At 59.8% G+C, this 113,809-nt stretch carries 111 protein-coding genes and 4 pseudogenes (1 of these 115 running past the window's edge); 65 read left to right on the top strand and 50 right to left on the bottom strand.

Annotated elements, in window-relative coordinates:
* Positions 1-349: 349 nt before the first annotated feature.
* Positions 350-1,777, bottom strand: a complete 1,428-nt coding sequence (locus MESCI_RS28175) for a hypothetical protein (protein WP_013533368.1) — start codon at positions 1,775-1,777, stop codon at positions 350-352.
* A gap of 428 nt (positions 1,778-2,205) precedes the next feature.
* The gene (locus MESCI_RS28170; protein WP_013533367.1) at positions 2,206-3,237 is read right to left on the bottom strand and encodes a class I SAM-dependent methyltransferase; all 1,032 of its coding nucleotides are present in this window, start codon (positions 3,235-3,237) and stop codon (positions 2,206-2,208) included.
* Positions 3,238-3,603: 366 nt separating this feature from the next.
* Between MESCI_RS28170 and MESCI_RS28165 the strand changes: the two genes are divergently transcribed.
* Positions 3,604-3,804 carry a hypothetical protein gene (locus tag MESCI_RS28165; RefSeq protein WP_041163534.1) on the top strand — a complete coding sequence of 67 codons (201 nt, stop codon included), beginning with the start codon at positions 3,604-3,606 and terminating at the stop codon, positions 3,802-3,804.
* Positions 3,805-3,961: 157 nt separating this feature from the next.
* Here the strand turns inward: MESCI_RS28165 and MESCI_RS28160 are convergent, their stop codons facing one another.
* From MESCI_RS28160 to MESCI_RS28105, 12 genes are all read right to left on the bottom strand, one after another.
* Positions 3,962-4,783 (bottom strand): 50S ribosomal protein L11 methyltransferase, encoded by an 822-nt coding sequence (locus tag MESCI_RS28160; RefSeq protein WP_276325707.1) that lies wholly within the window; start codon positions 4,781-4,783, stop codon positions 3,962-3,964.
* 590 nt (positions 4,784-5,373) lie between these two features.
* Complete coding sequence (locus MESCI_RS28155; RefSeq protein WP_013533365.1) at positions 5,374-6,177, bottom strand: dimethylarginine dimethylaminohydrolase family protein; 804 nt, start codon at positions 6,175-6,177, stop codon at positions 5,374-5,376.
* Between the two features lie 15 nt (positions 6,178-6,192).
* Complete coding sequence (ctlX, locus tag MESCI_RS28150) at positions 6,193-7,179, bottom strand: citrulline utilization hydrolase CtlX (protein ID WP_013533364.1); 987 nt, start codon at positions 7,177-7,179, stop codon at positions 6,193-6,195.
* Positions 7,176-8,249: an ornithine cyclodeaminase gene (locus MESCI_RS28145; RefSeq protein WP_013533363.1), complete on the bottom strand. Its 1,074-nt coding sequence runs from the start codon at positions 8,247-8,249 to the stop codon at positions 7,176-7,178. Before MESCI_RS28145 ends, ctlX begins: the two co-directional genes overlap by 4 nt.
* Before the next feature lie 3 nt (positions 8,250-8,252).
* Positions 8,253-9,173 carry an arginase gene (gene rocF, locus MESCI_RS28140; protein WP_013533362.1) on the bottom strand — a complete coding sequence of 307 codons (921 nt, stop codon included), beginning with the start codon at positions 9,171-9,173 and terminating at the stop codon, positions 8,253-8,255.
* A gap of 44 nt (positions 9,174-9,217) precedes the next feature.
* On the bottom strand, positions 9,218-10,024 hold the full coding sequence (locus MESCI_RS28135; protein ID WP_013533361.1) for an ABC transporter permease: 807 nt from the start codon (positions 10,022-10,024) through the stop codon (positions 9,218-9,220).
* The gene (locus MESCI_RS28130) at positions 10,024-10,737 is read right to left on the bottom strand and encodes an ABC transporter permease (protein WP_172832174.1); all 714 of its coding nucleotides are present in this window, start codon (positions 10,735-10,737) and stop codon (positions 10,024-10,026) included. The genes MESCI_RS28135 and MESCI_RS28130 overlap by 1 nt, the downstream gene beginning before the upstream one ends.
* A gap of 171 nt (positions 10,738-10,908) precedes the next feature.
* A complete protein-coding gene (locus MESCI_RS28125) occupies positions 10,909-11,691 on the bottom strand; it encodes a transporter substrate-binding domain-containing protein (RefSeq protein WP_013533359.1) in 783 nt (260 codons plus the stop codon).
* Between the two features lie 44 nt (positions 11,692-11,735).
* Entirely contained in the window at positions 11,736-12,548 is an 813-nt protein-coding gene (locus tag MESCI_RS28120; RefSeq protein WP_013533358.1) for an ABC transporter ATP-binding protein, read from the bottom strand.
* Between the two features lie 100 nt (positions 12,549-12,648).
* Positions 12,649-13,839 (bottom strand): alanine racemase, encoded by a 1,191-nt coding sequence (gene alr / locus MESCI_RS28115; RefSeq protein WP_245262914.1) that lies wholly within the window; start codon positions 13,837-13,839, stop codon positions 12,649-12,651.
* A gap of 779 nt (positions 13,840-14,618) precedes the next feature.
* Complete coding sequence (locus MESCI_RS28110) at positions 14,619-16,064, bottom strand: M20 family metallopeptidase (protein ID WP_013533356.1); 1,446 nt, start codon at positions 16,062-16,064, stop codon at positions 14,619-14,621.
* Between the two features lie 132 nt (positions 16,065-16,196).
* Positions 16,197-17,468 (bottom strand): CapA family protein, encoded by a 1,272-nt coding sequence (locus MESCI_RS28105; protein ID WP_013533354.1) that lies wholly within the window; start codon positions 17,466-17,468, stop codon positions 16,197-16,199.
* Between the two features lie 490 nt (positions 17,469-17,958).
* Here MESCI_RS28105 and MESCI_RS28100 point away from each other — a divergent pair, with 490 nt between their 5' ends.
* From MESCI_RS28100 to MESCI_RS33115, 13 genes and pseudogenes are all read left to right on the top strand, one after another.
* Entirely contained in the window at positions 17,959-18,924 is a 966-nt protein-coding gene (locus MESCI_RS28100) for a LysR family transcriptional regulator (protein WP_013533353.1), read from the top strand.
* 189 nt (positions 18,925-19,113) lie between these two features.
* Entirely contained in the window at positions 19,114-19,458 is a 345-nt protein-coding gene (locus tag MESCI_RS28095; protein WP_013533352.1) for a hypothetical protein, read from the top strand.
* Between the two features lies 1 nt (position 19,459).
* Positions 19,460-20,026 (top strand): type II toxin-antitoxin system VapC family toxin, encoded by a 567-nt coding sequence (locus MESCI_RS28090; protein ID WP_013533351.1) that lies wholly within the window; start codon positions 19,460-19,462, stop codon positions 20,024-20,026.
* A gap of 2,434 nt (positions 20,027-22,460) precedes the next feature.
* Positions 22,461-23,327 (top strand): hypothetical protein, encoded by an 867-nt coding sequence (locus tag MESCI_RS28085; protein ID WP_013533350.1) that lies wholly within the window; start codon positions 22,461-22,463, stop codon positions 23,325-23,327.
* Between the two features lie 235 nt (positions 23,328-23,562).
* Positions 23,563-25,308: a type IV secretion system ATPase VirD4 gene (gene virD4 / locus MESCI_RS28080; RefSeq protein WP_013533349.1), complete on the top strand. Its 1,746-nt coding sequence runs from the start codon at positions 23,563-23,565 to the stop codon at positions 25,306-25,308.
* A gap of 99 nt (positions 25,309-25,407) precedes the next feature.
* On the top strand, positions 25,408-28,590 hold the full coding sequence (locus MESCI_RS28075; protein WP_013533348.1) for a C48 family peptidase: 3,183 nt from the start codon (positions 25,408-25,410) through the stop codon (positions 28,588-28,590).
* Positions 28,591-28,595: 5 nt separating this feature from the next.
* Positions 28,596-28,970, top strand: coding sequence for a hypothetical protein (locus MESCI_RS28070; RefSeq protein WP_174299069.1), 375 nt, complete (start codon positions 28,596-28,598; stop codon positions 28,968-28,970).
* A 65-nt stretch (positions 28,971-29,035) separates the two neighbouring features.
* A pseudogene (gene tnpB / locus MESCI_RS33300) lies at positions 29,036-29,383 on the top strand (IS66 family insertion sequence element accessory protein TnpB).
* Between the two features lie 55 nt (positions 29,384-29,438).
* Positions 29,439-30,077, top strand: a pseudogene (locus tag MESCI_RS32795) (transposase domain-containing protein); the annotation flags it as partial.
* A complete protein-coding gene (locus tag MESCI_RS33295; RefSeq protein WP_420845284.1) occupies positions 30,034-30,225 on the top strand; it encodes an IS66 family transposase in 192 nt (63 codons plus the stop codon). The pseudogene MESCI_RS32795 and the gene MESCI_RS33295, both read left to right, overlap by 44 nt.
* Position 30,226: 1 nt before the next feature.
* Positions 30,227-30,649: an IS66 family transposase gene (locus tag MESCI_RS32785; protein ID WP_245262912.1), complete on the top strand. Its 423-nt coding sequence runs from the start codon at positions 30,227-30,229 to the stop codon at positions 30,647-30,649.
* 37 nt (positions 30,650-30,686) lie between these two features.
* Positions 30,687-30,830 carry a transposase domain-containing protein gene (locus MESCI_RS33120; RefSeq protein ID WP_245306699.1) on the top strand — a complete coding sequence of 48 codons (144 nt, stop codon included), beginning with the start codon at positions 30,687-30,689 and terminating at the stop codon, positions 30,828-30,830.
* Between the two features lie 118 nt (positions 30,831-30,948).
* Positions 30,949-31,083 (top strand): annotated as a pseudogene (locus MESCI_RS33115) (hypothetical protein); the annotation flags it as partial.
* A gap of 150 nt (positions 31,084-31,233) precedes the next feature.
* Here the strand turns inward: MESCI_RS33115 and virG are convergent.
* Positions 31,234-31,959: a two-component system response regulator VirG gene (gene virG, locus MESCI_RS28050; protein ID WP_013533346.1), complete on the bottom strand. Its 726-nt coding sequence runs from the start codon at positions 31,957-31,959 to the stop codon at positions 31,234-31,236.
* A 1,233-nt stretch (positions 31,960-33,192) separates the two neighbouring features.
* On the opposite strand from virG, the gene MESCI_RS28040 reads away from it, so the two are divergent.
* The 11 genes from MESCI_RS28040 (at position 33,193) to virB11 (ending at position 42,615) form a co-directional block, all read left to right on the top strand.
* On the top strand, positions 33,193-33,966 hold the full coding sequence (locus tag MESCI_RS28040) for a type IV secretion system lytic transglycosylase VirB1 (RefSeq protein ID WP_013533344.1): 774 nt from the start codon (positions 33,193-33,195) through the stop codon (positions 33,964-33,966).
* 74 nt (positions 33,967-34,040) lie between these two features.
* Positions 34,041-34,346 (top strand): pilin major subunit VirB2, encoded by a 306-nt coding sequence (virB2, locus tag MESCI_RS28035; RefSeq protein ID WP_411908931.1) that lies wholly within the window; start codon positions 34,041-34,043, stop codon positions 34,344-34,346.
* Positions 34,346-34,672 (top strand): type IV secretion system protein VirB3, encoded by a 327-nt coding sequence (locus tag MESCI_RS28030; RefSeq protein WP_013533342.1) that lies wholly within the window; start codon positions 34,346-34,348, stop codon positions 34,670-34,672. The genes virB2 and MESCI_RS28030 overlap by 1 nt, the downstream gene beginning before the upstream one ends.
* Entirely contained in the window at positions 34,672-37,041 is a 2,370-nt protein-coding gene (gene virB4, locus MESCI_RS28025) for a type IV secretion/conjugal transfer ATPase VirB4 (protein ID WP_013533341.1), read from the top strand. The genes MESCI_RS28030 and virB4 overlap by 1 nt, the downstream gene beginning before the upstream one ends.
* 12 nt (positions 37,042-37,053) lie before the next feature.
* Complete coding sequence (locus MESCI_RS28020) at positions 37,054-37,737, top strand: type IV secretion system protein VirB5 (protein WP_013533340.1); 684 nt, start codon at positions 37,054-37,056, stop codon at positions 37,735-37,737.
* 58 nt (positions 37,738-37,795) lie between these two features.
* On the top strand, positions 37,796-38,683 hold the full coding sequence (locus MESCI_RS28015) for a type IV secretion system protein (protein ID WP_013533339.1): 888 nt from the start codon (positions 37,796-37,798) through the stop codon (positions 38,681-38,683).
* 22 nt (positions 38,684-38,705) lie between these two features.
* A complete protein-coding gene (locus MESCI_RS28010) occupies positions 38,706-38,864 on the top strand; it encodes a type IV secretion system lipoprotein VirB7 (protein ID WP_013533338.1) in 159 nt (52 codons plus the stop codon).
* Positions 38,861-39,574 carry a type IV secretion system protein VirB8 gene (locus MESCI_RS28005; protein WP_013533337.1) on the top strand — a complete coding sequence of 238 codons (714 nt, stop codon included), beginning with the start codon at positions 38,861-38,863 and terminating at the stop codon, positions 39,572-39,574. The genes MESCI_RS28010 and MESCI_RS28005 overlap by 4 nt, the downstream gene beginning before the upstream one ends.
* Positions 39,571-40,452, top strand: a complete 882-nt coding sequence (locus MESCI_RS28000; RefSeq protein ID WP_013533336.1) for a TrbG/VirB9 family P-type conjugative transfer protein — start codon at positions 39,571-39,573, stop codon at positions 40,450-40,452. Before MESCI_RS28005 ends, MESCI_RS28000 begins: the two co-directional genes overlap by 4 nt.
* Positions 40,449-41,591 carry a type IV secretion system protein VirB10 gene (gene virB10 / locus MESCI_RS27995; RefSeq protein WP_013533335.1) on the top strand — a complete coding sequence of 381 codons (1,143 nt, stop codon included), beginning with the start codon at positions 40,449-40,451 and terminating at the stop codon, positions 41,589-41,591. Before MESCI_RS28000 ends, virB10 begins: the two co-directional genes overlap by 4 nt.
* Positions 41,575-42,615, top strand: coding sequence for a P-type DNA transfer ATPase VirB11 (gene virB11 / locus MESCI_RS27990; protein ID WP_013533334.1), 1,041 nt, complete (start codon positions 41,575-41,577; stop codon positions 42,613-42,615). The genes virB10 and virB11 overlap by 17 nt, the downstream gene beginning before the upstream one ends.
* Before the next feature lie 118 nt (positions 42,616-42,733).
* Here the strand turns inward: virB11 and MESCI_RS27985 are convergent, their stop codons facing one another.
* Positions 42,734-45,178, bottom strand: coding sequence for an ATP-binding protein (locus MESCI_RS27985; RefSeq protein WP_013533333.1), 2,445 nt, complete (start codon positions 45,176-45,178; stop codon positions 42,734-42,736).
* 171 nt (positions 45,179-45,349) lie between these two features.
* Entirely contained in the window at positions 45,350-46,102 is a 753-nt protein-coding gene (locus MESCI_RS27980) for a carbonic anhydrase (protein WP_013533332.1), read from the bottom strand.
* A 983-nt stretch (positions 46,103-47,085) separates the two neighbouring features.
* Between MESCI_RS27980 and MESCI_RS27975 the strand changes: the two genes are divergently transcribed.
* A complete protein-coding gene (locus MESCI_RS27975; protein WP_013533331.1) occupies positions 47,086-47,418 on the top strand; it encodes a helix-turn-helix domain-containing protein in 333 nt (110 codons plus the stop codon).
* Positions 47,415-48,701 (top strand): type II toxin-antitoxin system HipA family toxin, encoded by a 1,287-nt coding sequence (locus MESCI_RS27970; RefSeq protein ID WP_013533330.1) that lies wholly within the window; start codon positions 47,415-47,417, stop codon positions 48,699-48,701. The genes MESCI_RS27975 and MESCI_RS27970 overlap by 4 nt, the downstream gene beginning before the upstream one ends.
* Before the next feature lie 75 nt (positions 48,702-48,776).
* Here MESCI_RS27970 and MESCI_RS27965 read toward each other — a convergent pair whose 3' ends face one another.
* Positions 48,777-50,423 (bottom strand): MFS transporter, encoded by a 1,647-nt coding sequence (locus MESCI_RS27965; protein WP_013533329.1) that lies wholly within the window; start codon positions 50,421-50,423, stop codon positions 48,777-48,779.
* A 184-nt stretch (positions 50,424-50,607) separates the two neighbouring features.
* Here MESCI_RS27965 and MESCI_RS27960 point away from each other — a divergent pair, with 184 nt between their 5' ends.
* Positions 50,608-50,748, top strand: a complete 141-nt coding sequence (locus MESCI_RS27960) for a hypothetical protein (RefSeq protein WP_155767326.1) — start codon at positions 50,608-50,610, stop codon at positions 50,746-50,748.
* Between the two features lie 10 nt (positions 50,749-50,758).
* On the opposite strand, the gene MESCI_RS27955 is transcribed toward MESCI_RS27960, so the two are convergent.
* From MESCI_RS27955 to MESCI_RS27915, 9 genes are all read right to left on the bottom strand, one after another.
* Positions 50,759-51,742 (bottom strand): beta-ketoacyl-ACP synthase III, encoded by a 984-nt coding sequence (locus tag MESCI_RS27955; RefSeq protein ID WP_172832176.1) that lies wholly within the window; start codon positions 51,740-51,742, stop codon positions 50,759-50,761.
* On the bottom strand, positions 51,739-53,004 hold the full coding sequence (locus MESCI_RS27950; protein WP_013533327.1) for an adenosylmethionine--8-amino-7-oxononanoate transaminase: 1,266 nt from the start codon (positions 53,002-53,004) through the stop codon (positions 51,739-51,741). Before MESCI_RS27950 ends, MESCI_RS27955 begins: the two co-directional genes overlap by 4 nt.
* Positions 53,004-53,639, bottom strand: coding sequence for a dethiobiotin synthase (gene bioD / locus MESCI_RS27945; RefSeq protein WP_013533326.1), 636 nt, complete (start codon positions 53,637-53,639; stop codon positions 53,004-53,006). Before bioD ends, MESCI_RS27950 begins: the two co-directional genes overlap by 1 nt.
* Complete coding sequence (locus MESCI_RS27940; RefSeq protein ID WP_013533325.1) at positions 53,636-54,775, bottom strand: 8-amino-7-oxononanoate synthase; 1,140 nt, start codon at positions 54,773-54,775, stop codon at positions 53,636-53,638. Before MESCI_RS27940 ends, bioD begins: the two co-directional genes overlap by 4 nt.
* Positions 54,772-55,782 (bottom strand): biotin synthase BioB, encoded by a 1,011-nt coding sequence (bioB, locus tag MESCI_RS27935; RefSeq protein WP_013533324.1) that lies wholly within the window; start codon positions 55,780-55,782, stop codon positions 54,772-54,774. The genes MESCI_RS27940 and bioB overlap by 4 nt, the downstream gene beginning before the upstream one ends.
* A 186-nt stretch (positions 55,783-55,968) precedes the next feature.
* A complete protein-coding gene (nadC, locus tag MESCI_RS27930; protein ID WP_013533323.1) occupies positions 55,969-56,847 on the bottom strand; it encodes a carboxylating nicotinate-nucleotide diphosphorylase in 879 nt (292 codons plus the stop codon).
* A 1-nt stretch (position 56,848) separates the two neighbouring features.
* The gene (locus tag MESCI_RS27925) at positions 56,849-58,390 is read right to left on the bottom strand and encodes an L-aspartate oxidase (protein WP_013533322.1); all 1,542 of its coding nucleotides are present in this window, start codon (positions 58,388-58,390) and stop codon (positions 56,849-56,851) included.
* On the bottom strand, positions 58,387-59,361 hold the full coding sequence (gene nadA, locus MESCI_RS27920; protein ID WP_013533321.1) for a quinolinate synthase NadA: 975 nt from the start codon (positions 59,359-59,361) through the stop codon (positions 58,387-58,389). Before nadA ends, MESCI_RS27925 begins: the two co-directional genes overlap by 4 nt.
* Positions 59,362-59,425: 64 nt before the next feature.
* A complete protein-coding gene (locus MESCI_RS27915; protein WP_013533320.1) occupies positions 59,426-60,388 on the bottom strand; it encodes an NUDIX hydrolase in 963 nt (320 codons plus the stop codon).
* A gap of 174 nt (positions 60,389-60,562) precedes the next feature.
* On the opposite strand from MESCI_RS27915, the gene panB reads away from it, so the two are divergent.
* The 4 genes from panB to MESCI_RS27895 all read left to right on the top strand — a co-directional run bounded on the left by panB (position 60,563) and on the right by MESCI_RS27895 (position 63,874).
* Complete coding sequence (gene panB / locus MESCI_RS27910; protein ID WP_013533319.1) at positions 60,563-61,399, top strand: 3-methyl-2-oxobutanoate hydroxymethyltransferase; 837 nt, start codon at positions 60,563-60,565, stop codon at positions 61,397-61,399.
* Positions 61,396-62,259 (top strand): pantoate--beta-alanine ligase, encoded by an 864-nt coding sequence (gene panC, locus MESCI_RS27905; protein WP_013533318.1) that lies wholly within the window; start codon positions 61,396-61,398, stop codon positions 62,257-62,259. Before panB ends, panC begins: the two co-directional genes overlap by 4 nt.
* 159 nt (positions 62,260-62,418) lie before the next feature.
* Entirely contained in the window at positions 62,419-63,144 is a 726-nt protein-coding gene (locus MESCI_RS27900; RefSeq protein WP_013533317.1) for a LuxR family transcriptional regulator, read from the top strand.
* A 94-nt stretch (positions 63,145-63,238) separates the two neighbouring features.
* Positions 63,239-63,874, top strand: a complete 636-nt coding sequence (locus MESCI_RS27895; RefSeq protein ID WP_013533316.1) for an acyl-homoserine-lactone synthase — start codon at positions 63,239-63,241, stop codon at positions 63,872-63,874.
* 558 nt (positions 63,875-64,432) lie between these two features.
* Here MESCI_RS27895 and MESCI_RS27890 read toward each other — a convergent pair.
* From MESCI_RS27890 to MESCI_RS27860, 7 genes and pseudogenes are all read right to left on the bottom strand, one after another.
* Positions 64,433-64,996, bottom strand: coding sequence for a hypothetical protein (locus MESCI_RS27890; RefSeq protein ID WP_224688065.1), 564 nt, complete (start codon positions 64,994-64,996; stop codon positions 64,433-64,435).
* An 80-nt stretch (positions 64,997-65,076) separates the two neighbouring features.
* Entirely contained in the window at positions 65,077-65,658 is a 582-nt protein-coding gene (locus MESCI_RS27885; RefSeq protein ID WP_013897109.1) for an SDR family NAD(P)-dependent oxidoreductase, read from the bottom strand.
* Between the two features lie 650 nt (positions 65,659-66,308).
* Positions 66,309-67,118, bottom strand: coding sequence for a galactosyl transferase (locus MESCI_RS27880; RefSeq protein ID WP_013533313.1), 810 nt, complete (start codon positions 67,116-67,118; stop codon positions 66,309-66,311).
* On the bottom strand, positions 67,115-68,131 hold the full coding sequence (locus MESCI_RS27875) for a polysaccharide pyruvyl transferase family protein (RefSeq protein WP_013533312.1): 1,017 nt from the start codon (positions 68,129-68,131) through the stop codon (positions 67,115-67,117). Before MESCI_RS27875 ends, MESCI_RS27880 begins: the two co-directional genes overlap by 4 nt.
* 32 nt (positions 68,132-68,163) lie before the next feature.
* Positions 68,164-69,645: a lipopolysaccharide biosynthesis protein gene (locus MESCI_RS27870; RefSeq protein ID WP_013533311.1), complete on the bottom strand. Its 1,482-nt coding sequence runs from the start codon at positions 69,643-69,645 to the stop codon at positions 68,164-68,166.
* A 307-nt stretch (positions 69,646-69,952) separates the two neighbouring features.
* Positions 69,953-70,894 carry a polysaccharide pyruvyl transferase family protein gene (locus tag MESCI_RS27865; protein ID WP_013533310.1) on the bottom strand — a complete coding sequence of 314 codons (942 nt, stop codon included), beginning with the start codon at positions 70,892-70,894 and terminating at the stop codon, positions 69,953-69,955.
* Positions 70,891-71,854 (bottom strand): annotated as a pseudogene (locus MESCI_RS27860) (glycosyltransferase family A protein). Before MESCI_RS27860 ends, MESCI_RS27865 begins: the two are co-directional and overlap by 4 nt.
* A gap of 502 nt (positions 71,855-72,356) precedes the next feature.
* Between MESCI_RS27860 and MESCI_RS27855 the strand changes: the two are divergent.
* A complete protein-coding gene (locus MESCI_RS27855) occupies positions 72,357-72,644 on the top strand; it encodes a helix-turn-helix domain-containing protein (protein ID WP_013897108.1) in 288 nt (95 codons plus the stop codon).
* Positions 72,645-72,870: 226 nt separating this feature from the next.
* Here MESCI_RS27855 and MESCI_RS27850 read toward each other — a convergent pair whose 3' ends face one another.
* Positions 72,871-73,260: a hypothetical protein gene (locus MESCI_RS27850; RefSeq protein ID WP_013533308.1), complete on the bottom strand. Its 390-nt coding sequence runs from the start codon at positions 73,258-73,260 to the stop codon at positions 72,871-72,873.
* Positions 73,261-73,555: 295 nt separating this feature from the next.
* On the opposite strand from MESCI_RS27850, the gene queC reads away from it, so the two are divergent.
* The 3 genes from queC to queE are packed head-to-tail and all read left to right on the top strand — an operon-like array spanning position 73,556 to position 75,341.
* Positions 73,556-74,254, top strand: a complete 699-nt coding sequence (gene queC, locus MESCI_RS27845; RefSeq protein WP_013533307.1) for a 7-cyano-7-deazaguanine synthase QueC — start codon at positions 73,556-73,558, stop codon at positions 74,252-74,254.
* The gene (queD, locus tag MESCI_RS27840; RefSeq protein WP_013533306.1) at positions 74,254-74,610 is read left to right on the top strand and encodes a 6-carboxytetrahydropterin synthase QueD; all 357 of its coding nucleotides are present in this window, start codon (positions 74,254-74,256) and stop codon (positions 74,608-74,610) included. The genes queC and queD overlap by 1 nt, the downstream gene beginning before the upstream one ends.
* Complete coding sequence (gene queE / locus MESCI_RS27835; protein WP_013533305.1) at positions 74,607-75,341, top strand: 7-carboxy-7-deazaguanine synthase QueE; 735 nt, start codon at positions 74,607-74,609, stop codon at positions 75,339-75,341. The genes queD and queE overlap by 4 nt, the downstream gene beginning before the upstream one ends.
* A 1,086-nt stretch (positions 75,342-76,427) precedes the next feature.
* Here queE and MESCI_RS27830 read toward each other — a convergent pair.
* The 3 genes from MESCI_RS27830 to MESCI_RS27820 form a co-directional block, all read right to left on the bottom strand.
* Positions 76,428-76,712: a hypothetical protein gene (locus MESCI_RS27830; protein WP_013525246.1), complete on the bottom strand. Its 285-nt coding sequence runs from the start codon at positions 76,710-76,712 to the stop codon at positions 76,428-76,430.
* Between the two features lie 524 nt (positions 76,713-77,236).
* Entirely contained in the window at positions 77,237-77,479 is a 243-nt protein-coding gene (locus MESCI_RS27825) for a hypothetical protein (RefSeq protein WP_013533304.1), read from the bottom strand.
* Positions 77,480-77,546: 67 nt separating this feature from the next.
* Entirely contained in the window at positions 77,547-78,266 is a 720-nt protein-coding gene (locus MESCI_RS27820; protein ID WP_013533303.1) for an SOS response-associated peptidase, read from the bottom strand.
* 76 nt (positions 78,267-78,342) lie between these two features.
* Here MESCI_RS27820 and MESCI_RS27815 point away from each other — a divergent pair, with 76 nt between their 5' ends.
* Both MESCI_RS27815 and MESCI_RS27810 read left to right on the top strand, forming a co-directional pair.
* Entirely contained in the window at positions 78,343-78,576 is a 234-nt protein-coding gene (locus MESCI_RS27815) for a hypothetical protein (RefSeq protein ID WP_013533302.1), read from the top strand.
* Positions 78,577-78,585: 9 nt separating this feature from the next.
* Positions 78,586-78,831, top strand: coding sequence for a hypothetical protein (locus tag MESCI_RS27810; RefSeq protein ID WP_013533301.1), 246 nt, complete (start codon positions 78,586-78,588; stop codon positions 78,829-78,831).
* A 327-nt stretch (positions 78,832-79,158) separates the two neighbouring features.
* On the opposite strand, the gene MESCI_RS27805 is transcribed toward MESCI_RS27810, so the two are convergent.
* The 3 genes from MESCI_RS27805 to MESCI_RS33190 form a co-directional block, all read right to left on the bottom strand.
* Positions 79,159-79,374, bottom strand: a complete 216-nt coding sequence (locus tag MESCI_RS27805) for a hypothetical protein (RefSeq protein ID WP_013533300.1) — start codon at positions 79,372-79,374, stop codon at positions 79,159-79,161.
* Positions 79,371-79,610, bottom strand: coding sequence for an ATP dependent DNA ligase (locus MESCI_RS33195; RefSeq protein ID WP_338048535.1), 240 nt, complete (start codon positions 79,608-79,610; stop codon positions 79,371-79,373). Before MESCI_RS33195 ends, MESCI_RS27805 begins: the two co-directional genes overlap by 4 nt.
* A 139-nt stretch (positions 79,611-79,749) precedes the next feature.
* Positions 79,750-79,986, bottom strand: a complete 237-nt coding sequence (locus tag MESCI_RS33190) for a DNA ligase-like domain-containing protein (protein WP_338048490.1) — start codon at positions 79,984-79,986, stop codon at positions 79,750-79,752.
* Between the two features lie 339 nt (positions 79,987-80,325).
* Between MESCI_RS33190 and MESCI_RS27795 the strand changes: the two genes are divergently transcribed.
* Both MESCI_RS27795 and MESCI_RS27790 read left to right on the top strand, forming a co-directional pair.
* Entirely contained in the window at positions 80,326-80,511 is a 186-nt protein-coding gene (locus MESCI_RS27795) for a hypothetical protein (RefSeq protein WP_013533299.1), read from the top strand.
* Between the two features lie 108 nt (positions 80,512-80,619).
* Positions 80,620-80,808 (top strand): hypothetical protein, encoded by a 189-nt coding sequence (locus tag MESCI_RS27790; protein ID WP_013533298.1) that lies wholly within the window; start codon positions 80,620-80,622, stop codon positions 80,806-80,808.
* Between the two features lie 1,070 nt (positions 80,809-81,878).
* Here MESCI_RS27790 and MESCI_RS27780 read toward each other — a convergent pair.
* Complete coding sequence (locus MESCI_RS27780) at positions 81,879-82,229, bottom strand: sunset domain-containing protein (RefSeq protein WP_013533296.1); 351 nt, start codon at positions 82,227-82,229, stop codon at positions 81,879-81,881.
* A gap of 199 nt (positions 82,230-82,428) precedes the next feature.
* Here MESCI_RS27780 and MESCI_RS27775 point away from each other — a divergent pair, with 199 nt between their 5' ends.
* Entirely contained in the window at positions 82,429-83,052 is a 624-nt protein-coding gene (locus MESCI_RS27775; protein WP_013533295.1) for a hypothetical protein, read from the top strand.
* 374 nt (positions 83,053-83,426) lie between these two features.
* On the opposite strand, the gene MESCI_RS27770 is transcribed toward MESCI_RS27775, so the two are convergent.
* From MESCI_RS27770 to MESCI_RS32445, 7 genes are all read right to left on the bottom strand, one after another.
* Positions 83,427-83,807 carry a hypothetical protein gene (locus MESCI_RS27770; protein WP_013533294.1) on the bottom strand — a complete coding sequence of 127 codons (381 nt, stop codon included), beginning with the start codon at positions 83,805-83,807 and terminating at the stop codon, positions 83,427-83,429.
* Between the two features lie 21 nt (positions 83,808-83,828).
* Positions 83,829-84,173: a hypothetical protein gene (locus MESCI_RS27765; protein ID WP_224688052.1), complete on the bottom strand. Its 345-nt coding sequence runs from the start codon at positions 84,171-84,173 to the stop codon at positions 83,829-83,831.
* 499 nt (positions 84,174-84,672) lie between these two features.
* Positions 84,673-84,936 carry a DUF4339 domain-containing protein gene (locus MESCI_RS33290; RefSeq protein ID WP_085984565.1) on the bottom strand — a complete coding sequence of 88 codons (264 nt, stop codon included), beginning with the start codon at positions 84,934-84,936 and terminating at the stop codon, positions 84,673-84,675.
* A 100-nt stretch (positions 84,937-85,036) separates the two neighbouring features.
* Complete coding sequence (locus MESCI_RS32775) at positions 85,037-85,300, bottom strand: hypothetical protein (RefSeq protein ID WP_041163917.1); 264 nt, start codon at positions 85,298-85,300, stop codon at positions 85,037-85,039.
* Positions 85,290-85,529: a hypothetical protein gene (locus MESCI_RS27750; protein WP_041163531.1), complete on the bottom strand. Its 240-nt coding sequence runs from the start codon at positions 85,527-85,529 to the stop codon at positions 85,290-85,292. The genes MESCI_RS32775 and MESCI_RS27750 overlap by 11 nt, the downstream gene beginning before the upstream one ends.
* Positions 85,530-85,544: 15 nt before the next feature.
* A complete protein-coding gene (locus tag MESCI_RS27745; RefSeq protein WP_013533291.1) occupies positions 85,545-85,754 on the bottom strand; it encodes a hypothetical protein in 210 nt (69 codons plus the stop codon).
* A gap of 541 nt (positions 85,755-86,295) precedes the next feature.
* Entirely contained in the window at positions 86,296-86,814 is a 519-nt protein-coding gene (locus MESCI_RS32445) for a hypothetical protein (protein WP_041163530.1), read from the bottom strand.
* A 315-nt stretch (positions 86,815-87,129) separates the two neighbouring features.
* On the opposite strand from MESCI_RS32445, the gene MESCI_RS27730 reads away from it, so the two are divergent.
* The 24 genes from MESCI_RS27730 (at position 87,130) to MESCI_RS27605 (ending at position 113,672) form a co-directional block, all read left to right on the top strand.
* Positions 87,130-87,408, top strand: coding sequence for a hypothetical protein (locus MESCI_RS27730; protein WP_164919974.1), 279 nt, complete (start codon positions 87,130-87,132; stop codon positions 87,406-87,408).
* A 105-nt stretch (positions 87,409-87,513) separates the two neighbouring features.
* A complete protein-coding gene (locus MESCI_RS27725) occupies positions 87,514-87,756 on the top strand; it encodes a DUF982 domain-containing protein (RefSeq protein WP_013533285.1) in 243 nt (80 codons plus the stop codon).
* A 1,942-nt stretch (positions 87,757-89,698) separates the two neighbouring features.
* Positions 89,699-90,373 carry a DsbA family protein gene (locus tag MESCI_RS27715; protein ID WP_013533283.1) on the top strand — a complete coding sequence of 225 codons (675 nt, stop codon included), beginning with the start codon at positions 89,699-89,701 and terminating at the stop codon, positions 90,371-90,373.
* A gap of 704 nt (positions 90,374-91,077) precedes the next feature.
* Positions 91,078-92,040, top strand: coding sequence for an ArdC family protein (locus MESCI_RS27710; RefSeq protein WP_013533282.1), 963 nt, complete (start codon positions 91,078-91,080; stop codon positions 92,038-92,040).
* Between the two features lie 135 nt (positions 92,041-92,175).
* Positions 92,176-92,586, top strand: coding sequence for a DUF2958 domain-containing protein (locus MESCI_RS27705; RefSeq protein WP_013533281.1), 411 nt, complete (start codon positions 92,176-92,178; stop codon positions 92,584-92,586).
* Positions 92,587-92,669: 83 nt separating this feature from the next.
* Entirely contained in the window at positions 92,670-94,397 is a 1,728-nt protein-coding gene (locus MESCI_RS27700; protein WP_013533280.1) for a ParB/RepB/Spo0J family partition protein, read from the top strand.
* Between the two features lie 531 nt (positions 94,398-94,928).
* The gene (locus tag MESCI_RS27695; RefSeq protein ID WP_013533279.1) at positions 94,929-95,252 is read left to right on the top strand and encodes a DUF736 domain-containing protein; all 324 of its coding nucleotides are present in this window, start codon (positions 94,929-94,931) and stop codon (positions 95,250-95,252) included.
* A gap of 144 nt (positions 95,253-95,396) precedes the next feature.
* On the top strand, positions 95,397-95,636 hold the full coding sequence (locus MESCI_RS27690) for a helix-turn-helix transcriptional regulator (protein ID WP_013533278.1): 240 nt from the start codon (positions 95,397-95,399) through the stop codon (positions 95,634-95,636).
* Positions 95,633-96,181: a S26 family signal peptidase gene (locus MESCI_RS27685; RefSeq protein WP_013533277.1), complete on the top strand. Its 549-nt coding sequence runs from the start codon at positions 95,633-95,635 to the stop codon at positions 96,179-96,181. The genes MESCI_RS27690 and MESCI_RS27685 overlap by 4 nt, the downstream gene beginning before the upstream one ends.
* Entirely contained in the window at positions 96,169-96,852 is a 684-nt protein-coding gene (locus MESCI_RS27680) for a lytic transglycosylase domain-containing protein (protein WP_013533276.1), read from the top strand. The genes MESCI_RS27685 and MESCI_RS27680 overlap by 13 nt, the downstream gene beginning before the upstream one ends.
* Positions 96,853-97,033: 181 nt before the next feature.
* Complete coding sequence (rlxS, locus tag MESCI_RS27675) at positions 97,034-99,004, top strand: relaxase/mobilization nuclease RlxS (protein WP_013533275.1); 1,971 nt, start codon at positions 97,034-97,036, stop codon at positions 99,002-99,004.
* Positions 99,005-99,755: 751 nt separating this feature from the next.
* Complete coding sequence (gene glmS, locus MESCI_RS27665) at positions 99,756-101,579, top strand: glutamine--fructose-6-phosphate transaminase (isomerizing) (protein ID WP_013533273.1); 1,824 nt, start codon at positions 99,756-99,758, stop codon at positions 101,577-101,579.
* Between the two features lie 200 nt (positions 101,580-101,779).
* Positions 101,780-103,810, top strand: coding sequence for a conjugal transfer protein TraG (locus MESCI_RS27660; protein WP_013533272.1), 2,031 nt, complete (start codon positions 101,780-101,782; stop codon positions 103,808-103,810).
* 115 nt (positions 103,811-103,925) lie between these two features.
* Positions 103,926-104,339, top strand: a complete 414-nt coding sequence (locus MESCI_RS27655) for a CopG family transcriptional regulator (protein WP_013533271.1) — start codon at positions 103,926-103,928, stop codon at positions 104,337-104,339.
* Positions 104,336-105,304 (top strand): P-type conjugative transfer ATPase TrbB, encoded by a 969-nt coding sequence (gene trbB / locus MESCI_RS27650; RefSeq protein ID WP_013533270.1) that lies wholly within the window; start codon positions 104,336-104,338, stop codon positions 105,302-105,304. Before MESCI_RS27655 ends, trbB begins: the two co-directional genes overlap by 4 nt.
* 11 nt (positions 105,305-105,315) lie before the next feature.
* The gene (locus MESCI_RS27645) at positions 105,316-105,624 is read left to right on the top strand and encodes a TrbC/VirB2 family type IV secretion system protein (protein ID WP_013533269.1); all 309 of its coding nucleotides are present in this window, start codon (positions 105,316-105,318) and stop codon (positions 105,622-105,624) included.
* Positions 105,624-105,896 (top strand): VirB3 family type IV secretion system protein, encoded by a 273-nt coding sequence (locus MESCI_RS27640; RefSeq protein ID WP_013533268.1) that lies wholly within the window; start codon positions 105,624-105,626, stop codon positions 105,894-105,896. The genes MESCI_RS27645 and MESCI_RS27640 overlap by 1 nt, the downstream gene beginning before the upstream one ends.
* Positions 105,890-108,331, top strand: a complete 2,442-nt coding sequence (gene trbE, locus MESCI_RS27635; RefSeq protein WP_013533267.1) for a conjugal transfer protein TrbE — start codon at positions 105,890-105,892, stop codon at positions 108,329-108,331. The genes MESCI_RS27640 and trbE overlap by 7 nt, the downstream gene beginning before the upstream one ends.
* Positions 108,332-108,336: 5 nt before the next feature.
* Positions 108,337-109,062: a P-type conjugative transfer protein TrbJ gene (gene trbJ, locus MESCI_RS27630; RefSeq protein WP_013533266.1), complete on the top strand. Its 726-nt coding sequence runs from the start codon at positions 108,337-108,339 to the stop codon at positions 109,060-109,062.
* 28 nt (positions 109,063-109,090) lie between these two features.
* Positions 109,091-110,413, top strand: coding sequence for a P-type conjugative transfer protein TrbL (gene trbL / locus MESCI_RS27625; protein ID WP_013533265.1), 1,323 nt, complete (start codon positions 109,091-109,093; stop codon positions 110,411-110,413).
* Positions 110,414-111,145 (top strand): conjugal transfer protein TrbF, encoded by a 732-nt coding sequence (trbF, locus tag MESCI_RS27620; protein ID WP_013533264.1) that lies wholly within the window; start codon positions 110,414-110,416, stop codon positions 111,143-111,145.
* Complete coding sequence (trbG, locus tag MESCI_RS27615; RefSeq protein WP_013533263.1) at positions 111,135-112,163, top strand: P-type conjugative transfer protein TrbG; 1,029 nt, start codon at positions 111,135-111,137, stop codon at positions 112,161-112,163. The genes trbF and trbG overlap by 11 nt, the downstream gene beginning before the upstream one ends.
* 13 nt (positions 112,164-112,176) lie before the next feature.
* Positions 112,177-113,397 (top strand): TraB/TrbI/VirB10 family type IV secretion system protein, encoded by a 1,221-nt coding sequence (locus MESCI_RS27610; RefSeq protein ID WP_013533262.1) that lies wholly within the window; start codon positions 112,177-112,179, stop codon positions 113,395-113,397.
* Between the two features lie 2 nt (positions 113,398-113,399).
* Positions 113,400-113,672: a DUF2274 domain-containing protein gene (locus MESCI_RS27605; protein WP_013533261.1), complete on the top strand. Its 273-nt coding sequence runs from the start codon at positions 113,400-113,402 to the stop codon at positions 113,670-113,672.
* A gap of 132 nt (positions 113,673-113,804) precedes the next feature.
* Here the strand turns inward: MESCI_RS27605 and hemN are convergent, their stop codons facing one another.
* On the bottom strand, positions 113,805-113,809 hold the end of the coding sequence (gene hemN, locus MESCI_RS27600) for an oxygen-independent coproporphyrinogen III oxidase (RefSeq protein WP_013533260.1). 1,342 nt of this gene lie beyond the right edge of the window; 5 of the gene's 1,347 nt are visible here — the last part of the coding sequence; the start codon falls outside the window, past its right edge; it ends in the stop codon at positions 113,805-113,807.

The following is a 113,809-nucleotide window of genomic DNA, read 5'->3' as shown; positions in this document are numbered from 1 at the left end:
TTGGCGGCATAAGGGTCTATGATCGGTTCTACCTATTCGCAATATCGGCCTGTAGGAGTCAGCAGCGCGAAGCGCGAACGTGCATCAGCGAACAAGCGCGGCTCACGAACTTCGATGCCTTAACAACTCGATCGCGCGCCGAACGACATCGCTGGCTTTCTGCAAGCACTTGACCACCTGACGCCGAAGGCCATTTCTGTCAGCATAATTCGGCCGTCCGCAATCGCCAATCCGCACGCATGGCTCGCACAGGTCTTCAAAGCGCATCGGCGATGGAAGGCCCGACAGCGATGTCCATGCGTTCTGTGAAATGACCAAATCTGAACGGCGTCAGCTTCGCGCTCACAGATCAACGGGAGGGGCCAATTACATCCTGTTTTGGCTGCTGAGCGCCAGCGAGCCAAATGGGGCGATCCTCCAATGCTGTTTCCTTTGCAAGCCGTTTGCACAACGTTTGCCAGAGGGGATCGCCGGCGAATGCTGGCAAGCTGCCCCATGCCTCGCTCAAAGGTATCTCGCCATAGCAGTCGATTAGCCGCCCAAAATCGCAGCCAAGCTGGGTCATAAGACTGAACGGATCGATTCGACCCGGCGAGATCGTACGATGCCCCCACAGACTCGGCTCTTGGTCAGACCCCAGCGAGACGGACAAGCTACGATTTGCAGGTGACGGAAACTCAGAGAGAGTAGACAGCAAGGCATAGCGCATAATCGGATAGTAAACGATCTGGCGACTGCCGCCGAGCACCCGCACTCCAGGGAGTATCGATGTCACAAAGAATGACAGGAGCATACTGGGTATGATTTCACGCTCGTTCAACGATTGGAGAAGCGCGTCAGGTGCGCACTGTACAGAGAAGGTCCCGCTTTCGTTCAAAAACAGGCCATCGCGCAGCCGCAGGGGAAATATGCGCCCCCCTGAAAAATGCCAAAAGAAGTCGGTTGTCGTCTTTGCCCAGTCGGCCCATTGGCCGCAATCAAACGATGCGAAATGATTGAGCAGCCTCTTCGCAAAAGAGCTTGGTCCAAACAGCGTTGACGAAAGCCAGGACGACGGGTCGCGAAGATGCTGGGCGACTAGGTCGCCCACGTCCCAATCGTCGAACTGCAACAAGTGAAGATCCGATGCGAAGAAACGGCGCCAGAGGCTCTGATTGGCTGTCTTGATAGCATCGGCGGCCGAGAGAAACTCGTCATCGGGCAGGGCTCTTTTCAATCGCTCGGCCAATTGGCTCGCGATCCCCGTCTGTTTGGCGCTCGTCAGAGCAAACCGCTGCGGCGCATCACGTCCGCAAACACTGAGTCGACCCATTTTTCTGTTTGACAGCCCGAAGAGATTGAAGTGCTGACCTCCAAGCCGCAGCCAACCGGGGCCTTTCTTGTCGCTTTCTTGGAATTTAACGGTTGAACTCGAATGAGTCACATACCAGCTGTCTTTATGGGAGCGCAGCCCCATGGCACTAAAGATATGCGTGTAGAACGCATCGGGTTCAAAGGCCAGGTAACAATGTGGGCCGGTCTGAATGACCGGTCGGCTTCGAAGCTGTGTACCGAGTTTTTCAATCTGCGGATGCCCGTAGCCCAGACGAGAGGCACAATCTGCAAGTCGCAATTCCATCTGCTCTAGAGCATGCATACGGACAGGATCGGCGGCGGCGGGTTTAGCGTCATAAGCGACATGCGCATACGCACGTGTCGGAAGCGTCGAGTAACGCGAGATGTGTGGCACAAGCCAAGCCAATGCTTCAGCGACGGGTTTTGGAGATGGCGATTTCATTACACGTCATCCGGTGGCTGTTGGGCTACCGTTTTGCTTGGTGGACAGACGAGAATACCGACTGTCCAAACCACGACCATGACAACTCCGAAATACGGGAGCCCGGCCGGGGCAGCAGCGTATCGCCGGCAAATGCAGTCAAACCATACACAACAAATCCAAACCCCGTTGCAAGGGTTTGGATGCGCACTGGCCGATCGACGGGAACCGCAATAAAGCCGACTGCGCCGCTGGTGAACAATGGGTCATCCTTCCCGACAACAGTAATGAGGTGACTGTCTGTACGCTGTTGTTTTCAAGAAAGCGCGAGCCATGTAGCGGACATGAAATACCAGTACCTACGGATATTGGAGGCAAGCCACTGGCCAAGAATGTACTGGTCGTAAATGATGGCATGTTAGGACGCGTTGGTCGTTGGCCGGCTTCGCTCATCTGCCGGACGCTGCCAGGCGGCGGAACGGCGGGGGTTCGAAGGCCAATCCCGGCAGCGAAGCCGGAGTTTCCGTATAGACGTATTCATTTGGAATGCAGGGCGGGGCCATCGCCGAAATTACACGCCGAAGATTGTCCGCGTTGTTGCTAGCGGCAAGTGTGTAGAAATTGCCGGAATTCCATGTCACGCATCCGTATTTGAAGTGTGCGGCCACCGACTCTGACATTTCAGATAGCGTCGTCTCATTGAAGTTCATTTGCTTAAGAATGGATTCAGTCTTATTTTTGATATCGTCCTGAGTGAAGAAGCGTGCCTTATATCCGTAGTCTTTCTGTAGCTCCCGGCTCAGGTATGAGATATCGTCGTCTTGCCGAAATTTTTCGAAGAAGAAGAATATCCCGCCGTCTTTCAAATGATGTTTCACAAAGCCAATCTGCGCCTTTCGATTGGGCGAATACATTTGAAATGTGGTGTCCTCCAAGATGATGTCGAATCCGTCGGCAAAGTGCCTGAGCGCCGACGTTCCCACCATTCTGCTCCGGGTCAAGTGATGAAATGGGCCGAGGAAGAATGTTGCATGCGCGGGCCGTCCGTGGAGAAAGAAGCTTTCCTCGTTTTCTTTATTGGGACTGCATGAAAGGGTTTGAATCTTGCCGTTGCCCAGCTGGGCAAGCGTTCGAGCGAGTGTGCCTTCGGCGGCCCCCAGCAGATAGAACCGAGCCGGGACGGTCTCATCCGCGATAGCGTCTGCATATCGCAAGAAGGCATCGCCAACTCGAACCTCCTCCTCGAGACGATAAGGAATGCTGGCATGATAGTGAGGGTCGAAGCGGCCCCAGATCTGGCGATGCACGCTGGTGAAGCTTTGCAGCGACACATCCCCTTGGAAAAGGCGCGCATCCACGCTCGGAACTTTGATCGGGGCTCCTGATCGGCCTGCTGCGGTCGCCGAAAAGAAATCGGCCATTTCATTCAATCGCGGTGCCTTATCGCAGTCCTTGAAAAAGTCTTCCACCTGCTGTTCCATTTCGCTCTTGTTGCTCGACGCACAGCCTCCGGCAGTTTGCGCATGGCTCCGTCTATAGACGCATCTGAGGCGCACGCGCGGACGAGTGAGGGCATCCGAGGCTGCGGCTTTGTGCTGCTGACCCGGCAGGCCGGCTTCGCCAAAGTTATATCACATCGCAATCAGTACTAATGTAAAAGTTAGGCTAAATCGCAAGTGTAGGCTGCACCTTGAAAATTAACACACTTTGGACATTAATTAATAAGCTGCGCAAGGAGTGTTGGACATCAGTCCACAGTCGTCTGCCCACCTTGGGTGTGCACATTAGTTGCTCACGCGTTGACCGGTGTCGCCCAGTCGAGCTTGCCTGTCCCGGGCAATGATCACATGTCGCCAAAATGGGAAGACACGTCTGTAAAGCCGGTGATCGCTTTGATCTCGCGCGTCAAGATCCCCCGGACCGAAGCCCTGATTGAGCTCGACATCGGAGAAGCGAACGGCGCCTGCATCGCCGACAATCCCAGCATGTTGACCCGTTATCAGCATGTTACCCAAACAGGCGGAGCGGTAGCCGAGTCTGCCCGGTAAAAGGTCCGGTCAGAGGTTGTATCTTCAATACTGGATCGTGATGGCCTGTGCTCACGGGGGATCAGGTAACGTTAGCATCACCAGCCCCCCTGCAGCCGCCCTGTCAGCAGAACCTTCAGCACATGAACCAAGAGCCGCTTGTCGCTTGCCCTGCACTTCATGTCGAAACCAAATCGATCGACCCAGATTTATCACCTCTCAAATAGTATCTCCGCCCAGATTCGACCGGCATAGGTACTCGTAGGGGGTGAAAAGCCGTTCGCCAATGACTCTTCCGCTCTCTAGAAGAGATGAGAAATTTCCCAAAATGGGCGTCAAAATATGAGGTCATTCCATGGCAAAGGCCAGAGCTGTGAACTGTAACTTGATGTTCTACCGGGTCCAGAGCGCTTGGATCTAAATAATCATAGCTCCTGAAAAGAACGGTTGGCGAGAGACATACCGGATCATGTAGCGTCTGGATCACCGAAAAATATGAACGTTCGGCAAACAGGTTAAATCCCGAAAGATCGAATCCGCATTGGTTAAAGACGGAATTGTCCTCAAAGGCTTGCACGTCGGTGCAGAGGAACCCGAATTGCTGAATCCGATCTGGCATCACTACTGTAGCAGGACTGGCGATTTGGCGGATGTCTTCCGCTATCGATTCATATCCCTCACCAACTACCCCAGAATCCAATGTTTCCGTAAAAATTATGTCAGGCGCCGAAGGAAGGTCGCCGTCCTGAATTGCTTGCCTTGAGGACTTTGCAATCACCACGATGCGATCCTGCAAATCGTTGTTCCGGATAATCTCCCGCGCTGCCGCAGCAATTCGCTCATCCATCTCGCATGTGAATACCTTTCGGGCGCCATGCCTGGCGAAGAGCATCGCCGGAAGGCCAGCCCCGGTCCCGATTTCCACGACGGTCTTTCCTCTGAGATTACAGGATGCTATGGCCGCCTCTATTGCTGCATTTCGTGCGGAGTCGCGCATCATTCTGAAATGCCAGTTGGGAACCTGGGAATCTGCGTGAGCGCGGGACGGGATTTTGTGCATTTAATACCCTTCTGAACCCCTGTGGCGGGTGAATAAGCCACTCATCGCGGACGGCGATCGACGACGTCGCGCGGTTTGTAGGGCTCCCTGTCAGCCTCTGAGACGAACGAATGAGTGTTGCGGTTCGCGAAGGGGAGGCAGCAAGAATGGTGCCAAGGCACGCAAGCGCTAAAGACCTCCACCTGCCATTTCCGTCGCCTGCAAGAGAGTGCTCTGATCTCGTTTTTCGGAATGCGCCGGGTACCTGAACTCAGTGCCGATTTGTCGAATCCACGACACGGTCATCTTTCGCTGTCTTACAGCTGGTGGTCGCCTCAAGCTCCAGCGTGTCGCGGAATAGGAGGTCGGCGATGCGACGAGCCGACATGAGATCGACAATTCTCTGGGTAAAATACGGTTTCTAACATAAGTCCGTCGTCGCTTTACCCGGAGAGAAAGCGTGGCGGCGCGACAATCACGATCGAGGGGAAAGCACGAGTTCTGTTTGTCGTCTGGACGTCTGGGGCGGCAACAAGGGGGGTTTGAATGACCTACCTGCAGTCCCGGTACCAGCGCAGCGACATACAGGAGAGCCCGGCATCGATCCTCTCGATCTCGGCGGTCTTCAGAGGCACGACCTTGTAATTCGCCTTTTCGAGCATCTCAATCGTGCGCGGGTAGCCCGCGCTGACCATGACGATGTCGTTGACGCGCAGCACGTTCGCCGCAGGCTCTTCGCCTTCCGGGACGATGAACTGGCGGAATTCCTTGAATACGGAAGCCTTCGCGAGGGCAGCGGTCGAAATCACGGTTTCATCGTCGAGCAGCGAGGAGGCCGTCTTGAAATGCAGAACGCCTTTCGGAGTCTCGGCAATCTGGGCCTTCCCGCCGAGTTGCTCGATACAGGAGACAAGGGCCTCTGCCCCGGCCTTGTCGGTGCGATCGGACAGGCCTATCAGGACGCTATTTGGGGTGTACATGATATCCCCGCCGTCGGCTTGTCCCGGGGTAGGGAGTTCTAGCACGGTGTCGAACATATCGCGCAGGATCGGCGCGAGCTCCGCGGTCTCGGCGACCCGGCTTGGCGCGCCGGGACGGAGCAGGATGGCGCCCCCGGTGAAAACGAGCGCCGGGTCTTCGACAAACAAAGAGTCTGGAAAGGCCTCAAGAGACGGCAGGACGCTCACTTCGACACCTGCATGCCGCAAGGACGCAACGTATGCGTCGTGCTCGCCCTTGACGCCTTCATAGGTAGGACCTCCCCGATCATCGGCGCGTAGGCCGTTGACGACCGAGATCGAGGGTTCGCGAACGATTGCGGAGTTGAACTGATAGACCGATCTGGTTTGCGACATTTCCAATCCTATTTGTCAGTAGTGTTTCGCTGTGCGGCTTGCTTGGGCGGTGAATGGCGTCTGTGCGGGCTGCGCCCTGCGCCTCGACAGGTGAATCCCTGCAAGCATGCACCGGACCGATCCACCCGCGAGTTCGATTGTCGAGACATCGAACGGCAATAGTCGCGCGGACTGCTCGATTGCCGATATCTGCTCCGCCTGCAGCGCCGCGTGTGCTCGCCCGGAAATGGCAACAATGCGACCATCCGTGCCCTCCAGTTCAATGGCATTGCCGGCGAAGTCTTCGATCTGCTCGATCGAAAGCTCCACGATCTGACGACCGGTTTCCTCCAACCTCGCGACGACTTCCCGCCGCCGCCAGGGATCAGGGATCGACTGCGCCCCTAACAACGCGAAATCGGTGCCGACGCACATCAGGACATTGGTGTGATAGATTGCCTTGCCGCTGCGATCGACTGCGTCAAAGATCATTGGCTCGAAATTGAAGTGCGTGCAGAACCGTTCGAGCGCAACCTCGTTGGCCCTGTTGGAACGCACCACGTAGGCGACACGGGCAATGTGGTCGAGCACCATCGCACCGGTCCCTTCGAGGAAGACCCCGTCTTTCTCGAGGCCGGAATAATCGATGACATCCTGAACCCGGTACTCAGCCTTGAGCATCTCGATGATGTCGGTCCGGCGCTCTTGCCTTCGATTCTCCGAGTACATCGGATAGATCGCGACATGCCCGCCAGAATGGGTCGAAAACCAGTTGTTCGGAAAGACGGAGTCGGGTGTTGCGGCCGATTCATCCTCATAGAGGTGGACAGTGATCCCGGCCTCAGCGAGGCCATCGGCCATACGCGTGGCTTCTTGATATGCCAGAGCGACCAGATCATCCGGCTTCCGCTTTTCATCGCGCACCTGGAACGTATTGTCTGCCGCAGTGACCGGATTCGGCGTGAAGTGATGAGGACGGATCATCACGACGGCCCTCGGCGCCTGCATGGATACTTTGCTCATCCCAATGCACCGCTCAGCCGCACTGGAGCCGGTTGGGCGGCGCGCAGGATCATGCCGTACAAGTCGCGGGGTTCATCCGGGTCGGCGAGGAGATCGAGTTCTTCGTAGAGTCCGGTGTCCTTGAGGCGGTCGCGCACATAGCGCAGGGCCGAAAAATCCTCGATCGCGAAGCCCACGGAATCGAACAAAGTGATTTGGCGCTCGTCGCGGCGGCCGGGCGCGTTGCCGGCGATCACCTGCCAGAGCTCGACCACCAAGTGCTCGGGCGCGAGCTGTTGGATTTCGCCTTCGATGCGGGTCTGTGGGGCGTATTCCACGAAGATGTCGGAGCGCAGAAGAATGTCGCGGTGCAGCTCGGTCTTGCCTGGACAGTCGCCGCCGACCGCGTTGATGTGGACGCCGGGGCCAACCATGTTGTCGGTAAGGATGGTGGCACACTGCTTGTCGGCGGTGACGGTGGTAATGATATCGGCGCCTTCCACGGCCTCCTGCGAGGAGGCGCAGGCGGCGATGTCCAGGCCGATGCCGGCGAGGTTCTTCGCGCAGCGGCGCGTTGCGGCAGGATCGACGTCGTAGAGGCGCAGTCGATCGACGCCGACGATGGCCTTGAAGGCGATCGCCTGGAACTCGGACTGTGCGCCGTTGCCGATGATCGCCATGGTGCGAACGCCCTTCGGCGCGAGATGCTTCGCCGCGACCGCCGACATGGCCGCGGTGCGGAGCGCGGTGAGGATGGTCATCTCCGTGAGCAGCATTGGATAGCCGCTTCCGACATCTGCCAGAACGCCGAAGGCGGTGACGGTCTGGCGGCCGGAGCGCGTGTTCTTGGGATGGCCGTTGACATATTTGAAGCCGTAGGTTTCGCCGTCGCTCGTCGGCATCAGCTCGATGACGCCGTCCACGCTGTGGGACGCCACTCGCGGCGTCTTGTCGAACAGCTCCCAGCGGCCGAAGTCTTCCTCGATATAGCCGGCGAGGTCGGTCAGGAAGCGCTCCACGCCGATCGTCAGAACCAGCTTCATCATATTGTCCACGCTCACGAAGGGAACGATGTTTAGCTTCTCGGGCATGGTTCAGTGGTTCCTTGTCGGGCGGTCCATGATGCGGCGGCCCATTAGACTGGCGGTGAGGTCGACCATCAGGATCGCGGTGCGGCCGCGCTCGTCGAGGAAGGGGTTGAGCTCGACGAGATCGAGGCTGGTGACGAGGCCGGAATCGTGCAGCATCTCCATCACCAGATGCGCCTCGCGGAAGGTCGCCCCGCCCGGCACGGTCGTGCCCACGGCCGGGGCGATTGACGGGTCTAGGAAATCGACGTCCAGGCTGACATGAAGCATGCCGTCCTCAGCCAGGATGCGCTGGAGAAAAGCGCGTAGCAGAGGAGCGATCCCGTGCTCATCGATCATGCGCATGTCGTGGACTGTCACCCCGGCGAGTTTCAGCGCCTCACGCTCGGCCGGATCGACGCTGCGGACACCAAGCGTGCAGATGCGCGCCGGATCGACCGCAGCTGGCAGGTCTGGGAAATAGCCGTGAAAGCCTTTTTGCCCGCTGGCGTAGGCGAGCGGGACGCCGTGCAAGTTGCCGCTGACCGTAGTGTCGAGCGTGTGAAAGTCCGGGTGGGCATCCAGCCAAAGCACGAAGAGCGGCCGGCCCAACTCCTTGGCACGACGGGCAACTCCGGACAGCGTGCCGGCAGAGATACTGTGATCGCCGCCGAGAAAGATCGGCATTGCTTCCCGGCTCGCCGCATAGGCAGCTTCGGCGATCGCTCCGGTCCACGCCGAGACCTGCGGCAGCGCCTTCAGGCCGAGGTTCTCATGCGCCACGGGCGGAAGCGGTCCGGGCGCGACCGCCCCTGCGTCCTCCACTTCATGGCCGAGTTCCGTCAGCGCCTGCGCGAGTCCCGCGGCGCGCAAAGCGCTCGGTCCCATATCACAGCCCATGCGTCCGGCCCCGTCCTGGACCGGCGCGCCAACGATCCTACACAGCATGTCGCCGCTCCCTATTGCTGCTGGCAGCGCGCTGGTTCGGCGCGTCACCCCACTCGAACCGGGATGCGAGCCTCGATACGGCTGAAAATCCATACGAGCAATCCCGTGAGAACCATGTATGTCAATGCAAGCAGAAGCAATGGCTCGTATATCACCAATGTATCCTGGCGAACGCGAGCTGAAACTGCATAAAGGTCGACAACCGTGATAGTAGCGACGAGCGGTGTCGATTTGAGTTGCATTACTGTTTCACCAGCCAACGTGGGCAACGCCTTGTGGATTGCCTGCGGCAACCAGACCCTGCGAAAAAGCTTCCAGCGGTTCATACCGAAAGCGCGTCCCGCCTCGAGCTGGCCGCTCGGCACGCCGGCAAAAGCACCGCGCATAACCTCGCCTACATAGCCTGCGAAGGACAGCGTTAGAGCCAGTACAGCGTATGGCCACGCCTGGCGAACGAGAGGCCAGATATCGGATTCGCGAATCCATGGATATTGCGGGAAGAGCGAGCCAAGCCCGTAATAGAGCAGCCAAATTTGCAGAAGCAACGGTGTGCCTCGAATGACGGTGCAGAAAGCTTTCGCTGGAAGACTGAGCCAACTAGGGCCCACTACTTGAGCGAGCCCAAGTGGCAATGCCAGAACGAAGCCGAAGACGCAGGTCACGATGAGGATCCAGATCGAACGCCATAAACCAGCAATCGCAAGCATGTAGTAGTCGGCCAACCAGTCCCAACGCATGAAGACGGCTGCTGCGGTGATCAAGACAAGGCCGATTACGATCAATACGACGCGGTGTGGGTCCAACCGTGCGAATGGGCGGCAGTTTGCCGCAACAGTCGTGAAATAGGCCATCAGCGGCTCTCCGCTATCGGCTGCCGGCCGCGCCTTGCCCAATGCTCGACCCGTCCGATGAGGACGTTGGAGATCAAAGTGAGCAGTAGATAAAGCACGCCAGCGGCCATGAAGAAGGTGAAATAGGCTTTTGTGGTGCCCGCAGCCTGTCGTGTTTCCAGAGTCAGTTCATTGAAGCCCACAACGGCCAGAAGTGCTGTGCCTTTGAATGCAACCAGCCAGAGATTTGCGAGACCCGGGATCGCGAAGGGCAGCATCGCCGGCATAGTAATGCGTCGCATCAGCATCGTTGGGTTCATACCAAAGGCTCGTCCGGCCTCGATTTGGCCTTGCGGCACCGCGAGGATCGCGCCGCGCAGCACCTCCGTTGCGTACGCGCCCTGTACGAAGCCGAGCGCAACGATGCCTGCCATCGGCCCGCTGACGTCGATCCGTCCGTAACCGAGAGTATCGAGGAGGCGGTTGATCAGGTCCGGAACTGCGAAATAGATAAGCAGAATTAGCACAAGTTCCGGTACCGCGCGGATGAGGGTGGTGTAGACTTGAAGCAAGTCGCGGCGCACAGGTCCGCCGTAAAGCTTGCCAAAGGCACCGCCGATGCCAATAAGCAATCCCAAGGCGAATGCGCCGACACCGATCCCAATTGAATTAATGAATCCGCGAACCAGATTTCCACCCCAGCCAGGCGGCGTAGGTGCAAGCAACTCGAACATGCTGGTCTGCGCCAGCGACAAAAAGAATGAATCGGTCAAGAACGCCTCCACCTTGAGGATTGACCCTCGCCAAGAGCCTGCCGTTCACTGGTGCGTGACGAAGGAGGCCGCCTGCCTCCGACTCAACAGGAGAAGTATTGCGAGGGTCTACGTAATAGGAGAATTTCCTCTTCATTCGCCGTAAATGTCGAAGGAGAAGTACTTTTTCGTAATTTCGTTGTACTTCCCGTTCGCGCGAATCCCCTTGATTGCGGCGTTTATCTTTTCCTTGAGCATGGTGTCTCCCTTGCGCAGACCCGCGCCCGCGCCCGGCGCGAAAATCTCGGGGTCATTGGCAACCTTGCCCTTTATCTCGCAACAGGCCTTACCCTGGTCAGTCTTCATGAATTGATCAATGGTAAGCGGGCTAGCCAGAATGGCGTCGATCCTGCCGGCGACCAAGTCCTGGTTGGCCTCATCCTGTGTCTGGTACGTCTTCATCTCGGCCAAGCTGTCTTTGAAATGCTTGCTGGCGTAGACCTCGGCATTGGTGGAGACCTGAATACCGAGAATCCTGCCCTTGAGGCCCTCAGGGGTAGGATCAATTGTAACGCCCTTGGGACCGGCAATCGTGTACCCGTTATCGCTATAGTACTTGTCGGAGAAATCGATCGTCTTCTTGCGCTTCTCTGTGATTGACATCGAACTCATGATGACATCGATTTTCTTGGAAGTTAGGGAAGGAATGATCCCGTCCCAGGCGACCGGAGTGATGACACAATCGAGTTTTGCCTCGGCGCAGATCGCATCGATGATCTCAATCTCCCAGCCGACCCATTTTCCAGAGGCGTCCAGGGACGAGAATGGAGGGTAGGGCTCGGCCGCGATTCCGACCTTCACCTGTTCAGCTTGCGCCATCAAAGTAGATGCGCAGAAGATTGCCGCTGCGGCCGTCAGTTTCGAAAGTATTCTCATTGTTTTCCCCTATAAGTCAGATGGTTTACTCTGTTTTCCCGGCGCTAGCCCACTCTGCGGATGAATTGTTGAAGCCGCTCTGATTTCGGAGATCCGAAGATTGCGTCTGGTGACCCTTCTTCCTCGACGCGGCCCTCGTGGAGAAAAACCACGCGGGTCGCGACCTCGCGGGCAAATTTCATTTCATGCGTGACCAGGATCATGGTGCGACCTTCGCGGGCCAAATCGCCGATTACGCCCAGAACCTCACCGATGAGTTCGGGATCGAGTGATGAAGTCGGTTCGTCAAAGAGCATGACGCGTGGCTGGACCGCGAGAGCGCGTGCGATCGCGCCGCGCTGCTGCTGTCCGCCGGATAGAAATGCCGGGTATACGTGCCGTTTTTCCAGAAGCCCCACTCTTGCAAGCAGTTTCTCGGCTTCGATGATCGCCATTTCACGCTTGACGCCAAGCACATGGACCGGAACCTCGATCACATTTTCGATCAAGGTCATGTGGGTCCAGAGATTGAAGCTCTGAAAGACCATGCCGAGCCGGGAACGTACACGTTCAATCTGCTTTCGGTCCGCCGGGAGGGTGCTGCCATTTCCGTCAGGCTTGAGACGTATTTCCTCGCCGTTCACCCTGATAACGCCGCTGGTGGGGTTTTCCAGGCAGTTGATGCAGCGAAGTAAAGTGGATTTGCCGGAGCCGCTGCCCCCGATAATCGCCACCACATCGCCGTCGCGTGCAGATAGCGAGACCCCCTTCAACACATGAAGGGCGCCAAATTTCTTGTGCAAGTCCTGGACATGGATCGCCTCCGCGGCCGTGTCCGTCACCGCGTGGCGAGGAATTGCCATGATCGTGGCCGTCATTGCTGTGCGCCCGTATTGCCGAGCACAACATGAAAGGGCGAGAGCAACAGCACTGTTCTGGGCGCCTTCATTTCGTTTCCTCTATTTCTGCGCCAATGTCTCAGACATAGACGCGCGGGATGTGGTCGCGGAGCTGGGCATAGAGACCGATGAGGTCTGTGCCCCATTGAGCGGCGACTTCCTCGTGACTGATGGTCTGGTGCGCTTGCTGTCCGAGCAGGAGCACTTGGTCGCCAAATCTCGCATCAGGCACGTCCGTCAGATCAATGCGCAGGTGCTCGAGATGCGCGGGAGGGAGCAGGCGCGCGCGCTGCCCCCTCACCAGCGCCTCGGCCTGGGCTGGCACGTGACGCGGAAGGCCATCCCCCCATCCCATACCTAGGACGCCGATGGTCATTCCCGACCGAAAACCGGGTATGTCTGGTATAGGGCCGAGAGAAGCATCGATCCGCTTGACGGAAACGAGGCATGTCGAAATGGCCTTGAGCGCCGGCCGCAGAGTGACGGCCCGCATGGGTCGATCCGTCTCGGGAAGACCGATAAACAGGGCCCCGGGATCGACGGCATCGAGATCCATCGCGGGATGCCGAAGCACACCTGCAGTACTCGACATCATAATGATCGGGGGACGGGTGCCGGACGCCTCGGCATCCTGTAGAATCCGCTGCAGGCGGGAAAATTGCTCGCTAGCATCCGAAGTTACTGATGTGGGCAGCTCGCTGAGATGGGCGTAGAGCCCCTGTACTTCAACGTCGCTGCAGACGTGCGCGGCTGCGAGAAGCCGGCCTATCTCCTGCGGCGTGGCCCCAGCCCTGAAGAACCCGAGATCCGCCTTGACGAAAATACGGGTGACGCTCATGGCGGCGCGCCAGGACTCCAGCTCATCGAGGCTGGAAACGGTAACGGTGAGTCCGAGCGCTTCAATTGTTTTCGCCGATGTCGGTAGAGGACCGGGATAAAGCAAAACCGGGAGATCGATGCCCATTTCCCGGATGGCCATAGCATCGGGCAAGGTTGCGACAGCAAAGCCGTCAGCCCCCTCTGTTGCCAGTGTGCGGGCGACAGGTCCCGCTCCACAGCCATATGCATTGCGCTTTAAGCAGGCGAAAATCTTCACTGTCCGGGGAAGATGCCTACGCAGCTGACGGTAATTGTGCCTGATCGCGCCGAGGTCGATCTCGTACCAGGCCTCCCGGGACGCCGCCTTTTTGCTCTGCACCGGCGCAATAGACGTTAACGCGCACATAGGTTCTGACGTTTTTCCCAACCGCTTTTTATTGCTTGTTTGCATGCGAAACGATGGGAGGAATCGCCAAAACCGTCAATTTATTAAGTTTTTGTGACACCCTATTAATTTTACTGATATGGCCACACACACGAGGCAGGCAAATGGCTGGATGACGAACCGCGATGCAGGGCTGCTGCCTGGCAGGCCTGATCAGCAGCCTGCAAGCATCTTTGAGCGACGGCTTGCCGACATCTTGCTTGGTTCCTCATTATGGACGCGGCGCTTCGGACCCGCCTGGCCGGGTCATCCAGCCAGGCGGTGCTGTGGGCGATCAGAATGGACTGGGGCCTGCGCTAGGTGCTGGTGGTCGAGCTGGCTATGGGAGTGGCAGCACCATTACTGGCGAGCGTTCGCGACAGGGCTCAAGCAGCGCGGACTTGCCAATGTCGAGTTCGCGGTCTCCGACGGCCATCCGGCCGTCAGGGCAGGTTTAGGACGTGCGCCCCACGACTTAGCCTAGCGCTGTGATCGCCAAGCGGAGGACCAAAAACTCGAAGCTTGGCGCAGAGCTGGGGTGAGAAATTCATGAGAGGTGGCCGAGGCGAACCGCTGGCTCAATGCAGACCATTTGCGCGAGCGCAGAGAAGGAGGGTCTGGGGACATTCATCGCTGAACGCGCTGCGTTTTCCCTGCTCTGCTAACCCCCGGGGCGCGGCAGACAGTCGATGTCATTGCGACGCTATTCGCGGAACTTGATGAACGCAACTGTGATCGAGCGTTGTCCGCCATAAATATAGTGAAACTCTGCAAGCGAGGCCGCCGAGCGTAAGGACTTCTTGCACCTATGCAAAAGCCGCTGCCTTAGCGCGCAGGTTGTCGACCGTGATCTCGGGCGGAATTGGGCAAGTGTAGCGCCGCCCGCCAGTACGCTCCTTCAATTCCGCTTTCGCCCGGGCGATAAGATCGGGATTGCGCAGGCAATCTGCCGCGGTGGTCGCCATTGCTTTCGCCGCGAGCACCATTCCCTTATGGGCTGCAGGCAGATTCCCTTGCGTGACGAGCTGCCAAGTGTGGAACGGCGTACCTATAGCGAAGCAGGCAGTGCTGCACTGAACCGTGGGCACGATCCAGCTCACGTCGCCGACGTCAGTGCTGCCCATCATCATCCCTTCGCGCGCAGGCATGGGAAGTAGCCCGTCATGCAGCACCTGGCTCGCCAGCGAACGGTCGTAGAGCGCAACGCTCGCCACAATCTCCTCGTTCGTAAACGCGTTCTTCCGCAGTTGTTCGGCGAAGGCATAATCCGTATCGTCGAAGCCCGGGCCGCCCAGGCGACTCATGTTTTCGTACATAACCTCCTGCAGCACTTTGTTAGGCAGAACGTTCGAGTTTGCATCCATGATCTGCACCTCAACGGTGGTTTCCGTCATCAGCGCGGCGCCATCGGCGATCTTCTTGACGCGCTGGAAGAGGTGCTCCGCATCCGGCAAATGCGGCGAACGCACCAGGTAGAGTGATTCCGCAAAAGCCTGTACCACGTTTGGCGCATCGCCACCCGTATTCGTAATGGCATAGTGGACGCGCGCATCCGACGCCATGTGCTCGCGCATGTAATTTACGCCCACATTCATCAGCTCCACCGCGTCGAGCGCGCTGCGGCCAAGATGGGGAGAAACCGCCGCATGCGACGCCTGACCCGTGAAGCGGAAGCTAGCCTGAATGCACGCGAGAAACGAGGTGGACTGCACCTCGTTGACGACGTTTGGATGCCAGCAGAAGGCGGCATCGAGATCATCGAAGAGACCGGCCCGTGCCATGAAAGTCTTGCCCGATCCGCTCTCCTCCGCCGGGCAGCCGTAATAGCGCACCGTGCCCGCGATGGCGCCCGATGCAAGCGCATCCTTCAAGGCCACGGCTGCGAGCGCAGATCCGGAACCGAGAAGATTGTGCCCGCAACCATGCCCAGATGCGCCCTCCGCGGTAGGCATGCGCTCGGTTATGCCCGAAACTTGCCCGAGAGCCGGCAGCGCATCGAACTCCCCCAGAAAACCGACTGTTGGGCTACCGCTTCCATGTTCCGCCACGAAGGCAGTTGCCATGCCGCAGAGCTTTTTGGTGATGCGAAAGCCTTCGTGCTCCAGCAAGGCGATCTGCTCAGCGACCGCGCGATGCTCCTCGAAGGCGAGTTCCGGCATGGCCCAGATGCGGTCGCTGAGCGCACAGTAGTCGGCGCTCTTGGTGTCCACGCGCCGGGCGATTTCATAGACGCCCAGCCCATCGTTATGCATGTTCGGTTCTCCTCATTGTCCAAGTGCGCATTTGGATCCGTTCGGCTGTAAGGGGGCGCCCGGTCATCAGTGCATTGGCACTATACGACACGATCATCAGGATGCGGGCCAGGTTGACGTGCATGGACGACGTTACCTGCTGGCGGCGACCTCGACGCTGCGGGAATTAGCTTTTGGCAGAAGAACGCGAGCATCTTCCAGCACTATTTCGGTTCCATACTTTTGCGAGCGTCGAGATAGGTCTTCGAGCATTGAACCGGCCAGCTCTTTTGATGCGGGCACGGGCACAAGACGCTCATGATACCTGTTGCTGCTCAGCCGCTGCTCCCCTCCAATCACGATTGGAGCGAGGTAGATCGACTCCAAGTGGTTGTTGCCATCGAAGCTGCACGTCGCGACGATACTTTTCCAGATATCCGGTGAGCTCCATTCGTCCTCACCTTCGGGTAGATGAAACAGGAAATTTCCCAATCCGTAGAAGATCGGAGCCCCGCGGTAGATTTCGATCGGCTGCAGCACCGGTGCGCCGTGGCTGGCGAACGCATTCGCTCCCGCATCAATGCAGGATCGCGCGAAGAATTGAACCCATTCGGGAACCTCGCGCCAATCTGGTTCCCAATGATGATGATGAAGATAGGCGATGACAAAGGCACCGGCCAACGAGGCCTTCCGGATTGCGGCGAGCTGACCTCGTAAACTTTGCTCGTTGAAGATGATCCTTCGGCAGTTCTCGGAGGATCGGCGAAAAATGGTTCCGTAAAAGTCGATTTCATCGGACGATGTCAGTTCGCGAGGATCGTCCGGCTGCGTGTAGGTTCCGCGCTCCATAGAGTTGCTTAAAAACGTTTCCTGAATGGAACGCAGGTTCGCGAATTTCTCATCGTCAACCTCGAATACCCGCGAGACATCGAGTTTGTTCACCCCCGGTCGAGCGGGACGGGTACCTGCCGCATTTTCAGCGTACATTGTGGCTGGCCCTGGTCCGGCATCCATCGCGATGAGGGCGACCTTCCTCTTGCCGAGTTGCTTGATGCCGGCTTTGCTCGCGTCACTGGCGTCAACGCCAATTCCTGCACGCAGAAACTCACGCTCGTCTACTTCCTCAAGTGTCGAAAGCACTCCTGCGGGCCCAAGATCGAACGCATGATTATTGGAAAGAGCCAGTGCGCTAAAGCCAATATCCTTCAAATTATCTAACACGACAGGTGGAGAGCACTGGAAATAGGTGCCTTTCATCGGCCACCCACCATGCCGGCCGAGTATCGTGGTTTCTAAATTCGTGAATGAGGCATCGGCTTGCCGGATCAGTTCTTTGATCGTGGCGAAGCCGTCGTCCGATACATGCCGAATATCGTGGTAGATGAGGGACTGTCCGGTGAGGGCGAGGGTGAACGGCGAAGGCATGATTGAGTATCAACCCCTGTATAGGCAAATGTCATTAGCGGCCACTTTTTGTGGCAACCGATCGACTGCGGAGAAAGTGTTGGCTAGTTCCTTGATCCGGTAAGGATCGGCCGTACGGATTTACGACAAGCGCGGGTAGTTGGTTGCGGGTGCGCAACGTCCGAGCTGGGGTCGGTACAGTTCCTGCCAGAGGCACGGAAATACGAATGCCGCATATGTGCTTTTCTAACGTTATAGTGCGCAATTTTTAGAGCTGTGTCCCCTGTGTTCGATTGTGAACTATCCGCTCTGCCAGGGGATAGGTGTTGCTGCATGCGTCACGTCAGCGTTCTCTCTGATGCGTCTGATCCACTGGTTTTGTTACGCCAGACGATGGGGAGAATCGGGAAAACGGTCAATTTATTAAGTTTTTGTGACACCCTATTAATTTTACTGATATAGCGGCCAAACGGAGCCTCTGGCTCCGCGGCCACCAATTCGGACAAAGGCAATGGAAGAGATTTCCGGCCGAAACAGCAAGGCTGGGTTCAGGTCCGCTCAGATTTTTCGGGAGATCATGAGGACCGGTTCTACGAGGCGGGCCGCCCGAGAACTCGGGATTACCCAGTCGGCCGTAAGCCAGCATCTCAAGCTGTTTGAAGAAGCTGTTGGTGAGAAGCTTTTTGCGCGAGATCCCCGCGGCCTTGTTCCAACCACGCGAGCCATCGAAATTTACAACCGCATAGACAGATATTTTGAGACGCTAGGGCACATCGAGAGGGAAATCACCGACTCTTTCAGCGCCAAGAGAAACCTCCTGACGATTGCCGCACCGCATATATTCTCGTTGAGACTCATCCCCAAAATAATTCTTGCGCTAAATAGTCTAGATTCGACTCTAGAATTTCATTATAGGGCGCAGCGATACGACGAGATAGCACAAAGCGTTGTGACGGGAGCGGCCGATATCGGGATTTCCCGGCTGCCGTTAGATGAACGCTTCTTTGAGTGGAAGATAGTCGCCGAAAGCAAGAGTGTCTGCGTGTTGCAACCCGACCATCGCCTTGCTGAAAAGGACATCATAACTGTTGACGACCTCTCAGGGGAGCCCCTTATCGTTCTAGAGAGAGAATACACTTCTAACAAATTGGGTCTATTGACATACGGGCGGAGAGAACTTCCTTTATTGCCGAAGGTTCATTCGGACACAATAGGATTGGATGCTTCTTTTGTCGCATATGGTTTAGGCATTGCAATAGATAATGAATTTGTTGCACAGCAATATCAAATGTTTGATGTGAAAGTCGTGCCTTTTGAGCCGTCAGCGAGATACAATTACGTGGTATTTTGGCGCCGCGGCAGCGATAATATTTCGCAAACGTCGCCAATTGTGGATACTTTCGTGGAGGTGATCCACCGTGAACAATCGTTCGGGCGCGAAGGGCCCAAGGCGGCTTTCCACCCCCATAGCATCTAATGCCGGAAAAATTGTACCTGAGTTGCTTTCGGTCGATTGCAGCCGTGACATCCCTCCTTTTGGAGAGCTTCAGCACGCAACGTCCGGGTGCCAACAACCGCCCTTTGTCTTGGGGTATTTGAAAAATTCACCTTGCCTGCTATGTTGTCTAGAATCCATTTTTGTTAAACGGATCTGCGGGGAACCCCGATGACGAAGACAGCTGTACGGATGCGTCGCGGCCAAGGGCCAGTGGGCAAGCGGACGAGAACCCATCCCAAACTGGCTGAGAAATTGCAGATGCGTAGATTGGCCAGGATTAACGCCGTCCTGCAGAGGGCGGAAGAATCCGGCCTGCGCGCTGAGAAGGACGGCAGGATTGCGGGGCGGGTGAGTGCTGATCTAATCAAGAGGGCCAAGGCTCGAACCGGATTGACGTCTGATACCGAGCTCGTCGAATTTGCATTGGCCAATGTGGCTCTGGAAGACAACTTCGCCGAGACCTTCAGGAAAACACGGGGGACTGTGGATCCGACGCTGAAGCTCGGATTCTGAATTGGCCGATTTCGACTTTGGTGCGGCCTTAAGGTGGTCGCGATTTGATCCTCAAAAAACCTTGAGCCGCCGCCCCGACACGGAGCTGCCGATCATCGGCAACCTCGTCGGGGCGGGGCAAGAACTGCTGCTGGACACCTGCGTCTATATCGACGGTTTGCAAGGCCGGGCGCCTGACGCAGTTGCCGACCTCCTCGATGTCAGGCAGGTCAACCATAGCACCGTAGCGATCCAGGAGCTGGTGCACACTGTAGGCGTGCTTGATCCGAAACACTCGGGCACGAGTAAAGCTGTCAAGCAGATCGGGAGCATGATCAAGGACATGCCGTCCCATCGGGTTTTTGCACCAGATCCCGATGTCTTGGGCCGAGCCGCCCTTCTCTCAGGAATGCTGTGTCGCCTCCAGGGCTACAAGCACGATTCCAAGCTTCGGGCGCTTCAGGACTGCGTGCTGTTCCTGCATGCGCAGAAAATGGGATTTTCCGTTCTAACGGGCAACGTCAGTGATTTCGACTATTTGCTGCAGTTAATTCCGACGGGTCGGGTTTTGATGTATCGGCCAATCTGAGTATAGCCGCCTTCCGCGCTTCTGGGCGAAGGCGGCAATGACTTGGCCATCTTCCGCAGTCGCCTGACCCGGGACTCCTATTCGCCATGCAGGACGGCTCGAAGACCTGCGGAAGCCCTGGTCCGTTCCAAAAGCTCAATGCCAGACTTTCGTTATCGACAGGCAGGCCGCGCCATGATTTGGATGGGTCAAAGCGTCCAGATTGTCCATAGCCGATCTTAACTGTTCTTCCCAATCAATGTGACGAGAGACAATTCGGTCAGAAACTCCAATCCTCTCGCTGACAGGAGCTAGTGCCATCGAACTGGTCACACAACGCGGCCTTGGCCCGGTGATGAAAATCGCCGGGCGTGTTGCATAAGGCTGCAAGATTGGAGCGCATGACTTCTGCTTCGGATCCGCATGTCCTGATAGACGTGTGTTGTTCGGTCGAGCCGCGCCGGCTGGCTTGCTGTGGCGTCTCCCCCTTCACCACGCGGAATCGACATTGCGCGTTTTCCCCTCCTGCACCCGGCGCCTAATCAGGCGACTATTTTCACAGCCAGGATAGCCTCCCATCTGCAGAGCTCCCGCCAGGCCCGGCAGCGCTAGGCGCTTTCCGAAACGTCCAGTCACGTTTTCAACGCGCGTGTTGGAAACGGTGAATCGGCGACACATTTCCGCCACGGTTTAGCCGCGCCGAAGCCACAATTTCCCACGACATAGCCGGCGTTGCCCTAGACGGTTCGGTCCGGCACCGGCTCAACAAGCCCCCCCGCCCTAGGGTCAGTGCCGGATCGAACCACCCTCTTCTTGAGGGACACAGGTCCGAGCCTGAATGTGCTCAGCAGAAGTAAGCTGGTCCACTTCATGGCGAGGCGGTCTCCCAATCGCACAGGGCTGCAAACACCTGCACAGCAATAATGGTTTGCGGCGCGCGTCGGCTTGAGGCGACTTAGGCCAGCTCTACGATGCCTTAGTGTGAGCGACTCATTCAAAGTAGCAAAACTGACGCTAGTCACCAAGCAAGCTTGCATGCCGGTCGCCGCTGTCGATGCTGCCATAATATTTGGTGCCCTCAACCGTGCCTGATGATCCTACGATCTCGTAATGTTGCAGTGATCTGTTAGATCTCGTCACTGCGACTTGGCTGTGGCTGCAGATCCGCTCACTGTTGCCATAGGCTGCGGCCGAAATAACGTTGGAACCGCGTTCGCGACTTCCCCACGTGAAAACACGCTGACCGTCTATGTTGCTCTCTGCGTCGGGTCGCCCGCCCAGGATGTGAAATGCAGCTTTGCAGGATCGAAGGCGCGGGCCACGCAATGTATCCCTCTCATGTTCGTCCCTGCGATTGCTCTCCCTAAGTGTGCGTGCTCAGAGCGTAATAGCGCCCCGATCGCGACGGTAACCTGAAAACTCCTTGAGCCTTGATAAGGCGCTCAATTCGAGCTTGTGCCCAAGAACAGGCCTGGCGTCGGCCAGGATGGCTGCGTGCGCGAGTCATGCCATCGCGTCTGCGCTTCGGCGCCACTTGAACCCTCCTTTATCCCCTTGCATCCGATCGAGGTGCAGCTGAAGAAACTGACCGTCTTTGCGTAGTTGAAGTTTTCCTGAGCCCTGCACCGTCGTGGGGCGGGGAAGGAGAGGGGATGTTGCAGCCAAGCAAGTAATGTCGATGGCGCGCCTGCATCATGGCGTTGGAGCGGAAGGCTGCGTGGCCATTGCAGCCGGTCATGTTGCTGCGGAGCTGGCGCTGAATAGGCCGTCCGTTCCGGGGTGACTGCGCCAGGCGACCTCCCGTTGAGAAACCCCCGGGCACTAAGGCGTTGAACATGTCGCTGTCGCCCAGCTGACGGTTGGCTCGCCAGCGGCTGGGGCTAACGACCGGGCACTCATAGGCGACAGGCGGCCGGGCCGAGGACGGGGCGGCATTGCGCGATGCCGTGCTGCCCGCCAGCGCGATCTTTCCCGCCCGTCCTTTGCACCTCGCCTGTCACCGGCCCCGTGGCGAGATTACCATGAGTCTGCAGCAGGAAGTCCCTGGATGGTGGCAAGGCACGGTGGTGCTATTGGCGGCCGCGCAAATTGCCGGTCAGGTCGGACTGATTTCCCTGCCAGGCAGGCATGAGAGCTCGGCCGCGGCTGATCAGCCGGAGCGGGCGATGGTCGTCGTAGCAACCCTCGATCATCCCCCCCCTGCGCTCAAAGGAGAAGCTGCCGCGAGGATATCATCCCGGGCTCTTACAACGACCGGAAGGAGGAGGCGACAGAGCCGGGGCGTACCATTCATGCGCTTTGGCAGAAGTCACTCACAGCATTTGATGCCAGCCTCGTCATCTTGGCTGGGACGGGACCGGAACCTTCTGCCAGACTACAACTGTAACACCATATCGGTTCAGCAGGTCAGGCTTGGGTGATAACCTCATAGAATAACGACTTTGGAGACCGAGCAATGGATCGCGATAACAAACGGGCACGCGCAGCTGCAAGTTCATCCCAAGCCAGGGAACAAGCCAGGGAACCCTCTACCATCCTGTCCCTTACAGAGGGGCCATTAACGCAGGTGGCAGAACGGCTGGTAACCGCTAACCCGCGCGATACAGCGCGAAATCTTGCAGGCTTCAAAGGCCTCGGGAAGGAAGCGCGAACAGCCATTCGGGGCAGTCAACCCGGGCAAGAAACTGAACTCGCAAAATTTGAAAGGCGCGGCAATCAGCTCGGACGATCAGCCGTCGAGCTGACCTGGAAGCTGACATCCGAATTGGGGTACCAGCCGGACAACGTTGCATTGGAGCAAGTCAGAGCGGTCAGCAATATAGCCAATTACCTAACGCCACACATGCAAGATGCTGTTGTCAATCGCATTGGCAACATGGATCCGGCCTCGCAAGCTCTCGGAGCTCTTAACGTTGCGCCCAATTTCGGCAAGTTCAATAACGAAAACCAATCTCGCATTCTTGATCAAGCCGTTGAATTGATGTCTGATCCGAACGGCAACATCAGGATGGTGGCACAGAATGCTATTTTTCAGGCGTATCACCAGATGGATCCAAATCAACAGGCCCAAGCTCACGCAGTTCCCGGCCTGGAACCCATCTTGCGGCAAATGCCTCCGCCGCAGCATGCACAGGAACGGCATGCGGATCTGGACGCCCACATAGCAGGGCTTGAGGCTGCGGTTCATGCGACAGGCACGCAAATCTCCTATGAACAGCTGCAGCGGGGTGGTCTAATAGGGCAGGCCATAAACCGCAGCTACAGTCAGGCCCGAGCGGACCTGCAGGAGTCCACCAGAAACAGGGATCGCGGGGGTCGTTGAGGTCTCGGCAACGGTATAGACGCTTTGTCTCCCGAATTCCGTTCACGGCCTGGCTGTTTCCAAGTCGCTGGCCGTTGACGCACTAACTTGTGTAACTTTCAAAAAACCACGTCTGCCGGGTGGTGCGATGCAGCCATTGCGCCACCTGCCTCGGCATCGATCTGTCGAGCGGCGACATCGCGACGTCGGTTCGGTGTCTGAGGCCGCACCATGAGCTGCGGCAGGCAATGGAACAATGCCTTCAACCAAAACGACGACCCCCAACCTAGCCGTTAGCATCGCCTGCTCGCTCGCCGTGGGCTTCTGTGCGGCAAGTCTGTACGCAACCTTCCGCCACGGCGGTGGCGGCGAGGCCTTGATGGCGTTTGATGTCCGTGCCTTTTGGTTTGAGACGCCCTTCTATCTGGGTTTCGCAACCCCCGTCTTCTATCGGGGCGCGGCTATCGTGCTCTCGACATCCGTGGTCGTCTTGCTGATTCAGCAGGTCGTGTTGCGCCGCAAGCTCGAACACCACGGGACGGCTCGTTGGGCTCGAGTGGATGAAATGCGACGCACCGGATATCTGCGACGATACCGTGGCGTGAAAGGACCGGTATTTGGGAAGACGAGTGGCCCTTTCTGGCCTGGCTACTACCTGACCAATGGCGAGCAGCCTCACAGCCTCATCGTTGCACCGACCCGCGCTGGCAAGGGCGTCGGCGTAGTCATTCCAACGCTACTTACATTCAAAGGCTCAGTGATAGCTCTGGACGTCAAGGGGGAGCTCTTTGAGCTCACCTCGAGGGCGCGCAAAGCCGCAGGCGATGACGTGTTCAAATTCGCGCCGCTGGATTCGGAGCGGCGCACGAACTGCTACAATCCACTGTTGGACCTTATAGCGCTGCCTCCACAGCTCCAATTCACGGAAGCCCGCCGCTTGGCCGCAAACCTGATTACGGCCAAGGGGGAAGGCGCGGAAGGTTTCATCAGCGGCGCGCGAGATATCTTTGTCGCGGGGATCCTTGCCTGCATCGAGCGGGGTACGCCGACAATCGGCGCCGTCTATGATCTCTTCGCCCAGCCGGGGGAGAAGTTTAAGCTCTTCGCGCAACTCGCGATGGAGACCCGGAACAAAGAGGCTCAACGCATCTTCGACGACATGGCGGGGAACGACACAAAAATACTGACCTCCTACACGTCAGTGCTCGGCGATGGCGGGCTCAATCTCTGGGCGGATCCCGCTGTTAAGGCGGCCACAAGTCGCTCGGACTTTTCGGTGTATGATCTTCGCCGTCGCAGAACGTGCATCTATCTTTGCGTTGGTCCGAACGACCTTGAGGTGATCGCGCCTTTGATACGCTTGTTTTTTCAGCAGATCGTTTCAATTCTACAGCGGTCGCTGCCCCGCCCGGAGGAAAAGCACGAGGTTCTCTTCCTGCTCGATGAGTTCAAGCACTTGGGTAAGCTGGAGGCGATCGAGACCGCAATTACGACTATCGCGGGCTACAAGGGGCGTTTCATGCTCATCATCCAAAGCCTTTCGGCACTGACAGGGGCTTATGGAGAGGCTGGCAAGCAGAATTTTCTCAGCAATACCGGCCTGCAAGTGTTCATGGCAACGGCCGATGACGAGACCCCAAATTACATTTCCAAAGCCATCGGTGAATACACGTTTGAAGCCAAATCGATTTCCTACAGCCAGGCGCGAAGATTCGATTGGAACATTCAGAATTCGCATCAAGGTGCACCGCTGTTGCGTCCCGAACAGGTTCGGCTGCTCGACGACGACTACGAGATCGTTCTCATCAAAGGTCTGCCACCATTGCAATTGAGGAAGGTGCGATATTTTTCGGACCGCATTCTGAAACGCATCTTTGAAGGCCAGACAGGCGCCCTCCCGGAGCCGGCACCGTTGACGGAAGCAGAGGAGGAACTCTCCACAGACTTTCGACTCGATGAGCCGCCGCGTGGATTGGCGCAGGAATTTAACGATACCGTTTGATGTGAGGCTAGTGTGGACCCGCGAAAAAATCCATCCCGTGCAACAGCTTTGCCGCAGGACGCCGGCTTGGAAGGGCGGCAAGCGGGCGAGGCCCGGCGAGTGAGCGTGGAGCAGCAAGTGGCCGAGGCGTTCCGGCCGATGTTCGATGATCGAGCCGACGAGGCGCACAATGAAGGGGCCGTTCTGCGAGTGGAACAGGGGCTCCGCGACGTGCTTCACCAAGAGCAGAATGATCAAGCCGCTCAGCCAATCGTAGCTGCCAGCCAACAGCAGATCCGACCCTTGTCGGATGCGCTTGACCAGGGCAACCACCGGCCACAGTTGGTCATCGTCAATGGTGAACATTTCACAGCGCTGTGGCCAGCGGAGAGGCTGGCGGCCCTGAATGCGCGGCAAGCCGTCGCCCTTCACCAGCAGCCGAGCCAAATCGGCCATTCGGGCGGCCGCGTGCCGATGCAGCCCCTCATGCAGCGGTTGGCTGAATTGCCATTGGCAGGGCTACCAGTTCAAGGCGCAAGGGCCGAACACATCAGAAGGATGCATGTGCAGGCCGCGCCCTCCGCAAAATTTGAAGCGCCCTCCGCTGCTATCGGGAGCTCCATTACCGTCTCGTTCGCCCTCCCCAAAGGCGTCTCCCATGGAACTCAACGCGTCCCACAGGCGATGCTCTCTTCCTCGGACCGCGATGGCCGCTTGCCTGATGCGGGTCCGGCCCGGCAAGTGGGCATTGAGCAGCACGTGGCCGCGCCGCGCCGCTCCAATCCGGCTCCTGTCGCGCCTCGAGTACGTCGTGACCCCAGCTATCGCCATGTGTCCGACGAACACTGGAACGTTATTGATAAGGCGATCGCCCAGGCTGCGGATTCTCAGCAAGGCTATAGCAAGAGTAGGCTTCAAGCTTACACTTATTCGCTTCGCCGATTGGCGAATCATTTCGGCGAGCGCGGCCAAGCGAATGATCTAACAAATCACCAATCCCTGGTCGACCACCTCGATACTTTCTTTTCGGACTACCCTGATATGAAGCCGGCGTTGAACGTCCTGCGTGCGTATCATGAGCCGGACTATTCAGTTGCTGACCGGCCGGTGCCCGCAAAGGCAGACGCGCACCTCCTGGAACAAGCGGCCGGTGACAGCGGGTTGGCTTCAGGCACCCGTGTTATCTATAGTCGTAGTCTTCGCAAATTTTCTGCGGCGCTTGACAAACAGGGTCAGACGATCACTGGGCTGGATCACGATGAGCGGGCGAAAATCGCCGAGAGCTTGTACCCAGACGATCGCTATCTCAGCTACGCGCTAGAGCGGATTCGCAAAGCGGACTCATACGCGCTTGCCAAGGCGAACCTATCGCTGTTCGTTGATCGAGCCGACGTGGTGCCAACCAATACAGAGGCGCTTGTGCGAATCGAGCAGGGGTTGCTCGACGCGCTTCAGGAAGGGCAGAATGATCAAGCCGCCTCGTCTTTTTTCAACAATCAAAGCATGCCCGCTGGACGGGATAACCTCAACACAAGCATGTCGGACGCTTTCGCAAGCTCTGGATGGGCCGGAGTTCAGGCCGCCGCTCCGCCAGTCCTAGCTGCCAGCCAACAGCAGATACAGCCCTTGCCGGATGCGCTTGATCAGGGCGCCCACCGGGCACCCCGGGGGGTCGTCACCAACAATGAACATTCCACAGCGCTGTGGCCAGCGGAGAGGCTGACGGCCCTGAATACGCCGCAAGTCGTCGCCTTTCAGCAGCAGCCGAGCCAAATCGGCAATTCAGGCGGCCGCGTGCCAATGCAGCCCCCCATGCAGCAGTTCGGTGAATTGCCCTTGGCTGGGGTACCCGTTCCAGGCACAGGGGCCGAGCCCATCAGAAGGATGCAGCGGGCCGCGCCCTCCGCAAGGTCTGAGGCGCCCCCCGCGGCGATCGAGGACCTTATAGACCTTTCGTCCGCCGTCCCCAACGGCTTCTCCCATGGGACTCAACGCGTCCCAGAGGCGATGCTCCCTTTTCTCAATCACCATGGCCTCTTGCCGGATGCCGACAAGCCGGAATGGAACTTCGATATCAAAGGTCACGGCTACACCGCCCTGATGCCGGAGGGCGGCAACGCCGTTTGGCTCGTCCATCGCGGTGCGATCAGGGAAGCTGCAGCGGCAGCAGTACCGGCAAGGGCTCCAGAACCCGCCTTGCCAGCGACGCAGTCAGACACCTATCGCGGTGTTCCGTTGGTCGATCTGACCACCTCCTCCGAGGCTCACATCGCAGCCCTTCCGTCAGGCTCGTTCAACCTCCCCGAAGGGGCGGTGCTCGGCCCCGACCTGCTGGGTGACGCCCATATCAGCAGGGATTACCAGTTGCTGGCGCAGAGCCTGCAGATGCACCACCCAGCACTCGCCGCCCGAACGCGGCTAGTGGATTCCTTGGTCTCCCAGCAACTGCGCCGTCACGACCGGGACCCGAACCCTATAGTGCTGTCCATCTATCATCAAAACGACGTCGCAGCCGACTTCGTGTTCCTGCCTGTGAACAGTGGCGATCCCATCGCTACGGCGGAGAATGATGGACGCAACGAGCATTGGTCGCTGCTGCTCGTAGATCGCAGCGATCCGGATAAAGCGGTTGCCTATCACTACGACTCCATCCGTCGTGGCGATGGACTGCCATACAATGACGCGCCTGCACGAGAGCTCGCAGCCAGACTGGAAGTGACCACCGTGGTGACACCCGCCATGGCCCTGCAGAACAACGGTGTTGATTGCGGCGTGTTCGTGGTGGACGGCACGCGCTCGCTGGTTGAGAGATTGGCGAACCAAGACTTGCCAGACCCGCAGCGGCCGCTGCACCTCGAGGCCCTCGTCCCCGATCGGCAGGCGCTGCAAAACCGACTGTGGCAGGGGCGCTTGCCCCACGAGCTTGCAAGCCCCGCGGAAGCGTTTGGAGCAGCCGGGTCGCAGGTGCGACACGCGGTGTTGCAAGCGCAGCAAGCCCGACAAGTCGCGCCAGCCTCGTTTGAACGGCACGTGAGCAGGACTCGCCACGCCCAGGCCGAGCTGACGAGTGCACTTGAAAGGAGCAACCGCGTGAACAGCGGGGGCGTCATCATAAACAATGAACACTACACAGCGCTGTTGACACCGGCGAAGAGGCAGAGGACTGAAAATCCGCAAATCCTCAGCACGGGGCCGCAAGCGAGTGCAGCAAACACGTCGTCCATCAGGCAAGACCCCGATCAAGCCCGAGCGGACCTCATGACTTCCTACAGAAGCAGAGAGCGCTCCGACGCGGGGCGTTGAGCTCGATGGCCGCGATGAAGCAGAACAGCTCTTTTGGCGACCACGTCCCAACAGCTGGCTGCGCAGGCCGGCTCGAGGTTCTGGACGGTCCGACGGGACGGCGGGTTCGCTCGGAGGCCGACAGAGCCCGGATTGCCGCCGAGAGCCTGATGCCGGAGGTGCAGGTGGCGGCGGTCGCCCGCAAGCATGGCGCGACCCGCCGATTGGCGGCGTCGCCTTCGTCAGGGACAACTGGCACTGCAGAAAGCATGGCGCCGATGTTCGCGCCGCTGATGGTGGACGAATCGTCGGCGCCTCAGCGGACGATGAGGCCACCGAATCGGCGCAAGCGCGAGGGTGGAAATTGTGATCGACGACATGGTGATCCGAACGACGGTTGACCTCGAGCAGCTGTCGCAAGTGATCCGAGCGGTTCGGGCCTCGCGATGATTGCACGGGCGCCGAACTGAAGATCTACGTGGCGACCCGGCCGGTTGACTTCCGGCGCGCCATGGACGGATTGGCATTGGCTGTGCAGGAGATGCTAGGCCTCGACCCCTACTGCGGGGGCGGCCTTCGTCTTCCGGGCCAAAAGGGCTGACAGGATCAAGATTTTGGTCTGGGATCGCACCGGCCTTGTGCTCATTCACAAGCGGCTCGAGGCTCGAAGTTCGTCTGGCCGCAGGTTCGCGACGGGGTGATGCGCATGTCGCCGGCGATGTCCCCGGCATTGTTAGAAGGGCTGGACTGGAGACTGGTTCGGCCCCGAGCGGGCACGGCGTCCGCAATTGGCCGGATGAGTGTGGCACGGTGACTCAGCTGCGTTGTCTCCGTGGCGTTCTCGGAGATCACGTGGTTGATTTCAGTGCATGAATCTGACGGTTCTCCAGGAAGAGAACGAGCGTTTGAAGGCGCTCCTGGCCCAGACGCAAGCGACCCTGGCCGAGCACCAGGCTGCCTTGGCTGAATCCGAAGAGGCGCGGCGTCGCCTGGAGACCATCGTCGGTCAACTCAATCACGAGAAGTTCGGCGCCAGGTCCGAGAAGCTGCATCCCGATCAATACCACCTGCCGCTCGAAGACGTGGAGATCGCGCAGGGCGTGCTCGACGCCGCGCAGGAAAGGGCGCAGCGGGTCATCCAGGGTCGTTCGGACGGCGCGTCCGGTTCACGCCCGCGCAACCGTGGTCACTTGCCGGCTCATCTGCCGCGAGTGGAACGGATCATCGAGCCCACAGCACGCTGTGCCCCTGCGGCTGCGGCGAGATGGCTAAGGATCGGCGAGGATGTCAGCGAGCGGCTCGACGCGATCCCGGCGCAGTTGCGCGTGCTGGTCACGCGCCGCCCGAAATACGCTTGCCGGCGCTGCTCGAGCGCGGTCGTGCAGGCGCATGCGCCCGAGCATATCGTGCCCGGCGGTCTGCCGACCGAGGCGCTAATCGCCCAGGTCATCGTCGCCAAGGTCGGTGATCATTTGCCGTTCTACCGGCAGGCCGAAATCTACGCCCGCCAGGGGCATCCAACTGGATCGCGCCACACTGGGCAATTGGGCAGGCCGGGCCTGCTTCGATCTCAAGCCGATAGCCGAGCACATGCGCCGGCGTCTGGCTGACGCGGATCGCCTGTTCATTGACCCTGTGAGGGCTATGACCGGCTGACATGCCTGGAACGGCCGCAAGGACCGTGACTGCTCGTCCATTGCTGGAGCCGCCTGCGCCGACGGTTTGCGAGCTGGCGCGTAACACCAAGTCCCCGATCGCCGAAGCGGCGATACGCCGGATCGCGGCGTTCCACGCTATCGAGGCAACAGTGCGCGGCGCATCGCCTCAAGCCCGGCTTGCCGCTCGACAGGATTATTCCGCGCCGATCATCGCCGCCCTGAAACCATGGTTGGACAAGCAACTGTCGATGATCTCCTCCGGCTCCAGGTTGGCCGAAGACATCCGCTATGGGCTCGCTCACTGGGAGGGGCTCACCCGCTTCCTCGACGACGGCTGGCTCGAGCTCGACATCAACCCAGTCGAAAACGCCATCCGTCCAGTATGCTTTGATCAGAAAAAATGCTCTGTTTGCTGGCCATGAATTTGCGCCCGAAAACTGGGCACTGCTCGCATCCGTCGTGGCCACCTGCAGGCTCAACGACGTCAATCCCGTTGCCTACCTCGCCGAAACTCTCGACGCCATCATCAACGGCCATCCGCAGAGCCAGATCGAGGAACTCATGCCCTGGCGATTCCGGAAAACGTCAAGCCCAAATCCATAGGCGATCGGCGAGGCGCTTACGCTCGACAAGGCGATTCACACTTCTCAAATTGGGTCTCTCGCGCTTCGTTGGGAGGGTCGCATCGCGATCGGCAGCAACACCGTCGAGCGCTCAATCCGTGCGATCGGGCTCAAACGACAAGAACGCGCTCTTCGCTGGCTCGAACTGCGGTGCCCAAACAAGGGGCGATGATTGCATCGCTGAGACCCGCAAGCTCAATGGTGTCCAGCCACTCGGCTATCTCGCCGCCGTCCTCACCAGCATCGTCAACAGCCATCCCAACAGCCAGATCGACGACCTACGCCTTTGGCCTGTACCCCGGCGCCGAGCTAAAGGCCGTGGCCTGAGAACACCGCTTTGGCTTGATCACCCTCCTCGTCAGCAATTGCCAGAATCGCCCCTGTCACGCGGCCAAGGTGCCTCCGTAGCTAACGTCCACGTCAGCGTTGAAGAAGTACCCCGCACCACGACTCGTCTTGACCAGGCGAGGATTGGCCGCATCAGCCTCGAGCTTCCGGCGCAAGCGCAAGATCAGGACATCGATACTTCGATCGTAGACCTCTTCACCACGCACACGGCTCGCGAGCAAAAGCCGTTCTCTGGATAGTACACTGCGGGGGTTCTCCAGGAACGCGATCAGGAGATTGAACTCACATGCGGTAAGCTTGACCTCGCCACGCTCTGCACAGATCAGCCGCCGCTGTTTGACGCTGAGCTTCCAAGCTCCAAACCGGAATGAGCGATGATCTTTCGTTCGCGGACTGGAAATGCGCTGGCGTAGCGCTACGCGAATGCGGGCCAGGAACTCGCGCAGGCCGAAAGGCTTGGGAATGAAATCGGTTGCGCCGAGCTCCAGTGCAACGACTTTTTCGGCCTCATCGAGCCGGTCGCCGCTGATCACTATGATAGGCAAATCCGATTTTGTCGCCAGCTTGCGGACGATCGCAAGCCCATCCTCACGGCCCAGGTTGAGGTCAACGACCACGAGGTCGACCGGCTCATGAGATAGAACGTGGTTGAACTGCTTGCTATCGTTGACTGCAGTCACCTTCAACGCATGCATCATGAGATACTCGGCGATGAGGCGTCGCATTGCGGCATCATCGTCAATGACAAGAACATGTTTCAACGGCTCACCTTCAATCTTGAATCCCCTTGATTCCAAAGCTGTTGCCCGGCAACCTTCTGGACCAACCCACCACAGCTGCCCCTGCTGCCACGCGCCGTTGCGTGCGGCCAATGTGAGGCCGTTGCTCGTCCTGGTCTTTCATCCACAGCCAAATGACCGCATCAAGTCAGTCCGTGACCAGGAGACCAGGTCCAGTCGCCGGCATGACCCTGCCGTGCGATCCTTCAGCTCTAGCTCGAGCTCACCTGCTGGCCCGGCAACAGCACTCGACTTCGACGGCACGGACGCCCAGTTTCCTGCCGTGTCCTTGAGTCGCCGCGGTTCTGGCGATGGCGGAGCTGCATCAACTCGAAATCCTGCCGCTCGTGCGTCCGGCTCCGAAGCGGTGGCGGAGCGCGGCGTTTGATTGATCGCAGAGGCGGTGGGCGCAAGAGCGGCCGTGTCGCTGCTGTAGCCTTGGGCCATGGTATGTCTCCTTCCAAGCGAGTTCTTCCCGGGGGGAGGGGCCGGCGTTCCAAACCCTGGTCCGCGCGACCGGCAGGTCGGTTGCGGTTACGGTTCCGAGCTAGCATTATCAGTTGAACGCGACACCTCCCTTTGAGCTGGTCACTATTCTTGTCGGCAGCGGCCTCGGACGCCGCCAAATGGGGTGCGGCTCGCCGAACAGCTGAATCAGGCTCGCACCAAGATGGGCTGCGCTGCTGCGTTTCCGCGCCCCGCGGACGGCCCCCTCCAGCCAGCGCAGACGAGCTCGCGATGTCAACCGATGGACCTGCCCGTGCAGGGCCACGCATGGCTGTCTCTTAAAGAACTGGCAGCATACCGCAACGTGGGGACTGGCGCCTTCTTCGGCCCTCTCGCTGGACCGACCCACGGCATCCGCAGCCTGGACTAGCCTCGATGCTCTCCTTGATTCGACCTTGGCAGAAGATTCCATCACCATCCTGCCGCCGAAGCCGCGGCTTACAGTCCAAAAGCAACAGGCGACCGGGACGGGCAATCCCGCACAGGACTCGTCGCACCAAGATCCTTTGCATGTCGCTGCTGGCTAATCGGATCCGCCAACCCGCGCTTGCGCAAGATGCTCACCCACACTGCCACGATCAAGGTCTTTGTTTCAGTTGAAGCCGAAAAGCTGAACTTGAACATCACACAGTAACAAACCGCCCCGATAAGCGTGTTCCGGACAGGGCCAGAACCCGTCGGGCAGCTTGGAAAGGTAGGTGATAGGGAATGTTTATTGCAGTTTGGCCGCTGGCCATCGTTCTGTTGACATCCATGTCACTCCCAGCCGAGCCCGCCCCACTTTCGCCCCGTGAGTTCCACCGCCTGTCACGCAAATGCGCTCCCTGGGTCGCGCCGTCCACCCTTGCCGCGATTGCCAAGATTGAAAGTGGCTTTGAAACGCTGGTGGCTCATGACAACACCACAGGTGAGCAGCTTCGCTGGATAGACCACCTGCAAGCCACGCGGGGCATCAAGGACCGACTCGAAGCACAACATTCCGTCGATGTTGGATTGATGCAGATAAACAGCAACAACTTTCCCACGCTCAATCTCACGCCGGAAAAGGCTTTCGAGCCCTGCGCCTCGCTTTCGGCCGCCGCCCACTTGCTTGAAAGCCGGTATGCCGGCGGCGCGACTGCCCCGGCGCAGCAACTGGCGCTTCGCCGTGCCATCTCGGCCTATAACACGGGTGACGTCACGCGTGGCTTTGCCAACGGTTATGTACGCAAGGTCGAGTTGGCCGCAAAGGACATGTCAGAGACAACGCAGGAGCCGACCGCCCAAGATGCGCCACACCTTGAGGCACCGGGTCGGAAAGCAGTGCCGCCTCTGCTCCAACTGAACCAAAAGGCCAACCAAAAGCAGCCCCGCCAAAATTCCTGGGCCATCTGGGGCTCCTATCAGACAAACCGCTCCGGGGCCGATCCCTCCGGTCCGACAGACAGCCAGGCTGCCGATGAGCGGGAACCCTCGAATCCGAACAAACTCGTATTCGATTGAAACATGGAGATACAATGATCAAGCCACTCAAAATACTTCGTGCGCTTAAAACGCGTGTTCCTTCGCCTTTTTCCATGCTGCGAATGGCGGCTGAATACGCGCCGGCCGCTGCTGCGGGCGTGGCGTGGACGGTCTTCTCCAGCGGGCCGGCCGCGGCACAGGTGACCGGAGGGACGGATCCCGCCAAGATGGTCCAGAATATCTGCACCTTCATACTTGGTCCCTTCGGACAATCACTGGCCGTGCTCGGACTCGTGGCCATCGGGATCTCCTGGATGTTCGGTCGTGCTTCACTTGGCCTGGTTGCGGGTGTCGTTGGAGGAATCGTCATCATGTTTGGCGCCAGCTTCCTGGGCAAGGCGCTGATAGGCGCTGGCTGATGAGCGACCGGCTGGAAGTGAGCACCCTCTATGTGGCGGCGACACGCCCCGCACTGTTTTTGGGGGTGCCGCTGACGCTGGCCGGAGCGCTCATGATGTTGGCGGGACTCGTCATCATCATCCTTAAGAACCCGCTCTATGAAGTCGTGCTCGTGCCACTCTGGTTCGGAGCACGGCTGATTGTTGAGCGCGACTATAACGCCGCAAGCGTGGCGTTTCTCTATTTGCAGACCGCCGGCAGAAGCGTGGATGGGTCGGTCTGGGGCGGGGCGAGCGTCAGCGCCAATCCGATCAGAGTGCCGAAGCGCGGAAGAGGAATGGTGTGATGTTTGGCGCCAGTGGCAGGACCGAGAGATCTGGCGAGATCTACCTTCCGTATGTCGGTCATCTGAGCGACCAGGTTGTCCTTCTGGAAGATGGATCGATTATGGCCATGGCACATCTGAACGGGCTGCCATTTGATTTGGAAGACGCTGAGATGCGCAACTCGCGCTGCCGCGCGTTCAACACTCTCTTGCGCAACATCGCCGACGACAATGTCACGCTGTACGCCCATCTTGTGCGAAACAACGATGTGCCGGAGCCGGCATCGCGCCAGTTTCAAAGTGCATTCGCTGGCAGTCTGAGCGAGGCGTATGAGAGCCGTGTGCTGTCGGGCAAGCTATTTCGCAACGACCATTTCCTCACTGTCGTCGTGTTCCCCCGCACCGCAATCGGCAAGATCGGCTGGCGTAGCGCCAAATCGTCCAGAGGCAATGACAACGATCTGGCCACACAAATGCGAAGCTTGGAGGACCTCTGGCAGATCATTGCTGGCTCACTGGGCGGTTACGGTCTGCGCCGGTTGGGCATTCGTGAGAAAGGCGACGTGCTCTTCACGGAAATCGGTGAGGCGCTTCGGTTGATAATGACGTGCCGGTTTCTTCCGGTTCCGATGGTTAGCGGCTCACTCGGCGCCTCGATCTACACTGACCAGGTCATCTGCGGGAAGCGGGCGCTTGAGATTCGACGGCCCGGGGGCAGCTCGGTGGGGTCATTGTTTTCGTTCCGTGAATATCCGGCGACGACGCGGCCCGGCATGCTAAATCCCTTGCTGTCGGCCAACTTCCCGCTTGTGCTCAGCCAGAGCTTTTCCTTCCTCACTCGGCCCCAAGCTCATGCGAAGCTTAGCCTTAAGTCCAGCCAGATGACGAGCGCCGGCGACAAGGCTCTCACCCAGATCAATGAACTTGCCGAAGCAGAGGACGCACTGGCAAGCAACCAGTTCGTCATGGGTTCGCATCATCTGAGCCTGTGCGTCTATGCCGAGAGCCTCAACAGCCTTGCAGATCGCGCAGCAAATGCCCGCGGAAGGCTGGCCGATGCGGGCGCCGTTATCGTCCAAGAGGGTATCGGTATGGAGGCCGCGTACTGGTCCCAACTTCCGGGGAACAACAGGTGGCGCACACGCCCCGGGGCGATCACCTCGCACAATTTTGCCGGGCTCGTGTCATTTGAGAACTTCCCAAACGGTTCCGCATCCGGCCACTGGGGCAAAGCTGTTGCGCGCTTTCGCACGAACGGTGGAACTTCTTTCGACTACATCCCCCATGAGAATGACGTTGGCATGACGGCGATATTCGGGCCCGTCGGCAAAGGCAAGACGACGCTGATGACCTTTATCCTCGCGATGCTTGAGCAAAGCGTGGTCGATCGCGATGGTGCCATCGTCTTTTTCGATAAGGACCGGGGTGGTGAACTGCTGGTGCGGGCCACGGGGGGGACATATCTAGCCTTGCGCAGAGGCGCTCCGAGCGGCTTGGCCCCTCTGCGTGGACTGGACAACACCTCCGCCTCGTTGGACTTTCTGCGCGAATGGTTGATGGCCCTTATCGAGAGTGACGGCCGCGGTCCGATCTCGCCGGAGGAAAGCCGCCGACTAGAACGTGGCATTGTTCGTCAACTTTCGTTCGAACCCGTGATGCGCTCAATTGCGGGCCTGCGCGAATTCCTGCTGCACGGCCCCTCCGAGGGCGCAGGAGCACGGCTGCAGCGGTGGTGTAGAGGGAATGCGCTTGGATGGGCCTTTGACGGCGATGTCGACGAAGTAAGGCTTGATGCCTCCATCACCGGCTTCGACATGACGCAGCTCCTGGAATATGAGGAGGTCTGTGCGCCGGCCGCCGCATATCTTCTGCACCGCGTGGGCGCCGTTGTCGATGGCCGTCGGTTCGTCATGAGCTGCGACGAATTTCGCTTCTATCTGCTCAACCCGCAGTTCTCGGCTGTTATCGACAAGTTCTTGCTCACCGTCCGCAAGAACAACGGGATGTTGATACTTGCAACGCAGCAGCCCGAACACGTGCTGGAATCGCCGCTGGGAGCCAGTCTCGTTGCACAATGCATGACGAAGATTTTCTACCCGTCACCGACTGCGGACCGGGCCGCGTATGTCGATGGCTTGAAGTGCACCACGCAGGAGTTCGAGGCGATCCGCCACGGAATGGCAATTGGCAGCCGCAAGTTTTTGCTCAAGCGCGACAGCGGGAGTGTTGTTTGCGAATTCGACCTTGGCCAGATGCGCGAGTACGTAGCCGTACTCTCGGGGCGGGCCAACACCGTGCGCTTTGCCGACCAGCTTCGTGACCAGCACGGAGATGCCCCAAGCGGGTGGCTCGACGAGTTCATGGCTCGTTACCACGAAGTTCAAGACTGAAGGAGCATATTCATGAGATTTGCCAAACTTGTAGTGACGACGTTTGCTGTTTCCTTTCTGCTTAGCACACAGGCCAGGTCGCAATTAATCGTCACCGACCCGGCAGTGACAGTACAAGCGGGCCTAACAGCGGGTTCCACAGCGGCGATGCTTATAAAGTCAGCTCAGACGCTCGCTACCACGATCGAAATGGTAGAGATACTGAAGTCGTCATTTGCTGTCACGGGTCTGCTGGGCGCACTGAACCAGGGAAACCACTACCCATCGAGCAATAAGCTGGAGGGGCAGATGTTTGATGCTCGGGCGCCGGTTTCGACCATGGCGCGTACCATTGTGCAAGACCCAACCCGGAGAGTCACCGGCACCGATTCAGAAGCGAAACTGTTAGAGGGGCAAATCACTGGTGCCGCCAATGCGGCAGCTCTTGCAGCCGACACTCTGGACACAATGGACAAGCGCCTTAAGGCTAACGACAACACGCCTGGTCAGCTTTCGCGCTCGCGAAATATTGTGCAGGCCACCGTGACCAACGGTCTGGTCCTCAAGCAGATTCACGATGCGGTCATCCAAAATGTCGAGGCCACGAGTCTGCTGACGATGACCACTGCACAAGGCAGCCTTCACGCCGTGGAGGAGGCCGCCACGCAGCGTCGCGAGCGCCAGGACACCGCCAAGATGTTTGGCACACTGCCGTGAACCACGCAGAGTTCGTCCGGCTCAACTGGGCTGATCAGGGACAAATCAGGCTCAGGCCATGAATTTCAAGATTGCCGCGCCATTCACGGCCATACACACGATCTTTGATCTGGCCTTTACCTCAGGGCTGCACAACGTGCTTGAAAAGATCCAAGAGGCGGTCAGCGCACCTCTGGTTGCGTGTGTAACGCTTTGGATAATAATACAAGGCTGTCTGGTCATGCGTGGTCAAGTCGATGCGCGCGGGAGTATCTCGCGCGTAATCATGGTGTCGATTGTCGTTGCCCTGATCTTGGACCAGTCTAACTACCAGCAGTACATTGAAGCGTTCTTCGACGACACGATTCCAAGATTTGCTCACAAGATAAGTAGCAGCGACTTGCCATTCGTCGATATTCCTCGGAAGCTAGACTTTATGTTTGCTGCAAGCCAGTATGCTTTTCAGATGATTGCTTCCGAAATTGGGACAATGAATGGCCAGGACATACTTGCCTTCCAGGGAGCGCAATGGATTTTCTACGGCTCGCTGTGGACGGCGTTCGAGATCTACGATGCCGTTGGAATTCTGACGAAGCTGCTCTTGGCGATCGGCCCCCTGGTCCTTGTCGGCTACCTTTTTGATCGCACGCGAGACATGGCCACCAGATGGATCGGCCAACTGCTCTCGTACGGGCTGCTGCTTCTCCTTCTCAACATCGTTGCGACGATAGTTATTGCGGCCGAAGCAGTCTCGCTGACAGCAATGCTTATCATAATCAAAATGTCGGGCACGACAGCAGCCAAGATCATCGGGCTTTACGAGCTCGATATGCTCTTCCTCGCTGGCGACGCTCTGATCATCGCGCTTCCGACGATCGCCAGCAGCATCGCCGGCGGCTCTTTGGCAGGCGAGAACCGACCTCTTAGCAACCTCAACCGCTACTTTGCCAAAACGGCGGGTGGTTAATCAATCAACCGGTGCCAAAAACATGAAACGCTATCTACTGTTGCTAATCCTCGCTTTGGCGGCCTGCAAGACAACCGATCGGCTTGCGACCTGCACGGGTACGCCATTCCAACTGAACGCGGGACAATGGGAAACCACTCCTGAGGATCTTCAGGTCGAGTGCGCGGAAGAGCCCAAGTGAAATTTCCTGAACATGCCCTTCTGGTGGAGAGAGAAACGCTAGCCGCTCACTATAAGAAGGTGGAAGCGTTTCAAACTTCTCGAGCGAAGTCTGCGCGGCGCTTGTCAAAGGCGCTTATAGCCTTTGCCGCAGCGGCGGTCCTGGGAAATGTCGCCCAGGCATTTACCATCGCTGCCATGGTCCCGTTGGCCAAGCTCGTACCTGTGTTCCTCTGGGTGCGGCCGGACGGTACCGTTGACAGCGAAGTGTCAATCTCTCGACTGCCGGCAACCCAAGACCGAGCCGTCATAAACGCTTCGCTATGGGAATATGTACGCCTTCGCGAGGGCTACACGGCAGATACAGCCCAATACGCCTATGACCTCGTCTCCAGTTTCAGCGCACCTTCTGTGCAACAGCAATATCAAGATTTCTTCAACTATCCCAACCCCACCTCGCCGCAGGTCACGGTTGGGAAGCGCGGCAAGCTCGAGGTCGGGCATATTTCATCAAATGACATCAGTCCCGACGTTCAGCAGATCCGATACAAACGTACGCTTGTTATCGATGGGCAGACGCCGATAGTGACCTCCTGGACTGCTACCATCCGCTACGAGCGCTTGACGGGTCTGCCTGGGCAATCGAGGCTCACCAATCCGGGAGGTCTACTCGTCACATCCTATCAAGCCTCGCAAGACACCGTATCGAACCTGGGCTTCGTGCAGCCATGACAAAAAGAGCATTTCTGGCGCTGGCCTGTTCACTCTTCCTGACGATGGAAGCGTGCGCCGAAGACACGCCACTTGCCGGCAAGCATGATGCTCGGATGCGCTACCTGGCTTACCGCCCCGACGAAGTGGTGCGCCTATCGACCGCAGTTGGGGCAACGCTGGTTGTCACATTCGCGGCCAACGAGACCGTCGCAGCCGTGGCCGTTTCCAATAGCAAAGACCTGGCTGCGCTCCCGCGCGCCAATTATCTCTTTTTCAAGGCTAGCCGGATGCTGTCGCCGCAGCCGGTCGTCGTGCTGGCCGAGAGCGAGTCCGGTACCCGCAGATACGTCTTCAGCATTTCAACGAAAGCGATGCCAAAACTCGATGAGAAGCAACCAGATCTATACTACAGTGTGCAGTTCACCTATCCTGCTGATGAGGCTGCTGCTCGGAGAAAGGAAGCAGAAAGGCGCTCAATTCTTGGCCAGGCCCGGGCGAGAGTGCTGCAAGACGAAAGAGTTCGGGATTTGTTGAATCGGCCCGCCGCAGCTGCCAGTCCGGACGACAGCAATTTTCACTACGTCGCAAAGGGCGATCGGTCGCTCGCGCCGTTGGAAGTCTTCGATAATGGCTTTACGACCGTATTTGGATTCGCAAGCAATTCCCGCATACCCTCCCTCTACGTTATCAATCCCGACGGCAAGGAAGCCGCTGCCAATTACACGGTCAAAGGCGACTATGTTGAAGTATCCGCCGTCGCCCGGGAATGGCGTCTGAGAGATGGCAACACGGTCTTGTCCATTTTCAACAGAGCTTATGACCCTGTGGGACGAGCGCCAGCGACCGGTACAGTGACACCCGACGTGTGGCGTGTTTTGAAAGGCTCGGGACGATGAATGAAACCGGTCCACAGGCGGGACATGATGTCCATGCATCCGGATCGATGGTCTCGGAGCCGGCCCGCCGGCATGTTTCGGGATCGCAGAAGTTGGCCGTCGCTGCTCTTGTTCTCATCTCGTCTCTATCGCTCATCTGGCTCGGAGGTCGTTCCAGCACACAAGACGAACCATCTCAGCCAAAACCGCCAATTGACGCCAACGTCGAGCCATTCCGTCCCGTGCCAATCGAGGTTGCTCCCGAACCTCCAGCACCCGCAGAGGCGGCCAAGGCGGCAGAGCCTGCGCCATCCACGCCGCCCCTACCAGCGGCAGATGATCCGCCGCCGGAGGAATCACCAATTTTCGCCTACAGCGGCAGCGGTCAAATGCCCAATGACGATCAGCGGAGCGAAGACAAGCAAAATGATGCTCCGGCGACCGCAGATGAGATTTCAAACGGTGGCGATCTGTCAGGCCGATTGAAGCCAGATATACAGGAGCCGAGCCGGGCCACACTTTTGCCGCACCCTGATCTCGTGATTACTCAAGGAACGATCATTCCCTGCATTTTGCAAACTGCGGTCGACACAAATTTACCCGGCTATGTGAAGTGCGTCTTACCTAAAGCCGTCCGAGGCGCCACCAACAACGTCGTGCTCTTGGATCGCGGGACAACCGTGATTGGCGAGATCCAGCGCGGTCTCCAGCAGGGGGATGCGCGTGTATTCGTGCTGTGGACGCGCATCGAAACACCCGACCATGCCCTCGTTTCGATAGCATCGCCGGGGGCTGACGAGCTCGGCCGCTCCGGAATGCCTGGCACGGTGGACAATCACTTCCGGGAACGCTTTGGCGGAGCGATTCTGATGAGCGTCATCCAAGGCGCGTTTCAGGCGGCTGGTCAATATGCGGCCAGCTCTGGCGGAGGAAGCGGCACCAACAGCTTCCAGAGCAATGGTGGACAAGCCGTCGAGACGACATTGAGAGCGACGATCAACCTTCCCCCAACCCTGAAGAAAAACCAAGGAGACGCCGTATCCATCTTTGTGGCTCGGGACCTCGACTTCTCGGATGTATACGATCTTAGAGCGACTGCCGCAGCGCCATCCCCCCAACATCGCGAACGCCGGAGAAACAACAATGCAATCGGAGGCTGATCCTCAATTGCGTTTGCTTCTCGATCCCGTTCTGAAATGGCTTGAGGAGCCAAGAACCGAAGAGGTCGCTATCAACCGGCCTGGGGAAGCCTTTGTCCGACAGGCCGGCGTTTTCACGAAACATCCACTGCCGCTGTCTTATGACGATCTGGAGGACATCGCGATCCTCGCCGGAGCGCTGCGCAAGCAAGATGTCGGACCGCAAAGCCCCCTCTGCGCGACTGAGTTGCCGAACGGAGAGCGGCTGCAGATCTGTTTGCCCCCCGCAGTACCCTCAGGAACAATAAGCCTGACGATACGGCGTCCCTCAAGTCGTGTGACCGAACTCAAGGAAGTTTCTTCTCGCTACGAGTATTCGCGTTGGAATCAATGGCGGTCACGAAAAGAGCGCCAAGAGCGGCAGGACGAAACGATTCTTCAGCACTACGACCATGGTGACTTGGAGCAATTTTTGCGAGCCTGCGTCTGCGGGCGGCTCACAATGCTGCTTTGCGGACCTACTGGAAGCGGCAAAACGACAATGAGCAAGACTTTGATCAACGCTATACCCCCGCATGAGAGGTTGATCAGCATCGAGGACACGCTCGAACTTGCAATCCCGCACGAGAACCATGTCCGCTTACTCTATCCAAAGGACCGAGCAGGCGCAGGGGCGGTGACGGCCGAGCAACTGTTGCAAGCCAGCTTGCGCATGCGCCCTGATCGAATATTGCTTGGCGAGATGCGCGATGACGCCGCTTGGGCCTACCTTAGTGAAGTCGTCTCCGGCCATGCGGGATCGATATCAACGATTCATGGGGCTGATCCGGTACAAGGTTTCAAGAAGCTCTTTTCACTCGTCAAGAGCAGCGCGCAAGGAGCCGCTGTCGAAGACCGCACGCTTCTTGACATGCTGTCGGCCGCCATTGACGTCATCATACCGTTCCGTACCCAAGGCGACGTGTATGAGGTAGGAGAGGTATGGCTCGCCGCCGATGCCCGGCGACGGGGAGAGACAGTAGCCGACCTTCTCAACAAGCACTAAGGCTGGAACAACGTCTCGGGATCGGTAAGCCGGTGTCGACGCGTCATTCTGTTCTGCTTCGATATCTTTTTGACGGGCCTTCTCGCAGTGGTTGGATAGGCTGAGCGATTCGGCGGTATCATGCCATCATCATTGTACGAACCGCATGCGCCATTGTCCGGGACGAGACCGGCTTCGCTAGCCAAAGGACGAGGGCCTGATTAGCGGATATGACCGGCATGGAGTCGATTTGGCCGACGACTATGACAGGCACCGTCATGAGGGTGGGGCATACGGATTCGGCCTGTCCTCGCTCCAGGAAAGGCGTTCTACCTAAAATCACCAGGTCTGCTGCCTTCCCGCTTTCGGTCCACTCGCAAAGACCTTCGAGGGTCGCGAAGCCGACCGGCTCATAACCCAGCGCGGCGATCTGGTCCCTGTAGATCTCCAACTCTGCTGGATCGGGCTCCACGACTGCAACGATTTCTCCGTTGCCAAGTGATCCGTCGTACCGACCGAAAGCGATGTCAGCGCTGACTGGCTCCTCGTCGGAGGCCGGTAGGTAGATATCAAACCGCGTCCCTCGGCCAACAGCCGACGTGACATCAAGGCATCCTGCGAGCGCGCTCACGTGCCTGTCAACCGCAGCAAGACCCAGCCCGGTCCCGCCGACGACAGAGCGCGTGGTAAAAAAGGGCTCAAAGACATGCGGAAGTATCGAACTTGCGATTCCTGGGCCATCGTCGCTGATGGAGAGGAGAACGTAATCTCCAGGTCTCAGGGTGCCCTGAGCCAGCGACTTGGTTTGGCGCACCTGGGCGCGAGAAACGCTGACCTCGACACGGCCCTCGTTCAAGACAGCCTCCGACGCGTTCTTGCATAGATTCATGAGGATCTGCTGTATCTCGGTTGGGCTGCCCTCGACCACGGTTTGCCACTCGTTGACCTTGAAGTTCAACTGAACATCCGACCGAACTGTGACCCGCAGCAATGGCGCAAGATCCATGACAATTTCGGAGACGTTGAATGGCACTGCCACGCGCTGTCGGTTTCGGCTTAGTGACAGAATCTGGTCGACGATCAGCTTGGCTCGGTGTCCAGCTAAAATGATCTGGTCGATGTGATTACGGATTCTGGAGGGGCGACGCACAAGGCTTTGGGCAATCTCTGAATAGCCGATTATTGCCCCTAAAATGTTGTTGAACTCATGTGTAACGCCGCTTGCGATCGTGCCCACGGTCCTCAGCCTTTCCACATGCTCCCATCGACTCACCAGAAGGTCGCGTTCCGTATTTATACGTTGCAGTTCAAGATGGTTGCTCAAACGCACAATGGCGCTGGCAAGAACCCGCAGGTCGTCTGCTGAGGGGAGTGAGCGATCTCCTTCAAAAACAAGGATGCAAACCACAACCTGCTGATCGGAAGCCCTGCAGGCAACAATTTGAAAAACACCGGAAAGCCCTAGGGCGGTCCGAACGACGCGAAACACTGGCCGTCCGGCTCGGACAAGTGAAACGACTTCATCAATAAGCGCCACGTTCCAGACGGGTGTGTACGTGTTCGCCACAAAGCACTCGGTATGCCTGCTGAGACTCGGATCCACCAGTGCGAGCGCGCATTGATCCGCATCGAAAACGCGTTGAACGACTCTGAGCGCTTCTTCGGTGGAAAAGCGCGCCGAGGCGTCCTTTGCTTTACTTTCGTTGAGCCGAGTTTCGATCTCACTCATTGCCTCTTCAAGCTCCAACCGCCTTTTCAGCCGGTTCGTCCGCAGAGGCTGCCTGGAGAACCGAATGATCGCAAATATGCAGAGGCACATGGACACCAAACCGAAGAAAAGTCGCGTGCGCTGCGCTTGCGCGCTGGCCAAGCTGTAGCCTTCCAGGTGCTCTCGCTCCAGTTCGGCGGCCTTGGAGAACGTGTCCGGAGATGCGATCTGATCGGCAGCTTCGTCCAACCTCCATGAAGAAGATAAGGCAGCTCCAGCCTTGCTCAGAACGAGCCTCGGTTCAGCCGAAAGCACGATCAGCATCGAAAGTTCAACCATGCTCGACGGTGCCCCCCCAAGGCGACCAATCGAGCGAGCTAGCTGCGCAAGACAGCTTTGCATGAGCTGATTTTGTTCGACCAAGACTGAGACGGCAGCCTTTTTGCTTTCGATCGAGTTTATGAGCTGCGCGAGCAATCTGGATTGCTCTGATCTCTCATCGGAGGAAATCTCGAAAGAACGTTGCAAGTTTTCACGAGTCTTTTGCAATGCCTGTCCGGTAGAAGCAACCGAACGGTAGTCCAATGTCATATCCGTCCCAGCGCGGACGACGTCGCGCCGGAGCAATGCGTCATTGATCTGAATCGTTCGCAGCTGGCTTAGAACCGCGTGATCGATCTGCGGGGGCTGGCCCTGCGTCCCGACCAAGAGCGCAATCGAGGTGGCTAGGGCGATCATAATTGCTTTGTCGGAACTGAGCCATGTTTCCCAGGGAAACGGCGTTTGATCCGCGATGGACCCCTTGCGAAGGTCTGACATGAATTCCAGTTCATGGGCTCGGTATGCGGCCGGATGCTGCTGGAACAGGAAAGCCACGCCTACCTCTCCCCCTTATGAGAATGGCTTAACACCGTTACCGAACTTGGTCCTGGTCCGCTTCCAGCGCGAAATAAGCGCCCAAAGCGCCTACGCGACGCGGAGCACATCCTTATGATCTTGAAAGCAGATCAACATGACGCGCAGGCGGTGCTTCGACCTGTTACGGCGTCAGCTTAGGCCCAGGATGAAGCGCCGATTGGGCGCGCGGATAGGGCGCGTGTTTCCGGGATATAGCGAGGTAAATCGCTCTATATCTGCTGGGTCGACATCAACCGGTTCCGTCGCCACCATCCAGTCGACGTTTTCCGTGCATGGCGGCGTCGTCAAAGATCCTTCATATGTCCAGTAGCCAAGAGAAGCCGGCAGAAGCTCGTTGGGGTCGACGTCATCGACGGCTGCCTCTTCGCCTGACGTTGCAGGAAATGCGGCAGCAAGCCTGGCAAAGCTGGCATTTGTGGCGCCTGGCTTCAGAAACACGCCCAAAACACCCACAGTATCGCTGTTGCGGTCCTTATGGACAAAATGCGCTTCCATCGGGAAACTCTTACCTGCGACGTGGTGCTCGCTTGGTGCATGGAAATGGAACTCTAGCAGCTCATAGACACGATCCCCCCGAGTGAGCGTGCTGCCTTGCGGCAGGTTGATCTGAATGGTGTGGCCGTTGTTCACCATTCTGCCGCCGCCCCGGTGCCAACCTATGGCGATGTGCGGAATATCCGCTTTGACCGCGCCCCTGATATCGACCGGCGATTGCTGCATGCCCGCCGAGCAGACCAAATTCGTCTGGTCCAGATGCCCCCATTGTTCGGGGCCGACCGGGCCGGCATATCCCCATTCGGTGCTGGCCGCCCGCGCGGCTTCAGCGCAAATGGGACAAGCGCCGAGTGCAACGAATCCTTTGATCAGATTACGACGGTGCATATTGCTGTGGCTCCTACTGAACACTTCAATTTGGCGTGGCATGGGAACTGCGGGCGCAGCTGTAATGTGGGCGACAGGGCCGAACAGTTCGGCACGCCACCATCGCGGCCTCAGGGGCGACCGACGGTCCCGCGCACGGCCGTGCTCGCCGGCTACATGCGGTTGTCGCAGCTATTTTCCCCCGGTAGAGGATAGTCCCAGCTACCCGGCTGTATCCATGCTCATTGTCTCCACGACCGCCTTTTGCCGTTCGGCTGCAGATCACATTGGCAACTCCACCGAAGATGGCAGCACCCGGGCCGCACTGGGCAAGCGATTCCACTCAACAACTCCGATGGCCCCACCAGGCCAACTGACGCTTCATATTCATCATCGAACAGCCAGAGAAATCGATTGCTTAGATAAAGAAGCATCCATGACGTGGATGCATACATTGCCATTGCCCAATTTGCGGTGCTGCTTGGGACGCGCCGGCTACGGAAAGGAGGGTCCGCCATTTCCCGACGACAACAACGCGGCTGAGAACTGGGCGAGGTGGAAAGAAATTTGAGTAGACCTTATGAGGTCTTAAGTGGTCCGATTTCGGTCTCCTGGCCCGTCCAAGTCTTAAACGTGACACGCGTGTTGCTCTGCCAGGTCGGCCGAACTTCCGCGGTTCGTCTAGTCGCATAAGGGGTCGACATCTTCGATGCCGACAGCTTTTGTTCGCGATGAAAGGTCACGACAGCGTGCCCGCTCAGGGCGAGCAATCTGGAATTGAGCCAAGCATGGCCCGCTCGGTTCGCACCGGCACATGCGCATCGTCCGCAGCTCACCTAACGCCGAATGGGGATCGGGTGATGTATGCTCACGAGATTGGCGCATCTGGTGCAGGACGATATCTTTTGGGGGGCGGGTACAGTCTGGCCAACTCTCGACAAATCCCGAATTCGGACTTATATAAAAGACCTAAAACTAGTTAAGGTCGTTTTTATGAGACAAAAATGCGCTCGACGGTGACCGACACATTGCCTCCCAAAGTCAAGCGGGCGCTCGGCAAGCTGGGCGCCGACATCGCGCTCGCCCGTAAAAAGCGCAGTTTGACCGTAATGATGATGGCGGAACGACTCGGCATCGCAAAGAGCACCTATCTGAAGATCGAAAAAGGAGACCCGACAGTTGCTATGGGGGCTTATGCCATGTCCTTTTTTGTTCTGGGTTTTGACGACGCTCTGACTAAAATCGTCGACACCCAGCGCGACGAACAAGGCCTGCTCCTCGACGCCGAACGTTTGCCCAAAAGGGTAAGGGTGCGGAAGTCGACCGGTGCAACATGAGACGTTCTATTGCTGTTCACCTCGACGAGGAAGCGACGCCACTGGGCACGTTGCGCTATGATCAGCAGGGTTCGCGCGAGAGCGCTGCTTTTGAATACGATGCGAGCTGGCTGAAAGCAGCGGACGGATTCTCGATCGAACCCGGTCTGCCACTCGTCACTGGCCCTCAATTCCATCGAAAGAGCGGCGACGGATCCGTGTTCCACAACGCGATCGCCGACACTGAGCCGGACGGATGGGGTCGGCGTGTCATCCAGCGCGACCACGCCAAGCGTCGCCAAGAGGCGCGCCGGGCGGGAAATGTCGCGGAAACTCGGCCTCTGAATGCGATGGATTACCTCTTGGCGGTGGACGACATGAGCCGCATTGGTGCGTTGCGGTTGAAGGACGAAGAAGGGCGCTACCAAAGAGCGGCGGAAGAGGGTCGACGCACCACGCCGCCCCTCATCGAGATCGGTCAACTCCTCGCAGCTACGCACGCCGTCGAGACCAACACCGAGACGGCGACGGATCTCGCCTATTTGCGTGGACGTGGCACGTCCCTAGGGGGCCTTCGCCCGAAATGCTGTGTCGTCGACGATGACGGACGCCTCGCTATCGGTAAGTTTCCGAGCGTTGCCGATGATCGATCTGTCACAAAAGGCGAGGTGCTCGCCATGATTCTGGCCAGAAAAGCCGGCGTAGAGGCTGCTGAAACACGTTTGATCGACAGCGACGGCGCTCCTGTCGCGCTCATCCGGCGCTTCGACCGGACCCCGAACGGAAATCGACTCATGTATGTCTCCGCCGCCACCATGATCGGCGCGGAGTCAGGGGACGCTGGCGAGCATAGCTATACTGAACTCGTCGATATGCTTCGTCGGCACGGCAGCCAGCCAGCCGCCGACATAGAAGAGCTTTGGCGGCGTATCGCCTTCTCAATCCTTATCACCAATGTCGATGACCACCTCCACAATCACGGCTTTATCCATGTGGATCGCGGGCAATGGCGCTTGGCGCCTGCCTTCGACATCAACCCATTCCCCGAGCGTGTGCGAGACCTGAAAACCTGGATATCGGAGGAAACCGGGCCTGAAGCGAAGATCGACGCGTTGATGTCCGTCATTGCTTATTTCCGGATCAAGACCGATCGAGCAAAGACCATCCTCGCAGAAGTCGAGAGGGCGGTCTCCACATGGCGTGAGGAGGGGCGGGCGCTTGGGATGACCCACCAAGAACTCGATAGCTTCGCTGACGCGTTCGAACATCGCGAAAGGCAAGCCGCCCAAAGGGCGCTGCAATAACGGGTGAATGCGCCCTTGTTCCTCGGGAACTGTGCCTCAAGTCGTCTGCTCCGATCCGCTCGTTTTGTGCTCACGTCACCTCGGAGGGCGAGAAAAGAGTGTTGGGGAACGGGTACGCGCGGCCTCAGTCGTGCGTTCGATGGAAAGCACTGTGTGAGGAGAATCCTCCCCATCATGCAGTGACAGGAGATGATCACCGATTTCCTTATCCGCTGCCGTGAGCCGATGATTCAGGCGTAGAAAGTCCATCCAGGTTGGCGTGCGGAATGTCTCTGTCCAAATCGAAGGCGTTTGAAGATTGCGCTGCAGTGTCCAGTTTCGCGCACCGGCACGGCTCTGAACATGCCGCCTGGCGCGCATGTAGCCCAGAAAGGTCTCGATATTCTCTTCGGGTATCCGATACTCCACCTTGACCACTATGGGTCCACTTCTGGGCTTCAAGTCGAGTGCCAGCTCCGGCGGGCGAAAATCCGAACTTTCCTGATCCGTTTCCTCCCATGGACCGACGGGAAACAGCATTCCCGCAGCCGCAACCAGCAACAGAGCGCCTGCGGCGCCCTCCAAAGCCCAGCCTAAGGAGTAGTTCTGTGCGACAGTACCCCAGATCCAGCTGCCAGCCGCCATCCCGCCTGCGCTCAAGGCGTAGTAGATCGACAATGTGCGGCCGACCACCCATCTGGGGCTTGCCAGTTGCACCGACACGTCGATCCCAGTCCAGGTGATGAGCCAACCCGCGCCGCCAAGTGCCAGCGAAACGGCCGCCACGGGGACCGATGATGTGAGTGCAAGCGAAAGGCAACATGCCGCACAAGCGACGGAGGCGAAGGACACCAGCCTGTTTTGAGACGTGATCCGCCTTAGAAAGCTATTGCTCATGCCCGCAATGAAAGCACCCATCCCGAAGCCGGCCAGCAAGATGCCGTAGATAATCGGGCCGCTCTTCAGCTGGTCCCGGACAAATAGAGGCAGCAATGCAAGGATGGAGATGCTTGCCAGGCCGAAAAGGGTTGCACGGGCAATCGCTGCCCTGATCTCCAGGGACATCACAGTGAAGCGCACTCCGTCGTGAATTGCCATCGTCATGCGTTCACGAGGGAGAGGGGAAGTGCGAACGTTCCATCGTGTGCGCCATATCGCGGTTAGCGGCGCCAGATCACTCAGCGCTGCCAAGGCGAAAGCGGCAAGCGGTCCAAGAAATGCCAAGACCACGCCCCCCAAAGCCGGACCAACGCTGCGCACAATGTTGTATCCTACGGACATCAGGGTGACCGCGGCCGGGATGTCCCTTTTGTGAAGGATATCGCCAACAGATGCGTGCCAGGCCGGATCATTCAAGGCAAAGCCGCAGCCGGCCAGGAAACCCAATGCGAGAATTAGCCATGGACTGGCAAATCCCAGACCCACGGATATCATCAGCGTCGTTGAAGCCAATGCTATCAGGCAGTGCCCCGCAAACATCACCCATCGGCGGCTGAAATTGTCGGCAATGGCTCCGGCAACGATTGAGAGGAGGAACACCGGCAAGGTGGATGCAGCCTGCACGAGCGCAACCATCAGGTCCGAAGCGGAAATAGTGGCCATCAGCCAACTGATGGCCACCGTTTGCACGAGCCAGCCCAGGCTGGAAATTTGTGTGGCGGTCCAGATCGAGCGAAACACCGGGTTTCGAAAGGGAGCGAGCGTTGCTGAGGCAGGCAGATGGGTATTGTTTTCGGACTGCATGATCATTGCCTTCGAGGGGCCGCTTGTTCAATTCTCGGCTGCCGGTGCTGCCGCTACAATATTGATCTATGGACCAGAAGGGCCGGACTTATCGACCAGGAGGACTTCGTCGAGGTGAGGAGGGGTGATGAACTCTGCTGGCTCCGCTCTCCCATGCTGGCGCCGACAACCCGGAAAGACAGCATTGCCGATCGTGCTGATCGACAGAATCGTCTGCAACTTTGATCGCTCTGGCCTGACCACGCCAGCGCCCATGAAGCTTGCCGGCGACCATTTTTTCGTGCGCCCGTTCGTTCGTGTCATCGGTGACGGATCCTGTGCATGACCGCGTACGGCTAAATTCCTATGACGAGTGCGCCTCCGCTGAGACCGGCACCGGCCGCCGCAAGAAGAATCTTTTCGCCTGGCCGAAACGGCTGCACCCGATGCGAAAGCGAGAGCGAGAGCGGGATCGTCGCGGCCGAAGAGTTGCCGTAGTCGGCAATCGTCTTGATAATTGCATCATCCGCTATGCCCAGATTCCTGCCGACCGCATCGAAGATGCGGGCATTGGCCTGGTGCGGCACGAAACGATCGATCTGGTGCGGCGGCATTTGGGCGGCCCCGAGCGCACCTCTCGAGCAGTCAGTCATCATCTCTACAGCCCTGGCGAACACTTCACGCCCGTCACTGATGGTCATCCGGGTTTGCTCGAGGTCCAGCTCGCCATGAAACGGCGTGTTGCTTCCGCCGGCGGGAATCTGGATCAGCCCGTAGCGCGAGCCGTCCGAGGCCAGCGCCGCGCCGAGAATGCCTCGGTCCGGCTCTTTGCACGGGGCAACCACCACCGCGCCGGCGGCATCCGCAAACAGCACCGCGCTTGCGCGCTCGGCCGGATTGATCCGGCGGCTGAGGATATTGGCGGCAATCACCAAGCTCGCTTTGCCATGGAGGCGGGTGAACCCATCCGCCAACATCAAGGCATAGATGAAGCCGGCGCAGGCGCCCGTCAGGTCAACCGCACCGGCGCGGTCGAGTCCCAGCCGGTGGGCCACCAGCGGCGCGCTCGGCGGCAGTAGATGGTCGGGCGTGGACGTCGCCAGCAACAGCAGGCCGATATCGTCACGCTCGACACCGGCATTCGCCAGCGCCATGTCGCCGGCGCGCGCGGCAAGGCTCGATAATGTGTCTTCGCCCGTTGCCCAGAAGCGCGACCGTATCCCGGTGCGCCGCTCGATCCAGCCGGGTTCGAGCCCGAGACGACCTTCGATTTCCGCGTTCTCGACCTTGCGCGCCGGCGCGTGATGACCGAAGCCGACGATGCGCGACGACCGGTTCATGATCGCGAACCGAAGCATTCGCCGGCCTCCTCTATGGCGTCATAGAGCCCGTCCAGTTCGTCGCCGGTGATGCAATAGGGCGGCAAAAGATAGAGGACATTTCCGAGCGGGCGCACCAGCATGCCACGCTCGAGGAAAAAAGCGCGCAGTTTCGGCCCGATCTCCGCCAGATATCCGGCCGAGCCGGTGCGCAGATCGAGAGCTAGGATCGTGCCGTTCGCTCGGCTCTCGGTGAAGAAGGGATTGTTTTGGAAGCGTTGCAGGCCAGCGGCCTGTCTCGCACTTAAGGCCGCAATCCGCTCGGCGACCGGCTCGCATCGCCAGACCTCGACATTGGCAAGTGCGGCCGCGCAGGCGATCGGATTGGCGGTGTAGGAACTTGAGTGGAAAAAGGTCTTCTTTCGGTCCACGCAATAGTGGGCCTGGAAGATGGCATCGCTGGCGAGCGTGGCTGCCAGCGGGACGGCGCCGCCAGTCAAGCCCTTCGAGGTGCACAATATGTCCGGTGAGATCGATGCCTGCTCGCAGGCGAATATGGTTCCGGTGCGCCCCCAGCCGGTCATCACTTCGTCGGCGATCAAGAGCGTGCCGGACGCTTCAGCGATCCGCTTCAATTCCGCCAGCACCCAGGCCGGATACATCAGCATGCCGCCGGCGCCAAGCACGAGCGGCTCGATGATGAGCGCGGCGGCGCGGCGGTCAAGAGACAGGGTCTCGAAACGATCCAGCGTTTCCTGCTCGCGCCCCGCGGCCGGAAAAGGAATGGTGTCGACCTCGAACAATAGCGGTTCGTAGGCGGCATTGAACACGCCCCGGGCGCCGACGCTCATCGTGCCGATCGTGTCGCCATGATAGCTGTGTTCCATGGCGATGATGCGCGAGCGCGGCGCGCCTATGTTGCGGAAATAGCCGAGTGCCATCTTCAGCGCGACTTCAACGCTCGTGGAGCCGCTGTCGGAATAAAAGACCCAGTCGAGGCCTGGCGGTACCATTTCGATCAGCGCCGAGGCCAATTGCTCTGCCGGCTGATGGGTGAGGCCGGCGAAGATCACCTGGTCAAGCATCCCGGTCGCGATCCGGATCGCTTCCATGATCCGTGGCTGGCGGTGGCCGTGTGTGACCACCCACCAGGAGGAGATTGCATCAAGGATACGCCGTCCGTCATTCGTCTGTAGCCAAGCTCCGTCGGTGCTGACGATCGACGGGATGGGCGGCTCGATCGCATGCTGGGTGAATGGATGCCAGACGCGCGACCGCGACATCATTCGCCTCCGGCAATCTGGGCGAGGTCGAAGCCGGCAACCATCGCCTCTCGCAGAGTTTCGCGCGTGAGTGGAGCCAGGTGCGGCAGTCTGCCGAGCCGACGCACCGCGCCGAACTCGGTGATTGTCCTTTGCGTATCGGCCGCCTCTTCACCGATGAAGACAACGCCGATCAGCGGGATGGAGCGAGCCCGCAGGGCTTCGATGGACAGCAGAGTGTGGTTGATGGTGCCGAGCTCGGTGCGGGCGCACAGGATCACCGGCAGCCGCCATTCAGCGAAGATGTCAATGAATCTTGTCTGTCGGTTGATCGGCACCATCAGTCCGCCGGCGCCTTCGATCACCAGCGGTGTGGGCAGGACCGGAAATGCAAGATCGGCAGCCTCGATCGAGACACCGTCGATCTCGGCTGAACGGTGCGGCGACAGCGGGCTCTTCAAGCGGTGGGCTTCCGGCAGCACGCGCCCAGATGGCAGGCCCGCGAGCCGTTCGACCACCTCACTGTCGGTCTCCTCATCGAGACCCGATTGCACCGGCTTCCAGTAGAAGCCGTCGAGCAGACCTGCGAGCCCCGCGGCGAAAACCGTTTTGCCAATTCCGGTATCGGTTCCGGTGACGACGATGCGTTTGCTCATGCCGTGGCCAACACTTCGGCAAGCGTCTCGACCATCGCCGCAATGTCAGCCTCGCCGACATTGAGCGTCAGCGAAATGCGCAGCCGCGAGGTACCCTCCGGCACCGTCGGCGGACGAATGCCGCGTAAGTCGAAGCCGCGAGCCTGCAGAGCCGCCGCGATCGCCATGGTGCGCGCCACGTCTCCAATGACAAATGGCTGTATCTGCGAACCGCTGGGCTTGGCTCCGCAATGCTCGGCCAGTTGCCGGCTTGCAAAAGCAACGTGCTCGTGCAACTCAACGCGGCGCATCGGCTCGTCGACCAGCATTGCGAGCGCTTCGCGCGCAGCCACTGCCATCAGCGGCGATGGTGCGGTGGCATAGATGAACGGCCGGCAGCGATTGACAATATACTCACACAGCACTCGCGGCCCGGTGACGAGCGCGCCCGATGCACCGAGTGCCTTGCCGCATGTATGGAGAGCCATGATGTTGTCGCGGCCCTCGAACGACGCGGCCAGCCCGCGGCCCCCCGGTCCCCAGACCCCGGTGGCATGTGCCTCGTCGACCAGTATGAAGGCCTCGTGCCGATCGGCAAGCTCAATCAGGCTCTCCATCGGCGCACAGTCGCCGTCCATGCTGTAGAGGCTTTCGACCGCGATCCAGATACGGCCAATGCCGCCCTCGGCGCGCCAGCGCCGGATCGCATCCTCAAAAGCATCAATGTCATTGTGCGCCACCAGCCTGAACTCGGCGCGTCCGGCCCGCGCCCCTTCATGCATGCTGGCGTGCGCGAGTTCATCGAGGATCAAGAGGTCGCCCTTTTTCACCAGGGTGCTTAGCAGGGCGAAGTTGGCGATGTAGCCGCTGCCGAAGAACAGCGCCCGCTCGGCACCGAAGAAGGCGGCAGCGTCTGACTCCAACGCCTCATGCTCCGGCGCGTTGCCGCGTAGAAGCCGCGATCCGGTAGCGCCGACCGGGGTGCCCCGCTGGATTGCCGCCGCGACTGCATCGCCAAGCCTCTTTGAGGCGGCAAGCCCGAGATAATCGTTGGACGAGAAGTCGAACCCGACCCGCGGCGCCATTGCGCGCAGCCGGTCCTTGCGTGCCAGCCTCTGCAAGGTGGCTTCATAGCGGGCGAGCGGTGGCTCGTTCATTTCGCCTCGCATTGCATCGGTTCGATGCCCAGACGCTTAAATAGACGCGTATCCTTGTCCTCTCCGGGATTGTCTGCAGTCAGCAGCGTGTCACCGACAAAAATGGAATTGGCGCCGGCAAAGAAACACAGCGCCTGGGTCTCGTCGCTCATACTTGTCCTGCCGGCGGAGAGCCTTACATAGGACTTCGGCATCATGACGCGGGCGAGCGCAATCGTGCGGATGAAATCGATCGGATCGATGGGGTCGGCATCGGCAAGCGGTGTCCCCCTGATGGGGATCAGCATGTTGATTGGTACGCTTTCCGGCGGCTCGGGTAGGTTCGCCAGCGTTACCAGCATGTCGATGCGATCGGCCCTTTCCTCTCCCATCCCGACAATGCCGCCGCAGCAGACCTTGATCCCAGCCTCGCGCACGCGCCCAAGCGTTTCCAGACGGTCGGCAAAGGTCCTGGTCGAAACGACCTTGCCGTAATAGCGCGCGGACGTGTCGATGTTGTGGTTGTAGTAGTCGAGACCGGCCGCTTTCAGGCGCTGCGCCTGGCTGAAGTCGAGCATGCCGAGCGTCATGCAGGTCTCCATGCCGAGCGCCTTCACGCCTTCGATCATGGCGAGCACGGCGTCCATGTCGCGGTCTTTAGGACTGCGCCAGGCAGCGCCCATGCAATAGCGGGTTGCTCCAGCATCTCGTGCCTTGGTCGCCTCCTCGATCACATGATTGACCTCCATCAGCTTCGATGCCTTCAGGCCGGTTTGGTGATGCGCAGACTGGCTGCAATAGCCGCAATCCTCCGGGCATCCGCCGGTCTTGATGCTGAGCAGCCGCGACAGCTGCACCCGGTTGCGATCGAAGTTCTGGCGATGGATGGTCTGGGCCAGGAAGAGCAGATCGTTGAACGGCATGCCGTATATAGCCTCGGCCTCTTTGCGGCTCCATCGGGCTAGTGCTTCCTGCATCGACTGCGTGGCATAGTCCGAGTCGCATTCCTCGTTCATTCCCGTCATCATCGTCAAAGCCTCTATTGCTGATCAGCGATCGCACTCACCAGTCCGCCAGTGGCGAGCCCCTTCCGAAAGGCTGTCGGCGCAACATTCGGACACCGGAAATATTGAAGGGTGACCCATGTAGCGTGCTCTTTCGCGCCTCTTTGATACGCGTGTAGCCCGAGCGCGTTGCTCCTCATTGTGTCTCCGTTAGTTCAAATGGGTGCTGATATTACCGCGAGCCGGCATATCCAGGCCGATGTCGAGAATGGGCGCGCTGTGTGTCAGCCAACCGACCGAGATGAGGTCAACACCCGTGGCAGCAATCGCCGGAGCCATTTTCGGTGTCACCCGACCGGAAGCCTCGGTGATGGCGCGGCCGCCGACCATTGCCACGGCGCGGGCAAGGTCCTCAACCGACATATTGTCGAGCAGCACCGCGTCGACTCCCAGCGTGAGCGCTGTATCGAGCTGCTCAAGGGTCTCGACCTCGACCTCGATCTTCACCATGTGCCCCGCGGCGGCGCGCGCCCGCTCTATTGTCGTGCGAATGTCGCCGGCGATCGCGATGTGGTTGTCCTTGATCAGGAAGGCGTCGTCGAGCCCGAAGCGGTGATTGGCGCCGCCGCCGACGCGTACCGCATATTTCTCCAGCGCGCGCAGGCCGGGCGTCGTCTTTCGCGTGCACACGATCCTCGCCTTGTGGCCGCGCACGGCTTCGACCATCGCTGCCGTGGCAGTGGCAATGCCGCTCAGATGACACAGAAAATTGAGCGCCGTACGCTCGGCGGTGAGCAGGCCCCGCGCCGGTCCGCACAGCATGGCGATGATTTCGCCCCCCGCGACATCGCTGCCGTCAACTCGCCAGATTTGCATGTCGATCGCAGGTTCGACGAGCATGAAGGCGAAGGCGGCCAGATCGAGGCCGGCAACGATCCCCGTTTGTCGCGACTTCAGCACTAATGTGGCGGTGCGATCGCGCGGGATCACGGCGTCGCTGGTCAGATCGCCGCATCTGCCCAGGTCTTCGAGAAGAGCGCCGCGCACGATCGGTTCGATCAGGGTTGAGGGAAGCGGTGAGAACTTCATGTCAGGTGCTCCGCATCGGTGCTCGCCAGCTGAGTGCGACGGCGGTCTGTATTGCGCTGCGCAGTGTCAGCCGCGACAGGCGCACGTCCGCATCGCGTCCGGCGAAATCGGAACGATAGTGCGAGCCGCGGCTCTCTTCGCGCCGCAGAGCCGCAAGGGCGATCATCAGCGCGACCATGGCGGGGTCGGAGGCGGCGCTGTCGTGAGCTGCAATCGGCAACAGGGTCGCCACCCCGTCGCGTAGCGTCTCGCCATCGCGGACGATGCCGAGCGCGGCGGAGACGATTGGACGGATGCCGGAGGCGTCCGGCCGTTGAGGCACGAATGCCGAACACACGCGCGGTCGGCGGGTGTGTGACACGTCGGCGACGCTTTCAGCAACCCAGCTCGCCGTCACCATCGCTTCGATAAGCGAGTTGCTGGCGAGCCGGTTCGCGCCGTGCAGACCCGTGCAAGCGACCTCGCCGCATGCCCACAGTCCGTCGATGGAGCTCCGGCCCGCAGCGTCTACTGCAACACCGCCCATGTGGTAATGTGCGGCCGGGCGCACCGGGATCGGTTCGGTCGCGGGATCGATGCCGGCCTCGCGGCACAAATCGGCGATCGCCGGAAAGCGCTTGTCAAATCTGAGGCCAAGACATTGCCTGGCGTCAAGGAACACACGGCGTCCGAGAGCGAGCTGGCGCCAAACCGCGCGGGCAACCACGTCGCGAGGCGCAAGCTCGCCCCCTGGGGTATCAGCCAGGAAACGCTCTCCCCGCTCGTCGACGAGCACAGCACCCTCGCCACGCACCGCTTCGCTCACCAGCGGCATCGGCCGCCGCGGGCCCTCAAGAGCGGTCGGGTGGAACTGCACGAATTCCAGGTCGGCGAACTCCGCCCCGGCACAAGCGGCGAGCGCGAGCCCCTGTCCGCATGAGCCGGGCGGGTTTGTCGTATCGCTGAACAAGGCGCCGATGCCGCCGGTCGCCAGCACCGCGCGGCGCGTTGGCAAGGCGATTGCGCCCGTGCACCCGGCCGCCACCACGGCGATGATCGCCCCGTCTTCAACGACAAGCCGGCGGGCCTCGACGTTCTCCAGGACAGTGATGGAGGCTGTGCGCCGTGCTGCCGCGACCAGCGCGCGCACCAGTTCGCGACCGGTGGCATCGCCCGCCGCATGCACGATCCGCCGCTGCGAGTGCGCCGCCTCAAGCCCGAGCCGCAACGCACCGTCAGCGCGTCGGTCGAATGCGACTCCAAACCGCTCTAGAGTCCTGATCGCTTCAGGTGCAGCTCGGACCACCCGCCGCACCGTCGCCTCGTCGCAGAGGCCGTCACCGGCCGCCAGGGTGTCACAAAGATGAAGTTCGGGACTGTCCTCGCCGCCGACACTTGCCGCAAGACCGCCTTGGGCGAGCTCGCTGCAGGCTCCGGTTCCCAGCTCCGCATTGGATAGAAGCACAACCGGTTCCGGCGCCAGATGGAGCGCTGTCATCAGACCTGCCAAACCAGAGCCGATGATCACCGGTGCCCCGCCAATGTCACGAACGTCGAGGCTCATAGGGAAAGCATTCGCTCGACTGAGCGGCGCGCGCGCCCTGCAATCCCGGCAGCGATCCGAACCTCATGCCGGTTCTCCTCGAGCGCGGCGCGGATGTTGGCCAAGGTGATGCGCTTCATGTGCGGGCAAAGATTGCAAGGCCGAATGAACTCGATTTCGGGATGCGCGACCGCGACATTGTCGCTCATCGAACATTCGGTTAGCAGGACGACGCGCACCGGTTTCTCCCGCTCGACATAATCCAACATGGCCGCAGTCGAGCCGGAGAATTCCGCCTGTGCGACAATCTCGGGCGGGCATTCGGGATGGGCGAGAATGATGACCCCAGGATGTGCATCGCGCAATTCCCGGATGTCGGCCGACGTGAAGCGCTCATGCACTTCGCAGTGGCCCCTCCAGGCGATGATCTCGACATCCGTGTCCGCCGCAACGTTTATCGCCAGATATTCATCGGGCACCATGATCACACGCGGCACGCCGAGCGATTCCACCACCGCCCGGGCGTTGCCCGACGTGCAGCAGATGTCCGACTCCGCTTTTACGGCCGCGGAAGTGTTGACGTAGGTGACAACCGGAACCCCCGGATAGCGCTGCCGTAGCAGCCGCACGTCCTCTGCCGTGATCGAATCAGCGAGCGAGCAACCGGCGCCGAGGTCCGGAATGAGGACCATCTTGTTCGGATTGAGCAGCTTGGCCGTCTCAGCCATGAAATGCACGCCGGCAACCACGATGACCTGCGCCTCGACCGTGGCCGCCTTGCGGGCCAGTGCGAGGCTGTCGCCGACGATGTCGGCCACGCAATGGAAGATCTCCGGCGTTTGGTAGTTGTGCGCAAGGATCACCGCGTTTCGATCGCGCTTCAGCGCTAGGATGGCTTCAATGTCGTTGGTAAACGCCGGCCATTCGACTGGCGGAATCACCCGCCGGACGCGCTCGTACAGGGACGCAGCCGTAGGTAACGCCCCAGTCATCAGCGCCTCCGCTTATATTCGATCTGACAATAAGGGGAATATGTCTACCTTGACTATAAGTATGTCAAGCCCGCGCGAGCGGCAATTTTGTCCCAGCCACAGCCCTGTCGTCGAGGACGGCATGCCGGAACCGATAGAGCTTTGCCGGTCGCCCGCCCGTCTCGAGAGAGGTCTCGCCAGTTTCCTCGACCAACTCTTGCTGCTCAACAAGCCTGCGGAAATTCGGCTTGTTGATAAGCCTCCCGGCGAGGGCCTCCACGGTCCGCTGCAGCTGAAGCAGCGTGAAGGACGGCCTCATGAGCTCGAACACTACCGGCCGGTACTTGATCTTGGAACGCAGCCGCGCAATGCCCGTCGCCAGGATTCGTCGATGGTCAGCGATCATCGCCTTGCCAGATGTCACCGCGGGCGCGACGTCCCGCCCGCGGCCAGCCTCTTCGATCAGGGCAGATTCGTAGAGCAACTCGTAACGTTGTAGCGTGAGTTCCTCATTCCAGTTGCGGTGGTCGAAACCGAAGGCAATCGCGGCGCGCTGCAGGCGTTCGCGTCGCGTGGTGGGGTCGCTGGCGCCCTCAGCCCACTCACTCAGGCGTGGTCGTAAGATATCGAGCACGACCGGCGTGCCGGAGCGATGGTCCTCCCAAGGCAAATACTCGTACCAACTGCGCCACCCACAATTACCGGAGCCCGCTGCCTGTTCCTTGCGAGTGAGTGCGAGATAACTGATTGAGATGGCGCGTTCCTGGCGCTCGGCACCTATGCGGTCCCGATCGGCGAAGGTGTAGAGCTGCTCGATGTAGCCGAGCGGGTGGCCGGTCTGTTGCTCGACCCAACCCCTCAGACCGGATTGCAGCGATCGATGCTCCAGCGCATATGGGCCGGACGGAAGGGTATCCGCGTTCCCGATGGTGAGAAGACAGGGATCACTGTCGGTTACGGCGACGACAACGGCGATCAGGTCCACTTTTGCTTCGTCGGCCTTGACCGCGGCTCTGCGTTTTCTGGTTCCTTTTGCCTGATGGTTCATGTTTGCGAAGGTGAGTTGTTCCCGAATTCGGGGTTATCAATCGATTGAATTTAAGCGTTGCTGCACGAAGGTCAACACCGGACAGTTGGACGCTCTTTTTTGCACTTCGCACTCGCATAAAAATATGCCAAACGCGACACCCGCGGCGGGTAACGCCAGGGAAGGACGTATCGGTTGAGCGCAACGGGTGAGACAAAGGCGATCACACCGCCGGATATCCGAGCGCGGAAGGGCCGGGCTCCACTCGTCTGCCTGACGGCATACACCACGCCGATAGCCAGATTGGTTGATCCACACTGCGACGTCGTTCTCGTTGGCGACAGCGTTGGCATGGTATTGCACGGCCTCTCATCGACGCTGGGCGTCACTCTCGACATGATGATCATGCACGGCCAGGCGGTGCGCCGCGGTCTGGTGCGATCATTGATGGTCGTTGACCTGCCATTCGGCTCCTATGAAGAGAGCCCCGTGCAGGCCTTCGGCAACGCTGCGCGCCTGATGGCGCAGACCGGTTGTGCGGCTGTCAAGCTCGAAGGCGGTGAGAAAATGGCCGAGACCATCCGCTTCCTCTGCGCCCGCGGCATCCCTGTCATGGCGCATGTCGGTTTAACGCCTCAGGCGGTCAATACGTTCGGTGGCTACCGCGTCCAGGGGCGGGGAGAAGATGCCGAGCGCATCAGGCGCGATGCCAATGCGGTTACCGAGGCCGGCGCCTTCTCCGTGGTGCTGGAGAAGGTCCCCGAACCCCTCGCAAAACGCATCACTGCGGAGATCGCCGTCCCCACCATCGGCATCGGCGCCTCACTCGCCTGCGACGGCCAGATTCTGGTGAGCGACGATATGCTCGGGCTTTTCAGCTCCTTCCGGCCGAAATTCGTCAAGCGCTACGCCGAACTTGGCGAACAGGCCGATGCAGCGATTGCGGCTTATGCCGCTGACGTCAGGAGACGGTGCTTTCCGGCGGCGGAACATCTCTACACCCACGAGGCGAGGGCCGGAGACGTCACATGAGCGTGCCGATCGTTCGAAGCACTGCCGAGCTCCGCGCTGTTACCGCGCGATGGCGTCGCTCAGGCGCCAAGGTCGCCCTTGTACCGACCATGGGGGCCTTGCATGAAGGTCATCTCAGTCTCGTGCGTGCCGCGCTTCAGAAGGCCGATCGGGTAGTCGTGACGCTATTCGTCAACCCCAAGCAATTCAACAGTGCCACCGACCTTGATGCCTATCCTCGCACGGAAAACCAAGATGCTGCAAAGCTGGCGCCGCTGGGCGTGCATTTGCTCTATCTGCCGGATGCAGAAGAGGTGTATCCGCCAGGTTTCGCCACGAGCATTTCGGTGTCCGGCATCAGCGAGGGCCTGTGCGGCAGCTTTCGGCCTGGCCATTTCGACGGCGTGGCGACGGTCGTTGCCAAGCTCTTCCTGCAGACCGGCGCTGACTTGGCCTGTTTTGGCGAAAAGGACTTTCAGCAGCTTCAGCTGGTCAGGCGCATGGTCCGCGACCTGGACATTCCAATCACCATCCTGGCCTGTCCGACAATCCGCGAAGCCGACGGTCTTGCACTGTCCTCGCGCAATCTTCGGCTCTCGCCAGCACAGCGGGCCATTGCCCCAAAATTGGCAGCGCTCTTGCTGGGGGTGGCCGATCGGCTTGCGCGCGGCGCTCCTGTCCTTCCCACTCTTGCGGAAGCGCGCGCGGCAATCCTGGCTGCCGGCTATCGCGAAGTCGAGTACCTGGAACTTCGCCGCGAGGCAGATCTGCAACCGCTGACGAGCCTTGACCAACCGGCACGCTTGCTTGTCGCGGCATGGCTAGGCGACATACGGCTTATCGACAACATAGGAATGTCACCAATTGGTGCAACAAATTAGAGGCTCGCGGCGCTGCATCGCCGCACAACAGGCTCATTGACCAGTAGCAGAGCAATGCCCGCGATTAAGCCGACCAGCTCGCAAACGTCGAATGGATCGCCAATCATTTAGGCGAAGGTCTGCGCCGAGCAACGGCACGGAGGTTTATGCAAAGCGCAGATGCATCGCGTGTTTGAAAATTTCCTCGAGCAACTCTCCGAAAGCGTCGATGCTGTCGATCTGTGTGAGACAATGGCGTCTGCCGCAGCCGCGTTAGACTTTCCGCTCTTCGCCTATTTCAGTTGCCCGTCAGCTTCCGGCCGGAAGCCGCGCTTGATTTCGAATTATCCCCCATCCTGGACATCGCGCTATATGCAATTGCGCTACCACAGGCATGATCCGGTGATCCTGCGCGGGCTTCAAGGCTGGGACACCTTTGATTGGGGTGTGGATTTAGCTCGGCAACATCTCCCGGCTGCACAGCAACGAATTCTGGAAGAAGCAGCTCGATTTGGCATTCGTTGCGGGTTGACCATGTCGATGCACGACCATCGCGGCCGCTTTGCTGCGCTGACCTTGGCTTCCGACCAGTCCCGTCCGCCTCTCTTGCGGTCACTGTCACGGTACGAACAAGCATTGCAGCTGGTCGCGATCAGCTTTCATATATTTGCCCGGCGCAGGCTCGCCGAAGATTGCGTGGTCGATGGCGTAATCCTGACCCCGCGAGAATTCGAATGCTTGAAATGGGCGGCGGATGGAAAGTCGGCTTGGGATATCAGCCAGATTCTCAGCGTGTCGAAACGCACCGTGACCTTCCATCTGGAAAACGCCAAGGCAAAACTTGGCGTGCGAACCATCAACCAAGCCGTAGCACGGCTGGCTTCTTCCCGACATTCGAGATCCTGATTCCTTTCTTCGGATACCTGTAAAGGTCTACAGGCTGCATGATTGTCGGCTTTGCTCTTCGATGGCGGGAACACATCCTGCACGGAGGCGACAAATGATGCAGCTAATCACACCTGAGCTCTACGATGAGTTTTCGAGCGAGCTCAAAGAAATGTACGGACTGAGGCATCGCGTTTTCAAGGAAAGGCTGGATTGGGATGTTCAGACCGAAGAGGAACTGGAAACAGACGCATATGACGGGCTGAGGCCCGTCTATCTCCTTCTCAAAGGATCCGACTGGCGCATTCGCGGTTGCGTCCGTTTGTTGCCGACGACGGGACCGACAATGTTGCGCGACACGTTTCCGATGCTGCTTGGCGAGACCGCGGCGCCAGCGAGTGCCCGCATTTGGGAGAGCAGTCGTTTCGCACTCGATCTCCCTGCATCAACGCCCAAGGCTGGAGGGCTGGCCCAAGCAACCTACGAGCTATTCGCGGGCATGATCGAATTCGGCTTGTCGAACGAACTCACTCGGATCGTGACAGTGACCGATACGCGCATGGAACGGATCCTGCGTCTTGCAACCTGGCCGTTGGCGCGCATCGGGCATCCCAAGGCGGTGGGCAACACGGAGGCGGTCGCCGGCTTTCTCGAGGTTTCGCACGCTAGCCTCATGCGCATCCGCTGGAGGGGACGTTTGAACGGACCTGTATTATGGCAGCCGGTTCTCGGCCTGCCGGCATACGCTTAAGATCTTCCCACACTTGAAGGCGTCATCGCGCTGCCGTTGGCCAAAGGCGTTTCAGAAGCTCGCATGAGGCCTCTATCGACGGTCGGGTATGGTCCATATTGCGGCGAAGGCTGGCGGCTCCAGCAAGGGAGCGGTGCGCAACAGGAAGCTGACCTCAATCACCGCCCGCGCGCTTTCCAACGGAGCTACTCAAGGAATCAGCCTTACGGCTTTGATACCTACGTGAAGCGATGCAGCGCGCCACTGCGTGATGACGACGAGGGGGCATCGCCGGCCGGGCCGGTCAAGCGGCCCGTGAAGGTGGAAATTTTCCGCCCCAGTCCGCGAGCGGACCGAGAAGGTCCCCCACCTTCCGCACCACGCCACTTGACAGTCCCGCCCGCCGCCGTGGGGCGGGCTCTCGCCATCCCTCCGGAAAGACCGGGGAGGCTTCGCCCGAAAGGGCTTTCCCGTCGGGAAACACACACTCAGGACACAGACCATGACCGAACTCGCAAACTTCATCCCCCTCAACGAGGACGGCACCTATCTCGATGGCGTCGTGCGCTGGCGTCTGTGCTAATCGAAACCACGTTCTTCCACAGGTGCAATCTTGCTTCTGTGAAATAAAATCACCTCGTACGAGCTTCCATATTCCGTCTTCACTCCATCCAAGCCGTATCTCTGCGCCAAGGGAGCCCATGCGCCTAGTTCATCGGGGAACACTTGATTACCCTGCTCGTCCATGACCGCTAATTTGAGGGGCTCTTTCGCCTCGACAACAAAGTACTTTCCAGAACTACCTGCATAGCCGCGCGCCGTGTTTACATCGTTTTCTGAGGTCATCCAAATTGCGTCGCCCGTGTGCCCGCTTTGCCCCCGACCGCCCCACACCCCATCCCTGTTAGCGTGGTTGAACTTTGTTCCCGCCGGAAGTTCTTCCATCTTCTTTCTCTCCCAACCAACTGAGGCTGCCTGATCTATGTGGTGAACGGTTTGTCCCTTGCCCTTAGCCGAAACCTGACTACTCGGTACGAGGACGATCACGGTCGCAGCAAGGATCATCCCCTTCCAGAAAGACGGGGGATGCACTCGATGAATCGGGATGGCCGCGGTGGCGGTCTCTTTCGGTGAGGATCTCATGTAAGGATTTCCTTGTGCTCGTTTGTGAATTGTCCGCCATCGCATCCGTTTCGCGATCGTCAAGTCGAATGGAGTTGCCGTCAGGTCGCGATGACCCGGCGGCGGTATTCGCTGGCGGCGTATGCCATGAGCGCGGCGAAGATCAGGCCGCCAGCAAGTTGTATCCAGTCAATGCTGGCGCCTGAAATAGCGATAGCAGGTTCCTGCGGCACCGGGTTGGCGGCCGGCCAAGCCAGTCCATCCGTAAAGCTCTGAGTAGCGGCAAGTTCCTTATGCAGATCAACCCGCTTGGGCCATTCAGGGTCATGCAGGCAGGCGAAATTCACGATCGAAGAGGCCTCGGGCATTGGGCAGGCAAGTGCATGTGACAGATGACGTATCCCGAGATAATTCACGCGTGCGACAATGTCCCGATCCAGCGTGCCCGAGACGCCTGCGGCATTGACGAGGCCGTCGACGCGTTCGGGGAACTGGGTAAGCGCTGCGTCAATTTCTTCGGGAGAACCCTGATCGATGCGAAAGAACGCGTCCAGCATCACGACGGGATCCTCCAGATCGACTCCAATAAGACGCGCGCCTTCGCACCGGGCGAGACGGGCGACTTCGGCGCCGACCCCGGAGCAGACACCGGTTACGACAACGGTTTTACCGGCAAGCTTCAACGGCTTCTCCATCTTTTCGCAAAGGACGGCGCTCTCGAATGTCTGATCAGGTCGCGGCGTCCTTGAGCGCCGACGCCGATTGGTTGAACTCTTCGATGCCGCCTCAGACTCCCGGGCGTGCGGTTGCCCGACTCGGACGTTTCGTGCCTCAGCGATTGAAGCAGCGATACGGGCCGATGCACCGCAGGTGCTGTCGCTTATGTCGGTTCGGGTACGATCGACAAAACTGATTCTATGCATGGTTTTCATCCACACCGTAGATGCAAAGCGCCCGTCGGCTTGGACGGTTCAAGCGCAAAAACCAGGCCAACTGACAGAGCGCTTCGGCCTGGCTGCTGGGTATGGTTTTCCTTAGGCGCAGCCGGTGCCACCGAGAGACCTTCGGCCCTCGACCGCCAATGCGATACCCTCATTTGCGGATGTCAGAAGCTGGAGAATATGGTCCCCGCCTAATGGCCGCTCATGGCCAAGATCCTCCTGAATTGCCCCTGACCGACAGTGAGTCGATTCCCTTACCTGGGCTGACAAAGGGCTATGCAATTCAGGCCAGGCAATCAATCAGGCGTGTCGAACTCGCGCGTCAAGGCCGTAGAGCGCAGCCGCAAACGCCAATATTGCTCAAGCCCTGCTACAACTTTGCAGCCGCCCGTCTATTCTGGTCGTCCGAAGAACTCTTTCCTGTGGCGAGCTGACAACAGACGCAACCCGGCGAGATTCCTCGCGACACGGAAGGGACGCTGCAGAGCGCTTCTGCTTACGAAATACATCTGCATGAGGCTCGGAGTCTTACTGTGCGACCCCTTGTTTGCAACACGGTACACAGCACCCCGGAACGGTAAGCAATTCAAGGGAGTTCCGCGCTTGGCCAGAACTGGTGCTATACGGACGTGGCTGCCAAGCGTATCTTTGATCCATTCGATGGGGGCATCTTCGATTTTTGCCGGCAGCCCGTACAGATCCGAACGAATGATCAGCGATGTTCCGCAATAGTGACTGAACTGGTCACGACAGAGCAGAACATTGCCGCCATCGTCCCAGAGATACCCCTTGTCAATCCTCCAGCCGTTTTCGTTCGGATGCTTAGAAGCATACTGCACGATACGAGAGCTTACCAAATCGTCGTCGTCAACGATCATGAAGAAGCGGCTGCCAGCGGCATTGAGCATGCCGGCAAGAACACGGCGGCCTTTGTCGGCGCGGAATGAATCCAGAAAGTCGTTCTCAGTCGCATCGCCTCGCTCATGAATATCGTTCGGTGGAAAGCTCACCCAGACCACCGAGAACTTATCGGGCATGACAGGAAGATCGGCCCCTTCATTCGCAACCACTATGCCTCGCCAATCGGGGTTGGTTTGATTGGCAATGGATGTGACGGTTTGGGCGAGGTTCCTCTTCAGGAGGCCCCAATCACGCGCGTTATCCTGATGCCTGACAGGCACAATGAACGTTACGGCAGTCATGACAGTCTCCAGTCGTTGACTGTGCCAACCGCCTGTTCTCTTGCCCATCTAATGCCGTCGTCGATCGACATTGCCTTGTAGGATAGATCGGTACCCCCCGAAAAAGCGTTCATGAACCGGCGAATTTTTCCGTAGTTGTTGTCCAGCACCGCGTGGGGGCGCGCTATGAGAATCGAACAGATGTGCACATGCAGGCGATCCGTAAGGATGGCCTTGCCACGGGAAATCTGCCGGATGCCGCGTCGAAAGCGGTTGTTGGCCGCGGCATTCAGTTTGCGCAACCGCACTTCTGAGGGGCTGAGGTGCAGCAAAGCAGATGCCGCACCGAGCGCTTTTGCAACGCGCACCCTCGAGTGGCGCTCGGTGATCCAGTCCTCCCTTGGGATATGGGGGTAGGCAGAGAAATCGACCGCTCCGACCTGCTCCTTGTCCTGGCGAAGCATCGCGAGCACCGGGAAGCGGGGCGCATCAGGCTGCACGCTGCCGATGCAAAAAGCCATGTCGGGGCAGAGATGCACTTGGCAATCGAACTTTTCCTGGGCGAACAGAAGGGATTCCTCGTCGCGCACCAGCAGCACGAAGTTCTTATGTCGGCCAATGGCGCGTCTGCTTTGCTCAAGCCGTTCCGGAGAGCTGTAATGGATCGATTGCGGAAACTGGACGATCTGCCGGTCGGGAAACAACTCCATTATATGTTCCCGGAAGTCCTGGTGAGATACCCATAAGTCGCCGAAATTGCCGCCCCCATGGATAAATATCGGCCCACTCGGAGCCATCCCCTTGAGTTCATCATGGGAAAAATCGTCCGTCGTGCAGACATAGGAAGGCCGCTTTGCGTAACGATCCTTCAAATAGGCAATCTCCCCCAGCCATATTGCCGAGTCGCCACAGTTCTTGATGTCGGGAAAATCCAGTATCGCTATCGGCTCATCGGGCCTGACGAACATCTTTAGGCAATCATGCGTTATGTCCTGCAGCGCAGCAATGAGTTCTAGTTCCTGAGCACCTGGCATCGTACCTCTCTTTTGAATTGACGAGCTGGAGATCACGCGTGGCTGACTTTGGACAGCGCCTTGAAAGCGAGCTTTCTCACTTCGGTTTCTGGCCCATCCGGACGGCCCATAACGATCCAGAGAAAGAGACTGAAACCGCAATAGAGAGTTCCGCCGAGGCAGATGAGGACGGCGAGTTGGAGAACCAAGCCGGTCTGCGTGGTCTGAACGCTGATGTAATGATCGGCGAGCGTTACACCTGCGGCCAGAACGGCCGAGCTGGCGAGCGCCCTGAAATTCGCCAACAACTGCGCCCTGACCGAGACATTGATGAGCCGCTCCACCACCACCATGTTGACGACAGCGCTGAACAGACCGGTGAGCACCCGGCTGAATATCAGCCCCGGTAGCCCCCAGCACACCAAACCGATCGAAATCACCGGTATGCGGACAAGAAGCATCTGTGTATCACGCACGAACAGGGTCCGGGTCTGCCCCAGCGCCATGCCAAGGGGCTGGTTGAGAGAACCCAATGTTTGCAGGGCGTAAACTGAGGCGAGCGCCTGGATGATGAAAATAGCGGGAAGCCATTTTTCGCCGAGCACCAGTCTCACCAGGGGATCTGCTATCACAGCCATCCCTATGCCGGCGGGCAGGGCAGCCGCTGTCAGCAGGGCCTGCGTTCGCGAATAGGCCGCCGCCAGACGCTGAGCATCATGGCGCACATTGGCGAACGCCGGATAGATGGTTGCTGTCAGTGGCGCAGTGGCTTCACGGGTGGCCATCATCGCAAGCTGCCCACCCAGCGAATAATAGCCAATGGCGGACCTGTCTAACAGCTTTCCTATGAGCAGGTAGTCGAAACGCCAGTTGAGCGTATTCACGATCTGTCCGGCAGTAATCCAGGCCGAAAACGAAAAAAACTCTCGCATGTGGGAGAAAGTTACGCGCGGACGGAACGGCATGACGAGGTAGGACGTCACAACATTTGTCGCCTGCATCACCAAAGTGCCGACCACAAGCGCCCAGTAACTCTGGTAGATGATCACAACGCCGATCGCGGCTACGAAACCGGCCACTCTCTGGGCAACGCTCAACACGAACTCTTGCCTGAAGATCAGTTCGCGCTGAAGAATGATTTTTCGCGGGTTCACCAGTCCGCTCATGGCAAGACTGAGGCTCAAAGCGAGCAAGACGCCGAACAGGCGCGGCTCGTTATAGATGAGGGACGCGGGATAGGCGAACGCGGCGAAGAAGATGCACAGTATGAGGCCTCGCGTCGCACCCAAGGTCCATGCGGCGCTGAAATGGGATTCCCTGGGGTCTTCATGACGGATAAGCGCTTCACTCAGTGAAAGATCGGTGATTGAGGTCACCACGGCCAACAATGTCGTCGCAAGCGCCACCACGCCAAAGTCCGAAGGCAAAAGATACCTGGCCAGGACAATGGTGCCCAGCATTGAGAGCCCGTTGACGATTATTCTTGAGAGAGTGACCCAGAGACTTCCCGCTACCAGGCGGTCAGCGATACTCATGACTGAGCCCAACTGGCAAATCCAGAACTCTCGGCTGCAGCCCCATTCTATCGGTGTCCTCTATGCGCAACTGCCCGGCACCGCGCCTGTCTCGACGTGGATACGATCAAAGCTTCCTCGCGCCACAATGCAGTGACGTGCGGGGACGCCAACGCACTTCTCGCTGTTTCACCACGCATTTCGGAATTTTCGGCCCGAGTCACTGCTCGCGGACTTGTCATCGCGTGTCCGTTCAATCGCGCGACCTCGTCTGGCCGCGAGCACCACCCCACGCTGATTTTCAACATTTGCTCGAGCGTCCCGTTGCTTAAAGATAGTCTTTGCGGATTCCGTTCAGAACCTCACCCAAGCGACTCTTCAAGCCGTCTAGCGAGCCATCGGGACTAAGCTGCGGTTCCCGGCGGCTCGCTTTGAACAGACCTGCTGCCGAGGGTGCGGCCAAGAATTTTTTGACCATCGACCGCAGCAAGGACTGGGGCCTCTCCGGGCGCGTGGGGCGTCGCCCTGGGGTTGGGCCAACCAACACTGGCTTCGGGAGGCTGCCGTTTGGTGTGACACCCCAAAAGGGCTTGCCTTTCGCCGACGCTTCCCCCCGCGAGGACACGGGTATCACGTGGGGCTTGTAGGTCGCGCCGACACTCATTGCCCAGTCGTTCCATTTGAAGTCATTGATGGAGGCCGATGTGGCTACCGCGATCCAAGGGACCCGAAAGGCATCGGCGATAATCGCGCCGTGCATGGATTCCGCGATGATTAGCTCCGATTGCGCAATATCGCGGATGACCGCCTTTGCGTCACCGCGTGGGTCCAGATACGTGAGTCCGGCCATCTCGCAGACGGCTTGCCACATGCCGTGTTCGGCGGATTCCCAGTGTGGAATGAAGGTCTTCTTGTATCGTTTCGGCAGTTGCTGGAATTCCGGCATCTCAGCAACCATGACGGCCGGATCAACGATGCCCCGTTCGACAGCAAGCCCGAGCCGTTCGGCTGTTTTCGGACCTCGCACACAGCGGAGATCCCATTCCCGGCTGTTGCTGATGTCGGGCGGTGTGCCGTAGCCCCAGCCGCTTCCCACAACCAGCTTGTGCACACCGCGTGGAAGCAGGCCCGAATTCAGGACAGTGCCGACGCCCACGAGCATTGTTTGTTGGCGCACCTCCCGGAATCCAGGCAACAGAAAGTCCCATAGCCAGAGATTGAGGTCGTCACCAAAATTGCCGTGGCTCGATTCCCAATGATATGGAGTCATTTCGCCTCCGCAAACTTAGCTGTCCCGAGTTCCCTCAGTGTCAGTAGCAACTCAGGGTCACGCCACGCCCAACGCGCGAGCAGGCCGACGTTTGGCACTTTGCCGCGACGAAGAAGTCCGGCCTGGCTCCAAAGCCTGGCGACGCGCTCTGCCCTTGGAGGTGGCGATTGACTCAACTTCCTCTGGCCGTCGGGCAAAACAAGCTTCGAGCGCGTCGAGCGCTGCCCAGGTGTTGAATTGCTGCTGCAGGAAGTGGCGCGATGTGCGGTCGATGCTGTGAAAGATATTGACGCCCAAGCCGCGCACGACGCCCGGATCACCGCAGAGCAGGCTGCGCCGAGAGGCGAGGATTGTATCGCAGAAGAAAAGCACGTCCTCCGCGGCGCGCCGAAGAGTGGCGTCGAAACGGATTTTTTTGAAGATGGTAGGGCCGATCACCATTCCAGAGAGATGGAGAAAGCTCCAGTCCTTCAGCATTGCGCTCGCAAGGTCTGGAATTTCGATGACCAGCGGCTGCTCCCCCAATCGAAGCACCCCGTCCGCCTCTGCGAGTTCGGATATTGCGAGGTGGTAATGGAACTCTTCGCTCGCCTCAATTGAGGCCCAGTAACAGTCCCCTCCGAAGCACAACATGCTCTCAAAAGCGTTGTTCAGATGATGTGGCAGCCACGTATCGTCTGAATCGAGGAAAGCGACGAAACGCGTCAAAGGCGAAGTGTTCTCAAGCCCGGTGTTGCGAGCGCCACCAGGGCCGGCGTTGGCCTGCCTTATGACCGTGATGCGCGATCTCTGATCGGCGTCAAGCGCTTCCATCTCGACCTCAGCCGGAAGAGGGGACTCATCGTCAATAACCAGAACCTCAAAGTCCCGATATGTCTGCTCGAATACGCTCTGTAGCGACCGGCGAAGAATGCCCGCTTTTGTCTGATAAAAAGGGATGACGATTGTGAAAGTGGCCAATTCTCATCCTTGCCTTCGGGAGGTCTGTAGCGAGGCCCGAGTAACGCATTCGGCAATGGGTGGCCAAAGTGATTGTATGGATGATGATCATCCATGGCGTGGATAGGCCGTCAGTGGCTGGCTCGGCCTCGGCGGCATCCTCCTCGTCTATGGCAGCGATAAGCTCGGGTTACTCGGGCGGACTCTCGGTTGCCCATTCCCCTGGCCAGGGCGGCCCCTTTGAGATGGCTAGCAAGACGGCAGGACCACCGGATCCAGGGTTGAGCAAGCCGAATTCCTGCTCGAGAAGGTCGGTGGTAATCAGCCTGGGTGGCGCGGACATGGTCGGTACAGTCGATCACACCATATCGCGCCAGTCAGTTTTTTCCGACTTGATCGGACCCAGTTGAACCACCATATACCGCCTCCGGCCGCCGGTCTAAGGTGCCCATGCACGAGACCTTCCAGGCTGAAAATTTGCGTCAGTTTGTTGCCTGTCCGTGTCCGGAGGAACTCTCCCGAGGTGCCGGGCATCTTGCTCTTCTTCGAGGTGTTTATGAAAGATTCACGCATTCCCGAGCCGGTGTTGACGGCCATGTCGGCGGGGACCCACATCATCCGTGCTTATCGTGAGCACCTTGGATATTCCGTCGAGGACCTGGCAGTGGCGTGCGGGCTTGCCGCTGAGGAAATTCTCAACATTGAGTCCGGTCTGAGATACAACAAGGGTTATCGGGATCGCATCGCAAAATCGCTGTCCCTACCCGCCGGAATTCTTGAGGCGGAGCCGGACATACTGGACGCTGCCTGAATGGTGGAAGGCCGGTTTTCCCCGTCTGTTGCCGGAAACAGGTCTCTCGATTTCGTATTGTTGGAACCTGGCGTTTGCGCCACGGGCCAGGTGTGCCCAGGATATGACCAAGCGAGCAGCAGATGGGTCGCGCTCTCCCTGGGCCGTCGGCATACGCGCCCGGAGGGCCTTGCTGGGGCGCCGCTCGCGGCCGCGTTCGCGGGATGCAGTATGCATTCCAGTCACACTAACTGCCAAGCAGATGACCGGCATTTCGTAGGGCGGCGAGGAAGAAACCGGCATCAACGGTGACATCGATCTTTGCCTGTGCCGAGAGAGGTATGCTTGTCCAGTTCTCCAAAGGCGCCATCAGATCTGAGAACGTGTCATTCACCATGCAATAGTGGGTAAGAAGGCCCTGCCTGTCCAACGCGACCACGCCAGTTTGTTCGCCTCGATAGCGGATGGCGGCGATGCGCTGCACCTGCGGGTCATCGTCGACCCGCACGTCGAAAACCAATGTGCCCTGGCTCCTCGCCGCTATCTCCGCGGCTCTTTCGCTGAAACTTGATGTGAGTGAGCGGACGCTTTCGACCGCCATCTGGAAAATCGCCCAATCCAGTTCCTGCGAGGCCATGTCGGCAATTGCGGGTAGTAGAGGGGTGATTGCAACAACGCATGCGGCTTGTTCACAGATGTCGGCTGACGACCGATCCTAACCGGGGTTCTGCCGCCCATCGTGCTGTCCGATTCGGACTGATCCGGAAGCGAGGGGCACGCCCACCGCCCCTGAGGAGGCTCCGCGCTGTCGCGAACCCTGCCGCACCCGGCAAGTCAGCGCCACAGGGTTCACAAAGTTGACTGGCTGGGCTAGGGGGAGCGCAGAGAAATCTCCGGTCGCAGCCTTACCCGGTCAAAACAAGGATACCACGATGAAGACTCTCGTCATCTGCTCCGGCGGATTGGACTCAGTTTCCCTTGCCCACAAAGTGGCAGCGGAGCACGAACTCGCCGGGCTGCTGTCCTTCGACTACGGCCAGCGGCACAGTAAAGAACTGAAATTCGCCACGCTGTGCGCACAGCGATTGGACATTGCGCATCAGATCATCGACATCCGCCAAATCGGCCGCGGCCTTTGCGGCTCCGCGCTGACCGATGGTGTCGACGTGCCGGACGGCCACTACGCCGAAGACACCATGAAGATCACGGTGGTGCCGAACCGAAACGCCATCATGCTGGCCATCGCCTTCGGACTCGCCGCCGCGCAGCAGCTCGAAGCGGTGGGGATGGCCGCTCACGGCGGAGACCATTTCATCTATCCAGACTGCCGTCCGGCCTTCATCGAGGCTTTCCAGACGATGCAGGACCGAGCGCTCGACGGAGACGCGCAGATCCGTCTTTATACGCCTTATGTGAACCTCACCAAGGCGGACATCGTCGGCGATGGAGCAAGGCACGGGACCCCATTTGCGCAGACCTGGTCCTGCTACAAGGGCGGCGAACGTCACTGCGGACGGTGCGGGACCTGCGTCGAGCGGCGCGAAGCGTTTCAGCTGGCGCAGCACGCCGACCCGACCGACTATGAGGACACCGATTTCTGGCTTGAGGCGCTACGGAGGCGGAGCGCCTGATGTTCCGCATTACCAAGGAATTCCACTTCTCGGCCTCGCATCAGCTCACCTCCTTGCCACCCGAGCACCAGTGCGCGCGACTGCACGGGCATAACTACATCGTCGTAGTGGAGCTTTCGGCCAAGGAGCTGAACTCGCACGGCTTCGTGCGCGACTATCACGATCTGGCGCCGCTCAAACACTATATCGACGAGAGCTTGGACCACCGGCACCTCAACGACGCGCTCGCGCATGAGCAGGTCACAGCGGAATACCTGGCCAGGCATTTCTATGAATGGTGCAAGGCACGGCTGCCGGAAACCGCCGCCGTGAGGGTGAGCGAAACCCCTAAAACCTGGGCGGAGTACCGGCCGTGACCGACACGCGGCCCGCAATTCGGGTCAGCGAGATATTCGGGCCGACGATCCAGGGCGAGGGCGTGCTCATCGGTTTGCCGACGGTCTTCATCAGAACCGGCGGGTGTGACTACCGCTGTTCCTGGTGCGACAGCCTCCATGCGGTTGACAACCAATTCCGCCATGAATGGAAGATGATGCCAGTGGATGCGGTGTGGCAAAGCGTGGTTGCGCTTTCCGGCGCCCGGCCAGTTATGGTGTCCCTGTCGGGCGGCAACCCCGCCATTCAGCCCTTCGGCGGCCTAATCGAGCGGGGCCATGCTGAAGGTTACCGCTTCGCGCTGGAAACCCAAGCTTCGGTGGCCAAGGACTGGTTTGCCGAGCTTGACGTACTGGTCCTCAGCCCAAAGCCGCCGTCGAGCGAAATGAGGACCGATTGGGTTGCATTCGAGGCTTGCATCGAAGCGGCGCGGGAGAAGCCGCAAGTCGTGCTCAAGCTCGTCATTTTCGACGAGAGTGACTACGCCTTCGCCAAAGACGCCGCCGCCCGATTTCCAAGTCTCCCGGTCTATCTGCAACCCGGCAATCACACGCCACCGCGCCGTGGCGAGGAAGACGCAGCTGTCGACCTTGCCGGAATCATGAGGCGCATGGAGTGGCTGATCGAAAAGGTGACGCAAGACAGATGGTTCGAAGCCCGCGTATTGCCGCAGCTGCATGTTCTGCTCTGGGGTAACAAGAGGGCCGTCTAGGTCTAGCTGGCAGGTGTGGGAACTGCACCAACTCTTCGGCCAGAATAACTCGCTCGCATGTGACAGCGCTGCTCGGACAGGCGATTGGTGATCGAGGTCGGACTAGTTCGGTAAATTGAACCGGGTACATGAATGCCAGGAAGTCTTTCTTTAGGGTTATTTGTGTTTCCGCTTCCGCAAAGCGTCTACCGCCCAGCGGTGTATCTGGGTGATCGCGTTACGAAGATATGCCGCGCAGGCCTCCTAGGGGCGGGCCGATCGAACTCAATCGCAAATCCCGCCTCTAGCTTAGTGAACGTCCGATGAGGTAGGGCGTTGCATAAGTGCGGGATCGCCGGCCCTATGAATGGAGCCGCGTTTCCGAGTTGCCGTCCGTTCTTGCGTCAAAAGCCTGTGCCGGGTTGAACCAGCCCAGATGAGGGCCTCACGCTCCTTGCTGTCGAGGCCAGACGTTCGTTTCCGGGTCGAGGTCGCGCAATCGTTGAGTCACTGCACCGGTCATTTCACGAGCGTCTTAATTGGGATGGCTTGGCGCGGTTGCTCTCTTGCAATTCGTAGCCGTCGACGATCCTCGGCATGCAGGTCTGCCACTCTTTTCTCGGATGAGACGATGGGGGATATCGATGGCAACTTCGGAGGACCGCGCTAAACTGGCGGCGACACGCAGCATCGGCGTGTCACCTCAATGGCAACGTTGATCTTCTGAGACGATCCTTTCCTTCCAAGGCCAGGCCCTCAATTTGACGTCCTGGGGCATTGTCCAGATATGCTTTATTTTTTCCGGGATCAGGCGGCACTTGTTGCCATGTTCCTCCGGAACGTCGCCGGCCTCCCGCCAGAGCCAGCAACACAGGACGCATTGAACTCCCTCGCCGCCGAGATGAACATCGGCCGGTATCATTCAGATCGTGCTGAGGGAGTGGCTAGAAACGAATGCCTATCTGCCAGTCCGGATGATTGACGAGGAAAGCGAGACCGACGGGAGCGCTTAGCAACATGGCTCGCAAGGGAATGGCCCGCAGAAAAGGCCCGTGCCTAAGGGACGGGCCAAATACGTTTCGGGAACAATGCCTAGAGCGGTTATTCTCAGCCGCCCATCTTCTTGGCCATGGCACAGAAATCAGCGTGCGACTTGTTGAGCGTGGTGTCGCCGCAGTCTTTCAGCACCGCCTTTTGTTCATCCGGTTTCATGGACATCCATGCGGTCTTGAAATCCGCTTCCGACCTCAAGGTTTTCATGCCGGCATCCGTGAAGAAAGGTGACATCTTTGCAGGATCATCGAGCGCGGAAGTGGTGCTGCTGCCAGCCAGCGCTGAGCCCGTCATCACTGCGAGCGCCATCGCGCCCATCGTAAGCATTTTGATGCTCATTTTTACCTCCGTTAGTTCTACACGCGCAAAATCGCGTGACCTGGGGAAAAAACGTCGGCGTCTGAACTCTGTTCCCGCATCTCGCCGATTCCGCATCGGCAGCCGTCTGACGCGCGCTGGTGTCGTGGAGAATGGCCGGTGCAGTGAGGAGTCCACCGTGCGGCGACGGACCACTGCGGCCAGCCTACAGTGCGATCGGCAAATGCGGGCCCATTAACCACCTTCCTGGATAGATTGGACCCCAATGGGGATGCGGGGGGGTTTACTTTGCGTGGAAAATCACAAGCACAGATTCTATTGTCATGTTGAGCGCGACGGATTGTGGGGAGTTTGGGATTGCGTCGCCAACAGGCCGGCAAGGTTGGGCGGTGGCGACCTTCGCGGTTGCACTGGCCAAAGGGCTGAAACTGCGGAACACGTCCTCACGAGAATTTACGACGGCGGACTTGATGCCGTCGCTATCCGCATCGCGGGCATTGTCAGTTCTGCGGGTTCGGCCTGATCGATCCCCGGCCGCCAGGCGCTTACCCAGCCTTAGGGGGCAGCATCGGTCCAGTGGTGTTCCACCGGATGAACTCGACCTCTTTCCCGGTGACGTCCCGCACGGCCTTCAACAGCACCTCATGCAGGACGCGCGTCTGCCTGTAGTGGTCGCAATGTGGCGATATGAACGGCTTGATGATGCTTAGGTGCAGCGCTTCCGCTGCCACCAGGAAGCGCTCGATTTCAGCCTGTGATAACTGCTTTGAGGGTTTTGACCTAGCCATTGCGACACCTTTTGAGAGTCGCCCACCTGAGGACAATATTCCTACCGCGACCGTTCAGTGTAAAGGCTCAAACGTCGAAAAGGTCGTTTGGTCCCACACCAATTTCGTCAATGATGTCCGGCGTGTTGTTTCGCGGGCTTCCGACCTTCCTGTCAATCGGCCACATCTTCATCAGTTCCGAAGGATATGGCTTCATAAGGTCGCGTGGATCCAGTTCCGGTCCGAGCCAGCGCATGTAATCGGCAGGCGCCAGAATAACCGGCATGCGATCATGGATCGTCGCCATCAACGTATTAGGCTCGCAGGTGACGACAGCGAAGGTCCGGATCAACTCGCCGGTGGCCTTGTCGGCATATTCTTCCCATACTCCAGCCATGGCAAAAGGCTCGTCATCCTTCATTGCGATAGCGTAAGGCTGCTTTTTCTTGCCCGAAACATCGAGCTTTTGCCATTCGAAATAGCCGTCGACGGGCACCAGGCAACGGCGCGCGGCGTATGCTTTTCGGAACATGCCGTTGCTGGCAATCGTCTCGCACCGCGCATTGACAGGCGGTGGCCGCCCGCCGCCATCGCGCGCCCAGCCGGGAACCAGCCCCCACTTCGCAGAAACGAAACCGGCCATGCTCGTGGAAAGCTCTTCACGTACAATGATTGGATAGGTCAGGCTGGGCGCGCCATTCCAGACCGGGAACCCGTTGCCCAAACGCTCAACGTCGCCAGGGTGCGCGAACTCGAAGCGCCGTACCATGTCCGGGATGGTCGATTTTACAAAAACGCGTCCACACATTTAGGGTCGTCTCATTGACAAGGATCGAGGCCCGCCCAAAATGGGAACGGAGTGAGAACGAGTCAAGGTTGTGGTGATGCCGAAGAAGCCAAAGGACGTAATGCTGCCAGCGGTCTCGGGCGTCACAATCGAAATCGATGACCGCGATAATCCCGAGGTCTGCCTGGTCGGGCTGTTGACTGCCGAGGGGAAGCGATCCTTCACCCTGAGCGAAAACGGCGCTCGGATGATGGTGAAGGCGTTGCACTCATTTCTCGATCTCCTCGACGGATCTACGTCCGAGAAAAAGCCCAAAGGCCCCGCCAACTGAGAATCAGATATGGTCAATCCGCCCAAGCGACAGGACGATTATCAGGACCGAGCCATCGACTGCCAGGAGGCCATGGAGCCAGGCTTTCAGGTGATTGTCGATTGCATGCTGGAGGCGGGATGGACGCGAGGCGAGACATTGCGGGCGCTGAAACGGCTCATAGCTGCCGACAATAAGGCTCAGAAAGAGAACGCCAGGCTGGAAACGCAACTCGCAATTGCGCGGGCCATGTTGCGCGCTGGAAAGCCGATTTAAGGTCTGTTGACCTGTTGGGGGTCCCTTGGCAATGCGTCGATTGCCACCGGGCGCATAAACTCTTGCACCGACCTGGGAGGAACATGCGTCCGCAGTCGAAGTTCGGAATGCGCTTGGTAAGGAAATCTCCTTGAAACAGCCAAGCAAGGCCCGCCACTGGCTCCGAGACCCGGTGGCGGGCCACCCGCGATTAATCTTTTTCGTAGGGCTGGAACCTGTTTCTGAAATCGAAGTTGGAAATGTGCTTGGTTGAGATTCCCCTCCTCAAATCCAAGCTCTGGTGCAAGTGCAAGGCCCGCCGCTGTAATTGTGTCCTCAGCGGCGGGCTTACTTCGTCAGGCGCTCCACGGTCTCAATGATCGCCTTGGCCAATGCCTCGCCTTCATAGATCGGCTCTGGGCCATAGTAGCCCGTCACCCATTTCTCAGACGGCAGCACACCGGGCGGGCATACCTGCTCAATGGCCATTCGGACGAGCTTCAAGCCTGCGAGTTCGCCAGTGGGCTCGATTGCCACAGGGGGCGATTCGGGCTGCGGTATCATGGTTTCGCCTCGCGGATCGTTCTCAACGTCGCATGGCGCAATTTGTCTTCGCGCTTAAGGGTTTTCACACGTCCGACAAGGCCAGGTTTGATCCATTCGGCGTCTGGTTTGTCGGCTCCCTTCGGTGGCGTGCCTTTCCCCTCCTGCACCTTGGCCCACAGGCGTTCGCGCATGGCTTTGGTCAGGGCGATGTTTGCCGATCCGACATAGCGGCGTTCTGCATCGCGGGTCGCCATCAAGGCGAGTGGGGCCGATCCCGGCTTGCGCTGCACGCCGGCAACCTCAAAGTCGACTTCCTCGTAGCATTTCGTTTTCAGCCACACTTCGGTATCGCCTGACCGATAGACACTGTCCGGCCGCTTCGACACCATGCCCTCAAGGCCCATGCGGATCAACCGCGGCGTAGAAGTCGGCCCCGCCGCCATGCACATGATGGCTGTACTGGATCGCGCCCCTGGCAGGCCCGACGAGGCCGAGCAGCTTTTCCCGACGTTCCAGCAAAGGTGCGGGGCGCAGGTTGACCCCGTCCAGATACAGCAGATCGAAGGCGACGAAGATGATCCGATCCGGCGCCCATCGCATCGCGGACCGAAGCGAATGGAAATCCGACACGCCTTTCCCATTGAGGACGATTGCCTCGCCGTCGATGATTGCCGAATTGGGGAAAGGGTTGCCGCCGCCTCGACAATCGTCTTGTACGTCGATGACCAGTCGTAGCCCCTTCGCGTGATCGCTCGGGCCGTGCCGTTCTCGATTGTGATTTGCGTCCGATAGCCATCGTACTTGATTCCGTGAATCCAGTTGTCCCCTGTCGGCGGCACCTCGACAAGCGTGGGAAACATTGGCCGGATGAACTTCAGACGCATGAGCTGACCCGCAAAACTGGGATTCAATTTAGCATGCGCTAAAATGGTTCCGGAACATTTTAGGCGAATTGGATGTTTGGCAGCTATGGCGAAGCTATCCGACATTGGACCACCCATTCCCGGCAAGCAGCACGGCGGCCAGCCAGCCGATGAGGACGACAACTTCTATACCTGCCCGACGTGTGGACAGCAGGTCGACATGCGCGACTTGCGGCAGGTGATTTGGCACGAGCAGCCAAAGCACAAGCCGCTCCTTGTCGTCGTCGAATAACGCGCACCTTCTTGAGCAAACGACGACTGAACGTTTCGTACCCGCCCTGCGGCCCCGACTATGCGGATTTAATGATTTCGATTACCATTGCTTTCTTGGGAGGCTGCGATGGAAAGCGCGAATACGAACATGGCGCCCCCTCGGGTCGAGGTGGCCGAGGCCGGCGGAGAATGGTTCGTCCGCATAGTGGCCGACGACGAAGAGCTTACCCGCTCATTCGATTTGGAATCGTTCGCCCTGTCCTACGCGGAAGGCCAGCGGATACGTCTTGGACTTGCCGAGTTCAAGCGGCTGTAGGAAGGACAAGATGCCTCTCTCTGAGAGCCTGCATTCAGTTGAGATGGAATTCCGATGCTCGGAATGCGGATTGGGTTTTGTCAAGCCGGGGCGCTGGTTTAAGTCTGCCGCTCAACATCATTGCTCCGGTTGCCATCACCTCACACACCTCACCTATCCGAAGAAATTGGCATTGTTCGACAAATACGCCAAGCTTCCGACGATGGGGATCGGTGGCGAGGAACGATGAGGAGCGACCGTAGCTTCAATAACTTGTCCTCGGCAACCCTCATGCCCCTTCATCGGTAAGCGGTCTTGGCCGCACAATGCTCAAATCAAACTTGGTTGAAAGGTCGGGCTCCGCTTTGTTGATGGCGGCGGTGGTCATCCGATGGACGGGCGGGATGATTATCATCCGGACGTTCGTTCAGGCCAGAGCGGCGCCCCGAAAATCAGGAACACGACTGCCACCAACACGATGACCAACCCGGCTGTAAACGCGTTCGCAATGATATCACCAGGCTGCATACACTCTCCGTGAATGGGTGCCCGCCACACCAAGGGGGTCGTGGCGGGCAATCAACCAACCGACGATGAGGAGACGATGATCGACGGTCACATTCCCGATGTCGAAGAGGCCGTGTTGTTTCAGAGGCCGGACCTTTGCGCTTCGGCATCGGACTTTAGTCGGGTGCTTGAGGCGGCCCCGCTCGGGGATCGATCGGCACGGCGAAGGCCCGTCACCGATCAGCAATGACGGGCCCCTGCCTCGAGACCGCTCGGCTGTAAACCAAGCTTTGAATCGAACTTCGGTTTCGCAGACAGGTTCCCTCGATCTCCAAAAATTGAGCTTCAGTGGGTCCGCCCCCACTGGCGGGCAGGGGCGGACCCGGCCGGGGCTTGGGGCCTCGACCGGCAGCGGGCACGCTGCCGCTTGCTCACCTACCTCGGCATATCAGGTTCCACTAATGCACGAAAAAGCCCGCCACCTTTCGGAAGCGGGCAGGGTCTATAGTAGCTGGGATCAACCAGCATAGGTCAACGGGCGGCGGCGGGGTTGGTTGCGAGGCCACCCAGTCGTAGGGGAATGCTTACACCTTGGATTTTCGCCACCCTGCCCACCAGGCTTCCCATTGAGAGCAAAACCAGCGCTCGCCTTTGGCAGGATTGACGATGGTCTCGTTGTAATATCGCTGACCAGGCAGGTGATAGATGCGCTCGCCTGTCTCGACGCTGATATTGCCTTTGATGTTGCAGCCATCCGCCGCGCTGGAGCCGCCTAGCCGATGCACAGTCGGAAGGGGATGCTGCTCACTTTGCGGGATGAAGTAGCTTGCAGCGGAAACACCGTACAGCAGAACCGGAATTAGCGCCCGCTGCTCCAGCAGCGAACGTCTGCGCCTTCTCCTAGGCTGAGAAGCCTTTTGCCCTTGGAGGCCCATACCCCTCTCTCCCCAAGGGAAGAATGCGACTAACGGCGGTTGAAGTCCAGCCGTGACTGCCACAGCCTATTGGGGTTATGCACGTGTGAACGATCTGGACGGTTCTTGTGAACGGCCAGGTCACTATGAACTTGAGCAGGGCACGGAATGGTGCTCTTGCTTGCGCTTGGTCACAACCCGTTGGATCGGCCTTGCATTCATGAGCCAGTTGCTGAGCGCGATCTTCAAGCCCGACGGCCGGGAGGAAGCTGAACGGGCGAAGTTTTTGTCGCGAATGTTCGGCATATTCTCCGAGAAGATTGTCTCGCTTTGGTGTGATGACGAGCGATCGCCTTATCAAGACATCGGGCGCCCTACGATAAAAACAAGCACCACCGATCGGGGCTACACGCTGGACTTCACCCTGCGAGAACGGAAGACCGACGCGGTGTACGTTGCCGAAATGAAGTGCGAGATCGAGTACCAAAGCTTCCGATACTTCATTCTGACGAACGCCGAGCAGCTCAAGCATCACAGAAAGCCGGCTTTCAACGTTTTCCTGCGGTCAGCTCGGCCCTCGGAAGACTTGCAGGCATGGGTTTGCAAACAGAAGACGCCTTTCGCTGGCGCAATTCTGATTTGGGGCGCGGTGTCGCCCTCTGGCCGAATGAGCGCAATTCAGGAATTTGGATTGAGAGACGCTCTGTCGCTAGACGAGATGTCCCGCGATCTCATCTCTTGGAAGTGCCAGCGGTATGAGGGCCTGCTCAGTGAGCGCCGAGCTTGGAGCAATCAACTTTTCGATGGACTGCTGAGCTCCGCTTCTGTCGGCGAAGCTGAATAGGGCCGACCATCGATCTGGCCTACTCGCCCGACTATGCTTAGGCTGGATGGAAAGCGCAACGGCAACCCCTACGCAAGTCCTGCATCGGGTGTTGACCTACCTCCTCGCCGTCCATTGAGGATGGCTTCATCAAGGCCATCAGATTTGTTGCGCCAAGACCTTCCACGTCGAGGTTGCCGAGCAGCTCCTGAAGTGGACCAAGCGTGGCCCTAGGTGGCGACAGGCGGTGGGAACCTGTATGGCCGCAATTGAAGGTATGTGCCCCCTCAGGATGCCCGTAGGGCGTTCGAGGCGGCGGCCAAGGAAGAGCGGATGCTCGCATTGCCCTAACGTCAAGCATGAAAGGCCGGCTAGGGACCCTTCAAAACAGCCCACTATTTGGTGGAGGGGTATCGCTTCGTCAGAAAGTTCTGAAGCTCGTCGCGACTATTGAAGTGCTCAAACCCATCTGAGCTATGGAGGATGTAGCCCCCGCCTGTCGTCTCTTCTATCTTCATGCCTTGATAGTTGAAGGTCGCTTTGACATGGGGTGGCAATCCCTGCGTCTGGGGCTTTCCCAATTGGGCATCCGCCGAGCCTGGACTTGCTGTTGCTTGTCCACTCATGCCGCCAGCGAGCTGCCGGTCCACAGATGAGAGGAAATCCCGGATCTCGCCCAAGCGGGAAAGGATCATGATCATCCAGAGTACCACGAGGATGGAGACGATGATGTTGACGAAAAAGTAAATTCGAATGAAATCGCCAGCGAAATCCATTCCATGCCCCCAAATTAGGCCTCAAACGCCGACGCTCGGCGCTCGCGGGTGAGGTGCCCAAACCGACCATAGCCAGTCGAGTATCGATAACCTCGTATCCATGACGTAATCGCCGGCCCATGACCAGAAGTACAGGCTCAGGCAAATGTTGAGCGCGGCCACCGCATAAAGCCATCTCCTCTGCTCGTTGTCGGATTTGTTGGTGTAGAGCGCTACCAAAATTGCAAGCGTCGGCGGTACCACAAGAAATGGAATGATGCTCAGGACCCATGCCAACATCGAAACCGGATCGCTTCTAATGCTAGCCAAGATTGGAGACAGCCTCTTCAATCCCGCCTGCTTGGCATCCTGAACCGCCAATTCCAACGATAGGACTGCGCCACAAGTCGGACAGGTGCTGACCCCGCCAAGGGTTTCGCCAAAGCAAGACGGGCACGAGCCTGTTGCGGACCTCAAATTCCTATGATCCGAAGCCACATCAACCTCTCGTGGAGATCGGCGAGGCCCCGGCGAGAAGCATGTGATAGCGGAGGTTCATCGCTTTTGCAGTCTTGTAAGCGTCGACTGCAGACCAAATCATAATGATCCATCCCAGAAAGACAAACCAGAGCGCTATTGTGAGGACAAACATGAGAATGCCCTTACCTATCTGGCCGTTGTAGAATTGCCCGAGACCGCAGATGAGAAGCGATAGGATGAGCGCAACGCCAGCCGATTTGTTGGCTGCGGTGCCGTCCAGGAGGACACTCGCAACGCATAGCCCGGCTGAGGTCCGATGTTGTTTGTCACTTGGACAATGGTGGCACCCTCGGCAGCACTGACCCGGCTGTCCGAATTTGTCCGAGCAGGTGGTAGGGGTGTAACTCTAACGTGTTCGAATACCGAGAACATGGTCTTTGGCAGCCTTCCAAGCCGTCCCGCCGACGGGGACTACCTGTGTATTCTCAGTTATTCGTCCCTCCTTCGCGAAACTGCGAAGTTCATGGCCGGTGTAGGGACCATAATTCTGAGCCTCAATGTTCAGATGCCAAGAACCATCCAAAGGATGCGGCGGAACGTTGGAAACTGAGTTCGAAATTTCTCCTGCCGCGCTAGGCAGCGTAGACTTTGGCCCTAATTGTTCTGTCATAATTCCCCCCTAAGCCCCTTTAACATTTTTATCAGGGAGGCCTCAAAAAGCAATGCGCATTTCAGGGCGTTGCTACTATGCCAGTGTAAAGAGAGAAAGTTTACTCCATGTCCGGCACGTCGCCGCCGATAAAGAGGGTCGTCGGCTCCCCGTATTCACCAAGCGAAGGGTTGGCATCACGCGACCACGCAATGACGCCGGTATGCTTCCCCGCTAGACCCTTCGCGGTCCTAATCGCCCGATCCTCCGTCTGCCGTTCGGCAGGCCCAAAAACGGGCTGAAGGTCCCCAGTCTCATCGCGGTCGAAGGCGGTGACGACGATCAACTTCGGTGCTTTCTGCTGTGGGAACAAATTATCTGATATGCAATCTTTCCGTTCGGCCAAGCCCCGATGAGAGGTGAGGGCTCAGGCTCATTGGGAAAGAGCGCCGTCTGGCAATTCTGCTTTCCAGATTGGCGATGCGCTCAGTCAGCAAATACCGCTCGACAGCAAACCCACCGCCTGCGAACAGCACGGCAAACGTGGCAAAGGCTGCCGGGTTGGCCACTACCAGCGCAGAGTTGCTTCCAATGAAAGCGATAAGGTCATGCATTGAGCGACGCCACTTTCATCCCAACACAGGCGGTGTAGGGTCAAAGCTGATCGCCACGAGCCCCGGATACCTGTGAGCGAGGGCAATGATTTGGGTCTCAAGCTCGCAGTTGTGGGCCATAAGCGCCTTCACGGTCTCAAGAGGGCTTTCGTAGCGGGCGATAAGCTTCTCCGCTTCGAAGTGCAATTCCGCTTTCGATTCAGCGTCTAGGTGCATCGTGGCCATTGCGGTCCCTCCTAGCGTGTCGCGCGGCGTGGTGCAGTGATCGCGTCAAGGCGGTCCTGAAGGTGCCCGTTGAGGATGATCATTTCCTTGAGGGCCTTCATCAAGTCGCCCTTGTGTACGGCAACGAATTTTTCTCGGCGACGGCTTGAAGGGCAGCCTCTTGCCGGCTGTCCAGGGTCACAATGAGGTCCATCTGAACGTCTCCTAATGTCTCGTACCAACAGGGATCTGGGACAGGATATCTTTGCGCAAACAGGAACGCGAGATGGAAGACAACAAACTTGGCAATGGCGGAAGCGTCGTTGAGATCGTCATGATCGTCGTCCTCCTCTTGGTATCCATCGGCCTCGTCATAATCGTCGCGACTGGAATGCCTTGAACATCCCGCCCTGGAATGCCTTGAACATCCCGCCCTGGAATGCCTCGACGTAAGGAGAAGTGTGGGGCTTGGTTGCGACCTCGCCGCCCCGTGTGTGGTGGATCGAGAGGGGACGGGGGGTCTAGGCGCGGGCCAGTTATCCGATCAGCCGCTCAGATTTTTTTACCAAATATTCCGATCCCATAATGTGATTTGGTTTTTCAGCAGGTCCTCCCAATATTGTCGCTGAGAGGGGATTGGGAGGTCACGCGGATGGAACGCTTGTTGAAGTCCGACGACGTCATACAGCAAGCCATAGACCAGGCCATTCAGGGCGAAATCGTCTCCCTTAAGAAGGCCGTCGCGTTTATCCGAACGAAGCGCCCTGACCTTAAGGACGAGCTGGACGAATTGGGCAACGACAACCCACTGTGTGAAAAGGTGGTCCAAATAGCTGCAAGAACTGGAAAGGGCGTTCTCTTCGACCTGCACGATTAGGAACTGTCCCTCCTCCAGGGGCTGTTCGATATGCTCTGTGAGGTGCGCGGGATGGACCGCGAAAGCCCTGAAGCTACGACGGCTGCGGAACGCCTGATTGCACGTTACAAAACAGGCCTTCGCGGCGATGATCTTTTCCAATCGGTGGCGGCGGAGTAGCTGCTGCTCCAATCTCTTCAGGCAGTCCTGTTCTTCGGGAACCATTAAGGTCACCAAAGGTTTGGCTCGGTGCTAACCGTGCGGGCCGACCATGGAAGAGCTTTCTCCCGAGCAACAGCAGGCTACATCGCGTCTCATTCGGACGTGGATTACTTCAGAGACACTGCGCCATCAAATCCGCCAACTGCTGAACCTCCCAGCAGATTGGGATATGACCGAGGAGCATCGGTCCATGCTTGACGAGTTGGATCGGAAGCACAACGTATCGCCCCATGGAGCCAAGGTACGAACTGAAACGTGCCCCCAAAGGGGAGCCAATCGGACCATAAGTTATAGGCGCCAAACTCATGGGGACTCCCTATGGCGAAGCGCGACAAAGCCGGCCACAAGACTGTTGCCGACTCTCTTCAGGAACTCATACGAAACGAGGACAACCGCCGTCAGGTTCGGAAAGCCTTCAGGTTGGAAGTTGAACCTGAGCTGCCGCCAACTCTAGCCTCATTGCTCGACGCCATTGAAGTGGCTCATCAGGAAACCCTAAATTACCCTGATGAGGCAGTTGAGGTACGACCTGAGGAGAGACCAAGACGGGACCTGGACGGTGTTCGACGTGTTCACCGGGCAGCCGGTTTCGCCTGATGGTTGGCCAGCGATAGGCCTCAATAGGGAATATGCCGACGATCTGGTCGACCTACTGAATGCCGAAGACCTCAAGTGCAGGCTCTCCCACCGTAGGTTCATCTGATGGAACTCCATTGGTTCAGCCCTGTGGTCCCCGTCAGAACCGAGAAGGTCGGCATCACGCTGGGCGTCAGCAACGTCGAGACTGCTGCTGAGGAACTCATGAAGTGGCCCGAGAGGGGACCGAAGTGGAACAAGGCGGTGCAGCTCTGCATCGACTGCTTCGAGGACCGAGCGTCACCCCAAGATGTCCAGAAGGCCTTCGAGGAGGCTGCTAAGGAGCAGGGGATGCTTCGGTCTTTGTAGGAAAGGAAAGACCCGCCACCGGAGGGAACAGGCAGCGGGCTCTTTGAGCGGCTACATCCGAGGATCGACCGCTTCGGATGGTTAACTCGCATCACACACGATCGTTCCGAGTAAGTTCCTCGCTGCTCTGGGGGGTCCCATGTCCGTCACGTTTATCCCTCAGGCAGCCCCGCGAGTTCTCCCTGCTGGAGGTTGAGGGCGCACTGGGACACGTTGCGTTGCTTCCCGCCGAGTGGTTGAGTGCCTATTCACACCAAGCCGGCTGCCTAGTAATGTGATTGGGGGAATGGGGCAGCGGAAATGCAGCCTGAGGACGATCTGAAGTCCCGTATCGAGGCTGCATTGGTTCGCGGCCACTTCACCCAATGGCAGCGCCAATTCCTGCTCGACATGCGTGACCGATTGGTGAAGTACGGCCCGCGCACGCGGCTGAGCGCGAAGCAATGGGCAAAGCTTTACGAGATCATAGGCCCCGCGCCGCCAAACGCCAACGCATCGCCACAATCTCGCTCGGATAGGCCCCCATCGTCCCCGCGATGGCAAACGCGCCGCTGGCGAAGCCCACTCGCCCGCGAAGCTCGTTATTTGGCAGCCAGGTTTGCTAGAACCTTTGGGATCGCTTTGGCTCTGATCGTTGGCTCCTTAATCTACTCCTTCATCATTAGGGGTGGTCACGTTACCTGGCCCAGCATGCCATCCTTCGCGAGGTCCGGCGGATCGGAGTGGGTGCCGCTTGCCAGAACCCAGTTCACGATAACGGATGGCGATACTATTCGGCTCAATGGTGCCGCGAAGGGAACCCGGCTTGTCGGCTTTAACGCGCCCGAAAGCATCGAGCCAAGGTGCGACTCTGAGAGAGACCTTGGGCGTCGAGCGAAGGCGCGCCTCAAAGAGTTGGTTGCTGAGGCGAAGCTGGAGCTGAAGATGGTCCCATGTTCCTGCCCAGCAGGCACTGAGGGCACCGACAAGTGCAACTACGGCCGACGCTGTGGCTTGCTCTTTGCCGATGGTCGCGATGTTGGCGACGTGTTGGTGTCAGAGGGTTTGGCTGTGTCGTTCGTCTGCGGCTCGACGAGCTGTCCACCGACGCCTCGCCCTTGGTGTGGATAAGGCGTCCTGAACCCTGAGACGGCCTCGGTTGCTTTGAGCGCTTTGCCAGCTCCACGGGCTGTGCGGGATGGCATGTTCGAGATGCACGTCTGCAACCCGCAAACCTGAGACCTCGGCGAGGCGACATCCAGTCCCTTTAAGATGCGCCAAATGTGCTGGAGGTCGGTCTTGGCGTGTGACACAAGGCGGGCCAAGATGGCGGCAGCCTCATCCAATGTGAAAGATCGGCGCTTGTCTTTGTCCGGCTCAGCCTTGTCCTTGGGCGCAGCCTCTACCCCGCAGTGTATCTCGCGGTGTATCTCTGGGGAATGGAAACCCTTGGAGTCCTTGGGTTTCAAGGCATTTCTGGAATAAGTGGCTCCCCGGGCCGGAGATGAACTAGCGCTTGCAAAGCGAGCCACAGTGGAGGACTCGGCTGCCGTTCGAGTTTTGTGGCCGCGCTCTGTGAAATTTCCCAGACCTATTTTCTGCAAAGTGCACAGGAAGCGCCGACAAATCCCCCGCCAATTGTTTGAACGGTTCCCGACCTTATGTCGCGAAACCGCCGCCGGTTGCGCCATCTTATGGTGCGCCCGTCGAGCGAGGCCACCCAGCCTACGAAGTCAGCTGTGAGCCACAGTTGTGAGCCACAGTGATGTTCAATGCACGACGGCCCACGCTTTCCGCAGCGCAGCGCTGCGTGAGCTCCTGCTGCGGGCGGCGATGGCACGGGAATTGCGACACGGGGGGTGCGGCGCTTGACCGGAGAGCCGCGACGGGAGAAGCGCCGCAACGTGCCGGGGGTGCCGGCGCCGCGGGCGTCCTGCCGTTCATGTTTGATTGGAGCCCACCCATGTCCAGGCTGAATGCCGCCCTTGTCACAGTAATCGTTTTGTTGGCCCTCGCTTTGTTCGCGCTGGGAGCGCTGAAACAACATCTGGATACGGCCGAGGACCTGCAATGTGTGGAGGACCAACGCCTGATAGCGGCTGACTTGCGCATACGCATTCCACAGCGGCGCGACGCCCTCCTCAACGACCCAGCCTCGCCAATTGCGGGCAATCCGGATGGCGATATCGCTGTGGTCTCATTCTTCGACTACAACTGCGGCGTTTGCCGGGCGGCAGCTCTCGATCTACAGGAGGCCCTCAGCAATGATCCCAATGTGAAGCTTGTGTTCAAGGAACTCCCAGTCCTGGGGCCAGAATCCAAATTTGCAGCGCGCGCAGCGCTCGCGTCGCACAAACAGGGGAAGTATCAGGCGTTCCATCTCGCCCTCATGGCTTTCCCCGGCTTCCTCAACCAGCGCACCACCTTAGCCGTTGCAGAGCGGGTGGGCCTCGATCTCGAGCAGCTGAAGCGGGACATGCAAGACCCAGCCATCGCAAATGCCATCACACGCAATTTCGCACTCGCCAAAGATCTGTATATCGAGGGCACACCGGCGTTGGTGGTCGGCGACGAAGTAATCCCAGGGGAAGTGGGGATGGCCCGACTGCAACGCTCCATTGCTGATGCCCGCGCCTAGGCGAAGGTACGATCTTCGACAGCTGCAAAAGTGCCATTCTGACTGAGGGTCTCGGGATCGTCTTTGGGAGCTGGGGTTTTGATGTGCTCCTGAGCGCCTTATTCGCGGTTGGCTTCTTGACCAGACCGTAACGCGGGGCGCGAGCGCGACGCCGAACATGGCGCCGTCTCCCGGCGTGCGGCTAGGGCCGCGATCTCGCTCCTGGACGCTCTCTCCGTTACGCGGCAAGGGGCGCCGAGAGGTGGAAATTCACGGCTCTGCGGCGTCGACCATATCCACGCGTCCAGGCGCAAGGATCGATGGTATCACATCAGCTGCGGTGCCGACCACCAGTCCTGAATCCCGCGCGCCTGAAGGCGCGCGCCGGGTGCTCGTGCACCGAGCCCGCTTTTTTTTCGCAAGGCTCAGGCGGTCTCGGCCATCCGGCTTCGCCCCCTGGCTTGGGCAGCCTTTCGGCTGCGCACGGCCGCCGGCCGATCGGCCGGCGTGGTCTGTCTTTAGGCCGTCCCCGGGTGCGCGCGGTGGGCGGCTCTCCCTTCTAGGCCCGCCGCGGCATCCCGCAACCCTTCGCTGCGCTTCGGGTCCTCCTCTGCGTTCCGGTCCTTCGGATGCGGTCCGCCTCTCACGGCGGGCCTTTGCGGTCGTTTTCGCCGCCCACCCCGCTTCCGGGGGAGGGCGCGATTTGGCGAGCGGAGGACCAGGGCATGCGTTCAACCAACAAACGTTCCGGCTGCCGAAAGGCTGGCGCAAGCAGGGGCGGGCGCGCAGGCGCCAGCCTTTATCAAGAGATCACGGACCGCATCATTGCCGAGCTCGAGCGCGGCACCGTGCCATGGGTCAAGCCCTGGGGAAGCGCAAAGGCAGGCCTCGGCCTGCCCAGGAATGCGGCAACCGAGCGCCGCTATTCCGGCATCAATATCCTGATCCTGTGGGGCGCGGTCATCGAGCGCAGCTATGCCAGCCAGAACTGGCTGACCTTCCGGCAGGCGCTGGCCCTTGGCGGCAATGTCAGGAAAGGCGAGCGCGGAACGACCATCGTTCACGCCGACCGCTTTGTTCCGCAAAACGAAAAGGAACGCGCCAAGGCCGATGGCGACGAACCACAGGCGGTGCCTTACCTGAAGCGGTTCACCGTCTTTAACGTCGCGCAGTGCGAGAACCTGCCCGAACATCTCCATGCCGCCGCCGATCCGCTGCCGCAGCGCCAGATCATCCCGCAGGCCGAGGCGCTCATTCGTGCAACCGGCGCGGATGTCCGCATCGGCGGCGATCGCGCTTTCTACATGCCGGGCAGCGACTTCATTCAGGTGCCACCGCAACCGGCCTTCTTTCAGCAGATCAACTATTACCGGACCTGCTTTCACGAGCTTGGCCACTGGACCGGCCACCCGACGCGCCTTGCGCGCGACCTCTCCGGCTCGTTCGGCACCAAGGCATACGCGCGCGAGGAACTGGTCGCTGAAATCTGCGCAGCCTTCGTCTGCAGCACTATGGGCATCGAGCCGACCGTGCGCCATGCCGATTATATCGGCTCGTGGCTGAGCGTGCTGCGCGAGGACAATCGCGCCATCTTCCGCGCCGCCAGCCATGCCTCGAAAGCCGCCGATCTCCTGCTCGGCTTCAATGCCGAGGTCGAAGGCGAGGCGCATGCCGAGATCGCCGCATGAGCGCGCTTCGTCTCCCTACGCGAGAGCCTTGCGCTTCTGACGGCGCGCGGTGCGACCGCGCGGCGCGGAAACCCTCGATACCGGCCTGTTGGTCAACCCGCCGTCAATCACGAACCGTTTTGAAGGAACTCCGCAATGATCCTGATCCCTGACGAACTGCGCCTTCTTCTGCTCGCCAATGGCGCTGCCGACACCGAAGCCGACCATTCTCCGGTCGTGAAACTGTTCAATCCGCTGGGCGCCGCCACCTGGCTCCTGAGCGAGCTCGACGCCAATGGCGATGCACTCTTCGGCCTCTGTGATCTCGCATTGGGCTTGCCCGAACTCGGCAGCGTCAGCCTTGCCGAGCTCCAGGCCGTCAAGGGGCCACTTGGCCTCGGCATCGAGCGCGACCTTTATTTCAAGGCGCGGTTTCCGCTCTCGGTCTATGCCGAAGCCGCTCGCCTATGCGGTCACATCACCCAGGCCGAACGGCTCTTGCGGCAGGCCGCCGCCGCCCTCTCGTTTTCCCTTCCCGAGCTTCCGCCCGACCCGGCGGAACAATAGCGCCATCCGGCGCAAAACCGCCGCGCCGCTCGGCCTGCGGCCTCGCGGTCAGGCAATTTCGGCCATTGCAAAGGAGAAAGACCATGCAGCTTGCCCACGTTTCCATCGACCGATTGAGCGTCGCTGCCGCCAACATGCGGCATTCCAAACGCGCGCCCGACATTTCCGACATCCTGCCCTCGGTGCGCGCGCGCGGCGTCCTTGTTCCGCTTCTGGTGCGGCCCAACGGCTCGCCCGACACCTTCGAGATCGTCGCCGGACGGCGACGCTATTTCGCAGCCAAGACCCTTGCCGACGAGCGCGGCGAGGCCGAGCCGCTGCCATGCGCCATCATGGAGGATGGCGACGACGCCGACGCGCTCGAAGCCTCCCTCATCGAAAACATCGCCCGCCTCGATCCCGACGAGGTCTCGCAATGGGAAACCTTCTCCCGCCTCATCAAGGAAGGTCGCACCATTGCCGATATCGCGGCCACTTTCGGCCTTACCGAGCATCAGGTGAAGCGCATTCTGGCGCTTGGCGAGCTTCTGCCCAGGATTCGCGAAGCCTATCGCCGCGAGGAAATCGACGCCGAGACGGTCCGCCACCTCACCATGGCCTCCAAGGCGCAGCAGAAGGACTGGCTGGCGCTCTTTGCCGATCCCGACAACCGCGCGCCGCGCGGCTGGCAATTGAAGCAGTGGTTGTTCGGCGGCCAGTCGATCTCGACCAAGGTGGCGCTGTTTGCCATCGAGGACTATCCCGGCCTGATCGTCTCCGATCTGTTCGGCGAGGAAAGCTATTTTGCCGACGCCGACCTGTTCTGGCTCAAGCAGAATGAGGCGATAGCCGCCAGGCGCGATGCCTATCTTGGGGCCGGGTGGAGCGAAGTGATCGTGCTCGAACCGGGTCAACATTTCCACGCATGGGACCACGAAAAGACGCCGAAGAAGAAGGGCGGCAAGGTCTTTATATCAGTCTCGCATCGCGGCGAGGTCGGGTGTCACGAGGGCTGGCTGTCGCGCAAGGAAGCCCGCCGCGCCCGCGATCAAAGCGAGACCGCAGAGGCCGAGACTCCGGATAAACCCTCGCGGCGCGAACTCACCGGACCGATGCAGAACTATGTCGATCTGCACCGCCATGCCATCGTGCGCTTGGCGCTCCTTGACCGTCCGGCCGCAGCCCTTCGCCTGATGGTGGCGCATGCGATCGCCGGCTCCAGCCTGTGGCAGGTGCGCACCGAGCCGCAGCGCGCCGCCAACGAGATCGTGGCGGCAAGCCTGTCAGCCTGCAAGGCCGAGGCCACCTTCACGGATAAGCGGCGTGAGGTCCTGGCGCTGCTTGGGGAACCGGACGAGGGTGGCGCGGTCGCTGGCCGCAATGGCAGCGACTTCGGCACGGCACGCCTGTTTTCGCATCTCCTGACGCTGTCCGACGACGATGTGATGCGCGTTCTCGGCATCGTCATGGCCGAGACGCTCGAAGCCGGCAGCGCCGTCATCGAGGCGCTCGGCAATCATCTCACTGTCGACACCGCCGCTTGCTGGCAACCGGACGACGCCTTCTTCGATCTGTTGCGCGACAAGGAAATTGCCAATTCCATGCTTGCCGAAATCGGCGGCAAGCATGTCGCGGACGGCAATGTCGCCGAAAAGGTGAAGACGCAAAAGACAATCATCCGCGACTTTCTGTGCGGCGACAACGGCAGGCAAAAGGTCGAGGCCTGGCTGCCGCGCTGGATGAAATTCCCGGTCGAAAGCTACACGGATCGAGGCGGCTTGCGCACCGCCGATCAATGGGCCCGGGTCCGGTCCCTGTTCGGCTGCCAATAGACGTCAGGCTGGGCGGCGGCCTCCAAAGTGGCCGCCGCTCGGCATCGTACCCCGGTCGCAATGGCCGCATTTTCGTGACCTTTGCCGCCGCCTTCCCGCGGCAGAATCCAGCCGGGCAAATCACCTTAATCCCGCGGCTCGATCAGCCCGTCGGAGCCTGCTCCGGCGCCCGACCCCTGGGCACGATCTCAATCGGCACGGCACGGCATCAGCCGCAGTCCTCCAATTCCCGCCTCTCCTGGCTTGGCTGCAGCGACCGCGCTTGCCACGAACTCCATGCTCCCTCCAGGACCATCCCCTGCGGCTGGCTTATCGACCTATGGACGGGTCCGGCCGCCCGAAACCCTCGCCAGCAGCTTTTTTCCCCGCCGCCTGCGGCGGCTTCCTCGCGCCGCTCCGCTTCAAAAAAGCCGCCGGCTCGGGTCCTCCGCTGGCGCTGCGGCCCTGTCGGGTTCAGGCGCTCCGGACGCGTCCATCACGGTCAGCCATCGCAGGGGATGGTCCCCGGCGACAGCAAAAGGAGACTTCGAAATGACCGCGATCGGTTACGTCAACAAGCAGGAAAACGGCGCCTACAAGGGCCAGCTCAAGACCCTCAGCGTCCGCGCCGACATCGACATCATCCCCAACCAGGCCAAGAGCGCCGACAACCATCCCGACTACCGGGTGCTGACGCAAGGGGTCGAAGTTGGCGCCGGCTGGATCCGCACCGGTGAGACGTCAGGCAAGGATTATGTGAGCCTGTCGATTGCAGCGCCGGAGTTCGGACCGCGCAAGCTCTACGCCAATCTGGGCCGCGCCGCCGGCCAGGACGATGACGACACCTACGCCATCATCTGGAACCCGGCCGACTGATCCGGCCGACCCGAGCCCCGCGCCGCAGCCGGCGCGGGGCTCTTGCCGAGGAGCGGCGAAAACTCGCCCCCAACTCTTCGCCCGTCCCCAAGACGACCTCGCCCGCCCATCCTCGCCTGGCTCGCAAGCCAAACGAGGATCATCATGGACAACGAAAACGAACGCGCCGCCCGCGCCAAAAAGGGCAGTCCATTTCTCAACACAGCCCAAGCCGCCTTCTACATAGGGCTCTCCCAGCGCACGCTGGAAAAAATGCGGCTCAACGGCGGCGGCCCGAAATTCCGCAAGCATGGCCGCTACGTCCGCTACCACATCGATGAGCTCGACGACTGGTCGAAAGGCCGCCAGAACCACACCCATTCCAACGATGGAGGCCGCTCATGAGCCGGCCTCCTGTCATCCGTCTGACCGGCAGCCGCCTGCGCCGTGTCCGGGCGACAAGGGCGATCGCCGCGACCGCGATTGCCCTTGGCCTGATTGCCTTCGGCCCGCTTGCAAACCCGTCGCCCTGGCTGATCTGGAACGCCTCGGCGAGCGCGCCGGTCGGCCTCTATCGCGTCATGGCGGGAGCGCCAGCACGCGGCGACCTGGTGCTCGCCGGCGCACCGGATGCCATTGCCGGCCTTGCTGCCGAACGCGGCTATCTCCCGAACGGCGTTCCCCTTGTAAAGCACATTGCCGCGCTGCCGCACGAACGTGTCTGCGCCTTCAACGAGGCGATCATCATCGGCGGCAAGATCGTCGCACGTCGGCTCGCAACCGACACCCAAGGCCGTCCGCTGCCATGGTGGAGCGGCTGCCGCGCGCTCGCTGACGACGAATTCTTCGTGCTGAACGGCGAGGCACCGCGCTCTTTCGACAGCCGCTATTTCGGGCCGGTCCGAGCCGCCAACATCATCGGGAGGCTCGCGCCGCTATGGACCGAGTAGCCCTCCTGATGCTTGGCATGATCGCTGTCGCGCCATGCGCCTGTTCCGCCTCGACCGGCGCTGAGCCGGTCGCCATCTCCCAAAGTCCGCAACTTCGAAGGTGGCATGAGTTCACAGGCGAAGCAAGCAAGCGTTTCCGTGTTCCCGAGGCCTGGATTTACGCGGTGATCGATGCCGAAAGCAGCGGCAAGACGATGCTCCACGGCCGGCCGATCACCTCGCGCGCCGGTGCCATGGGCCTCATGCAGGTGATGCCGGAAACCTATCAGGACATGCGTGCGCAATACGGACTGGGCGCCGATCCCCACGATCCGCGCGACAACATTCTGGCCGGCACTGCCTATCTTCGGGCCATGTATGACCGCTTCGGGTTCCCCGGTCTGTTTGCCGCTTACAACGCCGGACCCGAGCGCTACCAGGCGCATCTGAAGCGCGGCACGCCGCTGCCGAAAGAGACCGTCGATTACCTCAAGCAGCTCCGGGCGGCCGGAGTTTCGGGAACCGACATCGAGCAGTTCAAGGGCAAATCTGTCGCTCCAAGCAGGCAAGATGCACCCTCGGGGCGCTCGCTGTTTTTCCCGCAAAATGGTGATCGCGCCGGCGCGCGAAACGGCGATCTCTTCGTGCCGCTGGGAAGCGACGTCGCACAGGTCAAGGAGCCGGAACGCTAGCAAAGGGGGGGGCCGGACGCGTCCGAAGGGGTGGGGCGCGGAAGGCAAGATAAAGACACCCCCTCCAAGAGGCGGCGAAGTGTTTGTCTGCACATCATTTTTGCCGGAGGCACCCTCCAGCGTCAGGAGAACTTCGGAGCGCAAATGGCTGATTCGACTCTGTTCCAGGCGCAGGCCAAGCATGCAGGATGACGAGTTCAGACCGAAGCTCGGGAAGATTGGCTCCCGGGGTTCGAAGGCCGGCAAACGCTTTGTCGGCCAGGTCCGGGCAGCGATCAACCGAGCTGGTGGCCGGCCCCAGCGTGGTGGCCGCTTCGCGGGCAGCCGGATAGGCCGGGGTGGGGCGACGGCCGCGCTGCTGAAATCACGCGATCGCCATGCAGCCTTCCGCCAGCGCCGGGTCGTCGTCAAGGCGCGTGTCGTCAAGCTGGCCGGCAAGAGCGCGGACGGGGCGCGTGCGCATCTGCGCTACATCCAGCGCGACGGCGTCACCCGGGAGGGCGCGCCTGGCCGGCTCTATGGCGCCGACAGCGATCGCGTCGCCGGCAAGGACTTCCTCGATCGTGCCGATGGCGATCGCCATCAATTCCGCTTCATCGTCGCACCCGAGGACGGCATCGAATTCGACGACCTCAAGCCACTGACGCGGCGGCTCATGGCACAGATGGAGGAGGATCTCGGCACGAAGCTCGACTGGGTTGCCGTGGACCATTTCAATACCGGCCATCCGCACACCCACATCATCGTGCGTGGCAAGGACGATCGCGGTGAGAATCTCGTCATAGCGCGCGAATACATCTCGAGCGGCATCCGCGAGCGCGCTGCCGAGCTGGTCAGCCTCGATCTCGGTCCGCGCACCGACCACGAGATCGAGCACCGCCTGCGTCAGGAAATGCAGCAGGAACGCTTCACCAGCATCGACCGCCGCCTGCTGCAGCTGCGTGACGAGAGTGGGCTCGTGTCACCGGATAGCCGCGATGCGTTTCGACAGACCTTGCATCAGGGGCGCCTGCGCAAGCTCGAGCGGATGCATCTGGCCGAAGAGATCGCCCCGGGCCGCTGGCGGCTCGATGACGGGCTTGAAGCGACGCTGCGCCGCATCGGCGAACGCGGCGACATCATCAAGACCTTGCATCGCGAACTGACGGGCAGGGGGATCTCCCGCAGTGCCGCCGACTGCGTGATCCAAGATGGATCGGGCGAGCAGGCCGCCCCTGTCGTCGGCCGCGTTGTCGCGCGCGGGCTGGCCGACGAGCTCAGCGACCGGCATTACCTCATCGTCGACGGTGTGGATGGCAAAACCCGATACATCAACATCGGCAAAGGCGAGGCGACAGAGCCGACGCCCGACGGCTGCATCGTGCGTGTCGCGCCGAGGAACACAGAGCCCAGGCTGGTTGACCGCACGGTGGCCGAAATCGCGGCTGCCCATCACGGCCGCTACAACATCGACATTCATCTGAAGCACGATCCGACCTCCACCGACCGCTTCGCCGAAACGCATGTGCGCCGGCTGGAGGCAATCCGGCGCGCTACCGGGGGCGTCGAGCGCGAGCCCGATGGCACCTGGATCATCGCGCCGGATCATCTCGATCGTGTAGCCGCCTACGAGCGCCAGCAGGCGAGGACCCAGCCTGTCACGGTCGACAAGCTCTCTTCGATGCCGCTGGAGCGGCAGGTTGGCTTTGACGGCGCGACCTGGATCGACAGCCAGCTTGTCTCCGAGGCATCAGAGAGGTTACGTAACTCGGGCTTCGGCCGTGAGATGCAGGAGGCGCGGAGCCGCCGACAGCAGTGGCTGATCGCGCAGGGCCTTGCCGATCAGGAGCAGGATCGGATCGTCTATCGCGCCAACATGATTTCGATCCTCCGCCAGCGGGAGTTGAACCGTGTTGCCGGTCAACTGTCGGAAGAGCTTGGCCTGTCCTATGCCGAAACGCGGGCCGGTCATCGCGTAGTGGGCACGCTCCGCCGGTCAGTTGAACTCGCCAGCGGCAAATACGCCGTTATCGAGAAATCGCGAGAGTTCACGCTCGTACCATGGCGGCCGGTGCTCGAGCGGCATGTCGGCAAAGAGGTTTCCGGCCTGGTGCAGCGCGAGGGCATCTCTTGGAGCATCGGTCGGCAAAGGAGTGGGCCCAGCGTTTCGTGACTTTCATGGTAGCCATGCGCAGGTGCGGGGTGCCTTCGACCCCCGCAAGAGTTCGACAAGGTGATCCGAGCCATGAGGCATAAGATGACATAACGCGTCCGCCTGCTTGCATAGGCAGCCAAAAATGGGGCTGATAGCCACCCGATTCGCATCGGCATCGAACTTTGATGCACGATCCCAAATCGACTGACGCAGACGAAGCGAATGCGCTGGGCAGCAGAGGAAGGTAGCAATGCAAATGATCCTTAGGGCCATCGACAGAGCCTGGCATTCGGCCTTGTCTAAGATCGACACAGCCCGGTTGCGGCGGCAGCGTCGGCAACTCGGCGACGTTGCCACGGCTGAATTTCAGCGGCCGAAACTCCGCACCGCCGAACACTCCGCCACTAAGTCGGCCACCGGACGATCCTCTCCGCGACACGCGGCGGTGCCCAAGAGGGACAGCTTGCAGGGACAATCTGCGCGGCCGCGCAAGTTGAAAAAGCACTGAACAAAGCCGCAAATCGCGGCAATTGGTAGCGAATTTGACGGCTTTCTCATTCTCTGAGACGGGTGAAGGTCAGGAGACCTGGATAGCCGAAATCAACGGTCCGTCTCGCCGATGTCAAACACGAACTCGCCTATCCGCTGGCTGGATGGCAGCTATCCCAAAAATCGATTTACCTGTTTTGCCGAATTCTACTAGGGAGGCTGAGCGCTTGGCCGTGCCCTTGGGCCGACTGAGGCTATCGGGAAGAATTCGGAGACGATCATGTGCGGGATTGTTGGCATCGTTGGGCATCAGCCGGTGTCGGAGCGGTTGGTCGACGCGTTGAAGCGGCTCGAATATCGCGGCTATGACTCAGCCGGCCTTGCCACCCTTTGCGAGGGCTCGTTGCACTCCCGGCGCGCGAAGGGCAAGCTTGTCAATCTCGAGAAAAGATTGAAGGAAGAGCCGCTGAGTGGCATCGTCGGCATCGCACATACACGTTGGGCGACCCATGGCGCACCCACCGAGCGCAACGCCCACCCGCACATTGCCGAGGGTGTGGCCGTGGTTCACAACGGCATCATCGAGAATTTCGCCGAATTGAAGGATGAACTGGCGGCGGCGGGCGCCGAGTTCCAGACCGATACCGACACCGAGGTTGTCGTACATCTCTTGGCACGATACCGCCGTGAGGGCATGGGGAGGGGTGAGGCAATGCATGCCATGCTGAAGCGCGTCAGGGGTGCGTACGCGCTTGCTGTTCTCTTTGAGGATGATCCGTCCACCATCATGGCGGCGCGCAATGGACCCCCATTGGCGATCGGTCATGGCGACGGCGAGATGTTCCTGGGCTCCGACGCGATCGCGCTTGCTCCCTTCACAAATGCGGTCACGTATCTCGTCGACGGCGACTGGGCCGTTATCGGCAAGACAGGAGTCGATATCTTCAATTTCGATGGCCATCCCGTCGAGCGTCCGCGCCAGACTTCCCTTGCCGGGGCATATCTGGCCGATAAGGGCAAGTATCGCCATTTCATGGAGAAGGAAATTCATGAGCAGCCCGAGGTTGTCGCCCGTGCGCTCGGTTATCACACCAGCTTCGAAGGGAATCGCGCCGACACGACGTCTTGCATGGATTTCGCCGGCATCCCGAGCCTGGCGATCTCGGCTTGCGGCACCGCCTATCTGGCTGGACTTATCGCAAAATACTGGTTCGAGCGCTATGCGCGCCTGCCGGTCGAAATCGACGTCGCGTCCGAATTCCGCTACCGGGAGATCCCGTTGCCGCCGCAGTCGGCGGCTCTTTTCATTTCGCAGTCCGGTGAAACCGCGGACACGCTCGCATCCCTGAGATACTGCAAGGCGCGTGGGCTGAAGACCGGCGCTGTCGTCAACAGCCGGGAATCGAGCATTGCGCGGGAGGCCGACGCCGTCTTCCCGATCTTCGCCGGCCCGGAGATCGGCGTTGCCTCCACCAAGGCGTTCACCTGCCAGCTTGTGGCTCTAGCCACACTCGCCATTGGCGCTGCCAGGGCCCGTGGAACGGCAACGCAAGATGAGGCAAAGGCGCTCGTCACGAGTCTTGCCGAAATGCCGGGCGTCATGGGCCGGGTCCTGAACAGCATCAAGCCAGATGTCGAGCTCCTATCGCGCGAACTGTCAAAATGTCATGACGTCCTGTATATCGGCCGCGGCACCAGTTTCCCACTGGCAATGGAAGGTGCGCTGAAGCTCAAGGAGATATCCTACATCCATGCCGAGGGATATGCGGCTGGTGAATTGAAGCATGGTCCGCTCGCACTGGTCGACGAAAACATGCCAGTGATCGTCATCGCGCCACATGATCGCTTTTTCGACAAGACCGTCTCGAACATGCAGGAAGCGGCCGCCAGAGGCGGTCGGATTATCCTCATCACGGATGAGAAAGGGGCCGCTGCTTCGAAACTCGACACGATGCACACGATCGTGCTGCCGGTAGTCGACGAAATTATCGCGCCAATGATCTTTGCGCTGCCGATACAGCTTCTTGCGTATCACACGGCGGTCTTGATGGGCAAAGATGTCGACCAGCCGCGCAATCTCGCAAAATCGGTTACCGTCGAATGATGGTCACGGCCCTTCGATAGAAATGCACTTCGGCTGAACGAGCAGTCGGACGTTATCGTCGAGGCCTTAATAGCTCCGGCTAATCCTTGTGACGAGCCCGGCGCTGCTCCTCGTCGCACCTGGTCGTGCGTAGTGTGCATTTCAGTTCACATCGCGGCGCGCGATGCTTGCCCCGGTGTTCGAAACAGCGGAGCAAGCCAATGACGCCCACGAAGTTGCTGATTGGGCAGATCGTCGTCGTATTCGCAATCGTCATGCTCGGCGTGTGGACGGCCACGCAGTGGTGCGCGCACATGCTGGGCCATCAGCCGCCACTCGGCGCGCCGTGGTTTGTTGCGGCTGGCTGGCCGATCTACAAGCCGTGGAAACTGTTTGAATGGTGGTACCATTTTGACGCCTATGCGCCCGAGGTCTTCGATAAGGCCGGTGCGCTCGCCGGCGCGAGTGGGTTCGTGGGCTGTGCCGCCGCCATCGGCGGTTCGCTGTGGCGCGCGCGACAGCTCGGATCGGTGACGACCTATGGCTCGTCAAGGTGGGCAACGACTCAGGAGATCGTGACGGCAGGGCTGTTTCGGCCGGCCGGGGTTTTCCTAGGCAAGCTGAAGGATCGCTATCTGCGACATGACGGGCCCGAGCACGTCATGGCCTTTGCCCCAACACGTTCAGGCAAGGGCGTCGGACTGGTTGTTCCAACTCTTCTGTCCTGGACCGGTTCGGCGGTCATTCATGATATCAAAGGCGAGAATTGGCAGTTGACCTCCGGCTGGCGGTCGAAATTCTCCTATTGCCTTCTATTCAATCCGACGGATCCTAGGTCGGCGCGCTATAACCCGCTGCTTGAGGTACGAAAGGGTCCACAAGAGGTCCGCGATGTTCAGAACATCGCCGACATCCTGGTAGATCCGGAAGGCGCGCTGGACCGCCGGAATCACTGGGAAAAGACAAGTCATTCCCTCCTCGTCGGCGCCGTTTTGCACGTGCTCTATGCCGAAGAGGAAAAGACGCTTGCCCGCGTGGCCACTTTCCTGTCGGACCCGCAACGTTCCTTTTCCGCGACGCTGCAGCGGATGATGACCACCAACCACCTGGGCACGCCCGACAAGCCTGAGGTCCATCCGGTCGTGGCCTCGGCGGCACGTGAGCTGCTGAACAAATCGGAAAACGAGCGTTCGGGTGTTTTGTCGACCGCCATGTCATTTCTCGGGCTCTATCGCGACCCGACGGTCGCGGCGGCAACATCGACCTGCGACTGGCGCATTGTCGATCTCATGGATGCCGAGCGACCGATATCGCTCTACCTGGTCGTGCCGCCGTCGGACATCTCGCGCACCAAGCCCTTGGTGCGCCTGATCCTGAACCAGATCGGCAGACGCCTGACCGAGCGCCTTGAGGGCGATCCAAGCAGGAGTCGCAAACATCGACTCCTCATGATGCTCGACGAATTCCCGGCGCTCGGGCGGTTAGATTTCTTCGAGACCGCGCTCGCCTTCATGGCCGGCTATGGCATTCGCGCATACCTGATCGCGCAATCATTGAACCAGATATCCAAGGCCTATGGCGAGAACAGTGCCATTCTCGACAACTGCCACGTGCGTATTGCCTTTTCCTCCAATGACGAACGCACCGCCAAGCGCATTTCGGATGCGCTCGGCACCGCAACGGAGCTTAGATCGATGCGCAACTATGCCGGCCACCGGCTGGCGCCCTGGCTGTCGCACGTCATGGTCAGCCGGCAGGAAACGGCCCGACCGCTGCTCACTCCTGGCGAGGTGATGCAGCTGCCCCAAACCGACGAGCTGGTGCTGATTTCAGGGCTGCCGCCGTTGCGCGCCCAGAAGCTGCGCTATTATGAGGACTGGAATTTTACCGAACGCGTGCTACCTTCCCCGGTGCTGCGGGACAGCCCTTACGCGGACCGTCCGGCTTCGCGCACGGATGACTGGACTGGACGGGTGCGCGGCGTTGACGGTCGTCTGGCTGCGGGCGACGAAATTGCCGACGCGGCGATCGGGGACGAGGGCGGCGTCCAGCAGCAGCGCCATCCAGCTCTAGCGGAAGATCAAGTCGTGCTTTCTCCAGAAGCTGAGCAGGACGATCTCTTCAAGTCTGTTGACGATGATAGCGAGCCGGTCGCCGACAAACGTGTCATGGATCGGATTTCGACGGCGGCCCGCGCCTACGGCATCAATGAGGGAAGGGGCGACGACAAGGACATCGTGCCCGGCTTCTGAACGCTGCTTCCTGACGGCGTACCTCAGCGTAGATAAGGGCGATAAGCGTTTTTGGGCATCTGGCGGATGCTTGTTCCCGTGCCGGCGGGCAGCGCTGGCAGTTGGAACAAGCCACATGAAGCCCCGCCGCATTCGTCACCAATTTCTGCTTGAGTTCGAGTTAAGCGAGAAGCTGGACAAACTCAGTCGTGATCCTTCGACCACCAAATCGGCGATCGTCGCCAAGGCAGTAGAAGCCTTCATCGAGCGGCGTGGCGAGAACGAGCTCGACCAACGATACGGGGTAAGGCTCGACCGTCTTTCTCGCGACCTCGCTCATGTCAGGCGCGACGCCGAGATGACGATGGAGAGCCTGGCGCTCTTCATCCGCTTCTCGATCACGCTTCACGCCCACACGCCGGCCCCGGACAGGGTAACGCAGGCCATCGGCCAGGAGCGCTTCGACAAATTTGTCGAGCAGGTCGGCCGGCAGATCGCTTCCGGGAAGCGGTCGCTTGACAAAGGCAATGGCGGGGGAGGGGAAGGGTGAACTCTCATCCGGAAGCCGACCATCGCCGCCGTGCGATGCTGCGCACCGCCATGGGTCCGGCGATCACCAAAGCGCTTTCAGACCCATCGATCATCGAGGTGATGGTCAATCCCGACGGAGCACTGCGGATCGATCGGCTCGGAGAGGGCCTGGTCGACACAGGCGTACACATCCATCCTACCGAGGCGGAGCGCATTGTCCGCCTCGTCGCTTCCCACGTGCGCGCCGAAGCGCATGCGGATAATCCGATCGTCAGCGCCGAACTGCCCTCGGGCGAGCGGTTCGAAGGCCTGCTGCCACCTGTGGTGTTGGCGCCATGCTTTGCTATTCGCAAGCCCGCCGCAAAGCTCTACAGCCTGGCCGATTATGTCGCCGACGGGGTCATGCTGCCGCTGCAGGCTGACGCGTTGAAGAAAGCCGTCCGCGAGCAGCGCAACATCCTGGTCGCGGGCGGCACCTCATCGGGCAAGACAACCCTTGCCAATGCGCTGCTAGCCGTGGTCGCCGACTGCCACGAGCGGGTGATCCTGATCGAGGATACGCGCGAACTTCAATGTGCAGCAAAAGACTGCGTTGCGCTGAGGACCAGGCGTGGTTCTGTCACGCTCGCCGATCTCGTGCGTTCGACACTGCGCCTCAGACCCGATCGCATCATCGTCGGCGAGATCAGAGGCGCGGAAGCGCTCGACATGCTGAAGGCATGGAACACTGGTCACCCAGGCGGCATCGCCACCGTTCACGCGAACTCGGCGCGGTCCGCCCTCTACCGCATCGAGCAGCTCGCACAGGAAGCCGTGGTCACCGTTCCCCGCCGGCTCATCGCCGAGGCGATAGACCTGATCGTCTTCATCGCCGGCCGCGGATCCTCGCGCCGCATCGAGACGATCGCCGAGGTCACTGGCCTCGACGGCAGTGGCGACTACGCCGTCACCCAGCTCACGCTTCCGCAACTCCAGCAACTCTGAAAGGTCACTTCATGCGCAAGAAGCCTCGCTTTCTCTGGGCCACCACGCTCGCGTTTCTTCTCACGTTTCCGGCATACGCCGCCGGCTCCGGAATGCCCTGGGAGCAGCCGCTGCAGCAGATCTTGGAATCAGTGCAGGGGCCGGTCGCCAAGATCATCGCGGTCATCATCATCATCAGCACCGGCCTGACACTCGCCTTCGGGGACACGGCAGGTGGGTTCCGTCGGCTCATCCAGATTGTCTTCGGCCTGTCGATCGCCTTTGCCGCATCGAGCTTCTTCCTCTCCTTCTTCTCCTTTGGCGGCGGGGCACTCGTCTGATGTTCGCCAGAGAGCACCATATCGAGGGCTTTGAGGTTCCGGTTCACCGGGCACTGACCGAACCAATCTTGCTCGGCGGCGCGCCGCGAGCGGTGGCCATCCTCAGTGGCACCGTCGCCGCGGCCGTCGGGCTGGGGTTGCAGCAGTGGATTGCCGGATTGGTGCTGTGGACCTGCGCGCACACCGTGGCTGTCTTCGCGGCCCGCCGCGACCCCGATTTCGCCAGCGTGCTCGTCCGCCATCTTCGCCTGAAGGGGTGGCTCGCATGCTGAATCTCTCCGAATATCGGGGCAAGGCCGACCGACTTGCCGATCATCTGCCTTGGGCCGCACTGGTGGCACCGGGCATCGTGCTCAACAAGGACGGAAGTTTCCAGCGCTCATTTGGATTTCGCGGGCCTGATCTCGAGAGTGCAACAGAAGCCGAACTCATCGGCATCTGCGCGCGGGCCAACAATGCGCTCAGACGGCTCGGCTCCGGCTGGGCATTGTTCTTCGAAGCCGAGCGCATCGAGGCGCTGGGCTACCCAAGCTCGCGTTTCCCCGACGCTGCGTCATGGTTGGTCGATGAAGAACGGCGCGCGGCCTTTCAAGGCAAGGTCGCGCACTACGAGAGCCGCTATCACCTGACGCTGACATTCATGCCGCCGCCGGACAGCCAGGCGCGGGCGCAAAGCGCTCTGGTCGACTCGCATCATTCCGGAGGCGAGAGAGAGTGGCGCCAGGAACTCACGCGGTTCCGGGACGAGACCGGTCGCGTGCTGGATCTCCTGTCAGGCTTCATGCCCGAAATACGCGCACTCGATGATGCCGAGACGCTGACTTACCTCCACGGCACGATCTCCACCCGCCGCCATCCAGTCGCCGCGCCGGAAACGCCGATCTATCTCGACGGCATCCTGGTCGATGCGCCGCTTACCGGCGGCTTGGAGCCGATGCTTGGCAACCACCATCTGCGCACGCTCACAATCCTCGGTTTTCCGAATGTCACACGGCCCGGAATTCTCGACGCGCTCAACCATCAGGATTTCCCCTACCGCTGGATGACGCGCTTCATTCCGCTGGACAAGACCGAGGCCACCAGGACGCTGACGCGGTTGCGGCGGCAGTGGTTTGCCAAGCGCAAATCGATCGTGGCCATCCTGCGCGAGGTGGTGACCAGCGAACCCGTCCCGCTCGTCGACACCGATGCCGAAAACAAGGCGCTCGATGCCGACGCCGCACTCCAGGCGTTAGGCGGCGATCATGTCGGGTTCGGCTATCTGACGACGACGGTGACGGTTTGGGACGAGGACCATCAAGCCGCTGCGGGGAAACTCCGCGCGGTCGAGCGCGTCGTCAATGGCCTCGGCTTCGCCACGATCCGTGAAGGCGTGAATGCGGTCGAGGCCTGGCTCGGCTCGTTGCCCGGCCATGTCTATGCCAATGTCCGTCAGCCGCTCGTTCACACATTGAACCTCGCCCACTTGATGCCGCTTTCCTCGGTGTGGGCCGGCCCGGCGGCGAACGAGCATCTCGCCAAAGTTACACAGGCAGAGGCCCCGCCGCTTCTGTTCGCCTCAACCAGCGGGTCGACACCGTTCCGGCTTTCCACCCACGTCGACGATGTCGGCCACATGCTGATCGTCGGACCGACCGGCGCCGGCAAATCGGTTCTCGTTGCCCTCTTCGCTCTGCAGTTCCGACGCTATGCCGGCGCGCAGGTCTATGTCTTCGACAAAGGCAATTCAGCCCGGGCCGCAATTCTTGCCATGGGTGGCGAGCATCACGCGCTGCGCGCGCACGGTGCGCTTGCCTTCCAGCCGCTGCGCAAGATTGACGATCCGGCGATCCGCAGCTGGGCAGCCGAATGGATCGCCGGGCTGATCGCCCATGAGAACGTCACCGTCACCCCGGAGGCGAAAGAGGCAATCTGGTCGGCACTCACCAGTCTTGCAACGGCGCCGGCGCAGGAACGCACACTCACCGGCCTGTCGGTCTTGCTTCAGTCCAACGCGCTGAAGTCCGCTTTGATGCCCTACACGCTCGACGGGCCCTTCGGCCGGTTGCTGGACGCGGATGACGATCGGCTGGCCTTGTCGGATGTGCAGTGCTTCGAGACCGAAGAGCTGATGCACAGCCAAGGCGCTGTGCTGCCGGTGCTCACCTATCTTTTCCATCGCCTCGAGGCGCGGTTCGATGGACGACCGACATTGCTCATGCTCGACGAGGCCTGGCTCTATCTCGACAATCCGCTCTTTGCGGGGCGTATACGCGAATGGCTGAAGGTGCTGCGCAAGAAGAACGTCTCGGTCATTTTCGCCACGCAGTCACTGGCCGACGTCGCTGGCTCTGCAATCGCACCGGCCATCATCGAGAGCTGCCCACAGCGCATCTTTCTTCCCAATGACCGTGCCGTGGAACCACAGGCACGGGAAGCCTACGAGCGTTTCGGCCTGAACGAGCGGCAGATCGAGCTTGTCGCGCGCGCCACGCCGAAGCGGCAATATTATCTGCAATCGCGCCGCGGCAACCGGCTGTTTCAGCTGGGCTTGGGCCCAATCGCGCTTGCGCTATGCGGCGCCTCCGATCCGGCCAGCCAGACCCAGATCGACAGGATCCTGTCGGAACACGGACAGGACGGCTTTGCCTTTCATTTCGTGAATGCCCGCGGGCTCTATTGGGCCGCCGAGCTTCTCCGCCAATTCCCTCAACCAGACATGGAGTAATCGTCATGATGCGGCGCCGTTTCCTTTCCGGCCTGATCACCCTTTCCCTGATGGCCAAACCGATGGCCGACTATGTCCAGCCAGCCTACGCGCTCATTGTCTTCGATCCCTCGAACTACACCCAGAATGTGCTGACGGCGGCACGCTCACTGGAGCAGATCAATAACCAGATACAGTCGCTCCAGAACCAGGCGACCATGCTACAAAACATGGCGCGCAACCTTCAGAGGCTGGATTTTTCTTCGGTGGGCCAGCTCACCGGTTCGCTGCAGCGGATCGACGGGCTCATGGACCAGGCGAGTGGTCTGAGTTTTGATCTGGGCAAGCTGCAGGACCAGTGGCGCAATCAATATCCCGAAAGCTACGACGCCACGATCAAGGTCAGCGATGTGGCAAGCGCAGCACGCGAGCGCTGGCAGAGCGCCATGCAGGCGTTCCGGCAGACGATGGGTGTCCAGTCGCAAATCCTCGACAACGTCCGCGGCGATCGCGACCTGCTTGCTGATCTCGTCAACCGCAGCCAGGGTGCTGCCGGTGCGCTTGAGGCAAGCCAGGCCACCAACCAACTGATCGCGCTCTCAACCAAGCAGCAGATGCAGATCCAGACGCTGCTCGCGACGCAGTTTCGCGCTGAGGCCGAGGATGCGGCTCGCAAAGCGCAGTCCGAAGAAGCCGCGCGCCAGACGACAAAGCGTTTCCTCGGCACCGGCACGGCCTATCCCGGCAACTGATCACCATTTCTGGCACGAGGAAGGCGCAATGAACGACCTCGGGGTCATCGATCGCTTCATGGAGACTTTCATCCGCTATATTGACAGCGGGTTTGGTCTGCTGTCGGGCGATGTCGCCTTCCTCACCACGACCCTGATCGGCATCGACATCACGTTAGCCGGGCTCGCTTGGGCATTCGCCGGCGAGCCCAACATTCTCGGCCGCTTCATCCGCAAGGTGCTCTATGTCGGCGTCTTCGCTTTCATCCTGAACAATTTCAAGAATCTCGCCGACATTATATACCGCTCCTTCGCAGGGCTGGGCATCAGCGCTTCGGCCGCCAATCTGTCGTCCGACAGTCTCCTGCGGCCCGGACGTATTGCTGCCACAGGCTTCGAGGGCGCGTGGCCGCTGCTGGATCAGGCGAGCCAGCTTCTTGGCTTTCCCGAAATCTTCGGCAACGCGCTCACCATTTTCGTGCTGCTCGTGGCCTGGTTCCTGGTCATCATTGCCTTCTTCATTCTTTCCATCCAGCTCTTCATCACCATTCTGGAGTTCAAGCTCACCACTCTCGCCGGCTTCGTTCTGGTGCCCTTCGCAGTCTGGAGCAGGTCGGCGTTCCTGGCCGAGCGCGTGCTCGGCAACGTGATCTCGTCGGGCATCAAGGTGATGGTGCTTGCGGTCATTGTCGGTGTCGGGTCCACGCTGTTCGGCGAGTTCGCTTCGGCGCTGCAAGGCAAGGAGCCGGATTTGGCCGCCGCCATGTCACAGGTGTTGGGCGCGCTGGCGCTGCTTGGGCTAGGTATTTTCGGGCCTGGAATAGCGTCCGGTCTCGTCTCGGGTGCCCCGCAGCTTGGTGCGGGCGCTGCACTGGGTACGGCCGCGGCCGCCGCCGGTGCGTCACTCATTGCGGGAGGCGCTGCGATCGCTGGGGTGCGCATGGCAGCTGATGGCGGGCTTGCCGCAATTCGCGCCGGCACCACGATCGGTTCGGCAGCTTCCTCTGCCTGGCAACTAGGACGCGCAACCTCGCCTGACTCCGGCCTGTCCGGTGTGGCTGCCGGGATGCAGGGCGTGGCAGGTGCTGCCAGCGGCGCCGCTGTGCGAGCGGCACGATCTGCCGCGGAAACCGTCGGGCGCAGCGCTGATGCCGGGCGCCAGGCCGCATGGACCGCGACCGGCGGGTCTCCCATCGCCTCGATGACCGAAACTCCTTCGGGTCCGACCACCGATGCTGCCCCTAGCTGGGCCAGGCGCCTGCGTTCCCAGCAGTCTGCGCGAGCCCACCGCCACGCCACCATGCAGGCCGTGCGCGATGGTGACAGACCGGGCGGTAGCGCCAATCCCTCTCTCAACGACAAGGACGACTAGATGCTGTTCAAGCGATCCGTTCAACGCTACGGCAAGACACCCGAGCCCATCACACCGTACCAGAAGGCGGGCCAGCTTTGGGATGAGCGCATCGGCTCATCGCGGGTGCAGGCCCGCAACTGGCGGCTGATGGCTCTTGGCTGCCTGGCATTGGCGACCGGGCTCTCCGGCGGGTTCGTTTGGCAGTCAATGCAGAGCCGGGTGGTGCCCTACGTCGTCGAGGTCGACCGCTTCGGCGAGGCGCGCGCCGTAGCCTCGGCAATCCGGGACTACGAGCCGACGGACGCCCAGATCGCCTGGCATCTTGGCCGTTTCATTCAGAATATCCGTTCCGTTTCCACCGATCCGGTGTTGGTGCGGCAGAACTGGTTGGCCGCCTATGACTTTGCCAGTGACCGCGCCGCGCTCTTCCTCAACGAATATGCCAAGGCGAACGATCCTTTCGGTCAGATCGGAACGCGAAGCGTGTCCGTCCAGGTGACCAGCGTGGTGCGGGCTTCCGGCAGCTCGTTCCAGGTCAAATGGACCGAGCAGGTCTTTGAGCGCGGCAGCCTTGCCAGCACGACCCGCTGGACGGCGATCCTCACCATCATGATCCGCCCGCCCAACAATACAGACCAACTGCGCAAGAATCCGCTCGGCCTCTTCATCAACGCCATCGATTGGTCGCGCGAGCTCGACAGTGCCGCGCCGACCTCCGTTTCCCCCAAGGAGCCCGCCAATGACAAATAAAGCCCCATCGCTCCGTGCCGCGCTGATCCTGTCGGCCTCGGCAGCGGTGCTATCCGCCTGCGCATCCAAGCCGGTGCCGCCGCCCGAGATTGCCTATGACGCTGCCGACTTCAAAGCAGCGTCGATCGAGAAGCCGCCAGAGAAACCGGTTAAAATCGTCGAGGTGCCAAAGCCGCTACCGCTTCCCGGCCAGTTGCAGCCTGACCCGGTCAAGTTCGCCGAAGACAAGCGCTCTCCTGAAGAACGCGTTGCCGATGCCAATAGGGCCGCAACTCGGCAGCCAACCAGGTATGGCTATGTCAACGCGGTCCAGGTCTATCCCTTCACCGATGGCGCGCTTTATCAGCTCTTTGCCGCGCCGGAGCGCGTCACCGATATCGCTCTGCAGCCGGGCGAGAAACTGACGGCGGTGTCCGCCGGGGACACGGTCCGCTGGGTCATCGGCGACACCGTCAGTGGCACCGGTGACGGTCAGCGCACCCATGTTTTGGTGAAGCCGTTCGCGCCCGAGCTTACCACAAATCTGGTGATCACCACGGATCGACGCACCTATCACTTGCAGCTCCAAAGCACGGACAAGACCGCAATGGCGGCCATCTCTTGGACTTACAGCGAAGACCAGATCCTTGCGCTCTCCCGGCGAAACGTTCAGGCCGACGCTGCAACGCCGGTCGCATCGAATGTTGCGCTCGAAAATATCCGCTTCCGCTATTCAATCGCCGGCGACACTCCGCCCTGGAGGCCGACACGGGCCTTTGACGACGGCAGCAAAGTCTATATCGAATTCCCCCGGCGCATCGATCAGGGCGAGGCGCCACCGCTCTTCATCGTCGGTGCCGACGGCGGCAATCAGCTGGTCAACTACCGCATGCGTGGCAACTACTACATCGTCGATCGCCTGTTCGCCGCGGCCGAACTGCGCCTCGGGGCCAAGCCGCAGCAGGTCGTTCGCATCTCAAGGATTGACGGCGGGCAATTGCCGCGTCGGATGCCACTCTTTGCCGGTTTCGGCAGGTGAGGGGAAAAGGCTCATGACCGATACCTCCCACTCCAATGCGCCGCCTAAACTCGATCCCGACCAGCTGCAGCTGCGCGCCTCACCCCGCGGTGCTGTGCGCTTCAGGCGGGGGGTGATTGTCGCGATCTCTGCCGCCGGATGTGGTGCCATTCTGGGCGTCATGATCATTGCGCTTCAGGGACCGGCATTGCGATTCAAAGAGCATGCGGAAGACCTCTACCATCCTGACCACAAGCCCACCGCCGAGGGGCTCGACAGCCTGCCCAGGGACTATTCCGGCGTCAAGCCGAAGGCACCGGTGCTCGGACCGCCGCTACCCGGTGATCTCGGCCGCCCCATCCTCGAGCGGCAGCGCCAACTCGGAATTGCGCCGGGACAGGAGGTCTCCGCCGAGGATCAACGCCTTGCCCAGCAGGCAATCGAAGCGCGCGAGTCTCAAGTGTTGTTCCGGATCGATAATCGACCCAGATCGACAGATCTCGCTGACGGCGGGGAGAGTGTACAGCAGCGGCCTGAAGCGCCGCAATCCGGAGCGACAGCCGGGTCGGCTTCCGTTGCGCCAGCCGAGGGCGATCAAAACAACCAACAGCGCAAGCTGGATTTTGTCAGTCAGCGGAGCACAAGCGGAATCTACAATCCCCATGCGCTGCAGACGTCTGCTTCGCCCTACCAACTGATGGCTGGCAGCGTAATCGCGGCAAGCCTCATTACCGGGATCAATTCCGACCTACCCGGCCTTGTCGTCGCGCAGGTCACAGAGAATGTGCAAGACACAGTCACTGGCAGCATCTTGCTCATTCCACAAGGTTCCCGGCTGATCGGCACCTATGACAGCGTGGTGGCGTTTGGGCAAAAGCGCGCATTGCTGGTCTGGCAGCGAATAATCCTGCCGGACGGGTCCTCGATCGAAATCGATAATCTGCCGGCGACAGACACCGCCGGATATGCGGGGCTTGAGGACAAGGTGGATTTCCACACCTGGCAGCTGATCAAGGGGGTTGCGCTTGCGACCACGCTTGGCGTGGGTACCGAATTGAGCCTTGGAGACAATGAAAGCGATCTGGTCAAGGCGATCCGCGAATCCGCCCAGCAGAACGTCAGTCGAGCCGGCCAGCGCATAACTGAGAAAAATCTCAACGTTCAGCCCACCATAACGATCCGACCAGGCTGGCCACTGCGCGTCATCGTGCACAAGGATCTCCTGCTGCGACCATACAAAATTGAACGGGAGTGATTATGGCCAACTTGAAACTTGGCAAGCTTCCAGACCGAACGCCTTTGAAGATTACCATCACCGTCAGCGCGGAGTTGAGCCAAGAACTCAAGGCCTATGCTGCGCTCTATCGTCAGACCTACGGCGAGTCTGAAACAGTCGCGGAACTCATCCCGTTCATGCTGGCGGGATTTCTGGACGGCGACCGAGCGTTTGCCAAGGCCAGAAAAGAAGGTCTGGCGACGGCCAGCATCTCAGACGAATCGCGGTCTTTGAAAGCCTCAGATTCCGAATGACCGAAGCAGAGAGTCAGTCAAGTGCAATTGTGGCGCACCGTGCGTGTCAGACAAGGGTGTGCGCGGGCAACATCGTCTGGCAAATAGGTCACCGATGATGGACCCTGCGCGGACCGCGACGCACTCGCTGGCTCAAA

This window comes from Mesorhizobium ciceri biovar biserrulae WSM1271, from assembly GCF_000185905.1.
In the GTDB taxonomy this organism is placed as follows: domain Bacteria; phylum Pseudomonadota; class Alphaproteobacteria; order Rhizobiales; family Rhizobiaceae; genus Mesorhizobium; species Mesorhizobium ciceri.
This window is presented reverse-complemented; position numbering and strand designations above follow the sequence as displayed.

What these genes read in the sequence shown, in the direction of transcription:
- rlxS (WP_013533275.1), top strand. Translation starts at nt 97,034, where the DNA reads ATGCAGGATGACGAGTTCAGACCGAAGCTCGGGAAGATTGGCTCCCGG.
- MESCI_RS28125 (WP_013533359.1), bottom strand. Translation starts at nt 11,691, where the DNA reads ATGAGAATACTTTCGAAACTGACGGCCGCAGCGGCAATCTTCTGCGCA.
- MESCI_RS28095 (WP_013533352.1), top strand. Translation starts at nt 19,114, where the DNA reads ATGACGAAGACAGCTGTACGGATGCGTCGCGGCCAAGGGCCAGTGGGC.
- virB11 (WP_013533334.1), top strand. Translation starts at nt 41,575, where the DNA reads ATGCAATCGGAGGCTGATCCTCAATTGCGTTTGCTTCTCGATCCCGTT.
- trbL (WP_013533265.1), top strand. Translation starts at nt 109,091, where the DNA reads ATGAACGACCTCGGGGTCATCGATCGCTTCATGGAGACTTTCATCCGC.
- MESCI_RS27715 (WP_013533283.1), top strand. Translation starts at nt 89,699, where the DNA reads ATGTCCAGGCTGAATGCCGCCCTTGTCACAGTAATCGTTTTGTTGGCC.
- MESCI_RS27770 (WP_013533294.1), bottom strand. Translation starts at nt 83,807, where the DNA reads ATGGATTTCGCTGGCGATTTCATTCGAATTTACTTTTTCGTCAACATC.
- MESCI_RS28015 (WP_013533339.1), top strand. Translation starts at nt 37,796, where the DNA reads ATGAATTTCAAGATTGCCGCGCCATTCACGGCCATACACACGATCTTT.
- queC (WP_013533307.1), top strand. Translation starts at nt 73,556, where the DNA reads ATGAAGACTCTCGTCATCTGCTCCGGCGGATTGGACTCAGTTTCCCTT.
- MESCI_RS27940 (WP_013533325.1), bottom strand. Translation starts at nt 54,775, where the DNA reads ATGAACGAGCCACCGCTCGCCCGCTATGAAGCCACCTTGCAGAGGCTG.
- MESCI_RS28135 (WP_013533361.1), bottom strand. Translation starts at nt 10,024, where the DNA reads ATGGCCTATTTCACGACTGTTGCGGCAAACTGCCGCCCATTCGCACGG.
- nadC (WP_013533323.1), bottom strand. Translation starts at nt 56,847, where the DNA reads ATGAAGTTCTCACCGCTTCCCTCAACCCTGATCGAACCGATCGTGCGC.
- MESCI_RS28020 (WP_013533340.1), top strand. Translation starts at nt 37,054, where the DNA reads ATGAGATTTGCCAAACTTGTAGTGACGACGTTTGCTGTTTCCTTTCTG.
- MESCI_RS28170 (WP_013533367.1), bottom strand. Translation starts at nt 3,237, where the DNA reads ATGGAACAGCAGGTGGAAGACTTTTTCAAGGACTGCGATAAGGCACCG.
- MESCI_RS27805 (WP_013533300.1), bottom strand. Translation starts at nt 79,374, where the DNA reads ATGATACCGCAGCCCGAATCGCCCCCTGTGGCAATCGAGCCCACTGGC.
- MESCI_RS27725 (WP_013533285.1), top strand. Translation starts at nt 87,514, where the DNA reads ATGGAACTCCATTGGTTCAGCCCTGTGGTCCCCGTCAGAACCGAGAAG.
- MESCI_RS27655 (WP_013533271.1), top strand. Translation starts at nt 103,926, where the DNA reads ATGAAGCCCCGCCGCATTCGTCACCAATTTCTGCTTGAGTTCGAGTTA.
- MESCI_RS27640 (WP_013533268.1), top strand. Translation starts at nt 105,624, where the DNA reads ATGTTCGCCAGAGAGCACCATATCGAGGGCTTTGAGGTTCCGGTTCAC.
- MESCI_RS27605 (WP_013533261.1), top strand. Translation starts at nt 113,400, where the DNA reads ATGGCCAACTTGAAACTTGGCAAGCTTCCAGACCGAACGCCTTTGAAG.
- alr (WP_245262914.1), bottom strand. Translation starts at nt 13,839, where the DNA reads ATGCAAACAAGCAATAAAAAGCGGTTGGGAAAAACGTCAGAACCTATG.
- MESCI_RS27645 (WP_013533269.1), top strand. Translation starts at nt 105,316, where the DNA reads ATGCGCAAGAAGCCTCGCTTTCTCTGGGCCACCACGCTCGCGTTTCTT.
- MESCI_RS27700 (WP_013533280.1), top strand. Translation starts at nt 92,670, where the DNA reads ATGCAGCTTGCCCACGTTTCCATCGACCGATTGAGCGTCGCTGCCGCC.
- trbJ (WP_013533266.1), top strand. Translation starts at nt 108,337, where the DNA reads ATGATGCGGCGCCGTTTCCTTTCCGGCCTGATCACCCTTTCCCTGATG.
- MESCI_RS27870 (WP_013533311.1), bottom strand. Translation starts at nt 69,645, where the DNA reads ATGAGTATCGCTGACCGCCTGGTAGCGGGAAGTCTCTGGGTCACTCTC.
- MESCI_RS27970 (WP_013533330.1), top strand. Translation starts at nt 47,415, where the DNA reads ATGAGACGTTCTATTGCTGTTCACCTCGACGAGGAAGCGACGCCACTG.
- MESCI_RS28100 (WP_013533353.1), top strand. Translation starts at nt 17,959, where the DNA reads ATGGAAGAGATTTCCGGCCGAAACAGCAAGGCTGGGTTCAGGTCCGCT.
- MESCI_RS27950 (WP_013533327.1), bottom strand. Translation starts at nt 53,004, where the DNA reads ATGTCGCGGTCGCGCGTCTGGCATCCATTCACCCAGCATGCGATCGAG.
- MESCI_RS27775 (WP_013533295.1), top strand. Translation starts at nt 82,429, where the DNA reads ATGAGCCAGTTGCTGAGCGCGATCTTCAAGCCCGACGGCCGGGAGGAA.
- MESCI_RS27695 (WP_013533279.1), top strand. Translation starts at nt 94,929, where the DNA reads ATGACCGCGATCGGTTACGTCAACAAGCAGGAAAACGGCGCCTACAAG.
- MESCI_RS28085 (WP_013533350.1), top strand. Translation starts at nt 22,461, where the DNA reads ATGGATCGCGATAACAAACGGGCACGCGCAGCTGCAAGTTCATCCCAA.
- MESCI_RS27680 (WP_013533276.1), top strand. Translation starts at nt 96,169, where the DNA reads ATGGACCGAGTAGCCCTCCTGATGCTTGGCATGATCGCTGTCGCGCCA.
- MESCI_RS27900 (WP_013533317.1), top strand. Translation starts at nt 62,419, where the DNA reads ATGCATCGCGTGTTTGAAAATTTCCTCGAGCAACTCTCCGAAAGCGTC.
- MESCI_RS27795 (WP_013533299.1), top strand. Translation starts at nt 80,326, where the DNA reads ATGGCGAAGCTATCCGACATTGGACCACCCATTCCCGGCAAGCAGCAC.
- MESCI_RS27810 (WP_013533301.1), top strand. Translation starts at nt 78,586, where the DNA reads ATGGTCAATCCGCCCAAGCGACAGGACGATTATCAGGACCGAGCCATC.
- bioD (WP_013533326.1), bottom strand. Translation starts at nt 53,639, where the DNA reads ATGAGCAAACGCATCGTCGTCACCGGAACCGATACCGGAATTGGCAAA.
- MESCI_RS27980 (WP_013533332.1), bottom strand. Translation starts at nt 46,102, where the DNA reads ATGCACCGTCGTAATCTGATCAAAGGATTCGTTGCACTCGGCGCTTGT.
- MESCI_RS28010 (WP_013533338.1), top strand. Translation starts at nt 38,706, where the DNA reads ATGAAACGCTATCTACTGTTGCTAATCCTCGCTTTGGCGGCCTGCAAG.
- ctlX (WP_013533364.1), bottom strand. Translation starts at nt 7,179, where the DNA reads ATGAGCAAAGTATCCATGCAGGCGCCGAGGGCCGTCGTGATGATCCGT.
- MESCI_RS27830 (WP_013525246.1), bottom strand. Translation starts at nt 76,712, where the DNA reads ATGAGCATCAAAATGCTTACGATGGGCGCGATGGCGCTCGCAGTGATG.
- MESCI_RS27750 (WP_041163531.1), bottom strand. Translation starts at nt 85,529, where the DNA reads ATGCATGACCTTATCGCTTTCATTGGAAGCAACTCTGCGCTGGTAGTG.
- MESCI_RS28175 (WP_013533368.1), bottom strand. Translation starts at nt 1,777, where the DNA reads ATGAAATCGCCATCTCCAAAACCCGTCGCTGAAGCATTGGCTTGGCTT.
- MESCI_RS27815 (WP_013533302.1), top strand. Translation starts at nt 78,343, where the DNA reads ATGCCGAAGAAGCCAAAGGACGTAATGCTGCCAGCGGTCTCGGGCGTC.
- MESCI_RS27865 (WP_013533310.1), bottom strand. Translation starts at nt 70,894, where the DNA reads ATGACTCCATATCATTGGGAATCGAGCCACGGCAATTTTGGTGACGAC.
- MESCI_RS28130 (WP_172832174.1), bottom strand. Translation starts at nt 10,737, where the DNA reads ATGTTCGAGTTGCTTGCACCTACGCCGCCTGGCTGGGGTGGAAATCTG.
- virB4 (WP_013533341.1), top strand. Translation starts at nt 34,672, where the DNA reads ATGTTTGGCGCCAGTGGCAGGACCGAGAGATCTGGCGAGATCTACCTT.
- MESCI_RS28040 (WP_013533344.1), top strand. Translation starts at nt 33,193, where the DNA reads ATGTTTATTGCAGTTTGGCCGCTGGCCATCGTTCTGTTGACATCCATG.
- MESCI_RS27925 (WP_013533322.1), bottom strand. Translation starts at nt 58,390, where the DNA reads ATGAGCCTCGACGTTCGTGACATTGGCGGGGCACCGGTGATCATCGGC.
- MESCI_RS27610 (WP_013533262.1), top strand. Translation starts at nt 112,177, where the DNA reads ATGACCGATACCTCCCACTCCAATGCGCCGCCTAAACTCGATCCCGAC.
- MESCI_RS27710 (WP_013533282.1), top strand. Translation starts at nt 91,078, where the DNA reads ATGCGTTCAACCAACAAACGTTCCGGCTGCCGAAAGGCTGGCGCAAGC.
- MESCI_RS28120 (WP_013533358.1), bottom strand. Translation starts at nt 12,548, where the DNA reads ATGACGGCCACGATCATGGCAATTCCTCGCCACGCGGTGACGGACACG.
- MESCI_RS33195 (WP_338048535.1), bottom strand. Translation starts at nt 79,610, where the DNA reads ATGGCGACCCGCGATGCAGAACGCCGCTATGTCGGATCGGCAAACATC.
- MESCI_RS28160 (WP_276325707.1), bottom strand. Translation starts at nt 4,783, where the DNA reads ATGATGCGCGACTCCGCACGAAATGCAGCAATAGAGGCGGCCATAGCA.
- MESCI_RS27825 (WP_013533304.1), bottom strand. Translation starts at nt 77,479, where the DNA reads ATGGCTAGGTCAAAACCCTCAAAGCAGTTATCACAGGCTGAAATCGAG.
- MESCI_RS27705 (WP_013533281.1), top strand. Translation starts at nt 92,176, where the DNA reads ATGATCCTGATCCCTGACGAACTGCGCCTTCTTCTGCTCGCCAATGGC.
- glmS (WP_013533273.1), top strand. Translation starts at nt 99,756, where the DNA reads ATGTGCGGGATTGTTGGCATCGTTGGGCATCAGCCGGTGTCGGAGCGG.
- queD (WP_013533306.1), top strand. Translation starts at nt 74,254, where the DNA reads ATGTTCCGCATTACCAAGGAATTCCACTTCTCGGCCTCGCATCAGCTC.
- MESCI_RS27780 (WP_013533296.1), bottom strand. Translation starts at nt 82,229, where the DNA reads ATGGGCCTCCAAGGGCAAAAGGCTTCTCAGCCTAGGAGAAGGCGCAGA.
- MESCI_RS27915 (WP_013533320.1), bottom strand. Translation starts at nt 60,388, where the DNA reads ATGAACCATCAGGCAAAAGGAACCAGAAAACGCAGAGCCGCGGTCAAG.
- rocF (WP_013533362.1), bottom strand. Translation starts at nt 9,173, where the DNA reads ATGCTGTGTAGGATCGTTGGCGCGCCGGTCCAGGACGGGGCCGGACGC.
- trbF (WP_013533264.1), top strand. Translation starts at nt 110,414, where the DNA reads ATGCTGTTCAAGCGATCCGTTCAACGCTACGGCAAGACACCCGAGCCC.
- MESCI_RS27895 (WP_013533316.1), top strand. Translation starts at nt 63,239, where the DNA reads ATGATGCAGCTAATCACACCTGAGCTCTACGATGAGTTTTCGAGCGAG.
- trbG (WP_013533263.1), top strand. Translation starts at nt 111,135, where the DNA reads ATGACAAATAAAGCCCCATCGCTCCGTGCCGCGCTGATCCTGTCGGCC.
- MESCI_RS27820 (WP_013533303.1), bottom strand. Translation starts at nt 78,266, where the DNA reads ATGTGTGGACGCGTTTTTGTAAAATCGACCATCCCGGACATGGTACGG.
- nadA (WP_013533321.1), bottom strand. Translation starts at nt 59,361, where the DNA reads ATGACTGGGGCGTTACCTACGGCTGCGTCCCTGTACGAGCGCGTCCGG.
- MESCI_RS27730 (WP_164919974.1), top strand. Translation starts at nt 87,130, where the DNA reads ATGGCGAAGCGCGACAAAGCCGGCCACAAGACTGTTGCCGACTCTCTT.
- MESCI_RS27850 (WP_013533308.1), bottom strand. Translation starts at nt 73,260, where the DNA reads ATGGCCTCGCAGGAACTGGATTGGGCGATTTTCCAGATGGCGGTCGAA.
- MESCI_RS28145 (WP_013533363.1), bottom strand. Translation starts at nt 8,249, where the DNA reads ATGCCCGAGAAGCTAAACATCGTTCCCTTCGTGAGCGTGGACAATATG.
- virB2 (WP_411908931.1), top strand. Translation starts at nt 34,041, where the DNA reads ATGCTGCGAATGGCGGCTGAATACGCGCCGGCCGCTGCTGCGGGCGTG.
- MESCI_RS33290 (WP_085984565.1), bottom strand. Translation starts at nt 84,936, where the DNA reads ATGACAGAACAATTAGGGCCAAAGTCTACGCTGCCTAGCGCGGCAGGA.
- MESCI_RS27790 (WP_013533298.1), top strand. Translation starts at nt 80,620, where the DNA reads ATGGAAAGCGCGAATACGAACATGGCGCCCCCTCGGGTCGAGGTGGCC.
- MESCI_RS27690 (WP_013533278.1), top strand. Translation starts at nt 95,397, where the DNA reads ATGGACAACGAAAACGAACGCGCCGCCCGCGCCAAAAAGGGCAGTCCA.
- MESCI_RS32445 (WP_041163530.1), bottom strand. Translation starts at nt 86,814, where the DNA reads ATGGTTCCCGAAGAACAGGACTGCCTGAAGAGATTGGAGCAGCAGCTA.
- MESCI_RS32785 (WP_245262912.1), top strand. Translation starts at nt 30,227, where the DNA reads ATGCCTGGAACGGCCGCAAGGACCGTGACTGCTCGTCCATTGCTGGAG.
- trbE (WP_013533267.1), top strand. Translation starts at nt 105,890, where the DNA reads ATGCTGAATCTCTCCGAATATCGGGGCAAGGCCGACCGACTTGCCGAT.
- MESCI_RS27975 (WP_013533331.1), top strand. Translation starts at nt 47,086, where the DNA reads ATGCGCTCGACGGTGACCGACACATTGCCTCCCAAAGTCAAGCGGGCG.
- MESCI_RS27745 (WP_013533291.1), bottom strand. Translation starts at nt 85,754, where the DNA reads ATGGCCACGATGCACCTAGACGCTGAATCGAAAGCGGAATTGCACTTC.
- MESCI_RS27875 (WP_013533312.1), bottom strand. Translation starts at nt 68,131, where the DNA reads ATGCCAGGTGCTCAGGAACTAGAACTCATTGCTGCGCTGCAGGACATA.
- MESCI_RS28070 (WP_174299069.1), top strand. Translation starts at nt 28,596, where the DNA reads ATGGCCGCGATGAAGCAGAACAGCTCTTTTGGCGACCACGTCCCAACA.
- MESCI_RS28030 (WP_013533342.1), top strand. Translation starts at nt 34,346, where the DNA reads ATGAGCGACCGGCTGGAAGTGAGCACCCTCTATGTGGCGGCGACACGC.
- MESCI_RS27890 (WP_224688065.1), bottom strand. Translation starts at nt 64,996, where the DNA reads ATGAGATCCTCACCGAAAGAGACCGCCACCGCGGCCATCCCGATTCAT.
- MESCI_RS27965 (WP_013533329.1), bottom strand. Translation starts at nt 50,423, where the DNA reads ATGCAGTCCGAAAACAATACCCATCTGCCTGCCTCAGCAACGCTCGCT.
- MESCI_RS28165 (WP_041163534.1), top strand. Translation starts at nt 3,604, where the DNA reads ATGTCGCCAAAATGGGAAGACACGTCTGTAAAGCCGGTGATCGCTTTG.
- MESCI_RS27955 (WP_172832176.1), bottom strand. Translation starts at nt 51,742, where the DNA reads ATGAACCGGTCGTCGCGCATCGTCGGCTTCGGTCATCACGCGCCGGCG.
- virD4 (WP_013533349.1), top strand. Translation starts at nt 23,563, where the DNA reads ATGCCTTCAACCAAAACGACGACCCCCAACCTAGCCGTTAGCATCGCC.
- MESCI_RS28000 (WP_013533336.1), top strand. Translation starts at nt 39,571, where the DNA reads ATGACAAAAAGAGCATTTCTGGCGCTGGCCTGTTCACTCTTCCTGACG.
- MESCI_RS27685 (WP_013533277.1), top strand. Translation starts at nt 95,633, where the DNA reads ATGAGCCGGCCTCCTGTCATCCGTCTGACCGGCAGCCGCCTGCGCCGT.
- MESCI_RS28105 (WP_013533354.1), bottom strand. Translation starts at nt 17,468, where the DNA reads ATGCCTTCGCCGTTCACCCTCGCCCTCACCGGACAGTCCCTCATCTAC.
- MESCI_RS27660 (WP_013533272.1), top strand. Translation starts at nt 101,780, where the DNA reads ATGACGCCCACGAAGTTGCTGATTGGGCAGATCGTCGTCGTATTCGCA.
- virB10 (WP_013533335.1), top strand. Translation starts at nt 40,449, where the DNA reads ATGAATGAAACCGGTCCACAGGCGGGACATGATGTCCATGCATCCGGA.
- MESCI_RS28110 (WP_013533356.1), bottom strand. Translation starts at nt 16,064, where the DNA reads ATGCATAACGATGGGCTGGGCGTCTATGAAATCGCCCGGCGCGTGGAC.
- MESCI_RS27880 (WP_013533313.1), bottom strand. Translation starts at nt 67,118, where the DNA reads ATGACTGCCGTAACGTTCATTGTGCCTGTCAGGCATCAGGATAACGCG.
- MESCI_RS28155 (WP_013533365.1), bottom strand. Translation starts at nt 6,177, where the DNA reads ATGTCGCAAACCAGATCGGTCTATCAGTTCAACTCCGCAATCGTTCGC.
- bioB (WP_013533324.1), bottom strand. Translation starts at nt 55,782, where the DNA reads ATGATGACGGGAATGAACGAGGAATGCGACTCGGACTATGCCACGCAG.
- panC (WP_013533318.1), top strand. Translation starts at nt 61,396, where the DNA reads ATGAGCGTGCCGATCGTTCGAAGCACTGCCGAGCTCCGCGCTGTTACC.